Source organism: Xanthobacter sp. (genome assembly GCF_041911315.1).
Taxonomy (GTDB): domain Bacteria; phylum Pseudomonadota; class Alphaproteobacteria; order Rhizobiales; family Xanthobacteraceae; genus Xanthobacter; species Xanthobacter aminoxidans.
The window spans coordinates 55947-158866 of record NZ_JAYRPE010000006.1; the positions used below are offsets into that span (position 1 = coordinate 55947).

Below are 102920 nucleotides of genomic sequence, written 5' to 3' on the forward strand. Positions count from 1 at the left end.
GCGGTCACCTTCAGCGAATTGTTGCCCATCACCTGGACCGCACTCTCATTCTCGGCGAGCGCGTCATAAAAGGCGATTTCCTCAGGCGAAGCTGGCCAAGGGCATGCCGGCCTATCATCGCAGGGCCGGGGAGCAGATGGGGCGCGGCGGTCGCGGTGTCCGCTAGGGGTGGCATAGGCCGGGGTGCCGGACCTACCTGGTATACGGGCGATAGCCAAAGCGGATCGAAGATCAGCACGGGCGCTCATTCCCCCTTGATGGGGGAGGTCCGACGAGTCCTTTATCGGGGAGCAGAAGGTTGGCGCACCGTTCTCGTCGTAGCAACTATCTCGCCGAGCCTGTCTTACGGCAGAAGAGCGCCTTGCTCCAATCTCGGCGAGGCCTTACCGTTTCTTCAGCCCCTCCGTAGGCTGGATCGATGCGTCGGCACTCGATGTCGGTGTAGTCCCCAGCTATCCCGAAGGGGTTCGGCGCCGGCTCTGGCCCATAACGGTGGTGTGACCGGTTCGGCTCGCCCGAACCTTCCCCAGGTGACCAGCCAGGGTCGGCGTCTTCGAGACTTGGTGGAGTTCTCTACATTTAGGCTCTCTCGGCCTTCTCGCAGATAACCATCGGCCAACGTGCGCCAACAGCTGACACTGCAATGGACGACCACGCCGACACTCAGCCATCCGTCTTCCTAAGCCGACGTGCGCGAACTCTCCACCGCGGCTCTACTCCGCGACCTTCAGCACGACCTTGCCGAACCCGCCGCCCTCTTCCATGGCGCGATGGGCCTCGGCGGCCTGTGCGAGGGGGAAGACCCTGCCGACCAGCGGCGTCAGCCGGCCATCGCCGAACAGGGGCAGTGCGCCCTCCGCGAACCGCCGGACCATCGCGCGCTTCTCGTCCGCCGTCCGCGATTTCATCACCGTCCCGATGAGGAGAAGATGATTGTGCAACAGGAGAGCCAGCGGAATCGTCGTGCTGTCTTGCCCGCCCAACAGGCCGACCTGAACGAGACGGCCGCCCGGAGCGAGGCTCCGCAGATTGCGCGGGAGATAGTCGCCGCCAACGAAGTCGACGATCACGTCGACCCCCGTCCCGCCGGTGGCCTCGCGCACGCTTTGCTCGAAGTCCTCGGATCGATAGTCGAACACCGCCTCCGCGCCGAGGGCGAGAACGTCGTCGCGTCGCTCGGCGTTGGAGGTTGCGAAGACGCGAGCGCCGAGGGCGTGGGCGATCTTCACCACGGCGGAGCCGACCCCGCCCGCCGCCGCATGGACGAGGATGGACGTGTCCTTCGCTGTCCCGCCCAGATGCACGGCGGCCTCCCACGCGGTGACGAAGGATTCCATCACCGCCGCCGCACCCAGATCATCGAGCGCAGGCGGAATGCGCACCGCCATGCCCCGATCGACGCGGGCATATTCGGCATAGGCTCCGCCGCCGACGATGGCCATCACGCGCTCACCGATGCGGACATCGGCAACATCGCTGCCGACAGCCACAACCTCGCCGGCCACTTCCAGCCCGAGCAGATCGCTTTCGCCATAGCTCTGCCGGCCGTAATAGCCCTGACGCTGCAACAGGTCGGCGCGGTTGACGCCGGCGGCGTGCACCTTGACCAGAAGATCGCCCGGGCGAATCTCCGGCATCGCCACGTCGCCGAGATGGAGCACGTCGGCCGGGCCGAACGCATCGAACACGATGGCTTTCATTTCGCCGCGGCCTTGGCGAGCGCGCGGCGTCCGATGCTGGCGGCGAAGAGCGGCGTCTCCCGGCGGTTGTGATCGCCACCGGCTTCCTGCCGGGCGATGGCCGCCTGCTCGAAAGTCTGGCCGTGCGCGGCGAGGAAATCCATGAACACGTCAGTCGGGCGCGAAGTGACGCGATTGGTATAGCGGGTCCTGCCGCCCTCGATCTCCTCGGCCATCAGCTCCCAGAGCACGTTGACCTGCGTGCGGCCGACGGGCGTGAACACGTCGGAGATCGAGTTCATCCGGCAATAGTTCGCCGTCGCCTCCTCGGCGATGTAGTGCTGGATGACGAGGCCGGTGCCGATCATCTCCACATTGATGACCATGCGGCGGCCATCGTCGGTGGTCGTGACGCCGGAGCCGATGTGGTCCGGCGGGCAGCAGCGCAGATATTCCGCCTCCGGTAGGCTGAACAGCCATTCGGCGATATCGATCTTTTCAAAAGGAACGTCGATCTCAGAAGTATAGGCCGATTGGGAGAGGATCTTGTCGGTCAGAATTTTCATGGTCTTGCCTTCTCGATGAGCGTTTTAATAGGATATCTCGCCGTGCGACGGGCGCCGATACGTGGGGGAAGGAAGCAGAAATGGTCACGCGCGGCCCAAGGCCGGCGTATTTCAATAGCTCTGTGACCCCGTGATATCTTGCGAGATGGAACGTTGGCGCGCTGCGGCTGCGATGAATCGGGCCGAATGGCGCGGTGCCGCCGCTGTGTTGACGCGGCGAATATGCGAGTGTCCGGCATCGGCGATAAGCCGGAGCCTCCTGCAAATGGCTTTGCCCGGATCGCAAAGATGAGACCCCATTTCGCCGAATTCCTTGCCACCTTCGTGGATGTCGTCCGGGCCGGGAGCTTCTCGGGAGCTGCGCGGCGACGCGCCGTGACGCCTTCGGCGATCGTCCGTCAGATCGATGCGCTGGAGGAGGATCTGGGTGTCGCCCTCTTCATCCGCTCGACGCGGGCGCTCACGCTCACCGATGCCGGCCAGCGCCTTCATGAGCGTGCGCAGCGGCACCTGGACGAACTCGCCGACACCCATGCGGAAGTCGCCGCCTTCGACGGCTCCGTCTCCGGCACATTGCGGATCGCCTGCTTCCCCTCCTTCGGCAAGCGCTATGTGCTGCCGGTGGTGGCGGCCCTGCAGGGCGAGCATCCCGCTTTGCACGTCGAACTCGATCTGACGGAGCGGCTGGCCGATCCGGTCATCGAACGCCTCGACGTCGTCATCCGCATGGGCGCGCTGACCGACAGCACGCTGATCGCGACAAAGGTGGCGCCCCTCGCGCGTCTGCTGGTGGCGAGCCCGGACTATCTGAAGCGGGCCGGCATGCCCGACAGCGCAGAAGACCTGTCATCGCACCGGCTGATCGACAAGCTGCACGGCGCCGACCTCCTCGGCTGGCGCGATGTGCTCGGCTGCCCGGCCGGCCATGCCGGGAATGGAACGGTGGGCTTTCGTTCGGATGATTTCGAAGCCCAGCGCGCGGCGGCCGAGGCGGGTCTGGGCATCGCATTTCTGCCGAGCTGGGTCGTCGGCCCGGATGTGAAGGCCCGCAAGCTCGTGCGCCTGCCGCTCGGCGGCGAGCCCTGGAACGCAGGCTCCGCGGGCATCTACCTCCTGCGCGCCCTGCCGCAGCCAAGCGCGAAGGTGCGGGCCTTTTCCGAGGCCTTACGCAAATTCATCGGCAATCCCCCCGTATGGGATTCATGATCCATGCCCGATCGACGGGAGGGCGCCAGGAGCGGACTCGCCAAGAGCGGCTCTGAGCGTCCGGTATGGGGCCGACAGCAGTCTGGCAGCTTTCGGCTGCAGCCGTGTTCATAGCTGCCATTCCGCAGCCGACCCCGTTGCGGTCGTTCAGCTTGCCTTGCCCGCAGCCCGAAAACGGTCATTCGAAAGGCATCCGAATATCGCCTTGAACGGGGCCGGTGAAGGACGGTCTGTTATCGGACGACATAAAGGTCTAGCGGCCGTTCCAGTGTTAGCCGAACTGCATCGCATGGTTAGCCGTCGCCGCAGCCCATCTGCCTTCAGCGCCCCTGTTAAACAGCCGTAACGAGGGATGCCGAACACACTGAGATTGGTCGTGTAGGCGACGGAAGTCGAGCCGAGATCACCGTTGCCCGTCGCTATCATCGTAGTATTCGTCAGGCTCGAACACATCGACATCGCCAAGTTCAACGTCGATTCCATTCAGGTCGATTTCACATGACGCAAATTCGATCTCCTGATCCTCACTTCCTAGATCGTGCATCCTGACCGTGACCGTAGCGCGGACATCATGAATTTCATCGACCTCGACCGATCGTCCGCCCATGCTGACTGATTCCCGATCGACGCCATCCCAAACAGAGAAATTCAGCTCGACATGCACGCGCAGTTCAAGCTGGATAGGCATGCTCAAAACCGCGGTTACAATACCTCCCTCATCGGGATCGCTTGTCTCGATAATGTCTACATCGGCATCGTCTGCCCATTCGACCTTTCGCAACTCTGTGCCATAGGGAATCGCCTCCATTTCACCAGACGTTGCATATCCGTTCACATCGACATCGAGATTGGTGATCACTCCTTCAAGTTCGTTTCGGATTTCAGCACGACCATCGCTATATGCCGCAAGCCAACCTAAGACCGACTGCCTGACTACGAGCGGCGGATCATTGAGAAGCGCCAGCGCTGTTTCGAGTTCGGGCACGAGATAGAGACGCTGCGATTGTTCGCAGAATTTTCGCCAATCACCGTCTTTGGAGACGACCAAGAAAGATTTTTCGCGTAGGCGGGCTGTTGCTTCCAAAGCACGGAGCGCCAAAGCGTCGGGGAATTCATCTTTCTTTTTACCCGTACCGAACGGCGCCTGTCCACCGAAGTAGCCGTCGAACAGTTCCTTGGTCGTGACCAAGTCCTCGTCCGGCAGAATTTCACATCCCGTGTTCTGGACGTATTGCGCGAAACGCGCTTGAGCTGCTCCTGTAGCTGTTTGCCCTCCAGTGATTAGATCCAGCATATGATCTCTGGTGGGCTGGATCGTTTCAAACGCGTAGAGGGCCTCCCCAATTGCCTTGCGAACAGTACGGAGGGCATCTTCGGCGCTTTTCTCAAGATGGCCGACAATCTCTTTGGCGACGGTGCCGGACAGCAGGAAATCGAATGGTCTATTGTTAAGGATAGCGACAGTTGCAAGTGGGGCGGCGCTAAGTTGTAGGCCTTTCTCGTCGAAAATATTGGTGTCGATCGAGAGCGCTGAGATCGTTTGATTCCGCAACAAATCGAGCAACTCAATTTCTAGCGCAATAGGCATTCAGTGATATTCCAAACATGTGATGACCGTTGATACGTCGTGGGCGTAGCAAAGCAGAACGAACGACTGACATTGGGGGCGCGTCGCGGTCAAGTCAGCAGCCGATCTGCATGGCCACTTTCCCAAATTCGTCGCCCGAAACCAGCCTGTCCGCAAACCACCCCAAACCGGCCCTTCTTCGCCGCAGCAGCGAACTTCTGCGCACAGCATGTTGCGGATAAATCCGCTCTCGGAATCCTGCTCGGATCAATCGAGCGCGCACTCGGAATGAAGCTCCGCTCCGACCACATGCTTCGAAATCGCCATGAGGTGTGGGTGATGCGTAAAGAACAAAACCTGCGTTGACTTCGCCATCTCCGCCAAGACCCTGAAGCCGGCCTCGGCGCGCTGATCGTCGAAATTCACGAACAGGTCGTCGGCCAGGAACGGGAGGTTCACCCCGGCCGCCACCGACTGCTCGAGCGCGGCCAATCTGAGAGCCAGAAACAGCTGGTCGGTCGTACCCTCGCTCATGGCGCCGACTTCCACCATTGTCCGGCCGTCATGGCGAAGCCCGAGCAGGCGCGGGGAGGGGCCATCGGTATCGACGCGGAGCGTGGCATAGCGGCCGGTGGTGAGGATCGAGAATAGTTCTCCCGCGCGCAATAGCAGCGGATCCTGGTGACGCTCGCGGTATTTCTCGATCGCCCATTTAAGGGTGACGGCCTGAGCGCGCTTGAGGATGTAGTGCTCGGCGAGGACCTCCAGCTCGGATTTTGCCTGCTCGGCGTCCGCGGCAGCATCGGCGGCCGACGTGGCGCTGTTGTCCAGCGCAGCGAATGCCGAGCGTGCATCACCATGGGCCGTCGCGGCCAGATCGACCTCGTCGTTCAATTCTTTCAGCCGAGCTTCGAGCTTGGCGATATATCCAGCCAGCTCATCGAGACGAGACGAGCCCACGGCAGCCACGAGCTCATCGAGGGCGAGCCCATCGCCATCGTCTACGATCTGGCGTTCTGTCGTCGCGAGTTCGTGCGCCAGCTGTCGTCTCGCGCGAGATCGCTCGATGGCGGCAGACAGCTCGGGTCGGTCGGTCGCCCCGATTTCCGCGAGAAGCGGTGCCAGAGCATCATCAGCCGCCTTGATCCTTGCCGCGGCTTCGTCGACCTGCTCCGAGCGGCGGCGCGCCTCCTCATCCAGCGAACCGATCAGCGTGGCTGAGGCACGGGCGCCGACCAGACGATCGCGCAGGGCGCGTAGGCGGGCGGCTGGTTCTCCAGCGGCAATGCGGCATTCATCGCAAAGCGCTTCCACGCGCGAGACGTGAGCACGAGCATCACGTCGGATGCCCTCGACGCGCCTGCGTAGCTCAGCTTCGGTGACGCTGGCCTGTCGGAGCTCGTCCAAGAGATCGAGAACCGCGCCGCATGTGGCGATGTCCATCTGCAAACCAGCATCTGCCAGGGCCGCATTCCACGCCCGATCATTGGACGCGGCGTCTTCATCGAGACGCCCTTGGCGGCGATCGAGCGCGTCGAGCTCTGCAGTCGCTTGTTCGAGTTGCTCCTGCGCCTGGGACCGGCGCCGAGCCGCCTCCTCCACTTCACCGCGCTTACGCTCCGCGGCCGCCAGCAAGGGGGATAGCGGACCATCAGCATCGGCTGTTCCAAGCGCGGCTGCGAGTGCCTTCCGGCAGCCATCGCGGCGCTCGATTAGAGCATCGAGATCCGAGCGCACATCAAGATATTCCTGCTGAGCTGTCTCGGCGACCTCACGGTCGGCCTGCCAGGTAAGGAATTGCGATGGCTCCAGCGCGGGCAGGCCCACCGCCGAGATTCGGCTGTGCCAGGCGTCCAAAGCGCCCTCGTACCGGCGCCGCGCTTCTGCTGCGCGGTTCCGTGCCTGTTCGGCCTCAAGCTCGTGCCTTGCCTTCGTCTGTTCAAGCAGCGAGAGGCGGCTGGAGGCGTCAGCAAGGGTGAAGCGGAGCTCCAGCTTCTCATCGACCAAAGTGACGCTCGCCTCAAAGCCGGCCACGGCGTTTGCGGGTGACTCAAGCGCGCCTCCCGAAAGGACATGCTCACGGATTGGCAGCCAATGCGCCTGGCGCTCTTGCCGAGCGGATGCGATCTCCTCCGGGGTGACGACCGCGCCGGTTGCGAACTGCTCGATCTCGAGAGCTACTGCACCGCTTTGATCAACTGAACGTTGGGCCTGCTCCTCCTCACGCCGGGCCGTGGCGAGGATGTCTGCGATTTCTGATCGAGCCGCGTCGATTTCCCGCTCGCCGATCCTCGGAAGTGACGCGAGCTCCTCAACGCTACCGCGCCACAGAGTAAGCCTCGCGAGGAGGCGAGGGATTGCGGATGACGATGCCTCGGCCTTTCGGCGGGCGGCCTCGCAGCGGGCATCCACATCTGCCCCGAGCGCCCGTGCCGCGTTCACGGCATCAACCAACGTGTCGACAGGCGCTTCGGCAGGCCCCTGCTCGAGTCTGGCCTGCGCACGCCTGCGGCGTTCTTCGATATCAGCGCGGCTCTCAGCGATCTGGCGGCTGGCCGCCATTGTCTCGCCGCGCAGCCGAGCGAGATCGCGCAGCTTCGCCGCTACCGCACGTGGGAGTGCAACATCGGCATTGGGGGCCGCCTCCGCGCGCAACCGGCGTGTCTGCGCCTCGGCGACCGCAAGCTCAGGCTCCAATCTCGCCAGATCTCGAGCGGCCTTTTCGCCGGCCCCAGCGTCGGCAACGAGCTGATCAATCTCATCGGCGCGAGCGAGGATCTGCGGATCGTCCTCTATCGTGTTGCGACGTGCGGCAGCATCCGCGCGCAGCTGCTCGGCAGCCGCCCTCTGACGCTGCGCCTCCTCGGCGTCCTGGATGACCTTTTCGGCACTATCCTCGCGCTGCTTTCCGAGATCGATTGTCATTTCAAAGGCTTGGAGGGCTTCGAGCTGTTCATCGCGCCGGCGCACCAAAGGCGCGAGCCGGCGAATGCGATCCGCCGCCCTGAGCTCGGCTTGGACGTCGTCGCGGATACTGCGTGCTGTCTCCAGGGCCTTGTGGGCTCTTTCTGCCGCCTGTCGCGCATCGGACCATGCCTTCGGCTTCAAGGCATCATCCCGGATCTTTTTCGTCGCCTCCGCAAGCTGCTTTTGCGCCTGGGTGAAGGAGCGGCGTTGGGCGGTCGAGGGCGCCCAGATGGCGTCCGCCTCTCCCTCAAGCTTCTTCAGCTCGTCGGCAATGCCCGTGAGGCCCGAGCCTGCCGCGAACAGGGTTCGCCCGAGGTCGTTCTTCGCCTCGACCATCGCTCGGCCGCCGGCGCGCAGTCCGGTTTGGTCGAGGCTGAATGAGAGATTGAACGTCTCACGCGTCTGGCCCTTCAGCATCGCCATAAGCGGTGCCTCATCCAGTACAGCGTCGGTGGCGTCGAGCAGCGTGCCGACAGTGCCTTTTCTGCGACGACAGGAGAACGTTCGCCCACCATCCTCCAAAACAGCCCCGACCCGCAGCAGCGCGTTGTCGAATATAAAATTGTAGGCCGACCGTGCTGGAAATCCGAACAAGAGGTCCGAGACGGCGGCAAGCGAGGTCGTCTTCCCGGCCTCGTTGGCACCGTAGATTATGTGAAGATCGGGGGCGCCTGCACGAAAGTTGAGTTCGCAATCCTCAAAGCGCCCATAGCGCTCCAGCGAGAGGCGGGAGAAGCGCATCGTTCACGCCTCCCGCGTCAGGCGTGAGCGCAGGGCGAGGGACGCCGTGCGCAGGACCGTCGACCAGTCTCCGTGCGACGCCGAGAGCCTCAACTCGCTGTCTTCAGCGTCACCGAGCGCCGTGTTGGCGGCGAGCATGAAGCGCTCGAGGTCGGCCTCGATCGCCTTCGCGAGGTCAGGATCGGAGGCACCCTCTTCGATCAGGGCACCCAAATCCTCGCCCAAGACGAGTCCTCCAGCAGCGGCTGGCGTGGTCACCAGCACCTTCACCTTCTCGACATAGAGATCCGCGGAGATTGAGCCGGCTATGGCCCGAACCTCGTCGCGCAGTTCGGCCGTTCGGTCGTGAAGGGCACCAGCATTGGTCAGCTCTCCCGTCAGGCTGACGCGGACGACAATCGGGCGGCCGGAGCCATTGGCACCGTGGAGGCGGCCGAGCGCGGCTCGGATCCGGTCCTGGATCTCCTCAAGCTGCGCACCCGAGCAATCCACCTCAAGACGGGCCCAGCGGATGACGTCGACGTCAACGCGATCCACCGCCGAGACCTCACCGTCCAAAACGGTTACGATCACCGCGCCCTTTGCGCCGGTCTCACGAATAGTCCGTCCCTGCACGTTGCCGGGAAAGACGACATAGGGATCGGTGCTGACGATCTCGAACTCATGGACGTGGCCGAGCGCCCAGTAATCGTACCCTTTTGCACGGAGATCCTCCACACTGCAGGGGGCATAATCGGCATGTCCTTGCCGGCCGGCGAGGGCGGTGTGGAGGACGCCAATATTGAAGCTGTGGCTCTCCGACGGCGGATAAGCGAGGACGAGGTTCTCGGTGACGGCTGGGGTTGAGAAGCTCTGGCCATGCACAGCTACGTCCAGGTGCGCCAAGCGGTGTGTCTCAGGGCGCCGGGGGCCGAACTGCCGGACGTTCGGCGGCCATGGCACCGTGCGGGAGATGATGGAAGCGGCATCATGATTGCCCGCGAGGATGAAGACCGGAATGCCAGCTTGATCGAGTCGGCCCATGGCCCGGGCGAAATAGAGGCCCGTCCCCATGTCACGCCAGTCGCCGTCGAACAGGTCACCTGCGATGATGACGAAGTCGACGGCCTCGTCGATGGCGCACTGGACGAGATTGTCGAATGAGGCCCGGGTGGCCAAGCGGATATCCTCGACCGGAAGCCCGTCGTAGCGCGAAAGACCATGCAGTGGGCTATCCAGATGGATGTCTGCCGCGTGCAGGAAGCGGAAGCTCGACACGTTGGTTCCCTTTGTCAGCGTGGCAGCATTCTTACCATTGATCCAGGGGATATGAACCGCACACCGCCCAGCGCGAAGTTCTGACCCGTTGCGGACCTTCCGCCCTAGCTATTCGAATATCCGCTCGGGAAGCGAAGCGGCCCCGGAAGCGGCGGCCATAACATCAGCATATCGTGCCCTATTCGTTGAAGTCTCCTTCATCGGCATGGTTTCAGGATGCCATCATGACGTTGGCATTCCTACAGCCGACCATGCCGCCGCCGATCGCGGCGGCATGCGCTAGGATCTCGGCCTGCCATCCTTGCACCACTCGATGCGGCCGTGCCTGATCCAGAAATGGCACCCGCAGTCGTTCTGTTGATGGACGGAGGGCCTGACGGTCGGTCGGCCGAACCAGTCAAGGGCGATCTCCCACCGCGGTCGACGCTTCTGGCTCAGCGAAAGCGGGATCGTCGCTCCGCACCCGCCGGGGCATTTCAGGCAAGCCCATTTCTCGATTCCGCCGTCGACCACGTGCACGATCTCACCGGGCCTGAGCTCGGGTTCGGACGGATATGACCGTGCCCGGCTCGCCAAGAAATCGAACTCGATGAAGCCGAAGCGCCGTAATGTCCTCGCAATGAACCTCTTCACCATTGCTAGCCGATCCTGTGCAGGAAGGGCGTGACGTCGGCCCGGCCCCAAATCCTCGGGGTCGCGCACTGCTCGCATTCCTGCCGAGGCGAGCAGGTCGTGGTTCGCTCCTCGATTGCGTCGAAGCGGCGGCGGCGTTCGGGCTTCATGCCCCCATCGCCGCGGAAAGCGGTCAGGGCTTGGAGCAATTCATTGACGGCCATGCAGGCCGTTTCCGTGGTGAAGGTCACGACGACCGGGGCGGGGTCGCCGCCTCCGGAGACGTAGGCCTCCGCCTTCCGGCGCTCGAACTCGTCGGGGTCGGTGCGGCGCAGGGCTTCGTCGCGCGCTCGCACGGGATCGATCAGTCCGCGGCAGAGCAGGCAGGGCGTCCCAGGCGCCACCACGGTCACACGGCCGGCCATCTCGTAGGGCCGGTCCTTGCTCTTCGGGATGATCCGGACGCCCATGTCGATGACCGGAATGCCGTAGTAATACGCCAGCCTGTTGAGGAAGAGCCGGCCATCGTGATCGTCCGTGCAGCCGAAGATCACGTCGCATGAGCGCATGGCATCGCGCACGTCCGCATCGCCGACCCACCCACGGAAGGTGGCGACCTGCACCCCGATCTCGGCCCCGCGGATCTCGCGGGCCAGGACATCGACCTTCGACGCCTTCGCCCTGACGTCGTCGAGACGCGAGCCGTGGACGCGATTGAGGTTCGTCAGCTCGATCGTGTCGTCGTCGACCAGGAGGAGATGGCCGATCCCGAGCCGCGCCAGCAACATGGCGGTCGGGCTTCCGGTGCCGCCGCATCCTACGATTCCGACGCGCAGGCTACGAACGAGCGGGTTGAAGGCCGGGCCGAACAGGCGGGCCTGACGATCCAGCATCTCCTCGACCGGCATCGCCCCGACGCCGTGAAGGATGAGCTCGCGCCCCGAGACCAGGACCCGCTCGCACGCCTCGGAGCGGTTGGGGCTCGTCCAATGCCGCGCGCAGACCGAACCGTCGCCGCCCAGGACGACGCTGGCGAAGCCGTGCCCGTCGCCGGAGCGGTTCGAGACGATCCTGAGGAGGTCCTTCTCGTTGCGGTCGTCCTGATCCGAGAAAAAGGCCGTGCTTCCGGGATGGGTGTGGGCGATGCCCAGGACCAGGCCGCGCTCCTCAGCCTTCTTGAGGAGCCGGACGAAGGACCGCGTGGACCAGGTGACGTGAACGCCGGAGGCGGAGACGCGATCCTCGTCAGGCACCGGAATCACCTCATGGGAGACCAGCCGTCGCCTGCGTAGGCCGGTCCAGGGGTCCGACGCGATGTCGGCCACGCCGAAGAGAACGTAGCCCGCGGCCTCGGCGCCGTTGGCCGAGGAGAGAAGCGCGCGAAGCTCGGCTGCGTGCGCCTCGATGAGGATCATGTCGATCATGTCAGGCCGCCTCCGCGAGGGCGCGCTCGATGCGCTTGACCATCGTGTGGATGCCGTCGATCCCGGGTCGCCACGTGTTATTGTGCCGCGACCAGCGCTGCCAGGTCTGACCGCGGAAGACGTGCTGCTGATCGGCCGCGCGCGGATACCTGTTCGCGCCCCGCAGCTTGAGCCACGGCAGGCAGTAGAACATGTCGGGCGGGCAGTCCGGATATCCCGGCGGCAGAACCACCAGGATATCGGCGGAGGCGGCGTCGAACTTGCCGTCCGGCAGCGCGATGCCCTTCAGCACCACGCCCGCCTGGCCCGGCTGGCTGCCGTCCTCGTAGGCGATGCCGCGACCGTCGAGATAGGCGAGGTCGCGAGGGGGCAACACGATCGAGAGGCCCTCGGTCGTCTGCGCGATCGCGGTGAAGAACTTCTCGACGCCCGCCTTCGACAGGTCGACCAGGTCGCCGTCGCGGATGAGGAGATCCTCGCCGCCCCGGATCTCCTGATAGACGTCGTGGGTGCGGGGATCGACGCCGGCGATCTTCTTGAGGACCAACCCGCTGATCAGGTTGGGACCCCATTCGCCCTCGCGATCGTCAATCTTGAAGCGGAAGGAGCGATCGGTCCGGAAGACCAGGACCTTCTCGGCTCCCTTGACGCGGAGATCGAACAGCTCTTCCTGGCGCAGGGTCTCCAGCGCGCCGTCCGGAAGCAGGGCGATTGCCAGGTGCTCGTCGACGGGCCGGGCGCCGGCCGCCTCCAGGATCTGGCGCCCGGTCACGATCGGATCGGGGATCGCGATGCGGCGGAAGTCGAGCTCGGCGTTGCCGATCAGGATCTCGAAGTGGGGCGAAGGGGGGTGCGTGGAGTAGTTCATGACGACCTCGTATCGATGTCTGGGCGGGGGATGCCGACCCTTCCATTCGAGTAGCGAGGCGAGGTGGGCGGATTCGGTAATCGCCCTAAAAAGAATCCTCCGATGTGCAGACGAAGTAGTATTGGCAGGTCGGGCATTCCCTTCCCGGCGAGGGAGTGAAGTCGCCTTTCTCTATGCCCGCGATGGCGTCTGTATAGTCCGAGACAGCCTTCCCGCCCTTCGTCGGGACGATCGGCACCCTGCCGGCCTTGGCCGGATAAAAGGCTTCAAGGTCGATCCTGCGGCCTGGGAACGCCTGCGCGGCGGCGACGCCCATCAAGGCCCACTCGGCCTTCTCCTCCTCGGACTTGGACTTGCGACCGGTCTTCAGCCGCTGCGCCACGACGCCGGAGGCCGTTTCCAGAACGCGGTCCGGCCGCAACGTGATCGTCTTGCCGCCCAATGCGGCAGTCCATTCCGTGCCCGCGTCCTCACCCTCTACCGAAGCCGACACCGTGCCTTCCACCATCCGTCTCGCCTCGGCGCGGTAGAGCGGCTCGAAACCATGCTTGGGTCCGTGTTCGGCCCAGATCGCCTCCAGCTGGTCGATCGCGGCGGCGGCGGTCACGGTCCGGCCATTCCGACGTTCCTCGAAGATCCATCGGACGGTTTGCCTGACACAGCCATGGAACCGGAGATAAGCGCTGTCCTCCGCGCCGCCGCGAAGGCCATCGAGCACCTCGTAGCGATACCGGGCCGGGCACTTCATGTAGGTATCTAAATGCCGACTCTGATGGATTTGCTGCGGGACCGTGGGACACATCGGCTCGGACCGCTTGCTCCCTGCGGCGGTCGCCACGGTTCGAGTTGCTGGCAGCACTCCGGGCATCCGCTCCAGGAATTTGGAAGGGTTGCAGGTCTGGCTCTCCGTGTAGCGCGTCGCGCTGCTAACCGACATCACGTCGCGGGCTCGCGACAAGGCGACGAAGAAGAGGCATTCCGTCTCGGCGTCGTGCTCGTCCTTCGATATTTCCAACCGTTCCATCCCGACCGGTGCGGGGCAGCGCTGCGGGCGTTTGGGCCCCGGCACCGTGCGCGTCGCGACCTGCGGGAGGTGAACGGCGCGGAACTCCAGGCCTTTCGAGGCGTGCACCGTCATCATGCGGACAGCGGGAATGCCGCTGGCCTCGGGCGGCACGATCCGGAATTGCCGGTCGTCGTCAAGCCTCTCCAGCCTGCGGATATCGTCAAGCAGCTTGCGTCGACCCGCGACGGACCGGTTGGCGTCGTAGTGCTCGCGGCAGAACTTGAGCAACTGGTAGATGGCGACGAGGCGCTGCTGGGAGCGGACGTCGCCGACTTCCAGTAAGGGACGGAGGTAGTCGCTGGATTCGAGGAGGTAGTGGCTGAGCAGGTGCCAGGCGCTGGTCTTCCACTCTATGCCGTCGAGGTGCCGCGCCAGGAGCTTCAACGCCTCGGCGCTCGCTTCGCCAAGGCCTGGGACCTCGTCCGCTTTCGCGCAGGCCGCGATGACCTCCTGACCCGTCTCCCGCGCATGCCGCAGCAACATCACGGCTTCGGACCTCGACACGCCGTATTGGGGGAACCCGGCGACGCGGACCAGCCCGACGCCGCCTCGATCGCTACCCAGCGAGACCAGCGAGAGCAGGTCGCGGATCTCCGGTCGCTCGAAAAGGTCGCCGAGATAGAGGACCGGAACGCCGAGGTCCTGAAGCGCCCGGCCGAACCGGGCCAGGCACAGATGGGTCGTGGCGAGGATTGCCTGATCCTCGTAACCGATGCCATCGCCCTTCAGCCGCTCGATCTGATCGCGTATCGCCGCGGCCTCTGAGGCCAGGTCGGGCGCATGGAGGAGATCGACGAAGCCGACCCTTCCACGCTTCGCCCTCCAGGTCGCCGCCGGCTTCGGGGCCGCCGCCATCTCCGCACCGAAGCGTGCGAAGGCCCGAACCACCGTCTCGCATGATCGGTAATTGGTCTTAAGCTGCCGGCGCTGGGCCCCGGTGTATCGGTCGGTGAACCCCATCGCATTCTGGGGGGCGGCGCCGCGAAAGCGATAGATCGACTGCCGAGGGTCGGCGACGACCCAGAGACGCTTGCCACTCTCGGTGATCTGGTCGAGCAGCTCGGTGCTGGCGAAGTTGACGTCCTGATACTCGTCCACCAGCACATGGCGATGCTTGGCCATGACGGTGGCGCGGACGTCGGGCCTCTCTCGCAGCAGCAGGACCGAGCGATAGACGAGGTCGCCGAAATCGACACTGCCATCTGCCGCCAAGGTGCGTTGGTAGATCTCGTAGACCTCGCCGACCTCCACGGCCTTCTCAGCCCGCTCGATGTCCTGGGCGGTCGTCGCGGCGGCGAGCGCGGCGCGTGCGGCCGCAAGGTAGTCATGGTCGGAGATCATCTCGTCCTTGGCCCGGGAGATCGCGCGCAGGATCGGGCGAAGTTCGAGCGTCGGGTCCCACAGGTTCTGGAAATGGTCGAGCCGAAGCTCGCCGAGCACGCTTTCCAGCAGCGCCAACTGTCCGGATTCGTCGAGGACCTTGAAATCGGCAGGCAGGCCTGCGGCGTGGCAGTGCAGCCGAAGCAGTTCAAGACCGTAGGCGTGGAAGGTCCCGACCCAGATCAGGGGCGCGGCGACGGCATCCACCCTCTCCACCCTCTCGATCATCTCGGCCGCGGCCTTGTTCGAGAACGTGAGCGCGAGGATCGACGACGGTGGCTCGCTTCGGGCGAGCAAGTGCTTGATCCGCGAGATCAGGGTCCGCGTCTTGCCCGTCCCCGGACCCGCGTCGAGGATCAGGGGACGCTCGTCCCATTCGGCCGCCTCGCGTTGCTCGGGGTCGAGATCGAACGCGACGGCCGGCCCGTCCTCGCCCTCCTTCGGTGGCATCAGCGGAGGCAGGAGCAACGCCCGGATGGCCTGCATCCGAACAAACTCGACGGGCAAGCCGAGGTCCTTCGCGATGGACGAGGGGCGCTCCCTTCCCTCGAAAAGCCACTTGCGAAGCTTGTCCGCGGGCAGCAGGAACTCCTGCGCGAAGATGTCCGCTTGGACTTCCTGCCGCTCGCGGGGGGAGTAGGCGACAACACGGTCGCTTCCCGTCTCGATCGGCTGACCGCCGAACCCTGCCTCGGTCGATCGGATCATGAAGGCGGTTTCGTCGTGAAGGACGAAATGACCGAGTTCGTGAGCCGCCACGACGGCGCGTTGGCGGCCATCGAGATTGGCGGCCAGCCGAACGAAGCCGTCGTTCCTTTCCAGCGCCCCGAGGACGCCGACGCCGTATACCGTCCCCGGTTCGAAGTTGTCGGTCTGCAATCCGGCCTGTTTCAGACCCTGCGCCACCAACTCAGCCGCCGCGTCGGACGATGCCTTGTCCCTGGCCTCCGCGTGCCGCTGGCGCGCCTTGAGACGAACATCGCGCCAGACGTCCATGCCCTACTCCTCGTCATCGTTGAGCCAGAAGGCTCTCGCCTCGTCGGTCATCTCGGAGGCTTCGATCGCCTCTTGCCAGCTGCGCTTCCGACCCTCGCTCGGGCCGATCTTAGCCTTGAAGGCGGCAACGGCCGGCGGCTCGCTGGAGGCCCTGGCGACGTCCAGGATCCACCGAGCCACCAGGCCAAGCTTCTCCGCGCCGACGCGGGCGAAGCGCCTTGGAATGCTTGCCGGTTCGATCCGGCCGGCGTTGATGTCCGAGACGATCGACCGCGGAACGTTCATCGCATCCGCGAGGTCTCGCAACGACAACCCGGCGCCCTGCGCGACCGCCCTCAGGGTGGGCATCGGCCTAGGCGCTGCCTCGACGGCGGCCTGCGGGCGGAGGGAGGCCAGCAATTCCATGTCGGCGATCTCGACCGCATGGCTGCGGATCTCGTTCGCGTATTGGGGATAGCGGTTGGTCCACTCCTTCAGGACTTTCGGCGTGACTACGTCGACAGCCTGGTGAAATTGGAAGATCACCTCGTCGAGCTCCTCGGAAGAGGTTGTCATTTGCTTGCTCCCAACAATTCGAAAATCTCCGCCCTTATCCGATCGACCCACGTCTTGATCGTTTGAGGGCTTTTGCCGAGCAACACGGCGATGCTCTCGTCCGGATCGGACGAAGTATACTTGAATCCGTTGACGTGAAGGGCGAACGCTTTCCGATGAAGTGGGTCCAACCGCTCCAGGATGTCGGCGGCGATCGCCAACTGCTCCGGATTGAGCCGCGTGCTGTCGGCCGGGTCGAAGGTGCGGCCGGTTTCGTCATCCTCGACGGGAAACTGCTCGACCCATTCTTTCTCGCGAAGCGACGGGCGCAGACGGTCAGTGAGCCGTTCCCTCAGCTTCTTGTAGAAGCCTTTCTCAAACCCCACCCCATCCTTCGAGGTGGGATCCAGCAGGGCCTCGTTGAGCTTCCCGATGACCTCCTCGATGATCTCCGAGCCGCCATCCACGAGATCGCGTCGGACACGTTGGCGCAGGTATCTCCGAGCGCGGCCTTGGAGATGCTCAAGGAGCTTTCCCTTGGTCCGTTCGGTATCGGGTCCGGCCATCGCCCGAAAGGCCGCGACGATCTCGACGACCTTGCGGCGATCGAGGTGCCCGTCCTCGCTCAGCGACCGCCATTCGTCCCACTTCCCGGCATCCTGCCCTGTTAGGTCGTTCAATAGACACCCCCTAGTCAAGCGGCGTCCTGTTGCAGTAGCGATGCAACCACACGCCATTCGGTAGTTGTTCGCAAAATTATTGTTTGAACTGGAGATTCGCGCAATCGGAGCTCCTGGGCGCGAGGCCGCCACCGTGGCGTGCGCGTAAGCTTCATCGATGCATGCGAGCGAGGATCGCGGTAGCTGATCCGGCCAGCGCTTCACGGCGGGGCGCTTGTTCCCTTAATAGGGTATGACATCAGGAGGTTGTGGCCGGCGGACCGACCATTTTATCTCAACGGCAGCTGTCGGGCTCCAAGCGGCCATTCGAGTGGTTTCGCCCGATGGTCCGCTGATGGCGCAAAGGGGCCGACTTGTTCCACCTCGTGAATGTCCGCTTTCGAGCCAGGGCCGTTACCCGGTCAATGGCTGAAATGGGGGCGCTTTGCTGACAGGCGGCTCCGGGGCCGGGAGCGGACTGTCCGCTATTGAATACTTCAAACGAGAAGCGGACATCTCGCCGATGAATACCCGAGGCCGAAACTGACGCAGAGCAGACCTGACTCCGGTCCGCTTTCGGGAAGACAGATAAGAGTTTCGCCTATATGTTCCTCAACTGCCGCCGCTCGTAATCACGAGGGCAGGCCCGAGGCAGGCGCATTGGCGGTAGCGCCGGGGATGTCGACACAGTACACCTGCGAGACTGCCCGCCCCCTCCGACTAAATTCTATGACATCAATCACGGGACCGGCATATATTAGCTTACTTGCTCCGTGCGTTTTCTCCATAGACGGGCAAAACGCTTGCTGGACCATAATCCTTGATCAGCGCAACATCCTTCAGGATTGCCATGTCCGGTTCGATGATAACGAAATCTCCGTGTCGACGGACCATATCAAAAACTCGAGGAGGTTCAGGGGCTCAGGTCAGGACTCGAACGACGGCCACGACGCATCGCGCCCCGACCGATCCCGCGGCGCGGCTTCCCCCACCGGCGGCGGCAACATGGCTCCCGCGCAGCGCGGTCCATTCTTGGCTTCGATGAACAGTTCAATTCGGCATTTTTCCGACGGTAAGCCCACCGCAAACATAAAGAAGCTGCCCCGTCACGTAGCTTGCTGCCTCGGAGGCAAAGAAGGCCACGGCGGATGCGACTTCGTCCGGCTCTCCCACGCGCTTTGAGGGAATACCGGCGAGATTGGCCTTGGTCCTGGGATCATCAAGCGGGTTGTTAAGCAGGAACAGCTCTGTGCGGATCTGGCCTGGGCTCACGATATTGACGGTGATGCCGAATGCGGCCAGATCAATCGCCATGGTGCGCGACAGGCCAATCAGCGCGGCCTTTGTAGCAGAATAGCCCCCGCGCCCCGGCTTGCCGAGAATGGCGCCGCTCGCGATATTGACAATGCGGCCCCAGGCTTGCTGCTTCATCCGCGGCAGGAAGGCCTGGATGGCCTCGATGGTCGCCTCGACATTGACGCTCCACATCTCGTTCAGTGCGTCCTTGGTGATCGATCCAGTCGGCTCGATGCGCGCGGCGCCGACGTTGTTGATGACGATGTCGATGCCGTGCCGGTCGGCGATTGTGGCGAAGGTCGCGGCGCGATGCGCGGGATCGTGGAGGTCGCATTTGTAGAAGGCGCCGTCGAACCGCGCTGGCGTATTGCGGGCGATGCCGACAACCTCGAGCCCCGATGTGGTCAGATTGCGGGCGATGGCGGCGCCGATGCCGCGGGTGGCGCCGGTGACGAGCGCGGTTCTGGCCATCACAGATAGTCTCCTTCTCCGCCGAGATAGGCGGTCGTGATCCTCGGATCGTCCGCCAGCAGCCGGCCCTCGCCTTCCATCACGATCGATCCTGTCTCCATCACATAGGCGTAGTCGGCGAGCTCCAACGCCCGCAGCGCGTTCTGCTCGACGAGCAGCACGGTCGTGTCGGTCTTGCGCAGATCGGTGATGACCTTGAACACCTCGTCAACGATGTTCGGGGCAAGGCCCATGCTCGGCTCGTCAAGCAGCAGCAGCTTCGGACTGGAGATCAGCGCCCGGGCCATGGCCAGCATCTGCTGTTCACCGCCGGACAGCAGCCCGGCCACTTGGGTGCGCCGCTCCCTGAGGCGCGGAAACGTCTCATACATGGCGTCGCACCGACGCGCGAACTCCACCCCCGGGAGCCGGAAGCCGCCCATGCGCAGGCTCTCCTCGACGGTGAGCCGCTGGAAGGTTTCGCGGCCCTCCGGGACATGGGCGATGCCCCGCCCGGCCATGCCGGCCGGATGGCGGCCGGTCAGCTCCTCGCCGAAATAGCGGATGCTGCCTGTCTTGGCTTTGACGAGGCCGGAGATGGCGCGCATCACGCTGGTCTTGCCGGCGCCGTTCGCCCCGACGAGGCAGACCGTCCTGCCTGCCGGGACCTCAAGGGAGATGCCCTTGACCGCGGTGACGCCGCCGTAGGCGAGGACCAGATCTGCAATCAGCAGCGCCGCGCTCATGCGCTTTCTCTCATGCTGGCGGCGGAGGAGCCGAGATAGGCGTCGATGACGCGCGGGTCATTCCGCACGGCAAGCGGCGCGCCATCGGCCAGCACCTCGCCGAAATTGAGCACGGTGATCCGGTCGCTGAGTTTCATGACGAAATGCAGGTCGTGCTCGACCACGACCACGGTCAGCCCGCGCTGGCGCAGCGCGATGAGGAGCCTGGCCAGGTCACGCGTCTCGGTCGGGTTCATGCCCGCGGCGGGTTCGTCGAGCAGCAGCAGAGTCGGGTCGGATGCCAGCGCGCGTGCGATCTCCACGCGACGCTGGTGGCCGTAGGACAGGGCCGTGACCGGGCTGTAGGCGACGTCCGCGAGCCCGACGTGCGTTAGGATCTCAAGGCTCCTTTGATGGCAGCGGCGCTCCTCAGCGCGGCCCTTGCCGATGCCGAGGATTGACAGCAAGGGATTGGCGCCAAGCGCAGGGTGCATGCCGCACATCACGTTCTCGATGACGTTCATTCCGGCAAAGAGGCGGATATTCTGAAAGGTCCGCGCCATGCCGCATGAGGCGCGCCGATGGAGGGGCAGCCCGGTGATGTCGAAGTCGCCGACGAGGATATAGCCGGCGTCGGGCCGCTGCACCCCGGAGATGACGTTGAACATGGTCGTCTTGCCGGCGCCGTTCGGGCCGATCAGGGCGTGGATGGTACCCGGCCGGACCTGAAAGGATGCCTCCTTCAGAGCCATCAGACCGCCGAACCTTACGCAAATGTTCTTGACCTCAAGCATGGCGGCGGGCCTTCGGAATGCGCCAAGACACCAGGCCCTCAGGCCGGAAGGCAACAACCAGGACGATGATCAGACCGTTGATGAGGGAGCGATAGTCGGCGAGGCCCCGCAGCGCCTCCGGCAGGCTGGTCAGGATCGCAGCACCGAGCACGGCTCCGACGGGCGACGAGACGCCGCCCATGATGGCGAAGCTCAGGATTGTAACCGTCGCCTCGAAGCTGAAATCCTCCGGGCTGATGGACGAGTGGGAATGCGCATTCAGCACGCCGGCTGCGCTTGCGATCATCGCCGCGACCACGACGATCGCCATCTTGTAGCGGAAGACGTTAATGCCGAGGACCTGGGCTGCTGTCTCGTCGGACCGGATCGCCTCCATCGCCCGCCCGACCTTGGAGCGAACCGCGGCGAAGCAGCCTGCGATGCAGACCAGAACACAGCCATAGATGAACACCGGCGAGGCCGAGGTCGGGATCCCGTTCAGGCCAAGTGCACCCCCCAGCGGCTCTGAATTGATGATGATGGCGCGCAGCACTTCACCGAACGCAATCGTGGCGATGCCGAGATAGACGCCCGACAGCCGCAGCATTGGCCAGCAGACGGCGAAGGCAGTCAACCCCGACACGGTCATGGCCATGACAAGCGTCACCGGCAGGGAGAGCCCGCAGTTCAGGCTCAGCATCGCGCTGGTATAGGCGCCGATCGCCATGAACGCGCCCTGCGCGAGAAAGAGCTGGCCCGTCGCCAGGACGAGATAGACCGACAGCGCCAGCAGGGAGTTGATCCCTATCGACAGGACCAGACTTTCATAGGTCCACCAGAGTTCTTCAAAGCTCATGGGCGCCTCGCATTGACTTGTTTCACCAGTCCATTGGGGAAGATCCAGAGCGTCAGCAGCAGCAGGGCGAAGGTCAGGACCTCCCGGTAAAGCGAGGACCCGTAGGCTGAGGTGAGGATTTCCATAATTCCGAGCGCAAGCCCGGCGATTGCCGCTCCCGGCAGGCTCCCGAGACCGCCGATGATGACGATGGCAAAACCCCGCAGCATCATGAACTCGCCCATGTAAGGTTGGACTGCATTGAAGTTCAGTCCGATCAGCATGCCTGCAGTGGCCGAGAGTGCTGCGGCGAGAAACGAGACGCCGAGTGTGATCAGCATGGGATTGATGCCGACGATGAGCGAGGCGCGCTCATTGTCGGCCGCTGCACGGATTGCGATGCCCCACCGTGAGAACTTTAGGAAATAAGCCAGCACGCCGATGAGCAGCGGCGCGATGGCCAGAATGGCGATCTGCACGCCGGTGATGGACACCCCGCCAAAGCGATACAGCGCGCTCGGCCCGAAATCGACTGGGAAGCGGCGGGCCTCGACCCCGAAGGCGTGGCCCAGAAGGGAATATAGGAACAGCGCCGCGCCCATGGTGATGATGAGCGAGGCGAGATAGCGCCCCTCCCGGCCCTTGAGCGGCATGAGCACCGCCCAATCGATCAGGGCCGCGATCAGGCCCACCACGCAGACCACCGCCGGCACCACCGCGATGAACGGCAATCCGAAAGTGGTGGCGAGCACCAGCGCGACATAGGCCCCCATGGCGAAATAGACGCCATAGACGAGGTTGATCACGTGGAGCACGCCGAAGATCAGGTTGAACCCGATCGAGAACAAGCAATAGATGGTCCCAAGGACCAGCCCGTTGAGCAGTTGTTGCGTTAGCATCGTCACACCTTCACCGGCGGTCTCCAAGTTCGCTCTACTGCACGATCTTGAACGTTCCGTTCGCGACCTCGAAGGTCACGACCCCGTCTGAGAGCGCAGCCTCGCGGTTGCGGTCGAAGCGGAACGGGCCCATGACGCCCTTGAAATCGACCTTCTGCAGGGCGTTGCGGATCGAGTCCGGGTCGACCTTGCCGCCGGCGTCCTTCAGGGCCTGGGCCACGATGTTCATACCGTCATAGCCTTGCGCGCCGAACTGGTCGGGCACCTCGCCGTACTTGGCCTGATAGGCAGCGATGAATTTCTTGTTCGCATCGTCGTCCTTGGCGATCGACCACGGGCCGCTCACAATCGTGCCCTCGGCGGCGGGGCCGGCGAGTTCGATGATCTTTGGCGAATTGAAGCCATTCCCGCCGATGAAGCGGACCTTGGACAGGCCAAGGCGGCGCGCTTGCGTCAGGATCGATGCACCGGCATCCGGATAGGCCCCGACCAGCACGGCATCGACATTGAGGCCGGCAAACTTGGTGAGCTGTGCCGAGAAATCGGAATCTTTGGAGCTGAAAGCCTCGACCGCGACGATCTCGATACCGTTGGCGGCAGCTTCCTTCTTGAAGATCTCCGCCGAGCTCTTCATGTTGGAATCATCATTGGCGAACAGGATCGCCGCGCGCTTGATATCGTAGTGCTTCTTCGCACGCTTAAGGCTGGCCGGGATCAACCGCTCTTCCGGTAGCGAGGCACGGAAGGAATAGTCGCCGATCGAGGCGATCCCCGGCGCGGTGGCGGTCAAGGCGATGGAGGGTATGCCGCGCTGGTTGGCGATCGGCGTGGCGGCGAACACCTCAGTGCTCAGCGTCGGCCCGATCACGACCACGGCCTTGTTCTGGCCGATGACCTTGCGGACCGCATTGATCGCCTGGTCCTTGCTGCCTGCAGTGTCTTCCGTGAACAGCTTGACCGGACGGCCATTGATGCCGCCGGCCTTGTTGATCTCTTCGGCGGCAAGCTCGATGCCCTTGTTCGCATTTGCGCCGTATTTTGACTGAGGGCCGCTCAGAACCTGGACCACGCCGAGGGGGATCGGCTCGGCATCGGCGGCGAATGCCGGCGTCGCCAGCGCTATCAGCAGCGCTCCCAGACAGGCGGATTTCGTCATCTGCATCGGTAGATATCCCTCTGGTCCGGCTTGTCGTTGCCAGCGACGATGACCGCAAACTTCCGCATGCCCAATGCCAAAAATCTCAAGTCAGAAGTGCGAAAGCTTTGAGCCCGCATTTGGTGCCCTTCAAATCGCCAGCCCCGCCTAAATAAGCGGCGAGATCCATGGGGTGCGACAGCGGATTGCCTAACGCCCGGGACGCCTGGCGAGACTTGAGATTTTTGACAGGCTTCCTTCGCAATTTGTCGTGCACCCGGCCGTCGATCTTATTGTTACTTGAGGGGGCCTCGATCATCTCAATCCGGAGAGGCTAATGTCCCGGTTCTACGACAAGATTGATCAGACCTTTTCCGAGTTCATCGATAAGCAAAAGATGTTCTTGGTCGCCACCGCTCCGTTGAATGGGCGCGTGAACGTGTCGCCGAAGGGTATGGATACCTTTCGTGTGCTCAGTCCAACCCGCATCGCTTATCTCGATGTAACGGGAAGTGGCAACGAGACGGCGGCACACGTCTGCGAGAACGGCCGCATCACATTCATGTTTATGAGCTTCGGCAAGCAGCCGATGATCTTGAGACTTTATGGGACCGCAGAGATCGTTCAGCCCGGTGATGCATCGTGGGACGAGCTTTATGCGCTGTTCCCGAAGCTTCCTGGCGTGCGTCAGATCTTTGTCGCAGACATCGCTTCACTCCAGACATCCTGCGGCTTCGGCATTCCGGAGTACGAGCTGAAAAAGGAGCGCACCACACTCAACCAATGGGCCCGGGCGCAGGGGGAGAGCATGGTCGACTACTGGGTCGATCACAACCTCGAAAGTATCGACGGACTGCCGACTAACCTCAACCTTGAAGGCCGTGAAGGCCTGGAAGCCGACGCCTGACCATGTACGACGCTCAAACCATCGCCTTGTTCAAGGGTGTGTCGATGACGGCGCTATCCGACGCCATCGACGCGATCACGAGCAGAAAACTCTTCATCAGCCATCAGGTCCGCCGCTTCGCCGGCGGGCGCCTGGTCGGCCCCGCGGTCACGCTCATGACTGCGCCGACCGCCGAGCGCGCTGTGCACAACGTGGGCATCAAGCTGCTCGACACCGCGGCGCCGGGCAGCATCATCGTCGCTCAGCTAGAGGGCGAGACCGACGCCGCGCTTTGGGGTGCGCCGGAGATCGCGGTCGCGATCCGCCGGGGCATTGCTGGCTTCGTCGGTGACGGTGCGATCCGCTCGGCATCCCAAGCGGACGGTTCCGACTTCGGCATTTTCGCCACTAATGTAACCCCTGCGGGGGGCTTCGGCCGGCTGAAGACCATGTTCTGCGACCAGACCATCGAATGTGGAGGGGTAGAGGTCAATCCCGGCGACCTCATCGTCGGCGACGAGGACGGCGTCATCGCCGTGCCGCGAAAGTTGGTGCCCGACGTTGCCGCGACTGTGATCCGCTACGAAGGCCGCCAGGCGAAATTGATCGAAGCCGGCCGCGAGCTCGGCTCGATCAAGGAAGCTCTCGCCTTGCACTGGACCGTCGAGGTCCAGAAATGACCGTCACCACCGTCGAGCTGACCTTCAGCGATCGGGAGGTCGTCAGCTTCATCGCGGACAGGAGCATGTCATTGATGGAGGCCGCGGCGAAGAACGGCGTTCGCCTCGCTTCCGATTGCATGAGCGGCACCTGCCAGACCTGCAAGTGCGAGATGGCGAGCGGCAAGATCGCCTATGAGGATGAAGACGAGATCGCGCTCAACGATGGGGAACGCGCCGCAGGAGCGATCCTGCCCTGCCAGGCGAAACCCGTCTCGGACGTGATCAGGCTGAGCCTGCCCTACACGCGGATTTCACAGCTGCCGCGGCGCTCGCGCAAACTCGTGATCACTGCGATCAGGCGCGTCTCTGACAGCGTGTTCGAAGTCGTAGGCAAATGCCAGGGCGGCCGCATGTTCGCGTTTCTGCCGGGTCAGTACGTCAATCTCAGAGTGCCCGGCACCGATGCCATCCGCTCCTACTCGATGATGACGCCGCCGGAGCAGGAGGAGGTCGGTTTTCTCATTCGCGCGCTGCCGAACGGCGCCATGTCGACCTATCTGTCGGCTTCGGCGAAGGCAGGAGACGTGCTGTCCATGACCGGCCCGTTCGGCACCTTCTATCGCCGCCGGGAGACCGGGACCTGCATCATGATCGCCGGCGGCACGGGACTGGCTCCGATGCTGTCGATGCTACGCGAGCGGGCCAGGCGCCGGGACACTGACGGCCCCGTCGTAATTGCCTTCGGCGTGAACACCGACCGCGATCTTTTCTATCGCAACGAGCTTGAAGCGCTCAAGGCAATCTTCCCCGGGCTGCGCGTCCTCGTCGCCGCCATATCGCATGGCGATGATTGGCAGGATGCGACCGGCACGGCCGTCGATCTTGTCACCAGCGATCTGATAAGCCCTCCACCGACGGCGACGGCCTATCTGTGCGGCCCTCCCGCGATGGTCGAGGGCGCCCGCCGCAAGCTGCTCGATATGGGCATGTCGCGACAGCAGATCTTCGCCGAAGAATTCCAGCCGACGGGAGCCAACTAGATGACCGTATCGCTCATCGCCGCCGCCGCGCAGCTTGCGCCGGTTTTCCTGGATCGCGACGCCAGCACCGAGAAGGCATGCGCAACCATCGCCGACGCTGGCAAGGCAGGCGCGCGGCTCATCGTCTTTCCAGAGACCTACCTGCCCGGCTATCCCTATTGGAACCTGGTACGGGACCCTTTCACCAACAAGCGCACCTTCTTCCGCCGGCTATTCGACCAGGCCGTGACGCTCGATAGCCCCACCGTGAAGCTTCTGGGCGAGGCGGCGCGCAAAGCCAAGTGCATGGCAGTGATCGGCATCAACGAGCGCGACGGCGGCACGCTTTACAACAGCCAGCTCATTATCGACGCCAATGGCGAAGTGCTAGGCTGCCGGCGCAAGCTTGTCCCCACCCACCACGAGCGCATGACTTGGGGACGCGGAGACGGTGTCGACCTGGATATCTACGAGACCTCGGTCGGCAAGCTCGGCGCCCTGATCTGCTTCGAGCATTCCAATCCACTGTACCGCTACGCCGTCCAGGCGCAGGGCGAGCAGATTCACGTCGCCAACTGGCCGGGTGGCATGCCGTGGATCGACGGCATCATCGACGCAGCGGTGCGCCACTATGCGTTCGAGGGCCAGTGCTTCGTCATCTCGACCACCGGCGTCCTGACGCAGGAGATCATCGACCAGTTCGGCGAATCCGCCAGCGGCAAGCTGCAGCCCGGGGGTGGCTACTCGGCGATCATCGCGCCGGGCGGAAAGGTCCTGGCAAAGCCCGAACACGATGGCGAGACCGTGCTTTACGCGGAGCTCGATTTCGATTCCATCACCGATATGAAGGAGATGGTCGATTCGATCGGGCACTATGCGCGGCCGGACGTCGTCCAGCTCCATCTGACCAGGACGCGGCGCGCGCCGCTGGTCGTGACCTCAGGCTGAGGCTATGCCATGATCTTCGTGGTTCACCGCATCGATGCACCTGGCCGCTCCGGCGAGAGGGGGCGCTTGCGCGCCGCCCATCTCGACTATCTCAGGCAGTTCGAGGACCGCATTCTTGCGGCCGGCCCCTATTGCGATCCTGACACGGGTGAAGACCGCGGCAGCATGTTCCTGATCGAATGCGACACCCCCGCCCAAGCCCGCGCCTTCGCGCAGGGTGATCCCTTCACCGGCGCCGGCATCTTCGCCGAGCTTCAGGTGTGGGAATGGAAGCGACGCCTGGGCTCTCTTGTGTTCTGACCGTCCTCGCGCGCGCCCTCAAGGTTTCGAGGCAAGTTCCAGACGCAGCCAATCGCGCAGGATCGCGACCGGTTGTGCACTTTCGGCGTCCGCCATCGTGTAGAAATAATAGCCCCGCGTCGCCACCGCGAGGCTTGAATCGAGCGGCTGCACCAGCCGCCCCGTCTGTAGCTCGTCCATGATCTCGACCGGATCGGTAAGGATCACGCCCAGCCCCTCGATCGCTGCCTGGATGGCGAGAATCTGGCTGGAAAAGGACAGCGTCCGCTGTTCCCTCTGCAGGGAGAGACCGGTCGCATTGAGCCAGAGCTGCCAGTCGTCCGGCCTGTCGTCGGCTTTCAGCAAGCGATTTTTCAGGATGTCCGCGGGCGCGATGATGGCCTGTTCGATACGGCGCTGAACGGTGGGGCTGCAGGCGATGCCGAGATGCTCGGCGAACAGCTGCTCACCCTCCAGGTCCGGCCAGTCGTTGGAGCCGACGTGAATGAAGCAGTCGACCGTCGCGCTGCGTTCAACCTCGCGTCCGACGTGTGTTGCCACGCGAATCTCCACATCGGGATACAGGGCGTAGAACCGGCTCAGCCGCCCGAGGAGCCACCGCATGGCGAACGAGGCCGGCATGCTGATGGTTACGATCTGCGGACCGGAGCGCCGCCTGAATTTCTCGACCGTGCTTTCGAGCTGCTCGAAGACAGCCGTCAATCCGGGCAACAGCGCCTCGCCATCGCGCGTCAGCTCCAGCCCGCGGCCGGTGCGGCGGAACAAGGCGACCTGCAATTCCGCCTCAAGGTGCCGGATCTGGTGACTGACGGCCGATACCGTAATGCAGAGCGCATCGGCCGCACCCTGCATGTTGAGATGACGCCCAACCACCTCGAAGGTCCGCAACGCGCGCAGAGAAGGGAGCCGGTCGCGGCGCGCAGGCGAACCCGGCTTGGCCGTGGCCTCGGCACTGGCGAGCCGTTTTTCCAAGTCTGCTGGGTCGATGGCGTTCGTCACTTCGCTCCCATCACTCGGTTTCCGATCATTTGGCTCCCAACCGCGCCTTGAAGCGCAGGTGATGATAGTCAGCGATCCAGTGTCCGCGCGACGTTTTCATGGTGTGCGACATGAGCCGCGCGGCTTCTTCGCAGGCCGACTCACGCTCTTCGAGCGGCAGGGCGTCCAGGAACCAACGTCCCAGCTTCTCGATCCATGCCGTGGCGCCGGACGGCATCGGCGTCGGCCGATGGAACGTATGCACGGCATCGATTACAAAGCCGGCGGACTCAAGGGAATCGCAAAATTCCTCGGCGGTCAGGAAGTCCCACGGAATGTGCGCGCCGCCGTCGATGCCACGGCGGTCCAGCACTGCGACGAGGCCGGTGGTGATGGCGGCAATATTGCCATGACTGCCGAGCTCGGCGGCGAATCGGCCGCCCGGCTTGAGCGCACGTGCAACAGCCATTATCACAGCTGGAACAGGACGCATGAAATGGAGGGCCGCATTCGAGAATGCGGCATCGAATGCATCTTGGAATTCCAACGCCCGGCCGTCCATCAACCGGGCGTCGATGCCGTTCCGGCGCGAGGCTTCGACCATCGCCGGGTCGATGTCGATGCCGACCACCTCGGCCCCACCGGCCTGGACTAACCGCGAGAGCGTCCCGTCGCCACAGCCGACGTCGAGAATTTTCTCCCCTGCCTCCGGAGTCAGCAGCTTGATGACGGAGGTTCCGTAATCGGCGACGAAGCGGGCGTCGCAGGCAAAGTGGGGGGTCTGTGACGACGTCGTGGGCGCGAGAAGGAGGTCCTGACGATCCATTGCGCAATCTCTTGTTCAAAGAATGCTGGCTGTCGCCAGACGATAAAACGGATCGACCGGATGAAGCGTGGGAAACATCGTGCCGGAAGCGTTGGCCATGGTGCGTCCGAACGGGCGCCGGCGCCAGTACAATTGCCTTGAAGTCTTTTCAAGTCAGCCTTGGACGTTTCGCGATTTGGCGGCGCCGCGCTCTCCGGCAAATTCGTCGGAACGGCCGGGCAGCGATCGCCCGCGCTCGATTGCAAGGGCCCGCCAATGTCACCGCCCGATCAAGCCGGCTCCCCCGAAACTCCGCTCGTCTTCGGCTCCGTGGTGCGCACCGAGGCCCGGCTGCGCGAAATCGTGCCGGTGCCATCGGCAAGGATTACGTCCGCGAAGGTTCAGCACAGGCTAGACGCGCATTGCGCCATGTTCTTCAGCCTGTCGCCCTACCTCGTAATGTCTACAAGCGATGGCGAGGGCCGCTGCGATTGCTCGCCACGCGGCGGCACGCCGGGCTTCGTCAAGGTGCTCGATGACCAGCACCTCCTCATCCCCGAGCTGAGCGGTAACCGCCGCGCTGACACATTGCGCAATCTGATCCAGAACCCGCAGATCGGCCTGATGGTGCTGATACCCGGGTACGAGGACTTCCTGCGTGTCAATGGCGAGGGCTGGGTGGTCGAAGACCAAGCCGTGCTGGCGCAGGCCTCTGTCATGGGCGCAGAGCCGACCGTCGGCATCGGCGTGCGCGTTCGCGAAGCCTACATGCACTGTGCCAAGGCCGCGAAACGCTCCCGCGTCTGGGACCCAGAAGATTGGCCCGATGCCAGCCGGATTGCCGAGATGGCGGTCATCCTGCGAGATCACACCGGTGGCATTATCGGCGACGGGAGCGTTGACGCGATCCAGAAGATTCTCGACGAGAGCTATTCAAACAGGCTGTTCACCTCCTCGAAGTGGTGAAGGGCGTGGACGCGACTATCGGAGACAGGAGAGACGACGCAGCCACCATCAGCGACCGAGTGCGGCCAAGGCATCGCGGAGCGATGTGGCTTCCGTCTCGGCATAGAACTTGAGCTCGTCATGCACACTGGCTCCCAGCGCGGCCTCGAAGGCAACACGGCTTGAAGCGACGTCATAACTGTGCCGCGCGCGGGGGGGGGAACCGAGGTTCGACTGGAAAATGCCGGCGGCTCTGACCGCCAGAAAATCCTCGTAGATGATCGGCGATAGGCGGAGAAACCCGGCGGCGACCGACTTTTTCCAACGGCTGGCCCACCACCTCGCCGCGGGGGCAGCCTTGCCCTGCGTCGTGGCCTTGTAGCGGAAATAAACAAGACCCTGCGCATGCAAGGTAGGAGCATCGTCGGGGAACGCCGCGAACGCCAGCGCCAGAGCCTCGTCATATTGCTCCGGGCGCGATGCCAGGAACCGACCGAGCAGCGTATCTTAGACACGACGTCCCTCCGGCATCAGCGCGACGCCATGCTGATCGATCTCGCCGAAGCGCGCAGTATGCGTCGAGACCGACGCCTCGCCCTCCGCCGTGACAAACTCGATAGGCTCCTCCAACGCCTTGAAGCTGGTCTGACGAAGGAGAATCGGACATTGGCGCCGCGGCGGCCCTTCGATCACCTCCTTGGGCGAGATGCCCCTGACGGACATACGGCGCTGCACCGAATCGATGTCCAACGTCCGCGGCGTCAGATGATTGTCATGGCGCATATCAGGTCGTGATCGGCCGCAAGAACCTCGCCGTTGACCTCCTTGACGAGTTCGAGCAGTGCGCCGCACTGCGGGACTTCCTTCCTGTACATGTCGGACATCGCGCTTGAAAAAAGGTCGGGATTTGATCGGGAGATGCGAAATTCGACATCATTAAACCCACATCTTGTGCGCTTCGGCATGCCGGCAACGAAAATAGGCAGCTTTGGATGTATTTTTTGTCTCGAACTACGCTGCGATGACGTCAGGTACAGATAGTCGTGAGCGGCGGAAGGCACCTTTTAAATCTGTTGCAGAGCGAGTCGCAAAAATCTCAACCCGCGAATACCGTAATGCGCGCTATACCTCTCGCCGGTCTTGGGATTGGACGACAGAGCGTTGACCAGCGCTGTCGTCAGATTGCGTGAGGCCAGCACTTTGATCGAGGCGACCGCGTTTTATGCTCTGGGCTGTTTTTACGATCATCGCTGCCGCTGCGCAGACAGCCCGCAATGCCATGCAGCGGGAGCTGACAACGAAGCTCGGTACCGCTGGTGCGACGCACGTCCGCTTTCTGTTCGGCTTTCCGTTCGCCGTGCTATTCCTCATCGGCACGATGGTCGTCACCAAACTGCCGCCGCCGTCGCTTGCGACGCCCACCTTCTGGCCCTGGATCGTCCTCGGAGCGCTATCGCAGATCATCGCCACCGCACTGATGCTCTCCGTCATGAACCGCAGGTCGTTCGTGGCGGCCACGGCCTACATCAAGACCGAGCCGGTGCAGGTCGCCATCTTCGGGCTCGTGTTTCTGCACGATCAGATCGGCGCGGCAGCGGCCGTGGCAATCATCGTCGCCACTGCAGGGGTCCTGATCATGTCCATCAAGCCCGCTGCCGCGGACGCCGCCCGCCTCGGCTCGACTCTGCTCGGTCTCGGAGCGGGCGCCATGTTCGCGCTGTCGGCCATCGGCTATCGGGGAGCTATCCTCGCGCTTGCCTATCCTAACTTCGTCGTGGCGGCAACGTTTGCGCTGGTGGTCAGCCTCGCCATGCAGGCGGGGACCCTCACCTTGTTCCTTGCCCTACGCGATCCGTTCGTCCTACGCAGGATACTCCGTCTGTGGCGGCCATCCATGTTCGCGGGCTTCATGGGGGCGCTCGGATCTGCCTTCTGGTTCCTCGCATTTGCCATCACGGCCGCGTCGAATGTCAGGACGCTCGCTACTATCGAAATATTGTTTGCCCAAGGGATTTCTATAATTGTATTCCAACAAAAGCCGTCCATCCGGGATATTTGCGGATCGATATTTGTAGTTTTTGGCGTTATAATGTTGATTCATAATGCTCATTAGATATATAATGAGCGTGTCCAGTTCTGGTGGACAACGGGCATTTCGAGAAAAAACAAGGCGGATCGCACGGCATTCGATCAGTCCGATGCAAGCCGACGCTGCGCAGGCGGCCCCTTCGGAGATGAGCGTCTTCGATGCGGGCGAGGCCTGGATGGACCGCTATCTAACTGCCGGTAAAGAGGTCCATCGCATGGGCAATGCCCGCCCCGATATCGAGGCCCGCCGGGTTCTCGGGCGTCCGCCACTCACACTTGCGATGGTCTCCTCGCCGCCAGCGAAAGCGGGTGTGTCGGCCGCACCCGTAATGATGTGGTCCAAATGTGCGCCGGCCGCGGACGAGGCCGCGCCTGGGACCGCCGATCCTTCCCTTTCGACGGCGTGCGCACGGCCGCCGCCGGCACATCGCGCCCAGGCGCGGAAACAGACGCCGCTCTTGCAGCGCTCAGCGAGGAAGCAGCCAAATGACCTGCGCCCATAGGCCCCGCACTGGCGGGCAGCTCATCGTCGACCAATTGCTGGCGCAGAAAGTGGAGCGCATCACCTGCGTGCCCGGCGAGAGCTATCTGGCGGTGCTCGACGCCCTGCATGACGCCGATATCGATGTGCTGGTCTGCCGCAATGAAGGTGGGGCGGCCATGATGGCGGACGCCTGCGGCAAGATGACGGGGCGGCCCGGCATATGTTTCGTCACCCGAGGGCCGGGCGCCACCAATGCGAGCCCCGGCGTGCACATCGCCGCGCAGGATTCCACCCCGCTCATCCTGTTCGTCGGGCAGGTGGAGCGCGGCATGCGGGGGCGCGAGGCGTTCCAGGAGCTGGACTACCGAGCAGTGTTCGGCTCCATCGCCAAATGGGTGGTCGAGATTGACGCTGCTGCACGCATCCCCGAATTGGTGGCGCGCGCCTTCCGCGTCGCCATGCAGGGCCGCCCGGGCCCAGTGGTGGTTGCACTACCGGAGGATGTGCTCACCGACCTCGCGGAGGTCGCGGACGCTCCTTACGTAGAGCCGGCCGAACCCTATCCCGCCCCCGCCGACATGGCGCTCTTGGCCGATCTGCTGCGCCAAGCAGAGCGGCCGCTGGCGATCCTTGGCGGCGCCCGCTGGACACAACATGCGCGCGACGAGCTGACCGCGTTCTCCGCTCGCTGCTCGCTGCCTGTCGCTACCTCGTTCCGCCGGGCGGATCGCTTTCCCTCCGACCATCCCTGTTATGTGGGCGACGTGGGCATCGGCCCGAACCCGAAGCTCGCTTCACGGGTGAGGGAGGCGGATCTGCTGATCCTGCTGGGCGCTCGGATGTCGGAAATGCCGTCCTCCTCCTACGCGCTCCTCGACATCCCGAACCCACGCCAGAAGGTGGTGCAGGTGCATTCCGGCCCCGAGGAGCTGGGGAAAGTCTATCAGCCGGCACTGGCCGTCGAGGCGACCCCCGGTGCCTTCGCTTCGGCCCTTGCTGCCATGACGTACAGGCCGCAAGCCAAGTGGGAAGAGACCTCCTCCCAGGGTCATGCTGACTATCTTGCCTGGAGTGAAACGCCCCAGACCTTGCCCGGCGATTTCCAGTATGGTGAAGTAGTAAAGGCGCTGCGCGAGCAGATCCCGGCAGACAGCATCATCTGCAACGGAGCGGGCAATTACGCGGCTTGGCTGCACCGCTATTACCGCTTCCGGACCGGCGGCATCCAACTGGCGCCCACCTCGGGCTCCATGGGCTACGGCATCCCGGCGGGGGTGATGGCGAAACGTCAGTTTCCAGAGCGCACGGTGATCGCCTTCGCTGGGGACGGCTGCTATCTTATGAACGGGCAGGAATTTGCCACGGCTGTTCAGTATGGCATCCCGGTCATAATTGTGGTGGTGGACAACGGCATGTACGGCACCATCCGGATGCACCAGGAAATCGAATATCCCGGCCGGATCTCGGCGAGCCGTCTGGTGAACCCCGACTTCGCGGCATATGCCCGTGCCTTCCGGGGGCACGGGGAAACGGTGACGCGGACGGAGGAATTCTTCCCGGCCTATGAGCGGGCGAAAGCGAGCGGGCTGCCGGCGATCATCCACTGCAAGCTGGACCCGGAAGCGATCACGCCGGTGCAGACGCTGACGGCGATACGGGAAGAAGCGCAGAAGACAAGGTAGCTGTCGTTCCTTGCTCGGGTCCGGGCGGCCAAATCGCCGGCATGTCGACCGTAATCTGGGCAAATGCTGTAAAGGCGCGAACTCCAGCACCAGTATGCCTTCCGGACGGATTGACCCCCGAGGACCAGGGCCGTCCGGGCCGGGATGTGATCGAGGACGAAGGCCGGGCCAATGAGGTGCTGCGCTTGAACCGCCCGTAGTTTTCTAGACGCCTTCGGCGTTGGCTTTGTGCTGCCGCTCGAACTCGATGGGTGACAGCATCCCATTGCGTGCGTGCTTGCGGGTCGGATTGTCGAACATCTCGACGTAATCGAACACGTCCCGGCGTGCCTCGTCGCGCGTGCAGTAGACCTTGCGGCGGACGCGTTCGCGCTTGAGCAGGTTGAAGAAGCTCTCGGCGACGGCGTTGTCATGGCAGTTGCCGCGACGGCTCCGCCAGTGCGAAGCGGCTGTCGATCACGACCCGGATCGTGCCGTCATCGAGCAGGCATCCCGCCTCGCCAAGTTGCGCGCCGTTCGATCGGACCTGCGTCGAGGATACGGTGACGCCGCGCCGCTGCGCCTCGTCATGCCCTGCAAAGCCGAGCGGATTGACCAGAAACAGCGCGCCGCCCGGGTTCACGATTCCGAACAGGCGCTCCATGGCCGTCAGTTCGTTGCGCAGATCGCTCCCGCCGTGCAGGACATTCATGAGGCGATGGAGGTTGCGCGCTCTCAACAGGCCACGCCTGCCTGTCAATCGGCACGGAAACCTGACCCCTTATCGGCGCCGAATGTTGACCCCTGTCTGGGGCATTGACCCCACTGCCGCGGAACGTTGGTTTGGCGCAGCGGCAGTGGGGTCAATGGTGGCGGAGGTCAGGCGCGGTTCTTGAAACGCCAGCTCTCGTTTCCCGTCTCGACGATATCGCAGTGGTGGGTGAGGCGATCAAGGAGCGCGGTGGTCATCTTGGGGTCGTTGAAGACGCTCGGCCACTCGCCGAAGGCGAGGTTCGTGGTGACGATGACCGAGGTCTGCTCGTAGAGCCGGCTGACGAGGTGGAACAGGAGCTGGCCGCCGGACTGGGCGAAGGGCAGGTAGCCGAGCTCGTCGAGGACGATGAAGTCCTTGCGGGAGAGATAATCTGCTATGCGACCCTGGCGGCCGGATCGGGCCTCGGCCTCCAGCTTGTTGACGAGGTCGACCACGTTGAAGAAGCGCCCCCTGGCGCCGCCGCGGATGGCGGACCGTGCGATGGCGATGGCCAGATGGGTCTTGCCGGTTCCGGTGCCCCCGATCAGCACCACGTTGCGCTGGTGGGCGAGGAAGTTGCCGCCGGCGAGGTCGCGCACCAGGGTCTCGTTGATGGGGGTGTCATCGAACACGAAGTCGTCGATGTCCTTGGCGAGGGGCAGCTTGGCGATGGTGATCTGGTACTTGATGGAGCGGGCCTGCTTCTCGGATATCTCCGCCGACAAAAGGTCGCCGACAATGCGCTGCGGCTCATGCTGGCGTTTAACGGCGGTGGCGATGATCTCGTCGTAGGCGGCCTTCATGCCATAGAGCTTGAGCTCGCCCATGGTCTCGAGGATCTGGGAACGCTCCATCATGGGAATCTCCTCAACAGGTCGTATCGTGAGCAGTCGGCGCTCGGGGCATGGCGTAGGCGCAAGGCATCGGGCGTGATGATGGTGATGGGGGCTGCAGGCTCACGGCGTCGGGCGAGAATGTTGAGGATCACGTCGGCTGAGTGGACGCCCTGGCTGAGAGCTTCGGCGCAGGCCGCATCGACCGCGGGCAAACCGTCGCTCAGAACGCTGGTGAGGATGTCCACCATCTGCGGGTCCCCATCGGTGGCACCGGCGAGCTTGCGCCGGACGCGATCGAGGCTCGTGGGCAGAACCCAGTCCTTAAACGGAGCGCCGTTCCTGAGGGCGCCGGGCTTGCGCGCCAGGACCGGCACATAGTGCCAGGGATCGAAGATGGTCTGGTCCCGGCCGAAGCAGCGCGGGTGGGAGCCAACCAGCCGCCCATCCTGGCGCAGCTCGATCCGCTCCGCATAGGCCCGGACCTCGACCGGGCGCCCCACGGCGCTGGCACAGACCGAGTAGCGGTTGTTATCGAAGCGGACCAGGCAGGTCTTCGATACGGAGGCCGGGACAGCGTGGAAGCCGTCGAACCGCTCGGCATAGGGCACCAGGGTTGGACGCTCGGCCTCGAACGCCTGCCAGATGGTCTCCTCCCGCCGCTCGGGGTGCGGATGGCCCTTGGCGTAGGCGATGCACTGGTCCAGCAGCCACGCGTTCAACTCGTCGTAGCTCTTCACCCGAAGCCGGGGGTGAAGAAACGCTCCCGCGCCACCCCGACCTGGTTCTCCACCTGGCCCTTCTCCCAGCCGGACGCCGGGGTGCAGGCGACTGGATCCACCAGGTAATGGCTGCACATCTGCAGGAAGCGGCGATTATAGGCCCTCTCCTTGCCCACGAAGATCGCATCGACCGCAGTCTTCATGTTGTCGTAGATGCCGCGCGTGCAGCAGCCGTTGAAGAAGGCGAAGGCCCGATCGTGGGCGTCGAACACCATCTCCTGTGTCTCGCGCGGATAAGCCCGCACGAACAGCATCCGCGAATGGCACAGCCGCACATGGGCGACGCGCACCGACACCGTGGTGCCGTTGATCAGGACGATCTCGTGGCTCCAGTCGAACTGGTAGGCCTCGCCGGGCGCGAAGCTCAGGGGCACGTAGGCCGCAGCCGTCATCGTCGCCTGCACCCGCCGCCAGCCCTTCGCATAGCGGCGTAGCGCATCGTAGCTGCCCTCATACCCCTGGCTGCGCAGATCCTCGAAGATACGGATCAGCGTCAGCCGCTCCCGCGCCGGCTTCCCTTCGTTCCCGGCGAGCAGCCCATCCAGGGCCTCCCGCCAGGGCCCGATCCGCGGCAGCGGCTGCACCTCTCGCTCGTAGCTGAAGGCCGTCGCTCCGGTCCTCAGAACCTTGCGCACCGTGTTCCGCGAGACGTGCAGCTCCCGCACGATCTGCTTGATCGACTTGCCGCGCATGAAATGCTCGCGCCGGATCCGTGCAATCGTATCCACGCCCTTCATCCCCAGCCCGCCCGTCGCAACCAAACGACGGACCATGAGCCAAGAGGGGGGTCAAAATTACACGCCGATCCCCCTCACAACGGGGTCAATCTTCCATGCCGAAACACACAGACGGGATTGGTCCGCCGATTTGAGCGAGACGGACATTAAGTGGTCTCTTGCGTCACCATCCGCTGACTAAATCTCATGCTACGTGGAGCTTAGACGAAGCGAGATAGGCTTTTGCGAAACCGCCGAGAAAAACATCGCGTGATAGGGCTCAAGCGCCTTCAGCCGGTCGGCGGTCCGCTGTTGGTCGGCAGTCGGACCTGTGTTGCGGGCAAGAGTTCGCGCGTCGGCCTCTGTCACCCTAAGCACCAGATAGTTCGCGACCGCCTCGAAGAGGGTGCCGTCAAAATCTCGGACGCCCTGCGAAGCGAGGACGAGAGCGAGGCCGTACTTTCGGCACTCCTTCGCCAGCTTAGGGATGAGCTTTAGCTTAGCTGCGCGATGCGCTTCGTCGAAAATGATCGCGTGGGTCATTCTTTCCTGGACGCCACGCCGAAACATGTCCTTGTAAACGCTATAGAGCACGAATGACGAGAACGCCCGCTGCACGATCTCGTTGGTACTTAGGTGCACCCGTATGAGAGTCGGCCGACGATCGAGCAAGATACCGGCGTCGCCACCCTCTCCGTCGAAGAACCCATAGTCGTCCAGTTCCTGCAGCCGCGCCAGCAGGTTCTGGTTTGGCTTCGGCCGCGACTTCAGGATGTCCAGGAAGATGCGAAACCGCGGCGGTTGCGGGCGCCCGACACCGCGCTCGTTCCATCGCAGATCGTCGTAACTCTGCTTGATCGCCCCTCGAAGTTCCTCAAGCTGGATCTCGCCCAGATCCGGGAAGATCGAGGAGAAGATGTCGCGTAACGTTCCCGCCACATCAATGTATGCCGTCTGACTTGCCGAGTCGACGCGGAGCGGATTGAATCCCAGGCCGTCGAAGTCGATCGTCCGCATCTGCCCAATTGCGTCGGTCAGCTTCTCGTCGATGTCGTCGTGATAGGAGAAGATCACCGGAGCTATGCCGGCCTCGGTCAGCTGCCTGCACATGTTGATCAGCGCCGTCGTCTTGCCCATCCCAGGAAGGCCGACCATCATCATATGGGGATTGCTGCGGATCGACACGGACCAGTCGATTGGGGCCTGAGCGAGCGATTCGCCGAGCCGGATTTCAACCGGGTCCACTACCAACTTCGCCGGCGGCATCTCGCCGCCGGCTTCCCGGCTCGCGAGGTTTTGTCCATTGTTCGGAGTCGCGGTAACGGCCGGCTGAAACTCTTCAGACGCGCTGGCAGCCGCTTCGGGCGCTTCAGGGTCGGCGGTATAACCGACTCCATCAGTCCGCGCTGTTTCAGATGGTTCCTCGCCTTTGTCGGGCCACGCGTCCCAAGCCGCAAGCTCCGCTGCACCGCCATTCGCTTCATCGACAATCGCCGCAGTCTCCGAGCTGTCGGCCGGAGCGAACGGGAGCACCACAATGCCAGGCGCGCCACCGATCTCGGCCGGCAGAATCGTCGGACCGAACAGCCAGAGGGCGGTGTCGCTCCGCTCCGGATAGACGCGCTCCACCTGCCCGGAGCGATGCTCGGGGCAAAACACGTAGCCCACATCGGGGTCGGCGACGGTTCCCGGCTGATAGTTCTCTCTCAGCAGCATCTGATCAATCTCTGCGCGCAGTCGCGTCGAGGCCGAAGGCGATAGCCTGTGACGGCTCGCCCGATCGACATAGAAGCGCATCAGCTTCGCGAGTTGCGCCCGCCTCACGACCCGATCGAGCGGTTTGAGCCCAGAGCCGAAAAACCATTCGGTCCATCGCTCGCGCAAGTCACGTGTCTGCGCCACCATATGCGCGAGCATCTCAGGCTGTCTCGCCGTCCTCAGGTGCCTTCGATGTTTGACCTCGACGAACCTGAATTCGAGCGGTCCGCGAAGGGGAGCGCTCACATGGATGAAGTCGGCGCGGCGCGCGGACTCCCCCTCGACTGCTGGCATCCCGACGATAGGTGCGTGGTCGGCGATCTCATCGACCGGAATGAGCACTCCCTGCGCCATGTTGAGCCATGGCCCCTTCTGCTCGCCGCCGGCCACGCAATGGGCATACGTCAGCGCGAGCGCAATCAGCTCGCCCGTGCGTGTCCCGCCGTCGGCTAGCCTTATGGCCAGCCGGCCGCTCAGCGCCTTCAGCTGAGCGACCAGGAATCGACTGTTCCGCTCGCTGCTGCTCAGGCCCATATCTCCGAGCGCCTCGTCGACCAAGTCGCGGACCGCGTCGAGCTTCGACGTGGAGGTGACGAGCTGCATCGCCGTGAGGTCCGTTCGCTCCGGAACGGTGTCGATCACGAAGCGCTCGTAGGCGTCTGGGCTGTCCTGAGGAGAATCGAAGTAGTCCAGCGCAGCATTGCGATCGAGCGTGATCACCCAGTCGCTCTGATCATGCATGAGCTCGATCCGACGACGATCTTCTGCCGACAGGCGCGTCTTGAGCACCGGCCAATCGTCGCTCGTCCCGCCAAGCGATCGGGCGGTCGCGCGAGCCGTGGCTCGATCGATGCGGCGAAGCCGATCGCTCGAGGTGCGGCCTTCGGGGGCCGCCTCGCCAGCAACTTCCGGTGCGGCATATGTCATCCACTCGTGCGTTTCGTCCGGCACAGCGCGCCGCTCCAGCGCGCGCAGAAGTCCCCAGGCGTGCAGCGGCCTGACGTCCGATATCGACGAGGCCGGAACAGTACTGAGGCCCGTGCCGAACAGGTCGAACGCCAAGCTGACATGCGAGGCGCGCATTCGCCTCCAGACCTCGGCATTGTCTATCTCGGGCTCCTCGTGCTTGGCCCATCTAAGGCGCGGCATCAGAACCTCTCCAGGACGCGCCGCGGTCTCGGCGAGCCAGCGGTCCCTCTGATCGACAGGTGGTCCTCCGATGCGCCGTCGCTGCCCCACGGCGGAGAGGAAGTGGCCAGCACCCCCGGAGCTAGGGGCGTGGAAGAGGTCTAGCGTGAAGCACAGTGGCGACTTGGCTTCTTCGTCCTCGTTCAGCCCCGCCGCCTCGAGAGTCTTGCCAAGCGCGCGGGCCACTGTCAGGCCGTCGCCAGCGCGCCAAGCCTGTATAGCCAGCATGTCCGGCCGTTCACCGCTCGCGCCGCCATAGCAGTCGAGATAGTGCCCGAGCTCCCGGGCGATTGCGGCGGCGCTCGCGTGTCCGATCGACGGCGCGGTCACTGTCCCGGCGCCCAGGCATGCCGCGAGCAGCGCTGTCGCCGCCTTCGGCTCGCTCTCGCCATCCACGGTCATCGCAACGGTGTGGAACCCAATGACGTCTGCGAACACGAAGCCCGCCCCTCCATCGCCGGGCAGCGCGAATGGGAAGAACGCCGAGTCGATCGGCCGGACCGACTCCAGGACGTGTCCCGGCGGCAGCTGCTGTTCGAACCTGGAGTGCGCGACTACCTGATCGTAGTGCGCGTGCCAGGCGAAGCGGAGTGGATGAAGAGGTGTGACGAGCAGCCCGACGACCTTCTCCGACTGAGTCCGCACCTCAACCGTTCCGTGCCTTGCGAGGGCCGGATCGCCCGCTTCCAGCGCCTTCTCCCAGGCATTGATGTAATTGTCCGCAGCCTGCCAGCCAGACGCGATCACGATGCCCAATAGGCCCACACTGCCCAGATCCGACGCGAGCTTGCGGCTCGCGTCACGCGCCCGCTCGGTTGCAGCGCTGCGGTCCTCCGGCTCGATCTCGACGAACTGCAGCTCACCGACAGGAGATCCATCGGCGCGGACGGTCTGCGACCAGTAGCCGATCGCCCCGCTGCGCTTCTTCCAGTCCTGCTCCACCGCCCGGAGCAGCGATGGGCGAAACACGCGCGACCCTCGGGTCCCCGTTTCTCCCTTCCACGTGAGGAAGCCCTTCTTGTCCTCGACCGCGCGCTCCGCCGCTCCTGGCCCACCGACTAAGGCGTCGAAGGCAGCGCGTTCACCGACGACGATAGCTCCTTCGACGAGCGTGCGGACCTCCTGCCCGGACGAGCTGGTCAGTTCTTTGACCGTCTCGCCGAACTCCAGAATGAACGGCTCACTTTGAGTAGGCTCGACGGCCTCCTGGCCCATCGCCGCGATTTCCACGACGGCGTCGAACCTCTCAGTCCCTTCTAGGTCCTCGAAGTCGTCCACGGTGATCGAGACTTGCTGGTTCCGATGATCGCGATGATGGACCGATCGCACCGCCAGCACGTCCTCCCCGGCGATCACGGACACCCGATACTCGACGCTCCCTGCGGCCAACTCTTCGGGATCGGTAGTCCAGCGCACGGTCAGTTGCGCACGGTCCTTCGGGGAGGCATTTCGGTCCAGCACCAGTCGCGGCGCGCTATCCTCGCCATCGGGCTTCGTCAGCCCGGACCACTTGAGCACGTTACCCTTCGCGTCGCGCCAGGACGTCAGCCGAAGACGCCGCAGCTCCTCGCTGGCGAAACCAGGCATGATAGCGCCGAGCCAAAGATCCGGGCGCTCCTCGATCCGCCTCGCGGCCTCTTCTGGACTCATTCCAGCGGCGAGACGCAGCGCCTGCTCCAGCGCAGGACCCCGATCCTCCGAGTTCTCCAATTGGAGGCTTCGGACGCGTTCGGCTATCGCGCGGGTATCGCTGACGTAGAGCAGCCGGTCAGCAAGCTCGGCCGACACATCCAGGTCGCTCGTAGACGGATCCTCGTTGCTGGCGATCGGCCAAAGACCGATCCGCGCGAGCGCTCCGCCCATGTTCTCAGCGGCGCTGATGCAGAAGTCGAACCTCGACCACGGCGTGAGCCTCCTGCGGCGGCCAAGGCGCTCGGCGCGCCACATGGCGCCGTCCAGCACGGCCGTGCGCCCAGCAAGCGGCTTTCGCGCGAGCCTCAAGGCCTCGCGGAACAGTTCTGCCTCTCCGATCTCCCTTCCGGCGCTGTAGATGCCATCCAAGCCGGCCCCGGCGCGAAGTGGATCGATTAGAAGCAATACGGCATCCGCCTTGTCCTCGCGCTGCTCCACCGCCTGATCGGCAGTGATGCGGCGGTTCCCGGCGACGTCAATGACCGCGTTCACGGTCCAGCCAGCCACCTCGAACGCATCGCTGTCGGCGAGCGCGTCGACCTGCTCGGAGGTCAGGCATCGCATGAAGGCGACCGCGCCCGGCGTCGGCCGTCCGAGGCGGTTGGCGACGGCCTGGGCGAGATGGGTGACATGACGGGGGCCGATCACGCCGCATTCTCCTGTCCAGCTAGGTCCTGGCTCGCGCGATACCGCCAGCGGATCTTCTTCATGCGCTCTGCGTCGTTCACTCCGACGAGCAGCCCGAGATCCCTCAGTCGCCGCTCAAACATGCGGCGATTGCGCTGAAGAACCTCGCTCGGGACGGCCAGGTTCGGAGGCGCGCGGTCGATGTGGAAACCATATCGCTCACGAAGGATCGTCAGGAACTCCGGATAGGACAGAGGCCGCTCCTTGCGCCCCTTGCCCGTCAGCCTGACATGACGGTGGACCAGATACTCGATTGCCGGGTTTGTAAGGACGAACGACAGCGCATCGCCCCGGCGCCCCTGGCCCTTCCGCCTCGTCTGGTGGAGCATGACCTTCCGCCGCTTTGCCAAGCCGTTAACTTCGTCGATCATCAGAGCGGATGTGAGGAAGTTATTCAGGCGTTCCTTGCCGCTGTTCGACGATTCCGCGAACGCGGCGCTGAGCGCCTCCGCCAGGGCACGCCCGGCATCGCCGTCCGCGGCCTGTTCCCCGAGCAGCGCGCGCAGCTCGAGCTCGTCGGCTTCGTCGGATGCGTCGCGAAGCTTCTGCGCGGTCTTGCGGAAAAAGCGTCGAGCGTCCGACGCCTCCTCATGGCTTCCGTTGAGGAGACTTCCTGTCAGATTCAGCCATTCGGTCGCGTCCGGCGAGGTCGGCGGCAGCTTGCGCCGGTCTAGCTCAGACTCGCTGCGAACATAGTGGTCTAGGAGCCTTGCATGCATCAGCACTGCTGGAAGCCGGTTCAGCGCCTGTCGAAGGAGGAAACCCGATTCCTCCGAGGTGGCGCGAAGGTCCGGGTCGGACCCGCTAGAACAGTCGAAGAATAGAGGTAACGGCGTCACGTCGTCCGCTTCGGGGATCTTGCCCAAGGTGGCCCAGCGGTTCATTATCTCCACCGAGGCGGTGAGAACGCTAGTCAGGCCGATCGCGAGCGCGGACTCCAGCATCTGGAGAAGGGCAGCTCGTGGCACGGAACCCCCGGCAGCGTAGCAGTCGAGGAACACGAGAAGATCGTCCCGGAAGTCTTCCGCGGCCTTAGCGGCAATGGGTCGCTGGTTCGGAATAGGACCGGGGTTATTCCGCCCAACCGCCTTGGATGGCGCACCGCCGCATCCCTGAGCCAGCCGCACGGTGACGAGCTGGTCAAGCGGTAGGTCCGTCGCCTCGTCGAACTCATCTGATCCGAGGTCGCTCTTCGTCCCCGATGTGGACGTCCCCGGCGCCAACGCACGCAAAAGGTCGTTATCCTGGATCCGCGCGCCGACGCGGTAGCGTCCGCGTTCCGCGAAGGGCAGGACTGTCTCCCCTTCTTCCTGATCGCTCAGCAGCGCCGTGATCATCTCCGGCACGCCGCGGAGGTTCGCCGCGCTCACAGGAAGGTCGATCCATGACGCATAGTAGTGGTTCGCGAAGCAGCGCTGGACCTGCTCGCCGTGGGATTCTGAACGCCGCCGGTTCTCGAGAATAGACGTAAGAAGGAAATCGCCTAGGATGGCCCTGCCCGAGGCCATGTTGAAGCCATCGATGGCTGGGTTCTCGATCAGCTTGTCGACTGTGCTCGCGATCGTCGGCGCGCCCGCGTCCTCGCCGCCATAGGTGGCAGCGAACTGTCCCTTGCCGCGCCGACTGCCCCAGCGGAACAGGTATAGCATCATGGGCAGTACGGCGCCGACCGAGAAGTCCTGCGGCGTGAAGGGGAACACCGGGGAGTAGTTGCTGGTCCAAATCTGCGCCGTCATCTGGCTTCCGAGAACCGACTCGATCACCTGCCGCGTACCTTTGGCCATCATTCCGCCCCGCCCGTGAGGAATATCGTCTGTCTGCCCGCGCGGTCGGCAACGCCGAGCTCGCGCACCGCGCCGCTTTCGACTGGATTCCAAGCCTTCAGGCTGCGCTCATCCTCCTGGGCGATACGGCTGGTGAATACTCCGAGATTTGCGAACACGTCGTCCGAGAACGCGTCGAGAATCTGCACGCCGTCGGCGAGATCCATCAGCAGCGAGTAGAGTTCGAGGGGCACGGTCAGCTGCTCCGCACCGCCGTTATCCCGCTCATATCCGAGCACGAGGAAGCGGTGCAGCGTCTCGAGGCCGGCGACCGAATGGAACCGCTCCGCCGCTAGCGTGAAATTCGAAGCCGCCTTCTCGACCCAGAAGGCGGTCTCGGTCGGCGTGCGCGGAAGAACGCGAATCGGCACCCTGTCCGCGTCTCGGTATGACACCTCGGGAAGCGCCTCCAGACGCGAGAGCCCGCTGCATAGCCGTCGCTTGATGCGATCGCGCTCGATCTCCGAAAAAAGCGGAAAATTCCTAAACTCGCTGGCGCGACGGCCGTCCCTTAGCGTGAGCGCGTGATCGTCACCACCGACTGCCTCGACCTGATCCTTCGACCAACTAAGATAGGCCCGGCGCCGAGCGCTCCTGAGCGAAAGCGGACGCCCCACGACATCCCGGAAGCGCGGCGCGCCGTGCGCCGCGTGAGGTGCGCCCTTGCCAACGAGGTATCTATCGACCCGCGCGTGCCCCTCGAGCGCCGGATCTAGGCGAGCCAGCTCACTCAGAAGCTCTCCCTGCCTCGCGCGGGACTGCGGGTTGAAAGCATGATCGGCGGGATCGTGCGGAAGAAGCTCGGGATTCTCGTGAAGATCGTCGCAGCAGTCCAAACCAAACAGGATATAGCTGATTGCGGCCTTGAGCTCCCGAGCGGTGATATGGATCTCGTTGCGCTGATGCACCGTCTGCAGAGCCTCTGTCAGGCGTCGGCGCACCCACACACCCTCCGCCAGCACCGCCGGGTCGGAGCTCGCCCCCATCATGTCGGCGGAACGCCGCATGGAACACCGCGCATTGGCTGAGCAGGTGCGACAAGGCGCCCAGATATCGGGGGCGCGTTCGCCGCCCACCAGCCTAGCGACGAGCTCGTCCACAAAGCGGGTCGAGATCTCCCGTCGCTCGAGATCCAGGCCACCAACGAGCGAGCGGTTATTCAGCTCGACGAGCCGAACGTGCGAGGCGAGGCCCTCGTCCTGCTGGGTCAGGGCCGCCGTGAGCGCCAGCGTAAGCGACCTCTCACCGTGCCGCATCTCAGCCTGTTCAATCCATTCCATGAGCCGGCCATCGTTCACGGCGACGAGATGGACGCTCCCGTTCACTGGCGCCCGATCCATGAACGGCGCGAAAAGCTCGTCCAGCAGTTCGTCGGCCGAGCGCCCCTTCCAGCTGGCAGCGCCGTCCAGGTTGATCATCGCTTTCCGGCCGGCGAGCATCCCAGTCCAGACGCGTTCACTCGACTGCGGCGGAGAGCCTCCGAGTGTCTGGACGAGGCGCTGGAGATAGGCCGTCTTCCCGTCGCCGGCGTTGCCGCACAGGATCACGAGAGAAACGTTCCCGGCTCTGATCTCTTCCGGAAGGATCTCGTCAAGACCGGTCGCGACGTAGGTGTCAAACGCGAACTCGGTATCGAGACCGCGGGTCTCGGCATTCCCGAAGCGCGAACCCGGGTAAGTACTCAGGATGTCTCTGACCCGCGGCACGACGTTGGGCCTGAGTTCGAGCTGGGCGGGCTCGGGCGCGAAGCGCGCCTGCGTCTTCGCCACGTCCACCCGGCGGGGCTTCGCCTCGCGCACGGCCGCTAGCGCGGCGCTCGCGTTGGCGAAGCGTCCCGCTGCCGGTCCGGTTGCTCGGTCAAAGATTGGCACCAGCGTCGGAAACGAGGCCTTCTCATTTTCGGTCCAAGCGAGGCCCGCTCCGCTGGCGGCCAAGGTGGGAGGACGATCCGTTATCGCGTGGAAGAACGACGCAGCAAGACTGTAGATATCGTCTCGCGCCAAGACCTCGGCGCCGTCCTGTCGCTCTGGCGAAGCGTAGATTAGAGTGCCGATTCCGCGCGGGACATGTCCATTGGGCCCCGAGAGGTCGTAGTCGATCAGCATGACGTGGGATTCATCTACAAGGATGTTCGATAGGCTGACGTCCCCATGTACCCAGCCTTGGACGTGCAGCGCCTCAAGCGCCTCGCAGAGCCTCTCGAACCACTCGAGCACCAGCCCTTCGGTGGTGGCGGCTTCGCCAACCTGAGCGATGAAGTCGAGATCGCCCCGCCATGCGTCGAGCGGCGAGCCCTGGCTCCATCGAAGCAGGGCCATTAGGCCGCTGGCCGTCCACTCGCTCGCGCACTCCAGGATGTTCGAGAGCCCAGGATGCAGGGAGAAGGTCCGCATCCGCTGATACGCGGCCAGCGATGTGGGCCCGAACTCCGGATTGAAAGCAGCCTTGCCGACGAAGGTGCCTATCGGGTCCCCCGCGGCATCAACCTGCTCGAGCTTGAAAGTCCGCGCGACGCTCCCCTGACCTAGGACGGCGACGACGCGATACCTGTTGCTATTCCATTCAAAGGTGTGGCCTTCGTCCCAGCGTGAGACCGAGACGGGATCTGAGGACGAGGGCGTCGGCTCCGGCGAAATGTCCATGCCGTCTTCGCCATCGACTTCGATCAGCTCGAGAAGCTCGGCAATTCCCGGACGACGGCTGGGATCGGGATCGCAGCCGAGAAGCAGCGCGGCGCGGATCTCGTGGTCTGCCGGGTCGGCGAAGAGCTCGGCGAGCACGGCGCAGAGGCTATAGAGGTCCGACTTCGGCGTAGCAGCTGCAAGACCGCCGGACACGACCTCCGGCGCGGCGTAGGAGCCGGTCTCGTCGCCCACCTGATCCGGGCTGACTGTCTGGGCAGGCGTGAGCCTGGCCCACCGCCAGCCGGCGAAGAGCGGGCTGTTGTCGGCCCGCACGCGCAGGCTCTCGCCATCAAGCGCGCGGTGGAGCAGCGCTCCGTCCTCCGTGTCGAGGAACTCGGAAAGTGCCAGCAGCGAGCGCTTGGCGAAGTCGAGACGTTCGGCCGAGGTCCAATCGGGGCTGGACGAAAGAACCGAGACTGGGTTCGCTGCGCTATCGCCGACGCTGAAGAAGTACATTTCCCCCGCGTAGTTGGGCACCGCCTGCCAGGTGTCCACCAGGCTTGGAAGGTGAGCGGACTTCTGGAAGCGCTGGAGGACGTCGAACTCCCGCCGTGCCCGACGCTCGGTGAGTACCGCGGCCTGCCCGACCGGAGCCGCGGACAGGTCATAGGTGTGCAAGAGCACGCGGTCCCCCGTCCAGGGATCCCGTGCCGTGAAGATGCGCTGGAAGCGGTCCTGCTCATCGGTGAGTAGTCGCAGCTCGTCGAAGCGGCCCAACCGCTTAAGTCGGTCCGGTTCGCCGAGGTTGTATCGCTCGGCCAGCAGGTCGGCCAACCGCCGCGCGTCCACCGCGCCGGCGGAAGCCGGATTAGAGACTAGGTCGGCAACGTCCTTGAGGCCATAAGCCACGACGCCCATGGGATGACGCGGAAGACGACCGCCCTTCCGAAGGCTCGCCGCCTCCTTCGTGAGTAGAAAGGCCGCAGCGACGAAGCCCGTCCGCGGATCGCCGGACTTTAGACGCCCTGCGATGCGCTTCGACTTGGCGACGATAAGCTCCGCCGCCGGATCTGCCAGGTCGACCCGGCGCAGCGCCGATGTGTCCCAGTGCTTGACCTCGACGACGACGGCTCCGCCGGGACCGATGACCACCACGTCTATCTCGTCGGCCTGCCCGCGCAGGTTGGGATGCGTCAGGTTGGTCAAGACGTAGGCGGTGCCCTCGCCGTCGCGCCGCCTGAGCTCCTGGTAAATCGCGTTGAACGCCTTCAACTCGCTCGCGTTCGCGAACGGCCCGCACGGCACATGAATTACGCGCAAGCCAATCCCCCCCACCTGCGGACCGTCCTCGTCCATCCCCCGGCCAAGCGGCGATCGTCGAGGAACACACCCCAATCCTAAAAACTCGACCGCCGGACGTCGCGGCGAGACAAGAGCCAGATCAACCTTAAGCTGAAGAGAAAGCTTCGGCAATTCGCTCTCTGCCGACGTCAGCGAGTGGACTCATCCAGCGCTCGGCTAGAGCGCGCGAGAAGGCTAACAAATAGGCAATAGTCGGCGATCGACATCACGAATAGATCGAGGCCGCGTGCGGGCCGAGCCGTGAACAGCGCGGTCACTGGAGCGCATAAAATCATCCACGTCGCGTCGGAAATCAACAGATTTATTTGATACATTCCCACGGTACATCAATAAAACTACACCGCGTGACCAATCGGCCCCTGAGTGATGCGTCGATTATTTCAGATAATCTCCACATCAGTCTTATCGCTACAAAATGAACGAACGGCCGGCTTCGGGATAGGTCGCACGGTCGTTTTACGGCGGAGAAGGGGCGCAAAGCGGACGTCCCCCCAGAGGGCACTCGAGGGGCAGCTAACGGTCAGGAGGAGCCGGAAGACCGATCCTGAATCTTGTTGTTTCAGTGGTCCTCCTGCTAAGGCTCATCGAGCTTGACGCCTCGCGCCACGATCTGTAGCGCGCCAGCAGGTAGCGGGCGTTGCAGCGCCTTCGCGTCCTGCCACGGCGCACGCATCCAAAAGTCGATCTCCTCCGCCTCCGTTAGGATCACCGGCATCGCCTTCGGATGGATGCTGGCGACCGGCTCGCTTGGCTCGGTCGTCAGAAAACCGAATAGGCCGATTGTCTCGACGCCCGTCTTCATCTTGCGGACGCAGGCCCATCCAGCCGTCCAGATGCCGGCGAACACGGCCAGCGGGCGTTCCTCCGAGAAGGCGAACCACATGTCCCCGCCGGCGGCCTTGTTGAACTCGCTGAAGCTCGTGAAGGGCACAAGGCAGCGGTTCTCCGGCCCGAGCCAGCGCTGCCAGTGCTTGCTCGCCGTGTTGCGGATGTTGGTCGTGCCAGCATCCGGCTCCAGGCGCAGGAGCTCCTTGAAATCGACCGGCTGTCCCTTGGCCTCCAGTTTCGCCGCCCGCTTCTTCGCCGCTTCCATGAGCGCCAGCTGCGACGACGGCATGCCCCATCGGGCCATGGCAATCTCGCGCACACCGTCGTCGCCTGTCCGGACGATGGGCGCCTCATAGTCTGGGAAGATCCCCGGCTGCGGCGGCAGATTGCCCGCGAGGTTCCGCGTCGCGCGCACCAGATCGATAATCGCCTGGACGTTCGAGGTGTGGCTGTAGAGGTTGCACATGGGCCGAGGCTACGGCACAGCGCCGGGCGCGCAAGCTATTAGACGAGGCGGGTCAGCCCTCAGGTGGTGCCCCAGCCCAAGCCTTGATTTGGTCGTCCAGCTTGGTCCACGACAGCTTGTCGTGGATGAACCAGTTCTCCGATGGCGGGCAGACGTTGGGGTCGTCCAAAGATCCTGCTGTGATCCAGACGGTTCCGGGGGCCGAATCGAATGTGAAAGTCAATGGGCTGCCACAGGTGCCGCAATGCGTGCGTACCGCTTGCTCAGACGATCGATATCGGACCAAGTTCCCGGTCTCGGCATAGAACGACGTTTGATCCACGGCAACGTAGGTAAGAAAAGATGCGCCGCTTTGGCGACGGCACATTCCGCAGTGGCAGTTAACCGAGATCGTAGGCTTCCCTTTCAGGTGGTATCGGAAGGAGCCGCACAAACAACCTCCTTGCATGGGATAGTCCCCTGATGATCTGCCTCATTGCGCCTGGGAAGGGGGCACTTGTACCACATCGCCCGCGCTATGCGGCAACTGAGGAAGAGCGCGGGGCTGCTCACGCCAGTAGCTACAGCCATTGAATGAGCTCAGCCCCTATATCTCGTAGCTTGTTCTCTTTTTGTTCTCATGAAATCCATAGGCGCAGATCAGCGCCGGAGATGACCATGTCGAGCGAGCCCCAGCCCGCCGAGCGAGACCCTTTTGACGTCAGCGAAGCGGAGATAGACGAGGCATTGGCAGCCTGCGAAGGCGACGCGCCAGCGACGATCCGCGCCCTGCTGGTGGGGCAGGCCTACCTCGAGCACGAGATGTCCCGCATCCAGGCCGACGCATCGTCCGGCTTCCGCCGGCGCCGCCATGCTCTTGGTGATTGAGGTGGGCCCCCGATCCAAGCGGCATTGGAGTTCGGCTGACCGAGAGGCATTCATCGAGGCTGTGGGGGCAGTCCGACATCGCATCATTGCCCTGATGAGCACTTGCCCCATCGGATCGCCGGAATACCGCGCGCTTTCGGACCTCATGGAGGCGGTGAACGCGGCGGGCAGATTCCTTGATCTCAAGTGGACCCATCCGGGAGGCAACCAGTTTCAGGAAAAAAGATGAACGACCAGCCTTGGACGTCGCCCGACGCGCCGCCCTGGGGGGGGCAGACGGCTTTTTCGCTCGACGTTCCGCTGAAAATCGAAGCGCAGGCATAGTCGCACATCCATTTCACAAGCCTTGCTAGAGGAACAACTCTGCCCAGGTTCGGTTGGCCAAGTGAGACGGAGCCATCCCTGGCGCTCTCAAACGGCGCGCCAAAAGTCACGTCGGCCTCCCGAGGAGAGAAGCGATGAAGGCTCTGACCTTCCACGGCAAAGGCGACATTCGATGCGAGCAGGTGCCGGACCCTCAAATCCAGCACCCGCGCGACGCCATCATCAAGGTGACGGCCTGCGCCATCTGCGGCTCGGACGTTCACATCTATGATGGCGTTATCCCCTCCATGGAACACGGGGATGTGCTGGGGCACGAGACCATGGGGGAGGTGATGGAGGTCGGCAGCGGCGCGTCGAACCTGAAGGTGGGCGACCGCGTGGTGGTACCCTTCACCATTTCCTGCGGCGAATGCTTCTTCTGCCGGCGCGGTTTCTATTCCGGCTGCGAGAGATCCAATCCAAACCATAAGATGGCCGAGGAAATGTGGGGCTATTCCCCAGCCGGCCTCTTTGGATACTCTCATATGCTTGGCGGATATTCAGGGGGGCAGGCGGAATACCTGCGTGTGCCCTATGCCGATGTCGGCCCTATCAAGGTGCCGGATGGGCTCACCGACGAACAGGTGCTCTTCCTCTCCGACATCTTCCCCACGGGCTATATGGCGGCCGAGTTCTGCGACTTGAAGGGCGGCGAGACCGTGGCCATCTGGGGCTGCGGTCCAGTGGGCCAGATGGCCATCCGCAGCGCCTTCATGCTGGGCGCGGAGCGCGTCATCGCCATCGACACCGTGCCCGAGCGCCTCGCTCTGGCGCGGGCCGGCGGCGCGGAGACGCTCGATTTTCTGGATGAAGACATCTATGCGCGCATCCGCGACATGACCAACGGCCGCGGCGCCGACGCTTGCATCGATGCGGTGGGCACGGAGGCGGATGCCTCATCCTCGCTCTTGGCCCGCATCGATCGCATCAAGGTCGCAACCTTCATGGGCACGGACCGGCCCCATGTGCTGCGGCAGGCGATCCAGTGCTGCCGAAACTTCGGCGTCGTCTCCATCGTCGGCGTCTATGGCGGCTTTCTGGACAAGATCCCCATGGGCTCGGCCATCAATCGCGGCCTCACCTTCCGCATGGCCCAGACCCCGGTCCAGCGCTACCTGCCGATCCTGATGCAGCGCATCCAGAACGGCGACATCGATCCCTCCTTCGTCATCACCCATCGCGCCGGCCTGGAAGATGGGCCGGACCTCTATGCCCAGTTCCGCGACAAGAAGGGCGGCTGCATCAAGGTCGTCCTCAAGCCCTGAAAGGACACCCCATGGCTCAGGCCAATCCCCACACCCACGCTCCCGGTACGCGGGGCCTCGCGGTCGTGACGGGCGCGTCATCCGGCATCGGCTACGAGCTGGCGCTGCTGCTGGCACGGGACGGTTTCGATCTGGTCATCGCCGCAGATCAGCCCGAAATCGAGACCGCTGCCGAAGCGCTGAGCGCCGCGGGAGCAGAGGTTCTCTCCCTCCAGACGGATCTTGCCACGATCGAGGGGGTGGACAAGCTCTGTGCCGAAGTGGAGCGCCTCGGGCGGCCGGTGGAGGCGCTCTGCGCCAATGCGGGCCATGGGCTCGGCAAAGGCTTCCTCGATCAGGATTTCAATGCGGCGCGCCATGTGGTGGACACCAACGTCACAGGTACCATCTATCTCATCCACCGTATCGGCAACGCCATGCGGCGGCAGGGCTCCGGCCGCATCCTCATCACGGGCTCCATCGCGGGCTTCATGCCCGGCAGCTTCCAGGCGGTCTACAACGGCACCAAGGCCTTTATCGACTCCTTCGCCTGGGCGCTGCGCAACGAACTGAAGGACACCGGCATCACCGTCACCTGTCTGATGCCGGGGCCGACCCAGACCGAGTTCTTCGAGCGCGCGGACCTGATGGACACACAGGTGGGGCAGGCCGAGAAGGATGACCCCGCCGACGTCGCGCGCGCCGGCTACGACGCCATGATGTCCGGCAAGGGCGATGTGGTGGCGGGGTGGAAGAACCGCATCGAGAGCGCCATCGCCAATGTCACGCCGGCAGCACTGCTTGCCGAGCAGCATCGCAAGATGGCTGAGCCTGGATCAGGGCACAGTTGAGATTTGCTGCTTTCTGCGCATGGCGACAGGCCATAGGCCGAACGCAGGGCGGCCTATGGGCCGAAGTTGGGCAGGGAAGGCGTATTAGCAACCGGACCCGCCCCCCGTTCCTTTAGCGCAATCCGAATCGGACGGTGATTACCGGAGGTTGGCGATGAACGATCCGCACGAGCAAGCCGCAGACTTGACGTATAAGCGATATATCGCCTGCCTGAACGCCCGCAACTGGAGCGAGCTCAGAGATTTTGTGACGGCCGACGTAGTTCACAACGGGCGGAGTTTGGGGGTGGACGGCTATCAGGAGATGCTAGAGAAAAACTACCGGGATATCCCCGATCTTTATTTCAATGTCGATCAAGTCGTGACGAATGAAAAGCTTGTAGCCTCGCGACTTCGTTTCGATTGTTCGCCGATCGGCGAGTTCCTTGGCATGCCGGTCAACGGACGGCACGTCGTCTTTCATGAGCACGCCTTCTACACGTTGAGGGAGGGCAAAATCGCCGAGGTCTTTTCCGTCATCGATAAGGCGACGATCGAAGCGCAATTGAGGTCCCAGTGAACCGCCCTCAGGTTCTAGCTGCCTTGGGATTTCGCTTTGTGCTGCCGTTCTTGACGGTCGGTCACCGTCAAACGTCGTCTCAGCCGTCGTTGGTCTTCCTGCGCGCGCTTGCTCAGCGGGTCCTTGAGCCAGGCGTAGAAGCCGCTGGGCTGGACACGCAGGCACCGACACATGGCGCGGATCGAAAACAGCAGGCGGTGCTCGGCGATGAACGCGTACTTCACTTTGCATCCTTGGCGAAGTACCCGGCCGCTTTTTTTAGGATGTCGCGCTCCTTCGTCACGCGCTGCAACTCGCGCTTCAGCCGGCGGACCTCTGCGGCCTGATCGTCATCGCGGGCCACGACAGCAGGCTTGCCTTACCGTTTCCTCCACTCGTAGAGCGAGTACTTGCTGATCCCCAGCCGGGCCGCCACCTCCGCAACCGGATAGCCCCGTTCGGTGATCTGAACGACCGCGTCGCGCTTGAAGTCCTCGGTGAAGTTCGTTTTGCCCATAGGGGCCTCCTTGCCTCAAATTTAGGGAAGAAGGCGTCCAGGAATCTAGGGGCGGTTCATATAGACATAAAGCAGCTGTTAGAAACATTGGTGATGGCGCGCAACGAACTTCTCGCGAGGCCTCCTATGACTGAAGAGGAGGCAATGATGAAGCGGACGCATATTGCGACCTCTGATGACCTTGCGGACGATGAGTTCACAACGGCGGGCGTTGGCGATCTGATCGCCCGTCTGTGCGAGTATCGTCCGGGCGCCTGATCCCACGTCCATCTAATGACGACACGGCAGCACTGCAAGCTGACGTATTTCGTTCTGAAAGGCCGCTGAAACATCGGTCCCCGATGATGGTGGACGCTGGTGGACGCGGCGGGAGACGCAGAGATGGATCAGAAACTAACTTTCGACCTGAACACGCTCCCCAAGGGGGGGTGGCTGCGCCTGGAAGAGGCAATGCAGTTCGTGCTTTCTGAGGGCAAGGGGGAGTGGGATGAAAGTGTCGCCGCGTTTCAACTCGCGCTACATGAGGCGGCGAGGGATGGCGCGCTTGTTTTGCATGGCATCCCGAAGCAGTTCGACGAAGATGAATTCGAAGAAGACCCCGCCGCTCGCCAGACGATACCATCCACGTACTTCATGCTGAGCGCAGTGTGCGGCTTCGACTACGAGGATGGCTCCATCCTGCCATTTTCGTTCGAAGCCGACTGCGAGGATAGCTACAATCGGCTCGTTCGTCGCCGCACCCAGCCCATGGCGGGCACGGCCGACGAATGGCGATTCGTCATCGTCGAGCGAAAGGCGTTCGTCGTATTTCTGCGGGATCGCCTTGGCGCGGCAACGACCGAGGGGATGGAAATCGCGCACCGCGTCGTCCTGCCCAGAGTGTCGGAAGCCGAATTGTTGGACATGGTTCGCAGGGCGAACGACTGGCTCGGCGGCACGGCTGGGCACCCGGTTGACGTTCCTCGCTTGCTCACCGCAATCAACCATGCGCTGAAAGGTCGTCGCGCCCACCTGACCCGCAAAACTCTTCGACCGGCTCATGAGAAGGCGTTCCCCGGTCGGAGCGGCAGCGGGCGCCTGCCCAAAGACGAGACAACGGCCCGAGAACTACGCCACCAAAATTGCGCCCGGAAAAGCAGCTTGGCGGAATTGTTGTTTTCGACGCTACAGGACGCCAGAAAGTAATTAGGGACACCTCGAACTCGATGGTGAGCCCGATGAAGCTGAACACTTCTTCCGCCGCGCGTCCCGAACATGGTCCCGTTCCACGCGCCTATTCCGTGAAGGACGCGGCGCAGACGTACGCGATAAGCCGTTCCACGCTGTACGTGCTACTCCGGGATGGAAAGCTTCGCGACCGCAAGGTCGGCGGGCGGCGCGTGATCCTGGCAGCCGACCTCGATGCCCTCATCGGTGTGGAGGGCTGATTATGACCCGCTCATGCAAATACGACGACCGTCGTTGGAACCTGTCGCCCACCGGCGCATCGTGCGCCACATGCCTCCACTTCGCCCCCGATCGCCCCCAGGATGCGTGGCCAGATGGTGACTGTCGCATCGCGCACCCCACGCAGGGCGAGCCCCGCTGGCCCCAAGTCCGGTCCCGGTATGACTGGTGCAGTTGTTGGACGGTCGACCCAACGGCACGGCCCCTGCCGGACTGGACCAACAAAAATCACGGCGAGATCGCGGAAGAGTTCAATCGCGGGCGGTAGCCCACCTCTCGCGCAGAAAGCAGAGGGGCCAGCCCGGCGAAGGTCGGCCTCTTCAAAAATTCAGTGCGGTGCACGATGAATGCGACGGCCATGACAGAAAAATCCCCGCCCGCCAAGGCTCCCGGCTCCCCATCATCGCTCCCGACCTTGGCCGCCGCGCTCCAATACGCTGCGCACGGCTGGCCTGTATTTCCGTGCAACCCCGGGACGAAGGCGCCGCTGACGCCGCATGGCTTCCGCGATGCCAGCACCGACTCGGCCCGCATACGCCAATGGTGGACGCGCTGGCCCGGTGCGATGCTAGGACTGCCCACCGGCGCCGTTTCCGGCGTGGTCGTCATCGACCTCGACGTTGACCCGGCGAAGGGTCTCAACGGCATCAACGAGATTGAGCGCATGGAGGCGATGCACGGCCGGCTGCCGGACGGCCCAGCCGCGACCACGCCGCGCGGCGGCGCCCACCTCCTTTTTCGTCACGATCCCGAGCGCCCTCTGCGTTGCTCCACAGGCCGCATCGCCTCCGGCATCGACGTGCGAGCGGACGGGGGGTTCGTCGTGCTGGCACCGTCCATTAGGACCGATGGCGCGCGATACGAGTGGATCAGCCCACCCTTCGCTGATCTCGATTTCCCCGACCTGCCTGCGTGGCTTCTGGACCTCCTCGACCGCCCGAAGCCCCCTGCCACCACCACGTCTGCTGCCGCTTCGCACCAGCCCCCCGACCTCGATCCGCGCCGCCGCGCCTACGCGGAAAGCGCCCTCGACCGCGAGGCCGAAGCCGTCGCCACCGCACCACAAGGTGGAAGGAATGCCCGCCTCAACGAGGCAGCCCACGCGCTGGGGAATTTCGTCGGGGCAGGCGTCCTCGACGAAGGTGAGGTGATCGAAGCCCTCAGCGCTGCTGCGCGTGAAGCCGGGCTCGTAGGCAGCGAGATCACGAAAACAATCCGCTCCGGCCTCATCGCCGGTGCGCGGAAGGCGCCGCGCTGGCCGGCCGATTGGCAGGAAGAAGCCGCCGAGGCCGAACGACTTCGGTCGCTGAACGCCCCGTTGCTTGCCGGGGTAGATGGGGCGCCCCAGCAGTCCGGCCCCGTTGGCGCCTCATGGTCCCAGCCCGACCTCAGCATCCTCGCCGAGAACCGCCGCGCGCCTCCGAAGTTCGATCCCGAGTGGCTCGGCCCCGCGCTCTCGACCTGGGTGCTGGCCACGGGGAAAGCAACTTCAGCGCCTGCGGATTATGTCGCCGTGGCCCTTCTGACGCTCGCCGGCAGCATGATCGGAAACCAGCGCCGCGCGCTGGTTGGCGCAAAGTGGACGGAGCCGCCAATTCTCTTCAGCGCGCTGGTTGGCTTTCCCAGTGCCGGCAAAAGCCCCGCCTTGGGAGCCGTCATGAGCCTCGCGTCCGAGGAGGAAGCGCGTCTCGCCGCCGTGTACCGCGAGCAGATGACAGAATACGAGAGCCGCAAGGCCGCCTCGGAGGCGGCTAGGGCCGCCCATCGAACCGCGTGTCGTGATGCACTGCGCGGCAACCCCGAGCTCGCCGAGGCCGTGCCGGTTCCGATGCCGGAAGGCCTGGAAGAGCCGACGAAGCCCTTCCTAGGTCGGGTCATGGTGCAGGACGCAACCGTCGAGAAGCTTGCCTACATCGCCGCTGGAAACCCGAAAGGGTTTCTCAGTTTTCATGACGAGCTTGCTGGCCTACTCTCCAGCTTCGGTCGATATTCTGGCAATGGTGGTGCCGATAGAGCGTTCTGGCTTCAGGCGTATAACGGTCGAAACCATGTCGTTGACCGGGTTAAATCTGACGAGCCGATCCGTTTTCCGCATCTCGCAGTCGGAATTCTGGGCGGTATCCAGCCTGATCGGGCTGCCGAGTTGCTGGTCGGTGCCGATGATGGGCTGCCCGCGCGTTTTTTGTGGTGCTGGCCCGATCCAGTGCCGGGCTTTTCGGTGGCGCGGGACGCGATCGACGACACCATCGCGCAGCAAGCGATCAGCCGTCTGGCCCGGCTCGGCATGGCTCCGCAGCCAGCTGGCCAGCCGGACGCGCCCATCCTCGTCCCCTTGGAGGAGGTCGCGATCCAGCGCGTGGAGCGCATCGCGCGGGCGATGAAAGGCCGGGAGGAGGGCGCCTCGCCCCTGATGCGTGGTGCCCTTGGCAAGGTGCGGGGCACCGTGGTCCGTCTTGCCACGATCCTTAGCTATCTCTGGTGGTCGGCATCTTCCCGTGACCCGTTCGACGAGCCTCGCGAGATCGGAGAGGCGGCAGTGGCCACCGCCGCCGAGATGATGCTGCGATATTTCATCCCTCACGCCGAGCGGGTGTTCGGCGATGCCTCGATCCCGGCGGCGGAAACGAATTCTGCGACGCTGGCGCGACACCTGCGGGAAAAAGGGCTCCCCACCTTCAACGCCCGCGCTGTCGGCCGCGAGATGGGTGCTCCTCTCCGGATGGCAGCCGATATGGATGCCGCCTGCGATGAATTGGTCGAGGCCGGGCTGATCCGCCGCATCGACGTCTTAAAGGCGGGGCGCGGACGGAGGCCCAAGGACTTCCAGATCAACCCTATTTTGGCACTGGCATCGAACTCGGGCAAAACGCCGATGTCGAATTAAAACCCATCAACACGCTGACTTATAATGGGAATTTCATTTCGTCGATTTTGGCATTTTGGCCAAGGAAAATAGATAGAAGGAGAGATGTCATGACCCCCAAGCAGGCGACGTTCGTTCGCGAATATCTGACCGACCTCAATGCCACCCAGGCTGCAATCCGCGCTGGATATAGCAAGCGCACTGCGGCGTTCATCGGAGCGGAAAACCTCAAAAAACCCTATGTGGCCGCCGCTGTCGAAGCCGCGATGGCCGAACGGGCCGCTCGAACTGAGATTACGGCTGATCGCGTGCTGAAGGAGCTGGCGAAGCTGGCGTTCTTCGACATCCGAAAGGCGTTCAACTGGGACGGATCACTTAAGCCCCTCGATGAGATGGACGATGAGACGGCCGCGTCGATTGCCGGCCTGGAGGTGAGCGAGCTGTCCGATGCCGATGGCAATGCGGTGGGGCGGGTGAAGAAGATCAAGCTCGCCGACAAGCGCGCGGCTCTGGTCGATATCGGCCGCCACCTCGGGATGTGGAATGACAAGGTGACGCTGCAGGGCGACGCCGACAACCCGCTGGTGCTGCTCGTGCAGCAGCTTCAGGGCGGCGCCATCAAGCCCGTCGATGTTGTGCCTCCGGAAGAACCAGCCGCGGTCCACGGGCCGCACTGACTGCAATCAGTCATTCAGTCGAGATTGAAGGGGCTGCCGAAAGGTGGCCCCTTCTGCGTTTTCGAGCGACGAAGAGCGCCCATTCAGCTCCCCGCCTTCCCTCGGCGCATCGGAGTGATGCTGTTGGCACCATCGCCAATACCCAGGCGAGGGAACGCGGCTCGGATCGTGTCGGCCACGTAGGACGGCGCGAGATGCGCGTAATGCTTCTCGGTGATGCGCGTGTCTGCATGGCCGAGCTGCGCAGCGATCACGCCCATGGGGGTGCCCTGCATGGCGAGCTGACTCGCATGTGTGTGGCGGAGCTGATGGAACGTCACGGCGGGCTCGATCTTCGCGCGGGCCGAGGCCTCCTCCATCGGGCGCTGCTGCTGCGACGCCTTCCATGGGCTCCCCTCCTCCCGTACAAAAATGAGCGCGGAACCCGTCTTGCCGGCGGTGAGGGCGCGGAATAGCTCCTGACCCTCGTCGGTAAGAACGACATGGCGAGGCTTGCCGCCCTTGGCCTCCCGCACCAGAGCTGTGCCACTGTCACCATTGAAGTCCGCCACCCGCATCCGCACCAGCTCCCCATACCGGCACCCCGTCAACAGAGCGCCGCGCACGAGGTTCCGGAAATCCGGAGCGCAGGCATTCACTAGCCGGCGGCATTCATCCGCGCTCAGGAACCGGACAACCGCATCGTCGACTGCCTGGAAGGGCGAGACCTTCTTCCATGCCTCGTCGCTTGTCGCGATCCCCTCGCGATAGGCATGGTTCAAGGCAGCCTTCAGGATGGTAAGCTGCCGGTTTGCGGTGGAGCGCCGCGCCCGGACCGCGTCCGCGTCTGTCACGCTGTGCGCTTTCGTCTTCCGCTTCTGCTCGCCAGCTTTGGTTCTGACCAGTTTCGGCGCTGTCGCGATCTCGTGGTGCCAATCCCGGATTTTTCGGACAGTCAGCCTCCGGACCTCGATATCGCCGAGCCGCGGGACGATCCTCGCCTCGGCCGCTTTCCGATCTGCATAGACGCCTTTCGAGCCCTTTCGCTCACGGAACAGGAAATAGTCCCGCAACGCGTCGGCCACGGTATACGGCGCATCCAGCGCGACCAGGAGACCCGCCTGCTCCCTTGCCTTCCGATCGAACCAGTCCCGCGCCCGGCCCTGCGCCTGCTCAAAGCTGAACACGGTCAGGCCGTCTGCATCCCGGTGGTCATCGGCGGCGCCGAGCGCTTCGTAAGCCTGCGCCCCATCTTCCCCACGGAACCGGGCGATCCACGTGCCGCCCGTCTGTCCCTTCCGGAACCCGACGAAACATCCGTCACTCACCTTGGTCCAATAGGGCTCCCGACGTACCGCGAGCCTCGCTCTGGCAGAGCGGCTGTCGGTCTTCGAACTGCGTGCCACGCGCGCCATGACGGCCCCCTCGAGAACGTACGGAAAATGTACGGAATAAATGTTCCGGGACAACCCCGGACAGCGGTGGACTAAAAATATCATAAAATCAACAGGCGCAATGTCCCGAGATGTCCATAGGCGTACGCTAAAATGGTATATGTCGCTCTCTCACAGCGAAAACAGGGGTTCGAGTCCCCTTGGGAGCGCCATTCTTTTCAATGGCTTAGCGCGAAATCTCCTCTCGATAGACGTTCGGTACGAAAAAGCCCCGGAAAAGCCGTTACCGTCCCGGTGCGTCCGCAGGCGTGCGCGTGGGGGCGAGATGGCCGACGCCGCTGAACCGAAGCCAGCCTCTCCCATGCTCTGATCGTGGCCCAGTTCACCGGTGGTGGATGAGACCTGTCTCTTGAGTTCGGTGCTCGGCCGCGCTTTCAGGAAGATCGCCATGCATGGCTTGCGATCTTCATTCTGCGATTGGGCTGCCGAGGTGGCGAGCTTCCCACGCGCGATCTCCGGGCGGGCCTTGCCCATGTGGTGGGCGGCGCCACCGATCGTGTCTACCGCAGCGGGGATGCGCTTGAGAAGCGTGAGGTGGGGCGCCCCTCGGCTTGCGATACATATCCCCTGCTAGGCCCTTCGGTTGAGATACGTCCCAGATGAGGCACCCCGAGTCAGAAATGACGGCGCTTCGAATCTTTCAAATAGAAATAATTCTGCAGTATCACTGCGATTTTGACAATTTAATCAAATACTAAACGGAATGTAATTTGTTTTATATCTAGGAGTCTCGCCTGCGAGCCACCCAAGAGAGGCATTTACAGCCCCGTTTGATCTGGAATTATCAGAACAGACTCTGCCAAATTTTTCTCGATCTCCATGCTGTCATCCGCCAGCCTTCACAGTACCTTGATGACCTCCACAAGCGCAAAGAGCATCTGGCGAGGGCAAATGGCGAAAGATGACGTCAAGGGAGATGCTCTCGACGCCCCTATTCTGCTGGCGGAATGGGAGATGCCTCTGCATCGTGAGGCGAGCCTGATCGAACGGCTCTCGGAGGTCGATCAGGCCATCGTTCGGATGCATGGGCGGGAGATGCTCCTTTCGGCCGGCGAGCCGCTCTTCCGTCAGGGCGAGCACCACGACGGCATCGTGGTGATCGAGGACGGGCAGATCCGCAGCTTCTATGTGGCGCCCTCGGGACGCGAGATCACGCTGGCCTATTGGTCCAAGGGTCATTTCGTGGGTGGACCCGACGTGTTCGGCGGCGGCACGCATATGTGGGCCGCGACCGCCATGCGGCCGAGCCGGCTGCTGTTCCTGCCCGGCGCGGGCCTGCGACAGCTGGCGCGGCAAGTGCCGGATCTCGCCATCGGCATCATCGATGCGCTCGTGTTCAAGGCCCGCTGCTACTCCGCCTTCGCGCAGATGCTGGGCACGCGGTCCGTCGCGCAGCGGCTCGTGCAACTGCTCCAGCACCTCGCCCAGACCTATGGCGTGAAGGACGAGCGCGGCATCCTTATCGCCGCCGCCTTCACCCATGCCGATCTGGCAGCGCTCATCGGCGCCACACGGCAGTGGGTCACGGTGCAGCTCGGCCGGATGCAGCAGGAGGGCATCCTCACCAACCGGCGCGGCCTCATGGTCATCCTGAAGCCCGAAGCGCTCACCTCGCAGCTGGAACACGCTGAGGGTCGGTGACCGCCTGTTTCAGAAGGATGGCTTCTGTAACCCACGAAGACGCAAGCAACAAATTGCCGTTATATAAAGAATGTCGATTTGATAAATTAATGGCCGCCTGATTGAGCGCGCTCCGGAATTCGGGCGCGAAAATGAGCGGGCGCCGCTCAAAGGCAATTCCTTTGCAATGACGAAACTGCCAGTCTCTTCAAAGCGATAACGCACATCCCGGCAATTGGCATCCCGCTTGCTCAGCTCTGTTGCGCTTTCGAGGATGCCATGACCGTCGCACTGTCTTCCCAGCCCGCCGCAGCCGCCCCGCGCGATGCGGTTCTGTCCTTCATCACCGAAAAGGCGTGGCTCGATCTCGCCTGCGAATTGATCCCGGCCGGTCAGCCGGAGGCGGAAAATCCGCTGGATCCCGATCTGCCCGGCGGCAAGGAAGAGGGCATCGCCCTCCTGCTCGCCGACAAGCTCACAGCGCTCGGCTTCGGAGTGGACCTGAAGGCGCGCACGCCCCACCGGCTCAACGTCGTCGCCGACCTTCCCGGCGCCCAGGAGGGGCCATCCCTCATCCTCAACGATCACCTCGACACCTATCCCGCCGGCGACTGGGCGGCGTGGACCATGACCGGCGGCCACCCCTTCCGGCCCACGCGCCACGGCGACCTGCTCTATGCCCGCGGCACATCCGACACCCGCGGCAACCTCGCCTGCACGCTGCTGGCGGTTGAAGCCATCCGGGCGGCAGGCGTGCGCCTCAAGGGCACGCTGAAGTGCGTCTATACGGCGGACGAGGAGAAGAACGGGCCGGACGGCTCCATCTTCCTGCTCGACGAATGCGGGCTCGAAGCCGACTACACCATCGTCTGCGAGCCCACGGCCTGGACCGCGCCCGATGGCAGCTGGGGCATGGGCATCGCCATCGCTAATTGCGGCAACTTCCTCGTGGAGGTGGAGACAACAGGCATCAAGACCCATCTGTGGCGGCCCGATACCGGCATCAACGCCATCACCAAGATGATGGAGCTGCTGCCGCAGCTCGAAAAGATGAGCTTCGCCCACACCCCTGCCCCGCACGCGGGCGGTACGCCGCCCATGGTCACGGTGCTGCGCATCGCCGGGGGCGTGCCGCGCGAGATGCAATTCACGCCGGACAGCTGCAAGGCCGTGCTGGGCGTGGTGGGCATCCTGCCGGGCATGACGCGGGACAGCGTGATGGCCGATATCAACCGCGTGATCGCCAGCGCGCTTGCCGCCGACCCGACCCTGAAGGCCGAGGCCCGGCCTTTCCCCGGCGCGCTGTTCGTGGACGGCACCGGCGAGCAGGAGGCGGATGCCGAGCCCGTCCGCGCCCTGCGCAAGGCTTACGGCGAGGTCCTTTCGGGCGAGCCGAAGCTCTACCGCAAGAACGCCTTCAACGACACCATCCGCTTCTCCGAGCGCGGCTTCAAGGCGGTCACCTTCGGCCCCGGCGAAGACGGCTGGGCGCCGGTGAACGAGAGCATCCACATCGGCAAGGCGGTCGCGGCGACCCGCATCCTCGCGCTCACCGTCATGGACCTTCTCGGAGTGGAAGAATGAGCGTCGTGGAAACGGCAGGCGAGCCCGCGCAGAGGGCCGTCCGGCCCAGGCTGCTGCCGGCTCGGCTGCGGGCGGCCCTGCCCCGCACACGGCTTCTCACGGCGCTGACCGGCGCCACGCTCTTCGCGCTCTGGTGGCTCGCGGCCCATTATGCGTGGGTGAACCCGCTCTTCCTGCCCTCGCCGAAGGCGGTGTGGGACGCTTTCGTTCGCACCGCGACCGTGGGCTACCAGGGCAGCCTCCTGCACGAGCATCTCATCGCCAGCCTCTACCGGGTGCTGGCGGGATACACTCTCGCATGCCTCGTGGGCATCCCGCTCGGCATCGTCATGGGCCTCAGCCGCGACGTCAAAGCGGTGTTCGATCCGGTGATCGAATTCTACCGGCCCCTGCCGCCGCTCGCGCTCTACACGCTCATCGTCATGTGGCTCGGCATCGGCGATGCCTCCAAGGTCGCCATCCTGTTCCTGGCTGCGCTGCCGCCCCTGACCATCAGCTCCATGCACGCGGCGGCGAGCGTCGATCCGCGCTACGTGAAGGCGGCGAAAAGCCTCGGCGCCAACTCGCGCCAGCTGTTCCGCCACGTCTTCCTGCCCGCCTGCCTGCCCGGCATCTGCACCGGCATGCGCATTTCCCTCGGCTTCACCTACACGGTGCTGGTCGCCGCCGAGATCGTCGCCGCCACCGCCGGCCTCGGCTGGATGATCTGGGACGCGAGCAAGTTCCTGCTCGGCGACATCGTGATCATGGGTCTGTTCGTCCTCGCCTTCACCGGCATGGCGCTCGATTTTCTCATCCGCCTCACCGAGCGCGCCCTCACCCCCTGGCGCTTCCGCTGATCCCCTTCGCCGACTGGAGACTGAGATGACATCGCTTCGACGCACGGCTTCCCTTCTGCTTGCCGCCGCCGCCTTCTCCCTCGGCCTTTCGGCTGGCGCGCAGGCGCAGCAGAAGCCGGAGGGGATCACCATCGGCTATCTCAACCTGGTCAATGCCCAGCTCGTCACCAAGGCGCTGGGCCTGCATGAGAAATCCGGCGTGCCCATCAAGTGGGTCAAATTCGGCTCGGGCGGCGACATGAACCGCGCCGTGGCCGCGAACCAGGTGGATTTCGGCGGCGTCGGCAATCCGCCCTTCACCCTCGGCGCCACCCGCGCTTTGCCCTACAAGGGCATCTTCGTGCTGAACATGCTCGGCCCGGTGGAATCCCTGGCCGTGCGTTCCGACAAGAACATCAAGTCGCTGAAGGACCTCGCCGGCAAGACGGCAGCCGCCCCCTTCGGCTCCACCACCCATTATCTGTTCATCGCGGCGCTGAAAGAGGCGGGGGTGAACCCCACCGACGTGAAGCTCATCGATCTGTCGCCCTCCGATGCCGTCGCCGCCTGGCTGCGCAAGGACATCGACGCGGCATGGATCTGGGAGCCCAACCTCGACAAGATCGTGAAGAACGGCGGCGAGATCTTCCTCACCAGCGGGGAGATGGCGAAGCGCGGCTATCCCACGTGGGACGTGGGCGTGGTGATGAACGACTTCGCCGCCAAGTATCCCGATCAGGTGGTCGCCTACGTGAAGGCGGAATGCGAGGGCATCGACTACTGGCTGAAGCACCCGAAGGAGACGGTGGACATCATCGCCAAGGAATTGTCCCTGCCGCCCGAGGATGCCGAGCGCATGATGAAGGGCACAACCATGGTGCCCTGCCCCGAGCAGATCACGAAGGACTATCTCGGCACGCCCGGCCAGATCGGCCAGTTCGCCGACACCATGCTCGCCACCGCGACCTTCCTGAAGGACCAGGGGCGGCTCCCCTCCGTGATGGACCGGGCCGGCTACGCGGCCTTCATCGATCCGTCCTACCTCGCGAAGGCGCTCGGCAAATGAGCGGCATCCGGGAGGCCATCTCCATGGCCCCGCCCCCTCCCCTGCCCACGCACCTCGCCCCCGCACCGGGGCGAGGCCGGCTGCAGCTGAAAGACCTCTCCATCGCCTATGGCGAGGGCGCCGCGCGGCGGACGGTGGTGGAGCGTTTCGACCTCGACGTGGAGCCGGGCGAATTCGTCTGCGTGCTCGGTCCGTCCGGCTGCGGCAAGTCGACGGTGCTCAATGCGGTGGCGGGCTTCGTGCCCGCCGCGCGCGGGCTGCTGGAAGTGGATGGCGAGACCATCCGCGGCCCCGGCGCGGATCGGGGCATGGTGTTCCAGCAGGCGACGTTGTTCCCCTGGAAGAGTGTGCTGGACAATGTGGCCTTCGGCCCGCTCATGTCCACCGGGAGCACCTCGACGGCGGAGCAGACGGCGCGGACCTTCCTGTCCCTCGTGGGCCTTGCCGCGTTCGAGAAGCACTATCCGTCCGAGCTTTCGGGCGGCATGCAGCAGCGCGTGGGCATCGCTCGCGCGCTCGCCAATTACCCGCGCGTGTTGCTCATGGACGAGCCGTTCGGTGCGCTGGATGCCCAGACACGGGCGATGATGCAGGAAGCGCTCCTGAACATCTGGGCGGAGTTCCGCACCACCGTGTTGTTCATCACCCACGACATCGAGGAAGCCATCTTCCTCGGCGACCGTGTGGTGGTGATGAGCGCCAACCCCGGTCGCATCGTCGCCGACATCCGCGTGGACATTCCGCGCCCGCGCACGCCGGAGGTGCAGTTCTCTGAGGCATTCGTCGCCATCAAGCGGGAATGCTTCGCCCATATCCGGTCGGAGACGCTGAAGGCGTTCGCCCACCAGCAGAGCGGCGCCGCGCCGGTGGGGTGATCCCTCGGCGCGGGAGGGGCAGGGTTACACCTGCCGCTGAAACTGCCGGGCGAGCCCCGAAACGACACCATCCTGCCCGGAGAGCCCGATGAAGCTGAGCGATGAGGGCAGGCCTGCGCGCGCCGGAGCGCCCGGCGCCGCGATGGCGCACAGGTCCATGGGACCGACGAAATAGGTGTAGGTGCCCATCACCCCATTGCGCACCATCGGGTCGGCCAGCATCTCGTCGATGGTGTAGATGGTCGGCACCGTCGGCACCACGAAGGCGGCAAAATCGGCGAGCGCGATTTCGGCCGCGTGCTTAAGCTCACGCATCCGGTACAGCGTCTCGAACGCCTGCTTCGCGGAATAGCCGCGCCCCGGCTCGATGGCGGCGAGCGCGGCCGGGTGAATGGCGTCGCGGTGGGTCGTGATGATCTCCTCGTACTCGACGAGGCGCTCGGCCACCAGCGCGGACTGGAACACCAGCCGCCCCGCCTCCTCGAACGGCGCGAAATCGATCTCCTCCAGCGTGAAGCCGAGCCCGCGCAGGCGGTCGAGATTGGCGGCGAAGGCAGCCTCGGCATCAGCATCGCCGAAGAAGCGCATCTGGTCCCGGCGCGGAATGGCGAGGCGCGCGGACGACGCCGGCACCGGCGCGGTTCCGATGGCGTCCGCATCGCGGCGGCTCCAGGGATCGAGCGGGTCATAGCCGGCGATCAGGCCGAGAATCTCGCTCGCGTCGTCCACATTGGTCGCGAAGATGGGAATGCAATCGAGCAGGCGGCTGTTGTAGACGGCACCGCGCGTGCTCACGAGCCCGAGGGATGGCCTCAGCCCCACGATGCCATTGCAGGCTGCTGGAACGCGTCCCGACCCGCCCGTGTCGCTCCCCAGCGAGAAGGAAACGATGCCGGCCGCCACGGCCACGCCGGAGCCGGAGCTGGACCCGCCGGGGATGAAGGCGGGGTCGAGCGCGTTGCGACACAGGGGCTCGGGGCTGCGCGTGCCGTTCAGGCCCGTCGCAAACTGGTCCAGGGTGTTCTTGCCGATCAGCACGGCCCCGGCCGCCTCCAGGCGGGTAATGGCCAGCGCGCTTTCCCGTGGCGCCATGGCGACCACGGGGCAATTGAGCGTCGTCACCATCCCCGCCACGTGCAGATTGTCCTTCACCGAGAAGGTGAGGCCGAGCAGTGGGAGGACCTCGCCGGCCCGCGCGCGGGCGGCGGCGGCAGCGGCCTTCCGCTCCACCTCGGCACGGGGGACCAAAGCGGTGAAGATGCCATCCCCGGCCGCCGCCTGGGCGCGATCCGCCGCATCAAGCGCCAGCGCCACCGGATCGGCGCCATCGGCGAGAGCGGCACGGGCGGTCGCGAAGCCGCTTCGCGGAGGGCGGACCGTGGGGGCAACCTTGTCAAGCATCGTGGGTCCCTTCGAAGGCCTTCTGGCTCTGCTGTCGGATGAGGTCGAGACACTCCCGGCGAAGCGCCTGGAAGCGGGCCCCCAGCGTGGTCTCGATGGCGCGCGGCCGCGGCAGATCCACGGCGAGGTCGCGGACGATGCGCCCCGGCCCCGCTGACATGACGAGCACCCGGTCCGCCAGCAGCACGGCCTCGTCGATATCGTGCGTGACGAAGAGGATCGTGGTGTCCAGCTGCGCCCACAGCCGAAGCAGGCCCTCCTGCATCACCGTGCGGGTCTGGGCATCCAGCGCGCCGAACGGCTCGTCCATCAACAGGATGTTCGGCCGGTTGGCGAGCGCGCGGGCGATGGCGACGCGCTGCTGCATGCCGCCCGAGAGCGTGTGCGGAAGGGCCTTGGCGGACCGCGAAAGACCGACCATCTCGATCAGCTCGTCGGCGATGGCCCCGGCGTCGGCCCGTGATTTGCCGGCCATGCGCGGGCCATGCGCCACGTTCGCCCGCACCGACTTCCAGGGAAACAGCCGGGGCTGCTGGAACACGACACCGCGATCCGGTCCCGGCCCCGTGACGACCTTCGTGCCCACCACCACCTCGCCCTCATAGGGCGTCTCGAAGCCGGCAACGGCATTGAGGAGGGTGGACTTTCCGCAGCCCGACGGCCCCAGCAGGCAGATGAACTCGCCCCGGCGCACCTGAAAGGACACCCGGTCCACGGCGGGCACGAGTTCGCCACCGTCCCGCTCGAACGCGATGGTGACATCGCGCACGTCGATTTCCACCTCGCCCGCCTCCCTCACCGGGACAGGCACGGGCTTGCGGATCATGGAAATGATGCTCATCGCCACCACACCAGGCGCTGCGCCAGCATCGCGAAGCAGCGATCGGCGATGAAGGAGATCAGGCCCAGCGCCGCGAGGCCGGCGAAGACGAGGCCCGTCTGCATGTTCTGCTGGGCCAGCTGGATACGATAGAAGATGCCGGCGAACGCGCCCGCCAGCTCCGCCGCCACCAGCGTGTAGAAGGAAATGCCCACCGCCGTGCGCAGGCCCACGACGATGAAGGGCAGCGCGCTCAGCAACACCACCTCGCCCACCAGCCGGCGGCGTGGCGTGCCGAGCATCTGGGCGGCGCGCACCAGTCCCTGGTCCACCTTCTGGACGCCGAGATGGGTGGACAGCCAGACGGTGAAGAACACACCCCAGACGATCAGAAAGACCTTCCCGCCCTCCGACAGCCCGAACCACAGGATGACGATGGAGACGAAGGCGATGGGCGGGATGGGCCGCAGCACCTGGAACAGCGGGCCGAGCAGCCCGGAGAAGAAGGCAGAGCGACCGGTGAGCAGGCCGCATCCCACGCCGACGACGGACCCGACGAGATAGCCGGTGGCCACACGCTTCAGGCTCGCCACCGCGTCCTCGACGAACAGGCCGCTCGTGACCCATTCCATCGCCGCGCGTGCAACTTCGGTGGGGGCGGGAAAGAGGATGGGATTGACGATCCTCGCCTGCGCGATCAGTTGCCAGACCATCAGGAAAAGCGGGATGGAGACGAGCCCCACCGCCATGTTGATCCGCTGGCTCAGCCGGGCATTGCGCCGCCGTTTCGCCCCCGCGGCGGGGAGTGCGCCACCCCCGCGAGGGGAGAGCGCCGCCGGGGTGGAGATATCAGCCATGATGCCGGCGCTTCAGTTGAGCTTGTAGGTGACGCGGGCGGCGTCCAGCTTGCGCAGGGGGTCGGGAAAAAGAACCACCGCGAAGTCCGGGACGCCGGTCACGCCGGGCGGATGGTTCTTCGTATCGAGACGCCACTGGGCATGGGCCTTGAGGGCATCGATCTGCTTCGCCCCGATGCCGACCTGATAGACATAGTCGCTCCAGATCGGCTTCAGATCCTCCGGCTTCATGCCCACGGCCTTCGAAACGACCTCGATCGCCTCTTCGGGATGCGCCTTCACCCACGCTTCGGCAGCGATGAGCGCGGCGAGGAATTTGGAGACGATCTGCGGATTGGCCTTCAGATAATCCTGCATCACCACGATGTTGAAGGTCTCGGAATAGACGCCCTTGGTATCGAGCAGCGCGACATCGTCACCGAGCGCCTTCCGGCCGTTGGCGATGTGCGGCTCCCAGGTGTCGTAGGCGTCGATGCTTCCGGCCGCCAGCGCGGGCAGCATCTCCTGGGGCTTCAGATTGACCAGCGTGACATCCTTGCTGGTGAGGCCCGCCTTCTTCAGCAGCTCGGTTGTGTAGACCTCGCTGCCAGTCCCGGCGGTGTAGGCGATCTTCTTGCCCTTGAGATCGGCGAACGACTTAATGGCCGCCTTCTTCGCTGTCAGCGTCTTGATGTCCGAATATTCCATGCCCGCCACGAAGGCGATGGGCTGGCCGGCCATGGCGGCTGCCGTGACCGGCGCTTCTGCCGTGGTGGCGATGTCGGCGCCGCCCCCGATCACCGTGTCGAGAGCCTGCTTGCCACTGGTGAAATTGCTCACCGAGACATCGAGGCCTTCCTTCTCGAACAGGCCCTGCGCCTTGGCGACGATGGTCAGCGCCGAGATGGGGGCGAGGTTCTGTGCGAGGCGGGCCTTCACAAGCTCTGCCGCTCCGGCGCTCGATACGGGGCCCAGGAGAATTGCAGCGGCGATGATGCTGCAGAACTTGAAATGCTGCATGGCCCGGTCTCTTTGCTGCTGTGCACGGATGACCCCATCGAGCGCGTCCTGGCCGCGCTTTAGAAGCAATTAATTGCTGACTGCAGAGGCCTTGGGCGAAGCGCGATGATCTCGTCATAGAGCGCAACGCAGATGCGCCGGCTCATGCACACCACCATGGCCTTGCCGTCGCGGGCGGCGAAGCGGTTTTCCAAGTGCTGCACCAGATCCTCGGCGATCATCTTCAGCCGCTTGCGAGCGCCGACGAGAGCTTCGATGGTTTCCCACTTGCGCTTGATGGCCTCCTGCTCGGTGACGGCCTGATCCTCACTCAGCCCCTCAATCTCGGCGTCGATGCGAGGCTTGGGTCGCACGTCTCGCCGATGCCGGGCGCGAACTTCTGGATCGTGGTGAAGATGACGCCACCGGAGGCGCGTTGCAGCTCGGTTTGCAGTTCCTCGCGGCTGTCCACCCGCACCGGCGCCTGGCGGATCAGGTCGCGGCACAAAGCGAAGGTGTTGAACAGCTGCTCGCCGAGATCGATCGCGATCAGACTTCCCCTACCGCAATGACACTTTCAGCAGCCGCCAGAATGACTTCTTCTCCTGTCAGAGAGTTCGAGCAAGGCCCTCTCGTGCCTCAGCCGGAAGAGGCACGGCGCGCTGCGGCGCCTGCGCTCTCAGGGCCCTATCGCAGGATCTTGCGGATTTCCCCCTGAACGCGAACGAGCGCCGGAAGATAGCGGGCCGACAGCGTTTCCACGTCCCCCGCGAGTGCGGGCAGGCCGAGGTTGAGCGCCGCCACGGCGACGCCCCGCGCATTGAGGAGCGGCACCGCGATGGAGCGCAGGCCGAGTTCAACCTCCTGGTCGATCACGGCATATCCCCGCTCCCGCGCGCCCTTCAGCTCGGCCATAACCGCATCGGGGTCGGTCAGCGTCAGCGGCGTGCGCGCGACCAGCGGCCGCAAACGCAGGCGGCGCAGGGCCTCGGCCTCCGGCAAGGCAGCGAGCAGCACGCGCCCCATCGAGGTGCAATAGGCCGGCAGGCGCGAGCCGGGCATAAGGGCGATGGACATCACCTTGCGCTGCGCCGCGCGCGCGACATAGACGATCTCATCCTCATCGAGGACGGAGACGGATGAACTCTCCCCCAGCTCCTCGGACAGCCGGTCGAGCCAGGGCTGCACCATCTGCGGCAGCGGCATGGCCGCGAGGCACGCGGTGCCGAGCCTGAGCACGCGGGGCGTCAGGGTGAAGAACTTGCCGTCGTAGTCCGCATACCCGAGATGAGCGAGGGTGAGCAGGCAGCGCCGCGCCGTCGCCCGGTCAAGGCCGCTTGCCGCCGACACCTCGGCGATGGACTGGCGTGGGCGCTCGGCGGTGAAGGTCTCGATCACCGAAAGCCCCTTGGCGAGGCCGCCCATGGTGTCGCGCTGGGAAATGCCGGTCACGGCGGCCTCTCGTTTGTGCGATATGTCAACAAACTTCCTATATCGCACAAAACGGATTGAAGTCGAGGGCGGTGTTTTTTATTCGTCGGGTATCGAAAGGGGCGCCGCCCCAGGCGCAACAGGGATGTCCATGGACAAGACGATCGCCACACCCGCGGAGGCGGTGGCCGACATCGGCGACAACGCCACGGTGATGATCGGAGGCTTCGGCGGCTCCGGCGCGCCCATCGAGCTGATCCACGCCCTCATTGACCGCTTCGTGAAGACCGGCTCGCCGCGCAACCTCACGGTGGTCAACAACAATGCCGGAAACGGCCATGTGGGCCTCGCTGCCATGATCGAGGTCGGGATGGTGGGCAAGCTCATCTGCTCCTTCCCCCGTTCGGCGGACCCGCGTGTCTTCACCCAGAAGTATCTCGCCGGGGACATCGCGCTGGAGCTGGTGCCGCAGGGCACGCTCGCCGAGCGCATCCGCGCGGGCGGCGCCGGCATTCCGGCCTTCTACACGCCCACCTCCTACGGCACTGAGTTGGCCAAGGGGAAGCCGACCGCCGAGTTCGACGGCCGCCCCTATGTGCAGGAGCGCTGGCTGAAGGCCGATTTCGCGCTGGTGAAGGCGCATCTCGGCGATCGCCTCGGCAACCTTACCTACAACAAGGCGGCCCGCAATTTCGGCCCGCTCATGTGCACGGCCGCGCGGCACGCCATCGTGCAGGTGTCGCAGTTGGTGCCGCCCGGCACCATCGACCCGGAACACGTCGTCACCCCCGGCATCTTCGTCTCGCGCGTGGTGGAAGTGACCAACCCCGCCCAGGAAGAGCTGCTGAACCGCGCCGGAGCAACCTATCCATGACCGCCAGCGACGATACCAAGCTCTCCAACGCCCAGATCGCCTGGCGCGCGGCGCAGGACATCGCCGACGGGGCCTATGTGAACCTCGGCATCGGCTTTCCCGAGATGGTCGCGCGCTATCAGCCGGCCGGCCGGGAAGTGATCTACCACACCGAGAACGGCATCCTCGACTTCGGCCAGGAGCCGCCCGCGGGCGAGGAAGACTGGGACCTCATCAATGCCGGCAAGAAGGCGGTGACGCTGAAGCCCGGCTCGGCCTTCTTCCACCATGCGGACAGCTTCGCCATGGTGCGCGGCGGGCATCTGGATGTCGCCATTCTCGGCGCCTACCAGGTGGCGCAGAACGGCGACCTCGCCAATTGGAGCGTCGGCGCCAAGGGCGTTCCGGCGGTGGGCGGGGCCATGGACCTCGTGCATGGCGCCAAGCGCGTCGCCGTCATCACCGAGCACGTCACCAAGTCCGGCGAGCCGAAGCTGCTGGACCGCTGCACCCTGCCCCTCACCGGCGTCGGCTGCGTCACGCGGGTCTATACCAGCCTCGCCGTGGTGGACATCGAGGGCGGCCGCTTCGTGCTGCGCGAAAAGCTGCCCACCATCACGCTCGAAAAGCTCCAGTCCCTCACCGGGGCCGAGCTGGTCATCGCCGGCCCCGTGGCCGATCTCGTCGTCCCCGAGCTGTAGGAGCACGCAATGAAGGACGTCTTCATCTGCGACTATGTCCGCACGCCCATCGGCCGCTTCGGCGGCGCGCTCGCCTCGGTGCGGGCGGATGACCTCGGCGCGGTGCCGCTCAAGGCGCTCATGGCGCGCAATCCCGGCGTGGATTTCGGCGCCGTGGACGATGTGATCTTCGGCTGCGCCAACCAGGCGGGCGAGGACAATCGCAACGTCGCACGCATGTCGCTGCTGCTCGCCGGCCTTCCGGTCGGCGTGCCCGGCACCACCATCAACCGCCTGTGCGGCTCGGGCATGGATGCCATCATCGCCGCCGCCCGCGCCATCAAGGCGGGCGAGGCCTCGCTGATGATCGCCGGCGGGGTGGAATCCATGTCCCGCGCCCCGTTCGTCATGCCGAAGGCGGACACGGCCTTCTCCCGCCATGCGGAGATCCACGACACCACCATCGGCTGGCGCTTCGTGAACCCGCTGATGAAGGCGCAGTACGGCGTGGATTCCATGCCGGAGACCGGCGAGAACGTGGCCGAGGACTTCGCCATCAACCGCGCCGATCAGGACGCCTTCGCCTTGCGCTCGCAGGCCAAGGCCGCCGCCGCGCAGGCAAACGGGCGGCTGGCGCGGGAGATCGTTCCCGTGGCCATCCCCCAGCGAAAGGGCGACCCCATCCTCGTGGAGCGCGACGAGCATCCGCGCGCGACCACCATCGAGGCGCTGGCCAAGCTCTCCACCCCGTTCCGCAAGGGCGGCACGGTGACGGCCGGCAATGCCTCGGGCGTCAATGACGGTGCCGCCGCGCTGATCCTCGCCGACGCGGAGACGGCCGCGAAGTACGGCCTCACCCCCATCGCCCGCGTGCTGGGCGGAGCTGCGGCCGGCGTGCCGCCGCGCATCATGGGCATCGGCCCGGCGCCGGCCTCCAAGAAGCTGATGGCGCGCCTCGGCCTCACCCCGGCCGATTTCGACGTGATCGAGCTGAACGAGGCCTTCGCCTCCCAGGGCCTCGCCACCCTGCGCGACCTCGGCATCGCCGACGACGATGCGCGGGTGAACCCCAATGGCGGCGCCATCGCGCTGGGCCATCCCCTCGGCATGTCCGGCGCGCGCATCACCGGCACGGCGGCGCTGGAACTGTCGCTCACCGGCGGGAAGCGCTCGCTCAGCACCATGTGCATCGGCGTCGGCCAGGGCATCGCGGTGGCGCTGGAGCGGGTGTGATCGGCCCTTCCGGTAGGCAACAAAAAGCAGCGGCGAGGGGCAATGCCTCTCGCCGCTGCCGTTTCAGGGGCAGGCCAGCTTCAGGAGCACGTCAGCTTCAGGTCAGCGCAGCCGCTCGGTCCAGGCGGCGAGCGCGGTGAGGAGCTGGCGGATGAAGTCCGCCGTCGCCTCGTCCGTCAGGGCGCCTGAGGCGTCGAACTTGGTCTGGGCGGCGCCGATCATCACTTCCGGCTTGTTCAGCGGGAAGGCGTTGAGGAACACCAGCATCTGCCGCAGCTGATACTGCGCCCGCGCGGTGCCGAGCACGCCCATGCTGGCGCCCATGATGGCCACGGGCTTGTTGTCGAACGGCTGGTTCGGCGGGCGCGAGGCCCAGTCGATGGCATTCTTCAGCACGCCGGGGATGGAGTAATTGTACTCCGGCGTCACGAACAGGATGGCGTCCGCTGCCGTCAGCTGGGCGCGGAAGCGCTCCACCTCAGCGGGATAGCCGGCGAGGCGCACATCGTCATTGTAATGCGGCAGATCGCCGATCTCGGCCACCTCGATGGTCATGCCTTCGGGCGCGAGATCCATGGCCGCCTTGAGGGCCATCGTGTTGTAGGAGCCCTTGCGCAGGCTGCCGGAAATTCCCACCACCCGGATCGGGCGGGCATCGCTGGACATGTGTCGTCTCCTTGAAATGAGATTGGCCGCTCAACCCTGGCGACGCAGGAAGCCGGTGATCGTCACGCGCTCCCAGATGTCCGCCTTCTTGAAGGGATCGGCCGCGTTGAACGCCTCGACGGCGGCGCGGTCCGGCGCCTCGATGAGGAACAGGCTGCCGATCATCGTGGTTCCGTCATCCGCCACCAGCGGGCCGGACATGACGATCTCCACCCCGAACGCCGAGGTGTCGGACAGGAAGGCCTTGTGTGCCTCGTAATGGGCGAGGCGGGTGTCGAGCGCGCCTTGGCGATCGACACCGTGGATGGCGAACAGCATGAGAGAGGCTCCTTCGCGAGCGGGGCGGCACGCGGCCTCAAGCCGGTGTCGCCCCGTCCGGGTGATAACACGCCGTCTTCTCAGAACGGCGTCAGGTGATCAGTTGGTCTTGGTGGGCGCCTTGGTGGCCATGGCGGCGGCGTCCGCCCAGCTCGGGCAGGTGCGGGCCTCCAGCGGCACGTCGTAGGGCTGGTAGTTGGAGGCGTTGACCACGGTCGGCTTCAGCACCACTTCGTTTACGATGGCCTCATTGCGCAGGGAGCGGATGGCCACCATGGTGCCGATGCAGCCCTGTACGAAGCCGTTGTAGTCGCCCGAGGCGAGCAGCTTGCCGGCCTTGATGGCGTCGATCGCCTCCTTGGTGCCATTGATGCCGATGACCTTGGCCTTGCGATTGGCGCCGTCCAGCGCCTCTATGGCGCCGATGGCCATGGCGTCGTTGGCGGCGAGCACGCCGTCGATCTGCGGATGGGACTGCATCAGATTTTCCATCACCTGCAGGCCCTGCAGGCGCTGGTAGTTGGCGGGCTGGCTCGCCAGCAGCTTCACGTCCTTGTTTTCCTTGATGGCGTCATTGAAGCCGCGCACCCGGTCGATGTTGGTGAGCGAGCCCTTCACGCCCTCCAGGATCACCACATTACCCTTGCCGCCCATCTCCTTGAGCAGGTAGCGGCCGGTCTCGAGGCCGAGGCTGTAGTCGTCGGCGCCGACGAAGGCGAGGAACTTGCCGCCGGCCGAGCGGTCGGTGACGTTCACCACCGGGATCTTGGCGTCGTTGATCTGCTCCACGCCCGGCACCATGGCCTTGTAGTCCACCGGCACGAAGACGATCGCGCTGGGCTTCTTCACGATCACGTCCTCGATCTGGCTGAGCTGCTCGGGGATCGAGTCCGGCTTGGTGGGAATGTAGTGCACCACCTTGGCGCCCATGGACTTGGCCGCCACCTCGGCGCCCACGCGCACGGTCTGGAAATAGGGGTTGGTCTGGTTCTTGGTGAAGACCGCGATGGTCTCGTCCGCGGCCAGCGCGCCGGTGGACAGGAGCGCCACCGGCAGCGCCGCGACGATGAGCCTGAAGTTCGACTTCGATTTATTCATGGGGTCTTCCTCCGATTCTTGATATTTGGCGTTTGACTGTTTGGCGTTTGACTTGGATTACGCTTCAGGACCGCTTGCGCCCGACCATGTCGAGCCAGACGGCGAAGATGACGATCACGCCCGTCACCAAAGGCTGCCAGCTGGCGTTCACGGCGAGCAGGTTCATGCCGTTCAGCACCAGCGTAAGGATGAGCGCGCCGACGAAGGTGCCGAACACGCTGCCCACCCCGCCGAAGAGCGATGCGCCGCCGATGAGCACCGCCGCGATGGCCGGCAGCGTCATCGCCTCGCCGATGTCCCCCTCGGCCGAGTTCAGCCGGGCGAGGAAGACGATGGACGCGACGCCCGCCATGGCGCCGGAGAAGGCGTAGACGAGGATCAGGCGGCGATCCACGGGAATGCCCGAGAGCCGTGCCGCCATGGGGTTCGCGCCGATGGCATAGATCTGCTGGCCCCACACGGTGCGCTGGGCGAAGACGGTGCCGGCGATGAGAAAGCCGATCATCAGGTAGACCGGGATCGGGATGCCGAGGAAATAGCCCGAACCGATATGGCGGAAGCCGGGCGGGAAGCCGTGAATGGTCTCGCCGGCCATGTAGTAATAGGTGACGCCGTGCAGCACCCACAGCATGCCGTAGGTGGCGATGAAGGAGGGGATGCGCAGCTTCGCCACCATCAGCCCGTTGCAGATGCCGATGGCGCAGCCGCTGGCCAGCCCGGTGAGCGTGCCCAGCGCCGGCGAGCCGGTGGCCTTGATGACGGTGGCGGCAAGGCAGGCGGACAGCCCGATGTTCGCGCCCACAGAGAGATCGAGCCCCCCGGTGAGGATCACCAGCGTGAGCCCGGAGGCGAGGAAGAACAGGAGGCTCGCCTGCCGCAGGACGTTGAGGATGTTGTTGGTGGTGAAGAAGGCATCCGTCGCGACGCTCAGCGCCACGCACAGGAGGCCCGCCGCCAGCAGCCGGTAGAGGAGCTGCTGCATGTCCTTGGACAGATGGATGCGGGGCGTGCCCGCGGAGACGTCGCCGGCGAGGCTCATGACTTCTTGCTCCGCATGCCGTCGAGGAAGAGGGCGAAGATGACGAGGACGCCGATGCAGGCCACCTGCACCGAGGAAGGCACGGCCATGAGGTTCAACCCATTGCGCAGCACGCCCACGGTGAGCACGCCCATGAGGGTGCCGAAGATCCAGCCGTTGCCCTTCTCGAAGGAGGTGCCGCCCAGCGCCACGGCGGCAATAGCGTCGAACTCCATGCCGATGGCGGCGGTGGGATGGCCGGCATTCATGCGCGCCGTCATCAGGAGGGCCGCGACGCCGGCCATGGCTCCGCCCAGCATGTAGACGGAGATCAGCAGCCGCTTCCACTTGACGCCGGCCAGCGTCAGCGCCTCGCGGTTGCCGCCCAGCGCGCACACATAGGTGCCGAAGCGGGTGTGGTAGAGCAGCACATGGAACAGGGCGTAGAAGCCCGCGCCGATGAGGATGGGGTTGGGAATGCCCGCCACCTCGCCGGAATAGACCAGCCGCACGAAGCGCGGGATGCCCACCACGCTCTGCCCGTCCGAGACGATGAGCGCGAGCCCCTGCGCCGCGCCCAGCGTGCCGAGGGTGGCGACGAAGGGCGGGATGCCCAGCGACGCCACCAGCCAGCCGTTGGCGAGCCCGAAGGCCAGGCCCACGCCGAGCGCCCCGGCGAGACCGAGCATCAGCGACTGGGTGGCCACCACGATCAGCGCCAGCACCAGCGAGGCGAGGGTGAGCACCGCGCCCATGGAGAGGTCCAACCCCTCCGTCATGATGATGAGCGTCATGGGCAGCGCGAGGAGCAGCAGGATCACCGACTGCACCAGGATGTTGGAGAGGTTGCCGGCGGTGAGGAAGCCGGGGCTCGCCACCGCGAACAGCATACTGAGGCCGACGAGCGCCACGGCGACGCCGGGCACGGCGGGGATGCGCGGCCGCGCGGGGGTAGAGGGGGAGAGGGCGTGGTCACTCATCATGCATCCCCATTCGGACGATGTTCTCTTCGGAGAGGTCGGCGCGGCCAAGCTCGCCGACGATGCGCTTGCCGCGCATGACGTAAGCGCGGTCGCAGACATGGACGATCTCCGCCTGCTCGGAAGAGATCATGAGCACCGCCGCCCCTTCGGCCACCAGTTGGTCGATGAGGGCGAAGATCTCTGACTTGGCGCCCACGTCGATGCCCCGGGTGGGTTCGTCGAAGATGAACAGGCGCGTGCCGGCGGCGAGCCACTTGCCGATCACCACCTTCTGCTGGTTGCCGCCGGAGAGGACGGCAACGCTCTGGTTCGGCGAGGGCGTGGCGATACGCAGGCGCTGGATCAGCTCCTGCGCCGAGCGCCGGGCCTTGCCGGGCGAGAACATCATGTTGGGGAAGAGCTTGGGCAGGCCGGCCACGGCGAGGTTGTCGCTGACCGTGCGGATGAGGGCCAGGCCCTCCGCCTTGCGGCTCTCCGGGATGAGGCCCACGCCGGCAAAGGCCGCGGCGTCCGGCCCGCCGGTCCTCGGCTTGCCGAAGATGCGGACCTCGCCCGCCGTCACTGCGTCCGCCCCGAAGATGGCGCGGGCCACCTCCGTGCGGCCGGAGCCGACGAGGCCGCACAGGCCGACGATCTCGCCGGCGCGGACCTTCAGGTCGATGTCGCGGATGCCGTTGGTGGAGGACAGGCCCTTGGTTTCCAGCACCACCTCGCCCGGCTCGGTGGCGAAGCGGCGGGGATAGGACATGTCCACGTTGCGGCCGACCATCATCCGCACCAGTTCGTCCGGCGATGTCTCGCCGGGGAGCGCGCGGCCCACCAGCTTGCCGTCGCGCAGCACGGTGATGCGGTCGCCGAGGGCGAACACCTCGGCCATGCGGTGCGAGATGTAGACGAGGGCGACGCCCTTCGCCTGCAACTGCCGCATCACCTCGAACAGGCGCTCGGTCTCGCGGTCGGAGAGCGCGGCGGTGGGCTCGTCCATGACGAGGATGCGGGCATCCTGCGACAGCGCCTTGCCGATCTCCACCATCTGCTGTTGGGCGACGCCGAGCTGATGCACCTTGGTGCGCGGGTCCACCTCCAGGCCGATCAGATCGAGCACCTTCTGCGCTTCGCGATAGAGGCGGCGGCGGTCCGTCAGGCCGGGGATGCGCGAGGAAAATTCACGGCCGAGAAAGATGTTCTGCGCCACGTCCAGATAGGGAACGAGAGAAAACTCCTGGAAGATCACCGCGATGCCGAAGCGCCGCGCGTCGGCGGGGGAGCGGATCTCCACCTTCTCGCCATTGTGGAAGTATTCGCCGGCATCCGCCTGATAGGCGCCGCACAGCACCTTCATGAGCGAAGACTTGCCGGCGCCGTTCTCGCCGAGGAGCATGTGCACCTCGCCCGGCCACACGGCGAACGAGACGTCATCCAGCGCCTTCACGCCAGGAAAGGTCTTGGAGATGCCCTTCAGCTCCAGAATGGGGGTGCCGGGCACGGCCGGGGGCGCGGCCAACTCGAGGCGAGGCGTCGTTGCCATGACCGCCCTCATGGTGCGTCTCCTTGCTGTCTGTCGCGGGGCCGGAAGATCTTGCCCGGATTGAGGATGCCGTCGGGGTCGAGCGCGCCCTTCACGAGGCGCATGACATCCACCGCATCGCCCAGTTCCAGCGGCAGGAAGTCCATCTTGCCGACACCGACGCCGTGCTCGCCGGTGCAGGTGCCATCCAGCGCGATGGCGCGGCGGGCGAGGCGATCGCAGAAGGCTTTGGCACGGGCCAATTCCTCGGCGCTGGCGGGATCGATCAGCACCAGCAGGTGGAAGTTGCCATCGCCCACATGGCCGACCACCGGGGCGGTGAGGCCCGTCTCTTCGATATCCGCCGCCGTCTCCACCAGGCATTCGGCGAGGCGCGAGATGGGCACGCAGACATCGGTGATCATCGCCTTCGCGCCAGGGCGCAGCGCGAGGCCGGCATAGAGCGTGTTGTCGCGGGCGTGCCAGAGGCGGCTGCGCTCCTCCGGCGTCGTCGCCCACTGGAAGCCTTCGCCGCCGAACTCGGTCGCCAGCGCCTCGGTGGTCTCCGCCTGCTCGGCCACATAGGCCTTGGAGCCGTGGAACTCGAAGAAGAGATGCGGCACCTCGGGCAGGCCGAGCTTGGCGTGCAGGTTCATGCCGCGCATCATCACCGCGTCGAGCAGTTCCACCCGCGCCACCGGCACGCCGGACTGGATGACGGCGATGGCCGTGTCCACCGCCGTCTTGAGGTCGGGGAAGGCACAGACGGCGGAGGAGATGGCCTCCGGTTGCGGATGCAGCTTCAGCGTCACCTGCGTAATGACACCGAGCGTGCCCTCCGCGCCAACGAACAGGCGGGTGAGGTCGTAGCCGGCGGCGGACTTGCGCGCCCTTTGCGCGGTGCGGATGACGCGGCCATCGGCCAGCACCACTTCCAGCGCCAGCACATTGTCCTTCATGGTGCCGTAGCGCACCGCCATGGTGCCCGAGGCCCGCGTGGAGGTCATGCCGCCGATGGAGGCATCGGCGCCGGGATCGATGGGAAAGAACAGGCCCGTGTCGCGCAGTTGCGCGTTCAGCTGCTTGCGGGTGATGCCGGGCTGGACGGTCACGTCCATGTCCTCCGCATTCACCTTCAGCACCGCATTCATCCGCCCCATGTCGAGGCACACGCCGCCGTGCAGCGCCGCCGCATTGCCCTCCAGCGAGGTGCCGGCTCCGAACGCGACGACCGGCACCTTCAGCTCACAGCACAGGCGCACGACGGCCTGCACCTCGGCTGTCGTCTCGGGAAACACCACCACGTCCGGCGGGGTCGCCGCGTGGTAGGCCTCGCTGCGGCCGTGGTCGGCGAGCACGCCGGGCGCGCGGGTTGCCCGGTCGCCGACGATCTCCGCGAGCCGCGCCAGCACGCCATCCATGGGATGCGCTGCGATGGGCATATGGGCAGACATGCGTTCCTCCCTTCGCGCGTCCCGTTGGCCGGGCTTGCTGCGCGTCCGTCCGTCCCTTCACGCCGCCTGCGAAGCCGCGGCGGAGACGGGGTTGAGCTTGAAATCGTAGGTCAGCGCGCACCAGGGCTGATCCATCGTCCGGCCGTCCGGCGCGACACCCGATGCGTGGGCGGCAAACTCGCGGATGAGCGAGTCCTTCACGCCGAACACCGCATCGCTGTCGAGATAGGCGTCGCCGGCGACGAACACATGGGTCACGAGCTTCTCGTGTCCGGGCGCCTCGATCATGAAATGCACATGGGCCGGTCGCCACGGATGGCGGCCCTGCGCCTCCAGCATCTTGCCCACCGGCCCGTCGTGCGGGATGGGATAGGCGGCGGGCTTGATGGACCAGAAGGCGAAGCGGCCCGCATCGTCCGTGCGCAGGCGGGCGCGGGCCACAAGGCCGTTGTCCTCATGCTGCACGTCGTAATAGCCGTCCACGTCCGAGTGCCAGACATCGACGATGGCGTTCACCAGCGGCGTGCCGTCGAGGGTCGCCACCGAGCCGGAGACGAACATGGGCTCGCCCTCGAGGTGCCCGGAAATATCGGTGCCGTTCGCCACCTCCGGCGGCTCTTCCACATAGAAGGGGCCGAGCACGGTGCTCTCGGTGACCGCCGTCTGGTGGTCGTGGTTGATGGCGTCCACCAGCATGGAGACACCGAGCGTGTCCGACAGCAGGATGAACTCCTGCCGCGTGCCGGTGCACATGTGGCCGGTGTCGGTGAGGAAAGCGATGCCCTTTTCCCATTCCGCCTGGGTGGGGCGCACCTCGCGGACGAAATTGTGCAGGTGGCGGACCAGTGCCTCGCTGATCTCGCGGACACGGGCGTCAGGCGCGTTGGCGACGCGCTCCAGCACCGCCTCGGTGATGGAAAACTGGTCGAAATTCCTCATGCGAGCCTCCCGTCATTCTTGTCGAGATCCGGCTCGCCCAGTCCGGCAAGCCATTCGGCAAGGCGGACCGGTGCAATGAAGTCCGCCTCCCCGTCGCCGCGCCCGATGAGCGCGCCGTAGATCTCCCGCGTGAGCGTGGCGAGGGGCATGGCCATCTCGGCGGCGTGGCCGGCCCCGACGATGAGGTCGAGGTCCTTGGCCATCTGCCGGCAGGAGAAAGTGGAATTGAAGTCGCGCGTCTCAAGGCTCTTGGCCTTGTAGTGGACCATGGGCGAGCCCACCGCGCTGTTGGTGAGCACGTCGAGAATGTCCTGCCAGGCGAGGTTGCCCTTGCGCGCAAGTACGATGCTCTCGCCCATCATGGCCGCCGAGACGGCGATCATCAGGTTCACGGAGAGCTTGGCGTAGCGCGCCTCCTCTTGCGTGCCGAGATACTTCTGGGCGCGGGTGAAGTCCTGCGCCACCGGCTCGAACGTGTCGAACGCCGCGCGCGGGCCGGACACGAAGCAGGTGAGGTTGCCGGTGTGGGCAATGGCGGCGTTGCCGGAGACGGGCGCGCGCAGATAGTGGATGCCCGCCCGCTCCGCCGCGGCGCCCAGCTCGGCGGAGATGCCGGGGCTCACCGTCGAGGTCTCCACCAGGATCGCGCCCTTGCGCATGGCGGAGAGCAGCGGCCCGTCCAGCGCCACGGCGCGGAGCGCCTTGTCGTCGGGCAGCGAGGTGAAGACGATATCGCGGCCAGCCGCATCCGCCAGCGTCGCGGCGGGGGTGACGCCGCCGGCGGCGGCCTCGGCGATGCGCTCCTGATCGCGGTCGAACCCGGCGATGTCGCGGCCGGCGCCGGCAAGGCGGGTGGAGATGGGCAGGCCCATCTTGCCGAGCCCGATCCAGCCGAGGGTCAAAGTGTCAGCCATCATCCTCTCCTCACGCCGCCTTTTTGCCGAGGCCGAGCTCATCGACGATGCGCGCGCCCGAGGCGGTAAGCCGGGCGAGCTTCTCGTCGATGCCGGTGGCGAGCAGCGTCCTGTTCTTTTTCATGAAACGACCGGCGATCATCACCGCTTCCACGTCGCCGCGCCCGGCCTGCATCACCACCGTGGCGACGGGATCATGCACCGGCTGGAGGTGCAGCGCGCGGGCGTCGATGAGCACGAGGTCGGCCTGCTTGCCGGGGGCGAGGGAGCCGATGCGATGGTCGAGCCCGAGCATCCGCGCGCCCGCGATGGTGATCCATTCCAGCGCCTGCCGCACGCGAACGGTGGAGGTGGAGGGAATGGCACCGGTCTCGCGGCGGCTGTCCGTATTGTCCAGCACCCGCTGCATGCCCAGCGCGATGCGCGCGACGCCCATCATGTCGCCGGCGAGCACGCTTTCGAGATCCACCCCGAGGGAGGGCGCGGCGCCGCGCTTCAGGAGGCGGCCGGTGACGGGGAAGCCGTGGCCCTGCGTCATCTCGTTTTCCGGCGTCACGGAGAAGGAGGCGCCGAGGTCCACGAGGCGGGAGAAGAGTTCGTCGGAGAGATCGTTGCCGTGGACGACGTTGATGGCCGGGCCGACCAGCCCCTCGGCGATCAGCGTCTCCCAGCCGCCCGGCGTCTTCGCCGCGCCGCCACCCTGATGCATGGAGGCGACGAGGCCGAACTCGCGGGCGAGCCGGAAATCGGCGCGGGCGACCTCCATGGTCGAATAATGCGGGCCCAGGATGGCGAGGCCCAGCGTCAGTAGCCCATCCGTGCCGGCGAACGGACCGCGCATGAGGCGCTCGATCTCGGCGCGCGGGTGCGGCACTTCGGAGAAATGCGGCTCGCCGGGCTTCGGATCGGGCTTGGGGGAGCCGTGGAAGAAGGCGGCGCGGATGCCGCTTTCGGCGAGCGCTTCCACTGCCGCGTCCGTGTGGTCCGGCGTGGGATTATTGTGGCACCAGTCCACCAGGGTGGTGGTTCCGGCATCTATCTGCCCGAGCGCGCCCACCAGCGTCGCAATCCCGATGTCCTCGGGCCGGAAGCGGGTGGCGAGGCCGGCGTGCACCCAGCGGAAATATTCCAGCAGCGTCCAGTCGGCGGCAAGGCTGCGCAGTCCCGTCTGCCAGGTGTGCATGTGGGCATTCACGAAGCCGGGAACGCAGATGCGCCCTGCCCCATCCACCCGCTCCGCGTCCGCCGCCGCAATCTCAGGCCCGATGGCGGCGATGCGGCCATCCTCGATCAGGATGTCGCCCTTCGGCAGATCGCCGATGGCGGGCTCCATCGACAGGATGGTGGCGCCGGATATGAGGGTGCGGGCGCCCATCAGGCCGCCTCCTCCGCTGGCACCGCCGCCACCGGCCGCTCGCCGGAATAGGCGCGGGCGATGAGGTCGCGGATGCCATCGCGCGTCACAGGGCGCGGGTTCCAGTAGGGGTTCTCCACCGCGATGTCGGCGGCGGTCTCGATGCCGTCCGCCGGCATGCCGATGTCCGAGAGCGCGCGCGGCACGCCCAGCGCCCGCACCAGATCGAACAGCCCCTGCGCCGCATCCGGCGCACCGAGCGCGCGGGTGATGGCGGCCATGGCCTCCGGCGCGGCGGGGGCGTTGTAGGCCACCGCATGGGGGAGAACGATGGTGTGCGTCTCCGCGTGCGGCAGATTGAAGGTGCCGCCCAGCGTGTGGCAGAGCTTGTGGTGCAGCGCCATGCCCACCGCACCGAGGCAGCAGCCGCACAGCCACGCGCCGTAAAGCGCCATGGTGCGGGCCTCGATGTTCGCCGGCTCGTGGATGAGGATGGGCAGCGCAGAGGAGAGGGTGCGGATGCCGTCCTCCGCCATCAGCGAGATCACCGGATTGCGATCACGGGCGTAGAGCGCCTCCACCGCATGGGCGATGGCGTTGACGCCGGAGGTGGCGGAGAGGCCGGCCGGCAGGGTCAGCGTAAGGTCCACGTCGTAGATCACGGCTTCCGGCAGCACGTCGAGGGAGCGGATGGTGGTCTTGCGCCCCTCCTGTGTCTCACCGAGGATGGGCGTCATCTCCGAGCCGGCATAGGTGGTGGGGATGACGAGCTGCGGCACGCCGGTACGCAGGGCCAGCGCCTTGCCGAGCCCCGTCGTGGAGCCGCCGCCCAGCGCCACGACGCAATCCGCATCAGCCGCCTTCAGCGCATCGAGCGCCTTGTCCGTCACCTCCACCGGCGTGTGCATGGTGGCGCCGGGGAAGACCCCCGCGCAGTTTTCGCCGATGAGCTTGCCGATGCGCTCACCCTCCCCCGCCTGCTGCGGCGTGGTGAGCACCAGCGCCCGCCGCGCGCCGAGCCGCGCCACCTCGGCGCCGACCTCGGCGACGGCGCCGCGGCCGAAGCGGACGCGGATGGGCAGGGCCTCGTAGGTGAAGGTCTCGATCATGGTTCAGATCCGTTCGCGACGCACCGGAGGCGCGCCCTGAGGTCACTCGCCCGCAAGGAGGGCGCCGCGGGGATGCGGGATCGGGGCGGCAGCGGGATGACGGGTCTCGATGGCGCCGAACGCGGCGTCCTCGACCACATAGTCCACCTGGAAGCGCGCGATGCGCAGGTCCGCCAGTTCCTGGCGCACACGCAGATGCTCGGGATGGGAGGCGTAGGCGGCAAGATCGGCGGCGGTGGCGAATTCGGACACCAGCACCACATCGCAGGCATAATCGACATCGGAAATGTCGAGGCCGATCTCGACGCGGGTCATGCCGGCGACGCGGCCGCGCAGGCCCTCGAATGCGGCCTTGACCTTCTGCCGGGCGGCAGCGCGCTCCTCGCGCGTCTCTCCGCTCACGCGCCACATCACGATGTGGCGGATGGGTCCCATCATTGGCGTTTCCTCGACCTATTGGTCTTTCGTTGGATGTGAGTTTTGACTTGCGCACAGCGGAAATAAACGGGATTTTCCGGAACGGTCTTTTGCGCAAAGTGGAAATATGGATCGCCTGACCCAGATCGAGGTGTTCGTGAAGACCGCCGAGCTGCGCAGCCTCTCGCGGGCGGCGGAGGCATTGGGCATGTCCAACGCGGCGGTGAGCCGGCATCTCGCGGCGCTGGAGGAGCGCCTCGCCGCACGCCTCGTGGAGCGCAACACCCGCCGCCTCTGGCTGACAGAGGCGGGGCAGGAATTCTACCAGCGCAGCGGCACGCTCCTCACCGAACTGGCTGAAGCGGAAGAGGCGGTGAACGAGCACACCCTCGCCCCGCAGGGCCTGCTGCGGGTGACGAGCTCACTCTCCTTCGCCACCATCTATCTCGCGCCCATGCTACCGGAATTCCGCAAGCTCTATCCCAAGCTCAACGTCCATATCGCGGTCGCCAACCGCTACCTCGACTTCATCGAGGCGGGCATCGACGTCGCCATCCGCACCCGCCTGCACGAGCCGGACACCAATATCATCGTGCGCCGCCTCGGCCGGATGCGGCGCGTGCTGGCTGCCTCACCTGCTTATCTGGAAGAGCACGGCCGCCCACGCGAGCCGGCCGACCTCACGCGGCACGACATGCTGGTCTACAATCTTGCGCAGGACCCGTTCTCCCTGCGCCTCACCAAGGGCGACGCGGAGCGCACCGTGCGCATCACCGGCGCGCTGGACTGCAACGACGGGCAGGTGATCCGGCAGGCGGCCCTCTCGGGCCTCGGCATCCTCATCCAGCCGCTCTACATCGTGCAGGACGACCTCGCCTCCGGGCGCCTCGTTGCTGTGATGCAGGATTGGCAATTGCCCACGCTGACCATGAACATCGCCTACCAGAACCGCGAGCGCCTGCCGGCGAAGATCCGCGTGTTCACGGACTACCTCGTCAACTATGTGCGGCAGGTCTCAAGCAGCGGCATCTGGTCGGCCTGACCCGGCGCGTGTTGCCGGGGCCTCGGGTTTCGCCATGATGGGGTGATCCGACACCCCTTGCCTTCCGGGCGGCCCATGCAGCACATCCTCGGTGCCTTTTCAGCCCTCGATCCGCTCATTGCGCTGGGGGTGTTCATCGCCACGGCCGCCACCGACGCCTGCTACGTGGCCTTCACCTCGGCCGTGGTGGCGCGCCGGCGCCTCTCGGCGGCCAACTGGTCGAGCGTCTGGTACATGCTCTCCTCGTTCGCCGTCATCAGCTACACGGAGAACTGGGTCTATGTGGTGTTCGCGGCAGCGGGCTCGTGGGTCGGCGCCTTCCTGTCGCTGACCCTGCTGCATCGCCCCGGCGGGAAGGTGGCGCCTGTCGGCTCCTCCCCGCCGGACTAGCGATTGCGGCCGCGATACTCAGCCGGCCGCGGCGGCGTCGACCTCGCGGAACACCTCCTGCGCGATGCGCGAGGTCTCCAGCGCCACCGGAACACCGCAATAGATCGCGATCTGCAGCACCACCTCGCGGATCTCGTCGCGGGTGACGCCGTTGGTCAGCGCCCCCTTGAGGTGGAGCTTCAGTTCGTGCGGACGGTTCAGCGCCGACAGCATGACGATGTTGAGCATGCTGCGCGTCTTGCGCTCCAGCCCCGGCCGGCCCCAGATCGCGCCCCAGCAATATTCGGTGACCAGTTCCTGCAGGGGGCGGGCGAACTCGTCCACATTGGCCATGGAGCGCTCCACATGGGCGGCGCCCAGCACCGCCTTGCGGATCTCCATGCCCTTGTGCAGCAGGTTGGCGGCTTCGGTCGTTTCGGTCATCTGACTGTTCCTGGATGAATGGGCGTGACGTGAAGGGGTGCAGGTCAGGATTTGGGCTTGCCGACGATGAGGCGCTTCTCGACGAGGGTCACCGCAAGGTCGAGCACCAGCGCGAAGACGGTGAGGACGATGATGCCGGCGAACACGGCATTCACGTCGAACGTCGCCTCCGCCTGGAGGATCAGGTAGCCGACACCCCGGGCCGAGCCGAGATATTCGCCGACCACCGCGCCGACGAAGGCCATGCCCACCGACATGTGCAGGCTGGAGAACACCCAGCTCAATGCAGAAGGGATATAGACCGTGGTGAGGAGCTGGCGCCGGTTCGCGCCCAGCATCCGCGAATTGGCGAGGATGACCGGGTTCACCTCCCGCACGCCCTGGAAGACGTTGAAGAAGACCACGAAGAACACCAGCGTCACCCCCAGCGCCACCTTGGAGCCGATGCCGAGGCCGAACCAGACGATGAAGATGGGGCCGAGGATGACCCGCGGCATGGCGTTGAGCGCCTTGATGTAGGGATCGAACAGGGCTGCCGTGAGCGGCGAGAGGCCAAGCCACAGGCCGATGCCGATGCCCGACGCCACGCCGAGCAGGAAGGCGAGCAGCGTTTCGATCAGCGTGGTCGCGAGGTGGACGAAGATCTCGCCCGTCACGAACCAGCTGACGATCTGCTGGAACACCAGCACCGGATCGCCGAAGAAGAAGACCGGCAGGGCCTTGGATCGCACCAGCGCATACCAGGCGATGATGAGGGCCGCGAACAGCGCCGCCTGGAGCGCGGTGAGGACGATGGGGCCCGGCATCGCGCGCCGGCGGGATCGCCGTTGCGGGCGGGCGGCGGGGCGGCCGGGGGCAGTGCGGCCGGAGGCGCTGGGATCGGCGATCACGGCGTCAGTCCGCAAGTTTGCGCTGATTTCGCTCATAGGCTTTCAGGACCTCTTCCTTCATGGCGTCCCAGATCTGGTGGTAGAGCTCGACGAAGCGCGGCGTCATGCGGATCTCGGCGACGTCGCGCGGCCGCGGCAGGTCGATGAGGAACTCGGCGATGGGGTGCGTGGAGGGGCCGGCGGACAGAATGATGACCCGGTCCGACAGGGAGATCGCCTCTTCCAGGTCATGGGTGATGAACAGCACCGACTTGCGATAGGTGGTCCAGAGCTGGAGCAGCTCGTTCTCCATCAGCACGCGCGTCTGCACGTCCAGTGCGCTGAACGGTTCGTCCATGAGCACGATCTTGGGATCGCGAATGAGTGTCTGGGCCAGCGCGACGCGCTTGCGCATGCCGCCGGACATTTCGTGCGGGAAGCGCTCGCCATGTCCGGAAAGCCCGACACGGGCAAGCCACTCGTTGCCGAGCCGCTCGGCCGCCTTGCGCTCCGTCCCCGCATATTCGAGGCCGGTGATGACGTTTGACAGCGCGGTTCGCCACGGCATCAGCGCGTCCGCCTGGAAGAGATAGCCGGCATCCGCATTGATGCCCTCCAGCGACCGGCCATAGACGCAGATGTCGCCTTCCGAGGGTTCGAGCAGACCCGCGGCAACATTCAGCAGGGTGGACTTGCCGCAGCCGGTAGGACCGACGATGGAAACGAACTCGCCATCCCCCACATGAAGGCTGGCGTCGTTCACCGCCGTATAGGCACCGAAGCGCACTGAGACGTGGTCGAACAGGAGGGCCGGCGGCGGGCCGGCGTGAGCGGAGAGGTCACCGACGGGCGCTGGCATGCGGACGGGGCCGGCTTCCGGTTGAAGGCCGAAGGTCATGAAACGTCTCCCTGAGGGCGCGGGAACTGGGGGGCGCGGGACCGAGAGGCCGGCATCGGCCCCTCGGCGACACGTCAGTGCTTCGCGGCCGGGCCGTATTTCTTCAGCGCACGTTCCACGAGGCTGTTGTCATAGGTGCGCGGGATGTCGAGGCTGGCCGATTTCAGCGCCGGCTCCATCACCGAGATGGTGGCGAGCACGTTCTTCGCCGCCTCCGGCGTCACGATGCCGTCCCATTGGAAGGCGGAAAGGTTCTGCTGCAGCGATTTGCGGTAGAGCGCTTCGTCGGCCTTGTAATATTCGGCCGGAACCGAAGCGATGATGTCGTCGATGCTCGCGGTCTTCAGCCATTGCATGGCCCGGACCAGCGCATTGGACACGGCCTGCGACGTGTTCGGATTGGCCTTGATGAAGTCGGTGCGGGCGTAAAGGCAATCGGCGAGGTAAGGACCCCCGAAGGCGATCTGCGAGCCTTCCGCGTTCCGGCTGTCCACCAGCACCACCACTTCCTTCGCATCGGTGAGCGAGGTGATGGCGGGATCCAGATTGACGATGGCATCAAGCTCGGTGCCAGAGCGGATGGCGGCGACCGCGCTCGGCCCGGTGCCGATGGAGATGAAACTCGCATCCTTCCAGTTGACGCCGGCCCGCTCCAGCAGCTGGGCGACGAAATTCTGCGTGGAGGCGCCCGGCGCCGAGATGCCGATCTTCTTGCCCTTGAGATCCTTGACGCCCTTGATGCTGTCCGCCTTCGTCGCGCGCACGGCGAGCACATTGCCTGGATAGCGACCGAAGACGGTGATGCAGGTGAGATCCTGCCCCTTGGACTGCAGCCGCAGCATGTGCTCGTACGCCCCTTCGCCGATGTCGGCGCCGCCGGCGACCACGGCCTGGAGGGCCGCGGTGCCCGAGCTGAAGGCCGTGGAATCCACCGTAAGGCCTTCGTCCTCGAAGTATTTTTTATTCAGCGCGACGAAGTACGCGATCTTGTTCATCTGGCTGATGGAACCGCCGACCGCGATCGAGATCTTCGGCTTCTCGAGGCCCGCGGCTCCGGCCGCTCCCGGCAGGAGGGCGAGGCCCATCCATCCGGCGGCGATGATGCTTCTGACGATGGACATTGGCTTCCTCCACGGATGCGACATTTGCTTGGCGGCGTCGCGTCGCTTGAGGGGCGCTTGGCGCCCTCTTCATTTTCTGACTTATTGTATGACAATATGGCCAATGAGATGGATGTCAACCATGTCCGACTGACTTTCCGTCATCCGGCCCTCCCGCAGAAAGTCGCCGCTACTTTCCCCTGTTCAGAATCCCGTCCAGCGTCTCGCGGTCGACCTTGATCGCGACGCCGGCGCGCTCTTCCTGCACCAGCATGGCGACGCGGGAATCCCTCTTTCCCCAGCCCCGGTTGCGGGCTTCCGTCATCTCGGCCAGCGTCATCTCGGTGAACCGTGCCGGGACGCCGACCTCCCGCGCGAGGGCCGCGGCCAGCGACACGTCCTTGAACGCAAGATCGAGGGCGAAGGACACCTCGTCGAAGGCCGCCGGCAGGAACTGGTCGGCGAGACGGTCCACCACATTCTGGCGCCCGAGCGATCCTTCCCGGATCGCGGCGAACAGGGTGGCGGGGTCCACACCCGCCTTGACGCCGATGGTGATGACCTCCGCCAGAACCATCTGGATGCCGTAGTTCGCGCTGTTGTGGACCAGCTTCGCCGTGGTGGCCGCGCCGAGCGCGCCGAGAAACATCACCCGGTCGCCCAGCAGCTCGAGATGTGGCCGGCAGGCCTCGAAAGCATCCTCGCTGCCGCTCACCCAGATGGCCAGCCGGCGCGTGCGCGCGCCCTTGGGGCCGCCACTCACCGGCGCGTCCAGCAGGGCGACGCCATGGGCCGCGAGGCGCTCCCCCAGCGCACGCACCGCTGCCGGCGCGCTGGTGGTCATGTCGATGAGCGTCGCGCCGGCCGAGAGCCCCTCGGCGAGGCCGTCGTTGCCGAACACCACCGCCTCGACCTCGGCCGGGCCGGGCAGCATGGTGAAGATCTCGCGGGCCCTCGCCGCGACATCGCGCGACGACGGCACCCACAGAGCACCCAGCGCCTCGAACGGTGCCGCGGCCTCGCGCCGGCGCGTATGGATGACGAGTTCCTGGCCGGCTTCAAGGAGCCGCGTCGCCAGCGGAGCGCCCATGGCGCCGAGGCCGATGAAACCGATGGGCACGGACGTCACCTCCTGTTGCGCGGTGTCAGAGACCGTTGAGGAAGGCGAGAAGCCGCCGGTTCACCTCGTCCGGGGCTTCCAGCGGCGCCATGTGCGAGGCATCGGGAATGATCTCCAGCCGCGCGCCGGGGATGCCGCGCGCGATGACCTCGGATGCCGCGACGGGCGTCGTCGGGTCCTTTTCCCCCACCATCACCAGTGTTGGCTTCGCGATTTCGCCGAGGCGCGGCGCGACGTCGAGGGTCGAGATCATGTCCCACATGGCGGCATGAACGTGAGGATCGGCCGCGCGCAAGGTCTTCGCGACCCGGTCGAGCACGTCGGGCCGCCGCGCCGCGAAGCCGGGCGTGAACCAGCGCTCCAGCGTTGGCGCGACGATCGCCTCCATACCGCCCGCCCGCACCTGCGCCGCACGCCCCCGCACAGCCGCCCGCCCCGCATCGGCAAAGGTGCTGACCGTATCCATGAGGCACAGCGCGCGGACAAGATCGGGGCGCGCGAGCGCCAGCGTCTGGGCGATCATGCCACCAACGGACAGCCCCACCACGCAGGCCGGCCCCACCCCTGCCGTTTCGATGAGCCCGGCGAGATCGGCGGCCGCATCGTCGAACCCCAAGGGCAGGCCGGGCGCGGGCGAAGCGCCGTGGCCGGCAAGGTCGTAGGCGATCACGTCGAAGCTTTCGGCGAGCGCGCCGATCTGCCGGTCCCAATAGGTCAGGTCGAGCGCGACGGCATGGATGAGCACCACCAGCGGGGCGCCACGGCGTCCGGCGCGCACCTGGTGAAGCGCCGGGGTGGCCCCCGAAAGCGGCGGACTTGACGGATCGGCATGGGGCATCACGCAAGCTCCTTCGGCGGCCCACGCTGGGCGTGCGCCATCAATCGCGCGCTCGAGGCGGCTGCACGGGTGTTTTCAACGGAACAGGCGCGGCCACCGCGCCTGAAGGCGAACTACATGCGGGCGAGGCGCGGCTCGCCCGCGGCCGGAGCGGCGGTCCCCTTGTCCCTGGCGGCCGCTTCCTTCGTGCCCCGCTTGCGGACCGGGCGATCGCGCTCGGCCTCCTTGGCGGTGAGCACCGCATCGGCGATGGCGGCGGCGTTCATCACGTGGCGGCGGCAGGCCTGTCCGGCCGCCTCGGGATCGCGCCGGGCGATGGCCTCCATGATGTCGCCGATTTCACCGAGGCTCTTCGCCAGCCGGCCCGGCTGGGAGAGCGTATGGGCGCGCAGCATGGTGACCCGCCAGTGGATCATGCGCAGCATGTCCTCCAGCATCGGATTGTGCGCGCCGGCCGTGAGCGCGGCATAAAAGGCCGTCTTGACCAGCAACAGATCGCTGCCCGGCTTGCCGCGGCTGGCTTTCCTGAAAGCGGCGAAGGCGCTCTCCAGCGCCTTGTGCTCGGCCTCCGTGGCTCGCTCGGCGAAGCAACGCCCGGCCATCTCCTCCAGCGTCGCGCGCAGTTCATAGATCGAGCGCGCGTCCTCGGCGGTGTAGATGGCAACGATGGGACCGCGATGGGGGATGATCTGCAGGATGCCCTCCGCCGCGAGCTGGCTCAGGGCCTCCCGCAGCAGGGTTCGGCTCACCTGGAACATCTCGCAGATTTCGCGCTCCACCAATCGGTCGCCCGGCTGGAAGCGCCCTTCGAGAATGGCGGTGCGCAGGGCCTCGATCACCTGCTTCTTGAGCGATGCCGCCTGGTGCATGGCCGCAAGGCTGGCTGGCGTGGTCATTGCTGGCTTCCTTGGCTCGCGGTCCCGATGGATTCGATGCGCTGTGTCCACTGACGAAATCAGATGACGGGCGGCTCGTCGAGCCGCACGACGATGCCGTCCAGTTCCGGCTTCGGCGGCCGGTAGCGCTTCATCACCAGCGGATCGTGCCCGGGGATGATGTGGTCCGGCGAGGGCGCGGCAGCCTTCAGCCGGTCGAAGCCCTCCAGCATGCATCCCACGTGGAAGGCGGTGACGAACGGACGCTCGGTGTCCATGTTCTCGTAGAAGTGCGTCACGTCCGACGCCAGCACCACCGGTCCGCGGCGGGTATTGACCCGCACGAACTGGAGCCCGGCGGAATGCCCGGGTGCGGGGTGCAGCGTCACGCCCGGCGCGAGTTCCGCACCGCCGTCATAGAAGTTGACGCGACCGGCATAATTGGCGCGGACCATGCCCACCACATCCTCCACCTCGAAGGAATGGCGCAGGCGGCGGTAGCGCATGTAGCGTCCCACCGCAAAGTGCATCTCCGCCTCCTGCAGGTGGAAGGTCGCGGCGGGAAAGAGGTCGAAATTGCCCACGTGGTCGTAGTGCAGGTGGGTGAGAATCACATCCTGCACGGTCGCGGGATCAAGCCCCAACAGCTTCAGCGCCTCGGCCGGGCAGCGCAGGAAATCGCGCTTGCGGCGCGCCGCGACCTCTGCATTGAAGCCCGTATCCACCACGAAGCTGCGCGCTTCGCCGACAATGGCCCAGACGTAATAGTCAAGCGGCATGGACGCATCGTGGGGATCGCCGCCGATGAAATTGTCCGCCCGTTTCGCATCTCGCGTGGCGTAGCGGATGGCGAAGACCTCGTAGGTGGGGATCGCCTGTGCGCTCATGCCGCCTGCCCCTTCGGATGAGACCCGCTCGCGCCGGCGAAGGCGCGGTAGCGCTCCGCATAGTCGCGGATACCCTGTTCCAGCGTGAAGTCCGGCGCCCAGCCGAGCACCGCGCGGGCCGCGGAAATGTCGAGGGAGGCGCGCATGCGCGCATTCACCTCCTCCAGGGGCGACAGCGCGTCACCGATCTCGATATCGGCGCCGGGCACCACCTGCCGGACGATCCGCGCCACCTCTGCGGCCGCCGTCACCTGTCCAGCCGCCACGTTGAAGACGCGCTGGGCACCCTCGGCGGGGGCCGGAACGGCGAGCGCGCGCACGACCGCCCTGGCGCAGTCCGGGACGTAGGTGTAGTCGCGCTTCATCGGCCCGCCGGTCGCGAACCGCACGGGCCGGCCCAGCACCGCACCCTCCACCATGGGTTTGATGAACATGGGCGCGCGCATGCCGAGGCCGTAGACGGCGGTCACGCGCAGCGCCAGCACATCGAGTGCATGGAAGGAGGCATAGGCGAGGCCGATGGCCTCGCAGGCCATCTTGGTGGTGCCGTAATGACCGGCGGGGTTGCCCTGCACCACCGAGAAGACCGGGTCCGTCTCCTTCAGCGGCGAGCCGTCGCCGCCATGGTAGGCGGCGTTGCTGGACAGGTAGACGAGCCTCGCCATGCCGAGCTGCCGTGCCGCCTCGCACACATTCACCATGCCGGTGATGTTGGTGTGGTAGGTCGCCCCCGGCTGGGCGAGGGAGGTCTCCAGCCCCACGATGCCGGCGCTGTGGACGATGGCCTCGATCCGCTCTGTCCGGCACACGTCCATGAGACGCGCAAGGTCCGTAGTCTGGCCCGTGGCATGGACGACGTCGCCCGCCCCCGCGGCAGCGAGCGTGACGAGGGCTTCGGGCCCCGGCGCGGCCATGTCGTAGCTGACCACGCCATGTCCGGCCTTGGCGAGCGCCGCCGCCACATGGCTTCCGAGAAAGCCGGACCCGCCCGTCACCAGCACGCGCATGGGGCTGCCTCCCGAACCGGCCTCAGCCATGGGCCTTCTGCGCCCGCTCGGCGAGCAGGACGCTCATGAGCGAGACCGCGTATTCGCTGCGCTGCGGGTCGGAGAGCCCGGCGGCCTCGCGACCGAATTTGCGCAGCAGGGTGATGGACATGGGGTCCTGGGCGGCGACGAAATCGGCGACACGCAGCGCTTCGGCCAGCGCTGCACCGGGTGGGACCACGGAGGTGACAATGCCGTAACCCTCTGCGTCCGCAGCGGAAATTTCCCGGCTGGACAGGGACAGCTCGAAGCCCCTTTTGTAGGAGACGAAGCGGAACAGGTAGGACAGCACGATCAGCGGCGGCATGCCGTGGGACATTTCCGGCAAGGCGAAGCGGGCATTCTCGGCCGCGACCACATAGTCCGCCTGGGCCGACATGCCGAAGCCCCAGCCGAGCGCAAGGCCTTCCACTGCAAGGATTGTCGGCACCGGCAAGGCGGCGAAGGCGGCATTCACCTTGAGGATGGCGTTGAGGTCTTCCGCGACATCGGATGCCCGAGTCAGGCCCTTCTTGCCGACACGGCCGCCGCAGAAGTTGGCGCCCTGCCCGGCGACCACCAGGGCCCGCATACCGGGTTGATTTGCAAGGGTTTTGGCCGTCTCGGCGAGGTCCAGCAGGGCCTCGGTGTCCAGATGGTTCGGCTCGCCTTGTCCCACCAGCGTCAACACGATGACGCCATTGCCTTTTTCCTCGACGCGAACGGCCATTCCCGGGGCTCCCTGCGCGGCCCTCTGGCGGGCCGCCTTGTTTTTTTCATCGGGAGGGAGTGTGGCACCGCGGCCGAGGAATGTAAACTGATTGTACGACAATAATCTGCACAGACAAACGGACAGCCGGAGCCCCACGCGCGGAGGCGGGGACCGCCCCGAAGGTCCCCGTTCAGCGCGATGCGGACTTCGCGCCGGCGGCACCAAAAGCGTTGGAAAACAACGCCTCGAAGCGCTCCGGAGGCAGCGGCCGGCTCCAGAAATAGCCCTGCCCGAAGGTGCAGCCGTTGGCGACGAGGAAGGCCATCTGCGCGGCCTCCTCGACCCCCTCCGCCAGGATCTCGATGTCGAGCGCTCGGGCCATGGCGATCATGGCCCGGACCAGTTCGCCATCGACCGCGGAGGCGGGCAGGTCGCGCACGAAACTCTGGTCGATCTTCAGCCGGGAGATGGGGAAGCGCTTGAGGTAGGCGAGGGAGGAATAGCCGGTGCCGAAATCGTCGATGGCGATCCTGACACCCAGTTCCGCGATGCGTTTCAGCTTCGATTCAGCACCGGAATCGGCGCCGAAAAGCATGCTTTCGGTGATTTCGAATTCGATGCTGTCAGCCGGCACCCCGGCGGCGGCAAGCGCCGCCTCGGTCTTCGCGCAGATGTCGGTGGCGTTGAGCTGCCCGGCGGAGATGTTCACGGCGACGAACGCGCACGGCAGCCCGGCCATCCGCCAGCGCGCCATCTGGGTGCAGGCGGTCGCCAGCACGAAGTCGCCGAGGGGGACGATGAGGCCGGTTTCCTCGGCCACCGGGATGAAGCGGTCGGGGCCGATCATCTCGCCCTCGGGGGTGATCCAGCGCACCAGCGCCTCGGCGCCGACGATGGTCTGGTCTTCGAGGCGGACGATGGGCTGGTAGTGGACGGTGAATTCGTGCTCCGCCAGCGCCCGGCGCAGGTTCGCCACCAGTTCCACGCGCGCCCGCGCATCACGGGTCAGGGCGTCGGTGTAGAAGGCATAGGTCCGCCCGCCCCGGCTCTTGGCCTGGTAGAGCGCGGAATGGGCGTGCTGGAGCAGGGTCTCGGCGTCGCTCGCGTCCTCGGGGTAGAGGCTGATGCCGATGCTGGCATTGATGAAGAGATTGCTCACGCCCTCGGCCGCGAACGGCTCGCCGAGGGCGTCGATGAGCCGGTCGGCGAAGCGGATGGCCTCCTTCGGCCCCTCGCAACCGTCGATCAGCACCACGAACTCGTCGGCGCCGTAGCGGCCGATGGTGGCATCCTCGGGCACCGCCTTGCGCAGGTGCTGCGCGGCCGCCCGCAGCACCTCGTCGCCGGCGGCGAAGCCGAGGCTGTCGTTGATGGTCTTGAGATGGTCGATGTCGATGTAGAGCACCGCGCACTGGGTGTCCGGGCGGGTCAGCTCGTGCTCGATCAGGGAGAAGATGAGGGTGCGGTTGGGCAGGCCGGTGAGCGGATCGTAGCGCGTCAGGCGGTCCACCTCGAGCTCGGACTTGCGCGCCTGGGTGATGTCGTTGAAGGCGCCCACATAGCTCTCCGGCGCGCCGGTGCGGCCGTAGACCGTGCTGATGACCGTCTGCTGCAGGTAGAGCGTGCCGTCCTTGCGGCGGTTCCAGATCTCGCCGCGCCAGACGCCGTTGTCCTTCAGGGCGGCCCACAGCAGCTGGTAGAACAGCCGGTCGTGCCGCCCGGAGCTGAGGAACCGCATGTTCTGGCCGAGCACCTCGGCCTCCCCGTGGCCGGTGATGGCGACGAAGGCCGGATTGACCGCCGTGATCCGTCCGGCGAGGTCCGTCACCACCAGCCCCTCCTGGGTGTTGGTGAAGACGGCCTCCGCCAGCGTCAGGTGATGCTCCGCCACGATGCGGGCGGTGGCATCGGAGGCCATCAGGATGATGTAGCCCTCGCCTTCCGGCGTGTCACGCGCGATGGACTGGACGCACGACAGCCAGATCTCCTTGCCGGCACGGGTGAGGTGGGGCTGGTCGCTGCGCGCCTCGACGACCGTCCCCGAGGGCAGCGACGAGACGGCCTCGCGGCTGGTGCCGCCGACCGCCCCGGCCCGGATGTTCGGCCGCACGTCGGCATAGCTGCGCCCGAGCAGGTCCGCCCGGCCATAGCCCAGGAGGGCGCAGAGGGTTTCGTTGACCCTGAGGAAACGCCCGTCGAGGTCAAGATGGGCGATGCCCTCGGCGGCCTGTTCGAAGGTCGCCCGGAAGCGCTCCTCCGCCGCATGGAGCGCGGCCTTCTGGTCGGCTTCGGCCAGCGCGACGCGCAGCCTCTGGCGCTGGACGAAAAGCAGCGTCAGCGCGCCTACCACCACGAGGCAGGCGGCGGCGGTGATGGCGGAGAGGAAGGCGACGCCGCGCACGTCGTCCACCACGTCGGCCGTGGCGACGGTCGCGATGAGCACCGCGTTGGCCGCGGGCACCATCGCCGCCGCCACCAGCAGTGGCACGTCGTCCGGCGGGGTGATGACGTCGGCGGCGAGGCCGGCCGCGCCGGCGGCAGCGAGGGGCACCAGGGCGTCGGGCAGCGCCTGCTGGGCCCCGGCGATCATCCATCGCCCGTCGCTACCGGTCTTGGTGGCGAGGAGCACCCGGCCGCTGTCGCCCATCAGGCCGGCGAATTCCTGCAGGCGGCTGAAGCCGGCGCTGCCGTCGGTGACGATGGCGAGGAGGGCCGCCTGCGGCTGCTGCGGCGCTTGCGGCGTCGCATCCAGCATTCCCCGCGCCACGTCCGCATCGATGGACCGGGCCACCGCCTCGGTCATGAATTCGAGCTGCCCCCTGCGCTCGCCGAGCAGCGTGTCGGAGGCCGACCGGAAGACCGCATAGCTGATGAGCCCGACCGGCAGCGTGAGCAGCGCGAGGAGCGCGAACAGCACCCAGCTCCGTAACGCGAGGACCGGCCGGGCCTCGTCCGTGCCCTGGGCGGCAGCATGCAGCGCGAAATAGAGAAGGGCGGTCGTGACCGCGACGAACACGAACCCCTTGAGGGTGGAGAAAACGCCGAAGCCGATGGAGCCCCCGACGCTCTCGATGAAGCGGTCGGAGAAGTAGATCCACAAAAGCGCGCCGACCGCATAGGCGATCGTCACGGACGCGATGTACGAGCGGCGTTTCATCGGCGCGCTTCTTTCCGAAGCCAGCATCCGTCCATAGCACATATCCGGAGCTGAAAGTGCGGCCGGGCTCGGGATTGCGTGTCCGCCCAGCAAAAAAATACGCCCCTGCAAGGGGGTACGGCAAACCATCCGTACGGTCGAGCCCCACGGCGCGTTGGGGCGGACCGGCTCAGGGGATGGGCGCGACCACGTTGTCGAAGCTGATGACGACGTCGGTCTGCTGCTGCTTGGAGGTCATGCGGATCGGCAGGCCGCTGTCCACCGCGATCCACACCCGCTGGGGATCGAACGCGGGGGCTCCCGGCATGGGCGGCGGCGTGTAGTCGTAGGCCACCGCATTCTTGCCCTGCACCGTCTCCGGGCCGACGCGTCGGCAGTCCTTGAGGCTGGAGGCGCCGGGAATGACCTTCTTCTGCATCTCCACGCGCCCGCCCGGTCCAAGCGGCATCTTGGTCCACTTGGCCCCATGCTTGACGTACATGACATCGCCGACGATCACCGCCTCCATCAAGAGCGCGCCGGCCATCGCGGCCACCTGCCGGTAGGCCGGAACCTTGCTGAGCCGATCATAGGCGTCCGCCACGCTTTGGCAGTCATCGGCCCGCGCCGACGAGAGCGGCGCGACGAGACAACCCAGCACCAGGACCGCTGTGGCGGCGCGCATGACGTTTCCTTTCAGATTGGGCGCGCCAGCTTAGGCCTCGCCATGCGGCTACACAATCAACCGTCAGGACGTGGGACACACCTGCCATGTCCCTACCACTGATAGCGCACCCCGCCCCGCGCGTTCGCCGCCGCGTAGCCTTCGCCGAACTTGAGACTGGCGGTGGTGAAGCCATTCCAGCCGTTGCCCTTGGCAAACACGTTGAAGCCGCCGCCGATCTCGCCGAAGGCGCCGTTGAAGTCGTCGGCGACGGTCAGTGGCAGCCCAGGGTTGTAGATGGTCACCGTATTGTCCCCAAGGAACTCGTACCAGAGTCGCGCATTCAGATTGGCCTCGATGCGCAGCGACGCGTTGTCGTAGACCGGCCCGCCCACGCGGGCGCCGAGGCCCACCCTCAGGCTGTCATTGCTGCCGAAGTCCGCCGACGTGCCCGGCATCAGGAACACGTTGTTGATGCGGGTGGAGACGTAGCTCAGCGTGGCGATGGGCTCGAAGAAGCCGGTGGCGCCGAGCTTTGCCCGGTATCCGGTGTCGAGGGTGAAGCCGAGGCTGGTCGCCTGCGCGCTCTGGCCGTAGGCCGCCACCCCGCCGAGGGTGGGCGCGGTGTAGTTCATGGAGAGGATGTCCGCCTTGAACAGGCCGTCCACGAACCAGTTGCGGTTGAGATAGGTGGCATAGGCGCCTACCGTGCCGCCGGAATAGCTGGCGGAGGTCGGCGAGGCATCGAAGCCGAGCTGGGAGGTGACGTAGCCGCCCATCACGCCGAACATCACCGCATCCCTGCCGGACGCGGACAGGTTCGTCTTGCCGAAGTCGGCGCCGGCGATGAAGCCGTAGGTGTCCTGCGCATAGCCCATGTCGTAGGTGTAGGCCCCGCCCGGCACCGTGGCGGTGGCGTTCGAGTCGCGCAGGCCCCAGCTGCCCACGGCCTTGGCCCACACGCCCGGCGTCACGCTCTGCGATCCGGCGCTGGAGGCCTTGCCGACGACGCCCCCATTGCCCCCGTCGAGATAGGTGCGCAGGTCCGCCTGCCGGTCCAGCCAGCCGCCGCTGGTCTCGTACCAGATGCTCTGCGCGCCGGTGACGAGGCGCGGCAGTTCGTAGGCCTCCCGGTCGGGCACGCCGACGAGGTAGGTGTCGTTGCCGCGGGTCACGAGGTCGTAGAAGAACACGCCCTTGTCGATGACGCCGCCGAAGCGCGGATCGTAGCCGGCCGACTGGGAGGAGATGACGAAGCTCGCCTCCTGGGTGCCGTACTTGCCGTAGGAGACGGCATCGGGGTTCACCACCTCCACCACCATCATGCCCTTGGGGTTGTAGCCGCCGGCGCTACCGCTCACGTCGTTGATGACGATGGCCGTCTGCCCCTGCGTCGCCACCGTGCCGGCGGGCAAAAGGTTGCCGTTGGCATCGAGGCCGCCCACCACCAGCTTGTCGGCGGTGGAGCCGGGGCCGCCGAGCCAGGCGTCGATGCCGAGGCGGCTGTTGCCCTGCCCCACGAACACGCCGCTCACATAGGTCACGTCGCGGGCGCCGTTATAGGCGGTCTGGCCGGGCGTCTCGTCGATCATGGTGAGGAGGCCGGCGTCGGTCGAAACGAGGCTGCCGTTGACGAAGGTTTCGAGGCCCGTGAACGTGGTGGTCTCCCCCTGCGCGCCGTTGAGGGCGGTGACGGTGAGGCCGACATTGTTCACCTGGTCGATGCCGCCGCCGAAGCTGTTGGCGCCCACCGTGACCCAGGTGTTGGAGCTTCGATTGTTGAAGGTGTCGTTGCCGTCGGAAAAGCTCACCCGGCCCACCACCGTGCCGTTGTTGGTGACGGTGGTGGAGCCCGCATCGGCGCGGATCGCCACGCGCCCGGCGGCGCTGGCGAGGTCGCCATTGGCCGCGTACGTCCAGGAGCTGACCAGCGAACCCGTGCCGACATCGATGGTGGTGCCGGTGCCGCTCGACACGCGGATCACCGCCTCGTCTTCCGATGCGCCCGAGCCGGACACCACGCTGAAGGCGCCGATGCCCACCGCGACGGTGCCCGTCCCGTCGGCGCGGATGCCGTTGCCCGTGCCCCCCTGCCCCGCATCCGCATAGACGCGCGCGCCGGTGCCGAGGGTGACGACGGTGGCGCCGCCGCCGCCCGCCAGCGTGCGGATGCCGGTGCCGCCGGAGAGGATGCGGACGCCGTCCGCGAGCGTCACCGTCACGTC

88 protein-coding genes, 1 tRNA gene and 6 pseudogenes (1 of these 95 only partly in view) are annotated in these 102920 nt (G+C 65.4%); 29 read left to right on the forward strand and 66 right to left on the reverse strand.

Annotated features, from left to right (window positions below):
* From ACE3QW_RS02655 to ACE3QW_RS02665, 3 genes are all read right to left on the reverse strand, one after another.
* Nucleotides 1-248, reverse strand: the 5' portion of a protein-coding gene (locus ACE3QW_RS02655) for a type I restriction enzyme endonuclease domain-containing protein (protein ID WP_374250318.1). The gene continues 190 nt to the left of window position 1, outside the view; only the first 248 of its 438 coding nucleotides appear in the window; it begins with the start codon at nt 246-248; its stop codon lies beyond the left edge, outside the window.
* Between the two features lie 465 nt (nt 249-713).
* Nucleotides 714-1700 (reverse strand): NAD(P)H-quinone oxidoreductase, encoded by a 987-nt coding sequence (locus ACE3QW_RS02660; protein WP_374250319.1) that lies wholly within the window; start codon nt 1698-1700, stop codon nt 714-716.
* Nucleotides 1697-2245 carry a hypothetical protein gene (locus ACE3QW_RS02665; RefSeq protein ID WP_374250320.1) on the reverse strand — a complete coding sequence of 183 codons (549 nt, stop codon included), beginning with the start codon at nt 2243-2245 and terminating at the stop codon, nt 1697-1699. Before ACE3QW_RS02665 ends, ACE3QW_RS02660 begins: the two co-directional genes overlap by 4 nt.
* A 288-nt stretch (nt 2246-2533) precedes the next feature.
* Here ACE3QW_RS02665 and ACE3QW_RS02670 point away from each other — a divergent pair, with 288 nt between their 5' ends.
* Nucleotides 2534-3451, forward strand: a complete 918-nt coding sequence (locus ACE3QW_RS02670; protein ID WP_374250398.1) for a LysR family transcriptional regulator — start codon at nt 2534-2536, stop codon at nt 3449-3451.
* Between the two features lie 403 nt (nt 3452-3854).
* Here the strand turns inward: ACE3QW_RS02670 and ACE3QW_RS02675 are convergent, their stop codons facing one another.
* From ACE3QW_RS02675 to ACE3QW_RS02750, 16 genes are all read right to left on the reverse strand, one after another.
* Nucleotides 3855-5039 (reverse strand): PIN domain-containing protein, encoded by a 1185-nt coding sequence (locus ACE3QW_RS02675; RefSeq protein WP_374250321.1) that lies wholly within the window; start codon nt 5037-5039, stop codon nt 3855-3857.
* A gap of 246 nt (nt 5040-5285) precedes the next feature.
* On the reverse strand, nt 5286-8726 hold the full coding sequence (locus ACE3QW_RS02680) for an AAA family ATPase (protein ID WP_374250322.1): 3441 nt from the start codon (nt 8724-8726) through the stop codon (nt 5286-5288).
* Between the two features lie 3 nt (nt 8727-8729).
* Nucleotides 8730-9983, reverse strand: a complete 1254-nt coding sequence (locus tag ACE3QW_RS02685) for an exonuclease SbcCD subunit D (RefSeq protein ID WP_374250323.1) — start codon at nt 9981-9983, stop codon at nt 8730-8732.
* Nucleotides 9984-10262: 279 nt separating this feature from the next.
* On the reverse strand, nt 10263-10694 hold the full coding sequence (locus tag ACE3QW_RS02690; RefSeq protein WP_374250324.1) for a DUF6527 family protein: 432 nt from the start codon (nt 10692-10694) through the stop codon (nt 10263-10265).
* Nucleotides 10622-12019, reverse strand: coding sequence for a ThiF family adenylyltransferase (locus ACE3QW_RS02695; protein ID WP_374250325.1), 1398 nt, complete (start codon nt 12017-12019; stop codon nt 10622-10624). Before ACE3QW_RS02695 ends, ACE3QW_RS02690 begins: the two co-directional genes overlap by 73 nt.
* A 1-nt stretch (nt 12020) precedes the next feature.
* Nucleotides 12021-12887, reverse strand: coding sequence for a multiubiquitin domain-containing protein (locus tag ACE3QW_RS02700; protein WP_374250326.1), 867 nt, complete (start codon nt 12885-12887; stop codon nt 12021-12023).
* An 85-nt stretch (nt 12888-12972) separates the two neighbouring features.
* Nucleotides 12973-16329, reverse strand: a complete 3357-nt coding sequence (locus ACE3QW_RS02705) for a UvrD-helicase domain-containing protein (RefSeq protein WP_374250327.1) — start codon at nt 16327-16329, stop codon at nt 12973-12975.
* Between the two features lie 3 nt (nt 16330-16332).
* Complete coding sequence (locus ACE3QW_RS02710) at nt 16333-16884, reverse strand: hypothetical protein (protein ID WP_374250328.1); 552 nt, start codon at nt 16882-16884, stop codon at nt 16333-16335.
* On the reverse strand, nt 16881-17543 hold the full coding sequence (locus ACE3QW_RS02715) for a hypothetical protein (protein ID WP_374250329.1): 663 nt from the start codon (nt 17541-17543) through the stop codon (nt 16881-16883). Before ACE3QW_RS02715 ends, ACE3QW_RS02710 begins: the two co-directional genes overlap by 4 nt.
* 1029 nt (nt 17544-18572) lie before the next feature.
* The gene (locus tag ACE3QW_RS02720; RefSeq protein WP_374250330.1) at nt 18573-19289 is read right to left on the reverse strand and encodes an SDR family oxidoreductase; all 717 of its coding nucleotides are present in this window, start codon (nt 19287-19289) and stop codon (nt 18573-18575) included.
* The gene (locus ACE3QW_RS02725; protein ID WP_374250331.1) at nt 19289-20014 is read right to left on the reverse strand and encodes an ABC transporter ATP-binding protein; all 726 of its coding nucleotides are present in this window, start codon (nt 20012-20014) and stop codon (nt 19289-19291) included. Before ACE3QW_RS02725 ends, ACE3QW_RS02720 begins: the two co-directional genes overlap by 1 nt.
* Entirely contained in the window at nt 20011-20787 is a 777-nt protein-coding gene (locus ACE3QW_RS02730; RefSeq protein ID WP_374250332.1) for an ABC transporter ATP-binding protein, read from the reverse strand. Before ACE3QW_RS02730 ends, ACE3QW_RS02725 begins: the two co-directional genes overlap by 4 nt.
* Complete coding sequence (locus tag ACE3QW_RS02735; protein ID WP_374250333.1) at nt 20780-21622, reverse strand: branched-chain amino acid ABC transporter permease; 843 nt, start codon at nt 21620-21622, stop codon at nt 20780-20782. The genes ACE3QW_RS02730 and ACE3QW_RS02735 overlap by 8 nt, the downstream gene beginning before the upstream one ends.
* Nucleotides 21619-22527 (reverse strand): branched-chain amino acid ABC transporter permease, encoded by a 909-nt coding sequence (locus tag ACE3QW_RS02740; RefSeq protein ID WP_374250334.1) that lies wholly within the window; start codon nt 22525-22527, stop codon nt 21619-21621. Before ACE3QW_RS02740 ends, ACE3QW_RS02735 begins: the two co-directional genes overlap by 4 nt.
* A 7-nt stretch (nt 22528-22534) precedes the next feature.
* Nucleotides 22535-23662 carry an ABC transporter substrate-binding protein gene (locus ACE3QW_RS02745; protein WP_374250335.1) on the reverse strand — a complete coding sequence of 376 codons (1128 nt, stop codon included), beginning with the start codon at nt 23660-23662 and terminating at the stop codon, nt 22535-22537.
* A 79-nt stretch (nt 23663-23741) separates the two neighbouring features.
* A complete protein-coding gene (locus ACE3QW_RS02750; protein ID WP_374250336.1) occupies nt 23742-23954 on the reverse strand; it encodes a hypothetical protein in 213 nt (70 codons plus the stop codon).
* Nucleotides 23955-23972: 18 nt separating this feature from the next.
* On the opposite strand from ACE3QW_RS02750, the gene ACE3QW_RS02755 reads away from it, so the two are divergent.
* From ACE3QW_RS02755 to ACE3QW_RS02775, 5 genes are read left to right on the forward strand one after another with little or no spacing between them, the layout of a single operon-like run.
* Nucleotides 23973-24542: a pyridoxamine 5'-phosphate oxidase family protein gene (locus ACE3QW_RS02755; protein WP_374250337.1), complete on the forward strand. Its 570-nt coding sequence runs from the start codon at nt 23973-23975 to the stop codon at nt 24540-24542.
* Nucleotides 24543-24544: 2 nt separating this feature from the next.
* A complete protein-coding gene (locus ACE3QW_RS02760; RefSeq protein WP_374250338.1) occupies nt 24545-25201 on the forward strand; it encodes an RraA family protein in 657 nt (218 codons plus the stop codon).
* Nucleotides 25198-26223 carry an FAD-binding oxidoreductase gene (locus ACE3QW_RS02765; RefSeq protein WP_374250339.1) on the forward strand — a complete coding sequence of 342 codons (1026 nt, stop codon included), beginning with the start codon at nt 25198-25200 and terminating at the stop codon, nt 26221-26223. The genes ACE3QW_RS02760 and ACE3QW_RS02765 overlap by 4 nt, the downstream gene beginning before the upstream one ends.
* A complete protein-coding gene (locus ACE3QW_RS02770; RefSeq protein ID WP_374250340.1) occupies nt 26224-27150 on the forward strand; it encodes a carbon-nitrogen hydrolase family protein in 927 nt (308 codons plus the stop codon).
* A gap of 9 nt (nt 27151-27159) precedes the next feature.
* A complete protein-coding gene (locus ACE3QW_RS02775) occupies nt 27160-27450 on the forward strand; it encodes a YciI family protein (RefSeq protein WP_374250341.1) in 291 nt (96 codons plus the stop codon).
* 18 nt (nt 27451-27468) lie between these two features.
* Here the strand turns inward: ACE3QW_RS02775 and ACE3QW_RS02780 are convergent, their stop codons facing one another.
* Entirely contained in the window at nt 27469-28449 is a 981-nt protein-coding gene (locus ACE3QW_RS02780; protein WP_374250342.1) for a LysR substrate-binding domain-containing protein, read from the reverse strand.
* Nucleotides 28450-28474: 25 nt separating this feature from the next.
* Nucleotides 28475-29254: a class I SAM-dependent methyltransferase gene (locus tag ACE3QW_RS02785; protein WP_374250343.1), complete on the reverse strand. Its 780-nt coding sequence runs from the start codon at nt 29252-29254 to the stop codon at nt 28475-28477.
* 159 nt (nt 29255-29413) lie between these two features.
* Here ACE3QW_RS02785 and ACE3QW_RS02790 point away from each other — a divergent pair, with 159 nt between their 5' ends.
* Nucleotides 29414-30199, forward strand: a complete 786-nt coding sequence (locus ACE3QW_RS02790; protein WP_374250344.1) for an MSMEG_1061 family FMN-dependent PPOX-type flavoprotein — start codon at nt 29414-29416, stop codon at nt 30197-30199.
* A 48-nt stretch (nt 30200-30247) separates the two neighbouring features.
* Here the strand turns inward: ACE3QW_RS02790 and ACE3QW_RS02795 are convergent.
* Nucleotides 30248-30961, reverse strand: a pseudogene (locus ACE3QW_RS02795) (2-oxoadipate dioxygenase/decarboxylase family protein).
* Entirely contained in the window at nt 30940-31239 is a 300-nt protein-coding gene (locus ACE3QW_RS02800; protein WP_374250345.1) for a 2-oxoadipate dioxygenase/decarboxylase family protein, read from the reverse strand. Before ACE3QW_RS02800 ends, ACE3QW_RS02795 begins: the two are co-directional and overlap by 22 nt.
* A 161-nt stretch (nt 31240-31400) precedes the next feature.
* On the opposite strand from ACE3QW_RS02800, the gene ACE3QW_RS02805 reads away from it, so the two are divergent.
* Both ACE3QW_RS02805 and ACE3QW_RS02810 read left to right on the forward strand, forming a co-directional pair.
* Complete coding sequence (locus ACE3QW_RS02805; protein ID WP_374250346.1) at nt 31401-32291, forward strand: EamA family transporter; 891 nt, start codon at nt 31401-31403, stop codon at nt 32289-32291.
* Between the two features lie 461 nt (nt 32292-32752).
* A complete protein-coding gene (locus ACE3QW_RS02810; RefSeq protein ID WP_374250347.1) occupies nt 32753-34432 on the forward strand; it encodes a thiamine pyrophosphate-binding protein in 1680 nt (559 codons plus the stop codon).
* A 204-nt stretch (nt 34433-34636) separates the two neighbouring features.
* Here ACE3QW_RS02810 and ACE3QW_RS02815 read toward each other — a convergent pair.
* The 9 genes and pseudogenes from ACE3QW_RS02815 to ACE3QW_RS02855 all read right to left on the reverse strand — a co-directional run.
* Nucleotides 34637-34864 (reverse strand): annotated as a pseudogene (locus ACE3QW_RS02815) (IS3 family transposase); the annotation flags it as partial.
* Nucleotides 34842-35075, reverse strand: a pseudogene (locus tag ACE3QW_RS02820) (NADP-dependent oxidoreductase); the annotation flags it as partial. The pseudogenes ACE3QW_RS02820 and ACE3QW_RS02815, both read right to left, overlap by 23 nt.
* A gap of 215 nt (nt 35076-35290) precedes the next feature.
* Nucleotides 35291-36019, reverse strand: coding sequence for an IS21-like element helper ATPase IstB (istB, locus tag ACE3QW_RS02825; RefSeq protein WP_374250399.1), 729 nt, complete (start codon nt 36017-36019; stop codon nt 35291-35293).
* Nucleotides 35928-37517, reverse strand: a pseudogene (gene istA, locus ACE3QW_RS02830) (IS21 family transposase). Before istA ends, istB begins: the two are co-directional and overlap by 92 nt.
* Before the next feature lie 189 nt (nt 37518-37706).
* Complete coding sequence (locus tag ACE3QW_RS02835; RefSeq protein WP_374250348.1) at nt 37707-42782, reverse strand: ATP-binding protein; 5076 nt, start codon at nt 42780-42782, stop codon at nt 37707-37709.
* Complete coding sequence (locus ACE3QW_RS02840; RefSeq protein ID WP_282891235.1) at nt 42779-44608, reverse strand: hypothetical protein; 1830 nt, start codon at nt 44606-44608, stop codon at nt 42779-42781. Before ACE3QW_RS02840 ends, ACE3QW_RS02835 begins: the two co-directional genes overlap by 4 nt.
* On the reverse strand, nt 44605-48741 hold the full coding sequence (locus ACE3QW_RS02845; RefSeq protein WP_374250349.1) for an NERD domain-containing protein: 4137 nt from the start codon (nt 48739-48741) through the stop codon (nt 44605-44607). Before ACE3QW_RS02845 ends, ACE3QW_RS02840 begins: the two co-directional genes overlap by 4 nt.
* Before the next feature lie 463 nt (nt 48742-49204).
* Nucleotides 49205-49924, reverse strand: coding sequence for an SOS response-associated peptidase (locus tag ACE3QW_RS02850; protein ID WP_374250350.1), 720 nt, complete (start codon nt 49922-49924; stop codon nt 49205-49207).
* A 52-nt stretch (nt 49925-49976) separates the two neighbouring features.
* Nucleotides 49977-50372: a GFA family protein gene (locus tag ACE3QW_RS02855; RefSeq protein WP_374250351.1), complete on the reverse strand. Its 396-nt coding sequence runs from the start codon at nt 50370-50372 to the stop codon at nt 49977-49979.
* Between the two features lie 209 nt (nt 50373-50581).
* On the opposite strand from ACE3QW_RS02855, the gene ACE3QW_RS02860 reads away from it, so the two are divergent.
* The 4 genes from ACE3QW_RS02860 to ACE3QW_RS02875 all read left to right on the forward strand — a co-directional run bounded on the left by ACE3QW_RS02860 (nt 50582) and on the right by ACE3QW_RS02875 (nt 53808).
* Entirely contained in the window at nt 50582-50791 is a 210-nt protein-coding gene (locus ACE3QW_RS02860; protein WP_374250352.1) for a hypothetical protein, read from the forward strand.
* 458 nt (nt 50792-51249) lie between these two features.
* Nucleotides 51250-52419, forward strand: coding sequence for a zinc-dependent alcohol dehydrogenase (locus tag ACE3QW_RS02865; RefSeq protein WP_374250353.1), 1170 nt, complete (start codon nt 51250-51252; stop codon nt 52417-52419).
* An 11-nt stretch (nt 52420-52430) separates the two neighbouring features.
* Nucleotides 52431-53249 carry an SDR family NAD(P)-dependent oxidoreductase gene (locus ACE3QW_RS02870; RefSeq protein ID WP_374250354.1) on the forward strand — a complete coding sequence of 273 codons (819 nt, stop codon included), beginning with the start codon at nt 52431-52433 and terminating at the stop codon, nt 53247-53249.
* A 154-nt stretch (nt 53250-53403) separates the two neighbouring features.
* Complete coding sequence (locus ACE3QW_RS02875) at nt 53404-53808, forward strand: ester cyclase (protein WP_374250355.1); 405 nt, start codon at nt 53404-53406, stop codon at nt 53806-53808.
* 83 nt (nt 53809-53891) lie between these two features.
* Here ACE3QW_RS02875 and ACE3QW_RS02880 read toward each other — a convergent pair.
* Nucleotides 53892-54304 (reverse strand): annotated as a pseudogene (locus ACE3QW_RS02880) (transposase); the annotation flags it as partial.
* A gap of 126 nt (nt 54305-54430) precedes the next feature.
* Here ACE3QW_RS02880 and ACE3QW_RS02885 point away from each other — a divergent pair.
* From ACE3QW_RS02885 to ACE3QW_RS02905, 5 genes are all read left to right on the forward strand, one after another.
* Entirely contained in the window at nt 54431-54562 is a 132-nt protein-coding gene (locus ACE3QW_RS02885; RefSeq protein WP_374250356.1) for a hypothetical protein, read from the forward strand.
* A gap of 123 nt (nt 54563-54685) precedes the next feature.
* Complete coding sequence (locus tag ACE3QW_RS02890; protein WP_374250357.1) at nt 54686-55489, forward strand: hypothetical protein; 804 nt, start codon at nt 54686-54688, stop codon at nt 55487-55489.
* A gap of 32 nt (nt 55490-55521) precedes the next feature.
* Nucleotides 55522-55731 carry a helix-turn-helix domain-containing protein gene (locus ACE3QW_RS02895; RefSeq protein WP_374250358.1) on the forward strand — a complete coding sequence of 70 codons (210 nt, stop codon included), beginning with the start codon at nt 55522-55524 and terminating at the stop codon, nt 55729-55731.
* Between the two features lie 377 nt (nt 55732-56108).
* Nucleotides 56109-58634 (forward strand): DUF3987 domain-containing protein, encoded by a 2526-nt coding sequence (locus ACE3QW_RS02900; RefSeq protein WP_374250359.1) that lies wholly within the window; start codon nt 56109-56111, stop codon nt 58632-58634.
* 89 nt (nt 58635-58723) lie between these two features.
* Nucleotides 58724-59290: a terminase small subunit gene (locus ACE3QW_RS02905; protein WP_374250360.1), complete on the forward strand. Its 567-nt coding sequence runs from the start codon at nt 58724-58726 to the stop codon at nt 59288-59290.
* 83 nt (nt 59291-59373) lie between these two features.
* On the opposite strand, the gene ACE3QW_RS02910 is transcribed toward ACE3QW_RS02905, so the two are convergent.
* Nucleotides 59374-60684 carry a tyrosine-type recombinase/integrase gene (locus tag ACE3QW_RS02910; protein WP_374250361.1) on the reverse strand — a complete coding sequence of 437 codons (1311 nt, stop codon included), beginning with the start codon at nt 60682-60684 and terminating at the stop codon, nt 59374-59376.
* Between the two features lie 122 nt (nt 60685-60806).
* Here ACE3QW_RS02910 and ACE3QW_RS02915 point away from each other — a divergent pair.
* From ACE3QW_RS02915 to ACE3QW_RS02940, 6 genes are all read left to right on the forward strand, one after another.
* Nucleotides 60807-60875 (forward strand) — tRNA-OTHER (locus ACE3QW_RS02915).
* Nucleotides 60876-61677: 802 nt separating this feature from the next.
* On the forward strand, nt 61678-62364 hold the full coding sequence (locus tag ACE3QW_RS02920) for a Crp/Fnr family transcriptional regulator (protein WP_374250362.1): 687 nt from the start codon (nt 61678-61680) through the stop codon (nt 62362-62364).
* A 258-nt stretch (nt 62365-62622) separates the two neighbouring features.
* Complete coding sequence (locus ACE3QW_RS02925; protein WP_374250364.1) at nt 62623-63927, forward strand: M20 family metallopeptidase; 1305 nt, start codon at nt 62623-62625, stop codon at nt 63925-63927.
* Nucleotides 63924-64766 carry an ABC transporter permease gene (locus ACE3QW_RS02930; RefSeq protein WP_374250365.1) on the forward strand — a complete coding sequence of 281 codons (843 nt, stop codon included), beginning with the start codon at nt 63924-63926 and terminating at the stop codon, nt 64764-64766. Before ACE3QW_RS02925 ends, ACE3QW_RS02930 begins: the two co-directional genes overlap by 4 nt.
* Nucleotides 64767-64791: 25 nt before the next feature.
* Entirely contained in the window at nt 64792-65811 is a 1020-nt protein-coding gene (locus ACE3QW_RS02935; RefSeq protein ID WP_374250366.1) for an aliphatic sulfonate ABC transporter substrate-binding protein, read from the forward strand.
* Nucleotides 65808-66686, forward strand: coding sequence for an ABC transporter ATP-binding protein (locus tag ACE3QW_RS02940; protein ID WP_374250367.1), 879 nt, complete (start codon nt 65808-65810; stop codon nt 66684-66686). Before ACE3QW_RS02935 ends, ACE3QW_RS02940 begins: the two co-directional genes overlap by 4 nt.
* A 24-nt stretch (nt 66687-66710) precedes the next feature.
* Here ACE3QW_RS02940 and ACE3QW_RS02945 read toward each other — a convergent pair whose 3' ends face one another.
* From ACE3QW_RS02945 to ACE3QW_RS02975, 7 genes are all read right to left on the reverse strand, one after another.
* Nucleotides 66711-68087 carry an amidase family protein gene (locus ACE3QW_RS02945; RefSeq protein ID WP_374250368.1) on the reverse strand — a complete coding sequence of 459 codons (1377 nt, stop codon included), beginning with the start codon at nt 68085-68087 and terminating at the stop codon, nt 66711-66713.
* Nucleotides 68080-68928, reverse strand: coding sequence for an ABC transporter ATP-binding protein (locus ACE3QW_RS02950; RefSeq protein ID WP_081762864.1), 849 nt, complete (start codon nt 68926-68928; stop codon nt 68080-68082). Before ACE3QW_RS02950 ends, ACE3QW_RS02945 begins: the two co-directional genes overlap by 8 nt.
* On the reverse strand, nt 68925-69764 hold the full coding sequence (locus ACE3QW_RS02955) for an ABC transporter permease (RefSeq protein WP_374250369.1): 840 nt from the start codon (nt 69762-69764) through the stop codon (nt 68925-68927). Before ACE3QW_RS02955 ends, ACE3QW_RS02950 begins: the two co-directional genes overlap by 4 nt.
* A gap of 12 nt (nt 69765-69776) precedes the next feature.
* Nucleotides 69777-70763, reverse strand: a complete 987-nt coding sequence (locus ACE3QW_RS02960) for an ABC transporter substrate-binding protein (protein WP_374250370.1) — start codon at nt 70761-70763, stop codon at nt 69777-69779.
* 59 nt (nt 70764-70822) lie between these two features.
* Nucleotides 70823-71116, reverse strand: coding sequence for a hypothetical protein (locus ACE3QW_RS02965; RefSeq protein ID WP_374250371.1), 294 nt, complete (start codon nt 71114-71116; stop codon nt 70823-70825).
* Complete coding sequence (locus tag ACE3QW_RS02970; protein ID WP_374250372.1) at nt 71074-71250, reverse strand: hypothetical protein; 177 nt, start codon at nt 71248-71250, stop codon at nt 71074-71076. Before ACE3QW_RS02970 ends, ACE3QW_RS02965 begins: the two co-directional genes overlap by 43 nt.
* A gap of 179 nt (nt 71251-71429) precedes the next feature.
* The gene (locus tag ACE3QW_RS02975; protein WP_029555537.1) at nt 71430-72167 is read right to left on the reverse strand and encodes an IclR family transcriptional regulator C-terminal domain-containing protein; all 738 of its coding nucleotides are present in this window, start codon (nt 72165-72167) and stop codon (nt 71430-71432) included.
* Between the two features lie 157 nt (nt 72168-72324).
* On the opposite strand from ACE3QW_RS02975, the gene ACE3QW_RS02980 reads away from it, so the two are divergent.
* The 3 genes from ACE3QW_RS02980 to pcaF are packed head-to-tail and all read left to right on the forward strand — an operon-like array spanning nt 72325 to nt 74939.
* On the forward strand, nt 72325-73047 hold the full coding sequence (locus ACE3QW_RS02980) for a 3-oxoacid CoA-transferase subunit A (RefSeq protein WP_374250373.1): 723 nt from the start codon (nt 72325-72327) through the stop codon (nt 73045-73047).
* Nucleotides 73044-73727: a 3-oxoacid CoA-transferase subunit B gene (locus tag ACE3QW_RS02985; protein WP_024280635.1), complete on the forward strand. Its 684-nt coding sequence runs from the start codon at nt 73044-73046 to the stop codon at nt 73725-73727. Before ACE3QW_RS02980 ends, ACE3QW_RS02985 begins: the two co-directional genes overlap by 4 nt.
* Before the next feature lie 9 nt (nt 73728-73736).
* On the forward strand, nt 73737-74939 hold the full coding sequence (pcaF, locus tag ACE3QW_RS02990) for a 3-oxoadipyl-CoA thiolase (RefSeq protein WP_250168723.1): 1203 nt from the start codon (nt 73737-73739) through the stop codon (nt 74937-74939).
* A gap of 102 nt (nt 74940-75041) precedes the next feature.
* Here the strand turns inward: pcaF and ACE3QW_RS02995 are convergent, their stop codons facing one another.
* From ACE3QW_RS02995 to ACE3QW_RS03050, 12 genes and pseudogenes are all read right to left on the reverse strand, one after another.
* Nucleotides 75042-75605, reverse strand: coding sequence for an NADPH-dependent FMN reductase (locus ACE3QW_RS02995; protein WP_374250374.1), 564 nt, complete (start codon nt 75603-75605; stop codon nt 75042-75044).
* Nucleotides 75606-75635: 30 nt separating this feature from the next.
* Nucleotides 75636-75923, reverse strand: coding sequence for a YciI family protein (locus ACE3QW_RS03000; RefSeq protein WP_296582041.1), 288 nt, complete (start codon nt 75921-75923; stop codon nt 75636-75638).
* Nucleotides 75924-76022: 99 nt separating this feature from the next.
* Nucleotides 76023-77021 (reverse strand): sugar ABC transporter substrate-binding protein, encoded by a 999-nt coding sequence (locus ACE3QW_RS03005; protein ID WP_374250375.1) that lies wholly within the window; start codon nt 77019-77021, stop codon nt 76023-76025.
* A gap of 64 nt (nt 77022-77085) precedes the next feature.
* The gene (locus tag ACE3QW_RS03010) at nt 77086-78060 is read right to left on the reverse strand and encodes an ABC transporter permease (RefSeq protein ID WP_374250376.1); all 975 of its coding nucleotides are present in this window, start codon (nt 78058-78060) and stop codon (nt 77086-77088) included.
* The gene (locus tag ACE3QW_RS03015) at nt 78057-79019 is read right to left on the reverse strand and encodes an ABC transporter permease (RefSeq protein WP_374250377.1); all 963 of its coding nucleotides are present in this window, start codon (nt 79017-79019) and stop codon (nt 78057-78059) included. The genes ACE3QW_RS03010 and ACE3QW_RS03015 overlap by 4 nt, the downstream gene beginning before the upstream one ends.
* Complete coding sequence (locus tag ACE3QW_RS03020) at nt 79012-80550, reverse strand: sugar ABC transporter ATP-binding protein (protein WP_029555545.1); 1539 nt, start codon at nt 80548-80550, stop codon at nt 79012-79014. Before ACE3QW_RS03020 ends, ACE3QW_RS03015 begins: the two co-directional genes overlap by 8 nt.
* Before the next feature lie 8 nt (nt 80551-80558).
* Entirely contained in the window at nt 80559-81950 is a 1392-nt protein-coding gene (locus ACE3QW_RS03025) for an FAD-linked oxidase C-terminal domain-containing protein (protein WP_374250400.1), read from the reverse strand.
* A 90-nt stretch (nt 81951-82040) separates the two neighbouring features.
* A complete protein-coding gene (locus tag ACE3QW_RS03030) occupies nt 82041-82922 on the reverse strand; it encodes an intradiol ring-cleavage dioxygenase (protein ID WP_374250378.1) in 882 nt (293 codons plus the stop codon).
* Entirely contained in the window at nt 82919-83836 is a 918-nt protein-coding gene (locus ACE3QW_RS03035) for an NAD(P)-dependent oxidoreductase (protein WP_374250379.1), read from the reverse strand. The genes ACE3QW_RS03030 and ACE3QW_RS03035 overlap by 4 nt, the downstream gene beginning before the upstream one ends.
* Nucleotides 83837-83846: 10 nt before the next feature.
* Entirely contained in the window at nt 83847-85211 is a 1365-nt protein-coding gene (locus ACE3QW_RS03040) for an amidohydrolase family protein (RefSeq protein WP_374250381.1), read from the reverse strand.
* Nucleotides 85211-86299 (reverse strand): maleylacetate reductase, encoded by a 1089-nt coding sequence (locus ACE3QW_RS03045; protein ID WP_374250382.1) that lies wholly within the window; start codon nt 86297-86299, stop codon nt 85211-85213. The genes ACE3QW_RS03040 and ACE3QW_RS03045 overlap by 1 nt, the downstream gene beginning before the upstream one ends.
* Before the next feature lie 126 nt (nt 86300-86425).
* Nucleotides 86426-86737: pseudogene (locus ACE3QW_RS03050) on the reverse strand (Dabb family protein); the annotation flags it as partial.
* Nucleotides 86738-86843: 106 nt separating this feature from the next.
* On the opposite strand from ACE3QW_RS03050, the gene ACE3QW_RS03055 reads away from it, so the two are divergent.
* On the forward strand, nt 86844-87758 hold the full coding sequence (locus tag ACE3QW_RS03055; protein WP_029555552.1) for a LysR family transcriptional regulator: 915 nt from the start codon (nt 86844-86846) through the stop codon (nt 87756-87758).
* Between the two features lie 75 nt (nt 87759-87833).
* A complete protein-coding gene (locus tag ACE3QW_RS03060; protein WP_029555553.1) occupies nt 87834-88148 on the forward strand; it encodes a hypothetical protein in 315 nt (104 codons plus the stop codon).
* Between the two features lie 18 nt (nt 88149-88166).
* Here the strand turns inward: ACE3QW_RS03060 and ACE3QW_RS03065 are convergent, their stop codons facing one another.
* From ACE3QW_RS03065 to ACE3QW_RS03125, 13 genes are all read right to left on the reverse strand, one after another.
* On the reverse strand, nt 88167-88571 hold the full coding sequence (locus ACE3QW_RS03065; RefSeq protein WP_374250384.1) for a carboxymuconolactone decarboxylase family protein: 405 nt from the start codon (nt 88569-88571) through the stop codon (nt 88167-88169).
* A 44-nt stretch (nt 88572-88615) separates the two neighbouring features.
* Nucleotides 88616-89377 carry an ABC transporter permease gene (locus tag ACE3QW_RS03070; protein WP_024280652.1) on the reverse strand — a complete coding sequence of 254 codons (762 nt, stop codon included), beginning with the start codon at nt 89375-89377 and terminating at the stop codon, nt 88616-88618.
* 88 nt (nt 89378-89465) lie between these two features.
* The gene (locus tag ACE3QW_RS03075) at nt 89466-90299 is read right to left on the reverse strand and encodes an ABC transporter ATP-binding protein (protein ID WP_374250401.1); all 834 of its coding nucleotides are present in this window, start codon (nt 90297-90299) and stop codon (nt 89466-89468) included.
* Between the two features lie 113 nt (nt 90300-90412).
* Nucleotides 90413-91459, reverse strand: coding sequence for an ABC transporter substrate-binding protein (locus tag ACE3QW_RS03080; RefSeq protein ID WP_374250385.1), 1047 nt, complete (start codon nt 91457-91459; stop codon nt 90413-90415).
* 169 nt (nt 91460-91628) lie between these two features.
* On the reverse strand, nt 91629-92558 hold the full coding sequence (locus ACE3QW_RS03085) for an NAD(P)-dependent oxidoreductase (RefSeq protein WP_374250386.1): 930 nt from the start codon (nt 92556-92558) through the stop codon (nt 91629-91631).
* A gap of 25 nt (nt 92559-92583) precedes the next feature.
* Nucleotides 92584-93396, reverse strand: a complete 813-nt coding sequence (locus ACE3QW_RS03090; protein ID WP_374250387.1) for an alpha/beta fold hydrolase — start codon at nt 93394-93396, stop codon at nt 92584-92586.
* A gap of 113 nt (nt 93397-93509) precedes the next feature.
* Entirely contained in the window at nt 93510-94292 is a 783-nt protein-coding gene (locus ACE3QW_RS03095) for a GntR family transcriptional regulator (protein ID WP_374250388.1), read from the reverse strand.
* A 59-nt stretch (nt 94293-94351) separates the two neighbouring features.
* On the reverse strand, nt 94352-95158 hold the full coding sequence (locus ACE3QW_RS03100) for an N-acyl homoserine lactonase family protein (protein ID WP_374250389.1): 807 nt from the start codon (nt 95156-95158) through the stop codon (nt 94352-94354).
* Complete coding sequence (locus ACE3QW_RS03105) at nt 95155-96195, reverse strand: NAD-dependent epimerase/dehydratase family protein (RefSeq protein ID WP_374250390.1); 1041 nt, start codon at nt 96193-96195, stop codon at nt 95155-95157. Before ACE3QW_RS03105 ends, ACE3QW_RS03100 begins: the two co-directional genes overlap by 4 nt.
* Entirely contained in the window at nt 96188-96913 is a 726-nt protein-coding gene (locus ACE3QW_RS03110) for an enoyl-CoA hydratase/isomerase family protein (RefSeq protein WP_250168705.1), read from the reverse strand. Before ACE3QW_RS03110 ends, ACE3QW_RS03105 begins: the two co-directional genes overlap by 8 nt.
* A 172-nt stretch (nt 96914-97085) precedes the next feature.
* Complete coding sequence (locus tag ACE3QW_RS03115) at nt 97086-100052, reverse strand: putative bifunctional diguanylate cyclase/phosphodiesterase (protein ID WP_374250391.1); 2967 nt, start codon at nt 100050-100052, stop codon at nt 97086-97088.
* Nucleotides 100053-100221: 169 nt separating this feature from the next.
* Nucleotides 100222-100716: a hypothetical protein gene (locus ACE3QW_RS03120; RefSeq protein WP_374250393.1), complete on the reverse strand. Its 495-nt coding sequence runs from the start codon at nt 100714-100716 to the stop codon at nt 100222-100224.
* Nucleotides 100717-100808: 92 nt separating this feature from the next.
* Nucleotides 100809-102920: autotransporter domain-containing protein (locus ACE3QW_RS03125; protein WP_374250394.1), on the reverse strand; the 2112-nt coding region annotated here is incomplete at its 5' end.

Excerpts from the sequence above, each read along its gene's own strand:
- ACE3QW_RS03030 (WP_374250378.1), bottom strand. The coding sequence starts at position 82,922 with ATGAGGAATTTCGACCAGTTTTCCATCACCGAGGCGGTGCTGGAGCGC.
- ACE3QW_RS03105 (WP_374250390.1), bottom strand. The coding sequence starts at position 96,195 with ATGGCTGAGGCCGGTTCGGGAGGCAGCCCCATGCGCGTGCTGGTGACG.
- ACE3QW_RS03040 (WP_374250381.1), bottom strand. The coding sequence starts at position 85,211 with ATGGGCGCCCGCACCCTCATATCCGGCGCCACCATCCTGTCGATGGAG.
- ACE3QW_RS02770 (WP_374250340.1), top strand. The coding sequence starts at position 26,224 with ATGACCGTATCGCTCATCGCCGCCGCCGCGCAGCTTGCGCCGGTTTTC.
- ACE3QW_RS02755 (WP_374250337.1), top strand. The coding sequence starts at position 23,973 with ATGTCCCGGTTCTACGACAAGATTGATCAGACCTTTTCCGAGTTCATC.
- ACE3QW_RS02700 (WP_374250326.1), bottom strand. The coding sequence starts at position 12,887 with ATGAACTACTCCACGCACCCCCCTTCGCCCCACTTCGAGATCCTGATC.
- ACE3QW_RS02670 (WP_374250398.1), top strand. The coding sequence starts at position 2,534 with ATGAGACCCCATTTCGCCGAATTCCTTGCCACCTTCGTGGATGTCGTC.
- ACE3QW_RS02985 (WP_024280635.1), top strand. The coding sequence starts at position 73,044 with ATGACCGCCAGCGACGATACCAAGCTCTCCAACGCCCAGATCGCCTGG.
- ACE3QW_RS03095 (WP_374250388.1), bottom strand. The coding sequence starts at position 94,292 with ATGACCACGCCAGCCAGCCTTGCGGCCATGCACCAGGCGGCATCGCTC.
- ACE3QW_RS02860 (WP_374250352.1), top strand. The coding sequence starts at position 50,582 with ATGTCGAGCGAGCCCCAGCCCGCCGAGCGAGACCCTTTTGACGTCAGC.
- ACE3QW_RS02925 (WP_374250364.1), top strand. The coding sequence starts at position 62,623 with ATGACCGTCGCACTGTCTTCCCAGCCCGCCGCAGCCGCCCCGCGCGAT.
- ACE3QW_RS02710 (WP_374250328.1), bottom strand. The coding sequence starts at position 16,884 with ATGACAACCTCTTCCGAGGAGCTCGACGAGGTGATCTTCCAATTTCAC.
- ACE3QW_RS02805 (WP_374250346.1), top strand. The coding sequence starts at position 31,401 with ATGCTCTGGGCTGTTTTTACGATCATCGCTGCCGCTGCGCAGACAGCC.
- ACE3QW_RS02720 (WP_374250330.1), bottom strand. The coding sequence starts at position 19,289 with ATGGCCAGAACCGCGCTCGTCACCGGCGCCACCCGCGGCATCGGCGCC.
- ACE3QW_RS02935 (WP_374250366.1), top strand. The coding sequence starts at position 64,792 with ATGACATCGCTTCGACGCACGGCTTCCCTTCTGCTTGCCGCCGCCGCC.
- ACE3QW_RS02875 (WP_374250355.1), top strand. The coding sequence starts at position 53,404 with ATGAACGATCCGCACGAGCAAGCCGCAGACTTGACGTATAAGCGATAT.
- ACE3QW_RS02900 (WP_374250359.1), top strand. The coding sequence starts at position 56,109 with ATGACAGAAAAATCCCCGCCCGCCAAGGCTCCCGGCTCCCCATCATCG.
- ACE3QW_RS03035 (WP_374250379.1), bottom strand. The coding sequence starts at position 83,836 with ATGGCTGACACTTTGACCCTCGGCTGGATCGGGCTCGGCAAGATGGGC.
- ACE3QW_RS02760 (WP_374250338.1), top strand. The coding sequence starts at position 24,545 with ATGTACGACGCTCAAACCATCGCCTTGTTCAAGGGTGTGTCGATGACG.
- ACE3QW_RS02745 (WP_374250335.1), bottom strand. The coding sequence starts at position 23,662 with ATGCAGATGACGAAATCCGCCTGTCTGGGAGCGCTGCTGATAGCGCTG.
- ACE3QW_RS02910 (WP_374250361.1), bottom strand. The coding sequence starts at position 60,684 with ATGGCGCGCGTGGCACGCAGTTCGAAGACCGACAGCCGCTCTGCCAGA.
- ACE3QW_RS02750 (WP_374250336.1), bottom strand. The coding sequence starts at position 23,954 with ATGATCGAGGCCCCCTCAAGTAACAATAAGATCGACGGCCGGGTGCAC.
- ACE3QW_RS02665 (WP_374250320.1), bottom strand. The coding sequence starts at position 2,245 with ATGAAAATTCTGACCGACAAGATCCTCTCCCAATCGGCCTATACTTCT.
- ACE3QW_RS02895 (WP_374250358.1), top strand. The coding sequence starts at position 55,522 with ATGAAGCTGAACACTTCTTCCGCCGCGCGTCCCGAACATGGTCCCGTT.
- ACE3QW_RS02840 (WP_282891235.1), bottom strand. The coding sequence starts at position 44,608 with ATGATGGCCAAAGGTACGCGGCAGGTGATCGAGTCGGTTCTCGGAAGC.
- ACE3QW_RS02735 (WP_374250333.1), bottom strand. The coding sequence starts at position 21,622 with ATGAGCTTTGAAGAACTCTGGTGGACCTATGAAAGTCTGGTCCTGTCG.
- ACE3QW_RS03120 (WP_374250393.1), bottom strand. The coding sequence starts at position 100,716 with ATGCGCGCCGCCACAGCGGTCCTGGTGCTGGGTTGTCTCGTCGCGCCG.
- ACE3QW_RS02930 (WP_374250365.1), top strand. The coding sequence starts at position 63,924 with ATGAGCGTCGTGGAAACGGCAGGCGAGCCCGCGCAGAGGGCCGTCCGG.
- ACE3QW_RS02995 (WP_374250374.1), bottom strand. The coding sequence starts at position 75,605 with ATGTCCAGCGATGCCCGCCCGATCCGGGTGGTGGGAATTTCCGGCAGC.
- ACE3QW_RS03060 (WP_029555553.1), top strand. The coding sequence starts at position 87,834 with ATGCAGCACATCCTCGGTGCCTTTTCAGCCCTCGATCCGCTCATTGCG.
- ACE3QW_RS02680 (WP_374250322.1), bottom strand. The coding sequence starts at position 8,726 with ATGCGCTTCTCCCGCCTCTCGCTGGAGCGCTATGGGCGCTTTGAGGAT.
- ACE3QW_RS03090 (WP_374250387.1), bottom strand. The coding sequence starts at position 93,396 with ATGCCCCATGCCGATCCGTCAAGTCCGCCGCTTTCGGGGGCCACCCCG.
- ACE3QW_RS02975 (WP_029555537.1), bottom strand. The coding sequence starts at position 72,167 with ATGGGCGGCCTCGCCAAGGGGCTTTCGGTGATCGAGACCTTCACCGCC.
- ACE3QW_RS03070 (WP_024280652.1), bottom strand. The coding sequence starts at position 89,377 with ATGCCGGGCCCCATCGTCCTCACCGCGCTCCAGGCGGCGCTGTTCGCG.
- ACE3QW_RS03025 (WP_374250400.1), bottom strand. The coding sequence starts at position 81,950 with ATGGATGGCGTGCTGGCGCGGCTCGCGGAGATCGTCGGCGACCGGGCA.
- ACE3QW_RS02765 (WP_374250339.1), top strand. The coding sequence starts at position 25,198 with ATGACCGTCACCACCGTCGAGCTGACCTTCAGCGATCGGGAGGTCGTC.
- istB (WP_374250399.1), bottom strand. The coding sequence starts at position 36,019 with ATGGAGCGTTCCCAGATCCTCGAGACCATGGGCGAGCTCAAGCTCTAT.
- ACE3QW_RS02775 (WP_374250341.1), top strand. The coding sequence starts at position 27,160 with ATGATCTTCGTGGTTCACCGCATCGATGCACCTGGCCGCTCCGGCGAG.
- ACE3QW_RS02940 (WP_374250367.1), top strand. The coding sequence starts at position 65,808 with ATGAGCGGCATCCGGGAGGCCATCTCCATGGCCCCGCCCCCTCCCCTG.
- ACE3QW_RS03075 (WP_374250401.1), bottom strand. The coding sequence starts at position 90,299 with ATGCCAGCGCCCGTCGGTGACCTCTCCGCTCACGCCGGCCCGCCGCCG.
- ACE3QW_RS03015 (WP_374250377.1), bottom strand. The coding sequence starts at position 79,019 with ATGAGTGACCACGCCCTCTCCCCCTCTACCCCCGCGCGGCCGCGCATC.
- ACE3QW_RS02955 (WP_374250369.1), bottom strand. The coding sequence starts at position 69,764 with ATGGCTGATATCTCCACCCCGGCGGCGCTCTCCCCTCGCGGGGGTGGC.
- ACE3QW_RS03100 (WP_374250389.1), bottom strand. The coding sequence starts at position 95,158 with ATGAGCGCACAGGCGATCCCCACCTACGAGGTCTTCGCCATCCGCTAC.
- ACE3QW_RS02890 (WP_374250357.1), top strand. The coding sequence starts at position 54,686 with ATGGATCAGAAACTAACTTTCGACCTGAACACGCTCCCCAAGGGGGGG.
- ACE3QW_RS02865 (WP_374250353.1), top strand. The coding sequence starts at position 51,250 with ATGAAGGCTCTGACCTTCCACGGCAAAGGCGACATTCGATGCGAGCAG.
- ACE3QW_RS02850 (WP_374250350.1), bottom strand. The coding sequence starts at position 49,924 with ATGTGCAACCTCTACAGCCACACCTCGAACGTCCAGGCGATTATCGAT.
- ACE3QW_RS02960 (WP_374250370.1), bottom strand. The coding sequence starts at position 70,763 with ATGCAGCATTTCAAGTTCTGCAGCATCATCGCCGCTGCAATTCTCCTG.
- ACE3QW_RS02870 (WP_374250354.1), top strand. The coding sequence starts at position 52,431 with ATGGCTCAGGCCAATCCCCACACCCACGCTCCCGGTACGCGGGGCCTC.
- ACE3QW_RS02980 (WP_374250373.1), top strand. The coding sequence starts at position 72,325 with ATGGACAAGACGATCGCCACACCCGCGGAGGCGGTGGCCGACATCGGC.
- ACE3QW_RS02950 (WP_081762864.1), bottom strand. The coding sequence starts at position 68,928 with ATGAGCATCATTTCCATGATCCGCAAGCCCGTGCCTGTCCCGGTGAGG.
- ACE3QW_RS03080 (WP_374250385.1), bottom strand. The coding sequence starts at position 91,459 with ATGTCCATCGTCAGAAGCATCATCGCCGCCGGATGGATGGGCCTCGCC.
- ACE3QW_RS03005 (WP_374250375.1), bottom strand. The coding sequence starts at position 77,021 with ATGAATAAATCGAAGTCGAACTTCAGGCTCATCGTCGCGGCGCTGCCG.
- ACE3QW_RS03110 (WP_250168705.1), bottom strand. The coding sequence starts at position 96,913 with ATGGCCGTTCGCGTCGAGGAAAAAGGCAATGGCGTCATCGTGTTGACG.
- ACE3QW_RS02810 (WP_374250347.1), top strand. The coding sequence starts at position 32,753 with ATGACCTGCGCCCATAGGCCCCGCACTGGCGGGCAGCTCATCGTCGAC.
- ACE3QW_RS02905 (WP_374250360.1), top strand. The coding sequence starts at position 58,724 with ATGACCCCCAAGCAGGCGACGTTCGTTCGCGAATATCTGACCGACCTC.
- ACE3QW_RS03000 (WP_296582041.1), bottom strand. The coding sequence starts at position 75,923 with ATGCTGTTCGCCATCCACGGTGTCGATCGCCAAGGCGCGCTCGACACC.
- ACE3QW_RS03045 (WP_374250382.1), bottom strand. The coding sequence starts at position 86,299 with ATGATCGAGACCTTCACCTACGAGGCCCTGCCCATCCGCGTCCGCTTC.
- ACE3QW_RS02885 (WP_374250356.1), top strand. The coding sequence starts at position 54,431 with ATGACTGAAGAGGAGGCAATGATGAAGCGGACGCATATTGCGACCTCT.
- ACE3QW_RS03010 (WP_374250376.1), bottom strand. The coding sequence starts at position 78,060 with ATGAGCCTCGCCGGCGACGTCTCCGCGGGCACGCCCCGCATCCATCTG.
- ACE3QW_RS02725 (WP_374250331.1), bottom strand. The coding sequence starts at position 20,014 with ATGAGCGCGGCGCTGCTGATTGCAGATCTGGTCCTCGCCTACGGCGGC.
- ACE3QW_RS02675 (WP_374250321.1), bottom strand. The coding sequence starts at position 5,039 with ATGCCTATTGCGCTAGAAATTGAGTTGCTCGATTTGTTGCGGAATCAA.
- ACE3QW_RS02690 (WP_374250324.1), bottom strand. The coding sequence starts at position 10,694 with ATGCGAGCAGTGCGCGACCCCGAGGATTTGGGGCCGGGCCGACGTCAC.
- ACE3QW_RS03055 (WP_029555552.1), top strand. The coding sequence starts at position 86,844 with ATGGATCGCCTGACCCAGATCGAGGTGTTCGTGAAGACCGCCGAGCTG.
- ACE3QW_RS02855 (WP_374250351.1), bottom strand. The coding sequence starts at position 50,372 with ATGCAAGGAGGTTGTTTGTGCGGCTCCTTCCGATACCACCTGAAAGGG.
- ACE3QW_RS03115 (WP_374250391.1), bottom strand. The coding sequence starts at position 100,052 with ATGAAACGCCGCTCGTACATCGCGTCCGTGACGATCGCCTATGCGGTC.
- ACE3QW_RS02695 (WP_374250325.1), bottom strand. The coding sequence starts at position 12,019 with ATGATCGACATGATCCTCATCGAGGCGCACGCAGCCGAGCTTCGCGCG.
- ACE3QW_RS02920 (WP_374250362.1), top strand. The coding sequence starts at position 61,678 with ATGCCTCTGCATCGTGAGGCGAGCCTGATCGAACGGCTCTCGGAGGTC.
- ACE3QW_RS02730 (WP_374250332.1), bottom strand. The coding sequence starts at position 20,787 with ATGCTTGAGGTCAAGAACATTTGCGTAAGGTTCGGCGGTCTGATGGCT.
- ACE3QW_RS03065 (WP_374250384.1), bottom strand. The coding sequence starts at position 88,571 with ATGACCGAAACGACCGAAGCCGCCAACCTGCTGCACAAGGGCATGGAG.
- ACE3QW_RS02705 (WP_374250327.1), bottom strand. The coding sequence starts at position 16,329 with ATGGACGTCTGGCGCGATGTTCGTCTCAAGGCGCGCCAGCGGCACGCG.
- ACE3QW_RS02945 (WP_374250368.1), bottom strand. The coding sequence starts at position 68,087 with ATGCTTGACAAGGTTGCCCCCACGGTCCGCCCTCCGCGAAGCGGCTTC.
- ACE3QW_RS03020 (WP_029555545.1), bottom strand. The coding sequence starts at position 80,550 with ATGGCAACGACGCCTCGCCTCGAGTTGGCCGCGCCCCCGGCCGTGCCC.
- ACE3QW_RS02785 (WP_374250343.1), bottom strand. The coding sequence starts at position 29,254 with ATGGATCGTCAGGACCTCCTTCTCGCGCCCACGACGTCGTCACAGACC.
- pcaF (WP_250168723.1), top strand. The coding sequence starts at position 73,737 with ATGAAGGACGTCTTCATCTGCGACTATGTCCGCACGCCCATCGGCCGC.
- ACE3QW_RS02660 (WP_374250319.1), bottom strand. The coding sequence starts at position 1,700 with ATGAAAGCCATCGTGTTCGATGCGTTCGGCCCGGCCGACGTGCTCCAT.